87 protein-coding genes are annotated in these 104,476 nt (G+C 60.9%); 62 read left to right on the forward strand and 25 right to left on the reverse strand.

Going from position 1 to position 104,476, the window contains the following annotated elements:
• The 6 genes from ACKVY0_RS17655 to ACKVY0_RS17680 form a co-directional block, all read left to right on the forward strand.
• Positions 1 to 288: hypothetical protein (locus ACKVY0_RS17655; RefSeq protein ID WP_409216147.1), on the forward strand; the 288-nt coding region annotated here is incomplete at its 5' end.
• A 99-nt stretch (positions 289 to 387) separates the two neighbouring features.
• Positions 388 to 1,809, forward strand: a complete 1,422-nt coding sequence (locus ACKVY0_RS17660; RefSeq protein WP_409216148.1) for a pectate lyase — start codon at positions 388 to 390, stop codon at positions 1,807 to 1,809.
• A gap of 51 nt (positions 1,810 to 1,860) precedes the next feature.
• Positions 1,861 to 2,124, forward strand: a complete 264-nt coding sequence (locus tag ACKVY0_RS17665) for a hypothetical protein (RefSeq protein WP_409216149.1) — start codon at positions 1,861 to 1,863, stop codon at positions 2,122 to 2,124.
• Positions 2,124 to 2,525, forward strand: a complete 402-nt coding sequence (locus ACKVY0_RS17670; protein ID WP_409216150.1) for an HNH endonuclease — start codon at positions 2,124 to 2,126, stop codon at positions 2,523 to 2,525. The genes ACKVY0_RS17665 and ACKVY0_RS17670 overlap by 1 nt, the downstream gene beginning before the upstream one ends.
• A gap of 486 nt (positions 2,526 to 3,011) precedes the next feature.
• Entirely contained in the window at positions 3,012 to 6,491 is a 3,480-nt protein-coding gene (locus tag ACKVY0_RS17675; protein ID WP_409216151.1) for a PVC-type heme-binding CxxCH protein, read from the forward strand.
• A gap of 292 nt (positions 6,492 to 6,783) precedes the next feature.
• Positions 6,784 to 7,368, forward strand: a complete 585-nt coding sequence (locus ACKVY0_RS17680) for a xanthan lyase (protein WP_409216152.1) — start codon at positions 6,784 to 6,786, stop codon at positions 7,366 to 7,368.
• A 108-nt stretch (positions 7,369 to 7,476) separates the two neighbouring features.
• Here ACKVY0_RS17680 and ACKVY0_RS17685 read toward each other — a convergent pair whose 3' ends face one another.
• Positions 7,477 to 8,370, reverse strand: coding sequence for an RNA polymerase sigma factor RpoD/SigA (locus tag ACKVY0_RS17685; protein ID WP_395722489.1), 894 nt, complete (start codon positions 8,368 to 8,370; stop codon positions 7,477 to 7,479).
• 402 nt (positions 8,371 to 8,772) lie between these two features.
• On the opposite strand from ACKVY0_RS17685, the gene ACKVY0_RS17690 reads away from it, so the two are divergent.
• The gene (locus ACKVY0_RS17690) at positions 8,773 to 9,768 is read left to right on the forward strand and encodes an alpha-ketoacid dehydrogenase subunit beta (protein WP_409216153.1); all 996 of its coding nucleotides are present in this window, start codon (positions 8,773 to 8,775) and stop codon (positions 9,766 to 9,768) included.
• A 42-nt stretch (positions 9,769 to 9,810) separates the two neighbouring features.
• Positions 9,811 to 11,100 (forward strand): pyruvate dehydrogenase complex dihydrolipoamide acetyltransferase, encoded by a 1,290-nt coding sequence (locus ACKVY0_RS17695; RefSeq protein ID WP_409216154.1) that lies wholly within the window; start codon positions 9,811 to 9,813, stop codon positions 11,098 to 11,100.
• Between the two features lie 15 nt (positions 11,101 to 11,115).
• On the opposite strand, the gene ACKVY0_RS17700 is transcribed toward ACKVY0_RS17695, so the two are convergent.
• The 3 genes from ACKVY0_RS17700 to ACKVY0_RS17710 are packed head-to-tail and all read right to left on the reverse strand — an operon-like array spanning position 11,116 to position 15,023.
• On the reverse strand, positions 11,116 to 12,123 hold the full coding sequence (locus ACKVY0_RS17700) for a DUF3500 domain-containing protein (RefSeq protein WP_409216155.1): 1,008 nt from the start codon (positions 12,121 to 12,123) through the stop codon (positions 11,116 to 11,118).
• Complete coding sequence (gene queG / locus ACKVY0_RS17705) at positions 12,120 to 13,205, reverse strand: tRNA epoxyqueuosine(34) reductase QueG (RefSeq protein WP_409216156.1); 1,086 nt, start codon at positions 13,203 to 13,205, stop codon at positions 12,120 to 12,122. The genes ACKVY0_RS17700 and queG overlap by 4 nt, the downstream gene beginning before the upstream one ends.
• Positions 13,206 to 13,256: 51 nt before the next feature.
• Positions 13,257 to 15,023 (reverse strand): dynamin family protein, encoded by a 1,767-nt coding sequence (locus tag ACKVY0_RS17710; protein WP_409216157.1) that lies wholly within the window; start codon positions 15,021 to 15,023, stop codon positions 13,257 to 13,259.
• 107 nt (positions 15,024 to 15,130) lie between these two features.
• Here ACKVY0_RS17710 and ACKVY0_RS17715 point away from each other — a divergent pair, with 107 nt between their 5' ends.
• Both ACKVY0_RS17715 and ACKVY0_RS17720 read left to right on the forward strand, forming a co-directional pair.
• Positions 15,131 to 16,129 carry a hypothetical protein gene (locus tag ACKVY0_RS17715; protein ID WP_409216158.1) on the forward strand — a complete coding sequence of 333 codons (999 nt, stop codon included), beginning with the start codon at positions 15,131 to 15,133 and terminating at the stop codon, positions 16,127 to 16,129.
• A 40-nt stretch (positions 16,130 to 16,169) separates the two neighbouring features.
• Positions 16,170 to 16,796, forward strand: a complete 627-nt coding sequence (locus tag ACKVY0_RS17720) for a tetratricopeptide repeat protein (protein ID WP_409216159.1) — start codon at positions 16,170 to 16,172, stop codon at positions 16,794 to 16,796.
• Positions 16,797 to 16,807: 11 nt separating this feature from the next.
• Here the strand turns inward: ACKVY0_RS17720 and ACKVY0_RS17725 are convergent, their stop codons facing one another.
• Positions 16,808 to 18,307, reverse strand: a complete 1,500-nt coding sequence (locus ACKVY0_RS17725; RefSeq protein ID WP_409216160.1) for a hypothetical protein — start codon at positions 18,305 to 18,307, stop codon at positions 16,808 to 16,810.
• Positions 18,308 to 18,436: 129 nt separating this feature from the next.
• Here ACKVY0_RS17725 and ACKVY0_RS17730 point away from each other — a divergent pair, with 129 nt between their 5' ends.
• Together ACKVY0_RS17730 and mdoH are read left to right on the forward strand one after the other, a co-directional pair.
• Positions 18,437 to 19,015 (forward strand): hypothetical protein, encoded by a 579-nt coding sequence (locus ACKVY0_RS17730; RefSeq protein ID WP_409216161.1) that lies wholly within the window; start codon positions 18,437 to 18,439, stop codon positions 19,013 to 19,015.
• Positions 19,012 to 21,156, forward strand: coding sequence for a glucans biosynthesis glucosyltransferase MdoH (gene mdoH / locus ACKVY0_RS17735; RefSeq protein WP_409216162.1), 2,145 nt, complete (start codon positions 19,012 to 19,014; stop codon positions 21,154 to 21,156). The genes ACKVY0_RS17730 and mdoH overlap by 4 nt, the downstream gene beginning before the upstream one ends.
• A 17-nt stretch (positions 21,157 to 21,173) precedes the next feature.
• Here the strand turns inward: mdoH and ACKVY0_RS17740 are convergent, their stop codons facing one another.
• Genes ACKVY0_RS17740 through ACKVY0_RS17750 form a run of 3 tightly spaced genes read right to left on the reverse strand, consistent with a single transcriptional unit; the run spans position 21,174 to position 23,309 of the window.
• A complete protein-coding gene (locus tag ACKVY0_RS17740) occupies positions 21,174 to 21,497 on the reverse strand; it encodes a type II toxin-antitoxin system PemK/MazF family toxin (protein WP_409216163.1) in 324 nt (107 codons plus the stop codon).
• Complete coding sequence (locus ACKVY0_RS17745) at positions 21,494 to 21,784, reverse strand: hypothetical protein (protein WP_409216164.1); 291 nt, start codon at positions 21,782 to 21,784, stop codon at positions 21,494 to 21,496. The genes ACKVY0_RS17740 and ACKVY0_RS17745 overlap by 4 nt, the downstream gene beginning before the upstream one ends.
• 46 nt (positions 21,785 to 21,830) lie before the next feature.
• Positions 21,831 to 23,309, reverse strand: coding sequence for a glycoside hydrolase family 10 protein (locus ACKVY0_RS17750; protein WP_409216165.1), 1,479 nt, complete (start codon positions 23,307 to 23,309; stop codon positions 21,831 to 21,833).
• Between the two features lie 72 nt (positions 23,310 to 23,381).
• On the opposite strand from ACKVY0_RS17750, the gene ACKVY0_RS17755 reads away from it, so the two are divergent.
• Both ACKVY0_RS17755 and ACKVY0_RS17760 read left to right on the forward strand, forming a co-directional pair.
• Positions 23,382 to 24,377 (forward strand): SMP-30/gluconolactonase/LRE family protein, encoded by a 996-nt coding sequence (locus ACKVY0_RS17755; protein WP_409216166.1) that lies wholly within the window; start codon positions 23,382 to 23,384, stop codon positions 24,375 to 24,377.
• A 5-nt stretch (positions 24,378 to 24,382) separates the two neighbouring features.
• Positions 24,383 to 25,216 (forward strand): hypothetical protein, encoded by an 834-nt coding sequence (locus ACKVY0_RS17760; RefSeq protein WP_409216167.1) that lies wholly within the window; start codon positions 24,383 to 24,385, stop codon positions 25,214 to 25,216.
• Here ACKVY0_RS17760 and ACKVY0_RS17765 read toward each other — a convergent pair.
• Positions 25,200 to 25,742, reverse strand: a complete 543-nt coding sequence (locus ACKVY0_RS17765) for a flavoprotein (RefSeq protein ID WP_409216168.1) — start codon at positions 25,740 to 25,742, stop codon at positions 25,200 to 25,202. The genes ACKVY0_RS17760 and ACKVY0_RS17765 overlap by 17 nt on opposite strands.
• Before the next feature lie 103 nt (positions 25,743 to 25,845).
• Between ACKVY0_RS17765 and nrdR the strand changes: the two genes are divergently transcribed.
• The 7 genes from nrdR (at position 25,846) to ACKVY0_RS17800 (ending at position 30,889) form a co-directional block, all read left to right on the forward strand.
• Positions 25,846 to 26,334, forward strand: a complete 489-nt coding sequence (nrdR, locus tag ACKVY0_RS17770; protein ID WP_409216169.1) for a transcriptional regulator NrdR — start codon at positions 25,846 to 25,848, stop codon at positions 26,332 to 26,334.
• Between the two features lie 6 nt (positions 26,335 to 26,340).
• Positions 26,341 to 26,694: an HIT domain-containing protein gene (locus ACKVY0_RS17775; protein ID WP_409216170.1), complete on the forward strand. Its 354-nt coding sequence runs from the start codon at positions 26,341 to 26,343 to the stop codon at positions 26,692 to 26,694.
• A gap of 43 nt (positions 26,695 to 26,737) precedes the next feature.
• The gene (locus ACKVY0_RS17780; RefSeq protein WP_409216171.1) at positions 26,738 to 27,148 is read left to right on the forward strand and encodes a hypothetical protein; all 411 of its coding nucleotides are present in this window, start codon (positions 26,738 to 26,740) and stop codon (positions 27,146 to 27,148) included.
• A gap of 100 nt (positions 27,149 to 27,248) precedes the next feature.
• A complete protein-coding gene (locus tag ACKVY0_RS17785) occupies positions 27,249 to 28,436 on the forward strand; it encodes a DUF3419 family protein (protein ID WP_409216172.1) in 1,188 nt (395 codons plus the stop codon).
• Positions 28,436 to 29,077, forward strand: a complete 642-nt coding sequence (locus tag ACKVY0_RS17790) for a class I SAM-dependent methyltransferase (protein WP_409216173.1) — start codon at positions 28,436 to 28,438, stop codon at positions 29,075 to 29,077. Before ACKVY0_RS17785 ends, ACKVY0_RS17790 begins: the two co-directional genes overlap by 1 nt.
• A 70-nt stretch (positions 29,078 to 29,147) precedes the next feature.
• Positions 29,148 to 29,591, forward strand: coding sequence for a DUF3592 domain-containing protein (locus tag ACKVY0_RS17795; RefSeq protein ID WP_409216174.1), 444 nt, complete (start codon positions 29,148 to 29,150; stop codon positions 29,589 to 29,591).
• Positions 29,588 to 30,889: an O-antigen ligase family protein gene (locus ACKVY0_RS17800; RefSeq protein WP_409216175.1), complete on the forward strand. Its 1,302-nt coding sequence runs from the start codon at positions 29,588 to 29,590 to the stop codon at positions 30,887 to 30,889. Before ACKVY0_RS17795 ends, ACKVY0_RS17800 begins: the two co-directional genes overlap by 4 nt.
• On the opposite strand, the gene ACKVY0_RS17805 is transcribed toward ACKVY0_RS17800, so the two are convergent.
• The 8 genes from ACKVY0_RS17805 to ACKVY0_RS17840 all read right to left on the reverse strand — a co-directional run bounded on the left by ACKVY0_RS17805 (position 30,864) and on the right by ACKVY0_RS17840 (position 44,151).
• Entirely contained in the window at positions 30,864 to 32,864 is a 2,001-nt protein-coding gene (locus ACKVY0_RS17805) for a sulfatase family protein (RefSeq protein ID WP_409216176.1), read from the reverse strand. The two genes, ACKVY0_RS17800 and ACKVY0_RS17805, sit on opposite strands and share 26 nt — an antisense overlap.
• A 40-nt stretch (positions 32,865 to 32,904) precedes the next feature.
• A complete protein-coding gene (locus ACKVY0_RS17810) occupies positions 32,905 to 34,254 on the reverse strand; it encodes a multiheme c-type cytochrome (protein WP_409216177.1) in 1,350 nt (449 codons plus the stop codon).
• Entirely contained in the window at positions 34,238 to 34,882 is a 645-nt protein-coding gene (locus ACKVY0_RS17815; protein WP_409216178.1) for a DUF4159 domain-containing protein, read from the reverse strand. Before ACKVY0_RS17815 ends, ACKVY0_RS17810 begins: the two co-directional genes overlap by 17 nt.
• Positions 34,879 to 37,716 (reverse strand): hypothetical protein, encoded by a 2,838-nt coding sequence (locus tag ACKVY0_RS17820; RefSeq protein ID WP_409216179.1) that lies wholly within the window; start codon positions 37,714 to 37,716, stop codon positions 34,879 to 34,881. Before ACKVY0_RS17820 ends, ACKVY0_RS17815 begins: the two co-directional genes overlap by 4 nt.
• Positions 37,713 to 39,881, reverse strand: a complete 2,169-nt coding sequence (locus ACKVY0_RS17825; protein ID WP_409216180.1) for a VWA domain-containing protein — start codon at positions 39,879 to 39,881, stop codon at positions 37,713 to 37,715. The genes ACKVY0_RS17820 and ACKVY0_RS17825 overlap by 4 nt, the downstream gene beginning before the upstream one ends.
• Positions 39,878 to 41,980: a BatA domain-containing protein gene (locus ACKVY0_RS17830; RefSeq protein WP_409216181.1), complete on the reverse strand. Its 2,103-nt coding sequence runs from the start codon at positions 41,978 to 41,980 to the stop codon at positions 39,878 to 39,880. The genes ACKVY0_RS17825 and ACKVY0_RS17830 overlap by 4 nt, the downstream gene beginning before the upstream one ends.
• Before the next feature lie 160 nt (positions 41,981 to 42,140).
• Complete coding sequence (locus tag ACKVY0_RS17835; protein WP_409216182.1) at positions 42,141 to 43,163, reverse strand: DUF58 domain-containing protein; 1,023 nt, start codon at positions 43,161 to 43,163, stop codon at positions 42,141 to 42,143.
• A gap of 4 nt (positions 43,164 to 43,167) precedes the next feature.
• The gene (locus ACKVY0_RS17840; RefSeq protein ID WP_409216232.1) at positions 43,168 to 44,151 is read right to left on the reverse strand and encodes an AAA family ATPase; all 984 of its coding nucleotides are present in this window, start codon (positions 44,149 to 44,151) and stop codon (positions 43,168 to 43,170) included.
• Between the two features lie 170 nt (positions 44,152 to 44,321).
• Here ACKVY0_RS17840 and ACKVY0_RS17845 point away from each other — a divergent pair, with 170 nt between their 5' ends.
• The 7 genes from ACKVY0_RS17845 to ACKVY0_RS17875 all read left to right on the forward strand — a co-directional run bounded on the left by ACKVY0_RS17845 (position 44,322) and on the right by ACKVY0_RS17875 (position 49,906).
• On the forward strand, positions 44,322 to 44,834 hold the full coding sequence (locus ACKVY0_RS17845) for a hypothetical protein (protein ID WP_409216183.1): 513 nt from the start codon (positions 44,322 to 44,324) through the stop codon (positions 44,832 to 44,834).
• A gap of 96 nt (positions 44,835 to 44,930) precedes the next feature.
• Positions 44,931 to 46,196: a tyrosine--tRNA ligase gene (gene tyrS / locus ACKVY0_RS17850; RefSeq protein ID WP_409216184.1), complete on the forward strand. Its 1,266-nt coding sequence runs from the start codon at positions 44,931 to 44,933 to the stop codon at positions 46,194 to 46,196.
• A gap of 45 nt (positions 46,197 to 46,241) precedes the next feature.
• Positions 46,242 to 46,466 carry a hypothetical protein gene (locus tag ACKVY0_RS17855; RefSeq protein ID WP_409216185.1) on the forward strand — a complete coding sequence of 75 codons (225 nt, stop codon included), beginning with the start codon at positions 46,242 to 46,244 and terminating at the stop codon, positions 46,464 to 46,466.
• A complete protein-coding gene (locus tag ACKVY0_RS17860) occupies positions 46,463 to 46,876 on the forward strand; it encodes an HNH endonuclease (RefSeq protein ID WP_409216186.1) in 414 nt (137 codons plus the stop codon). Before ACKVY0_RS17855 ends, ACKVY0_RS17860 begins: the two co-directional genes overlap by 4 nt.
• A gap of 151 nt (positions 46,877 to 47,027) precedes the next feature.
• Positions 47,028 to 47,297, forward strand: a complete 270-nt coding sequence (locus ACKVY0_RS17865) for a DUF433 domain-containing protein (protein ID WP_409216187.1) — start codon at positions 47,028 to 47,030, stop codon at positions 47,295 to 47,297.
• The gene (locus ACKVY0_RS17870) at positions 47,294 to 47,605 is read left to right on the forward strand and encodes a hypothetical protein (protein ID WP_409216188.1); all 312 of its coding nucleotides are present in this window, start codon (positions 47,294 to 47,296) and stop codon (positions 47,603 to 47,605) included. Before ACKVY0_RS17865 ends, ACKVY0_RS17870 begins: the two co-directional genes overlap by 4 nt.
• Positions 47,606 to 47,626: 21 nt before the next feature.
• Positions 47,627 to 49,906: an FAD-dependent oxidoreductase gene (locus tag ACKVY0_RS17875; protein ID WP_409216189.1), complete on the forward strand. Its 2,280-nt coding sequence runs from the start codon at positions 47,627 to 47,629 to the stop codon at positions 49,904 to 49,906.
• 13 nt (positions 49,907 to 49,919) lie between these two features.
• On the opposite strand, the gene ACKVY0_RS17880 is transcribed toward ACKVY0_RS17875, so the two are convergent.
• The gene (locus ACKVY0_RS17880; protein WP_409216190.1) at positions 49,920 to 50,939 is read right to left on the reverse strand and encodes a DUF5077 domain-containing protein; all 1,020 of its coding nucleotides are present in this window, start codon (positions 50,937 to 50,939) and stop codon (positions 49,920 to 49,922) included.
• 195 nt (positions 50,940 to 51,134) lie between these two features.
• Between ACKVY0_RS17880 and ACKVY0_RS17885 the strand changes: the two genes are divergently transcribed.
• The 9 genes from ACKVY0_RS17885 (at position 51,135) to ACKVY0_RS17925 (ending at position 61,406) form a co-directional block, all read left to right on the forward strand.
• Entirely contained in the window at positions 51,135 to 52,466 is a 1,332-nt protein-coding gene (locus ACKVY0_RS17885; RefSeq protein WP_409216191.1) for a sulfatase, read from the forward strand.
• Between the two features lie 207 nt (positions 52,467 to 52,673).
• Positions 52,674 to 53,054, forward strand: coding sequence for a malonate transporter subunit MadL (gene madL, locus ACKVY0_RS17890; protein ID WP_409216192.1), 381 nt, complete (start codon positions 52,674 to 52,676; stop codon positions 53,052 to 53,054).
• Positions 53,054 to 53,815 (forward strand): malonate transporter subunit MadM, encoded by a 762-nt coding sequence (gene madM, locus ACKVY0_RS17895; RefSeq protein WP_409216193.1) that lies wholly within the window; start codon positions 53,054 to 53,056, stop codon positions 53,813 to 53,815. Before madL ends, madM begins: the two co-directional genes overlap by 1 nt.
• Positions 53,816 to 53,820: 5 nt before the next feature.
• On the forward strand, positions 53,821 to 55,305 hold the full coding sequence (locus ACKVY0_RS17900; RefSeq protein WP_409216194.1) for an acyl-CoA synthetase: 1,485 nt from the start codon (positions 53,821 to 53,823) through the stop codon (positions 55,303 to 55,305).
• Positions 55,306 to 55,315: 10 nt separating this feature from the next.
• Positions 55,316 to 56,542, forward strand: coding sequence for a pectate lyase (gene pelA / locus ACKVY0_RS17905; RefSeq protein ID WP_409216195.1), 1,227 nt, complete (start codon positions 55,316 to 55,318; stop codon positions 56,540 to 56,542).
• 76 nt (positions 56,543 to 56,618) lie between these two features.
• On the forward strand, positions 56,619 to 57,845 hold the full coding sequence (locus ACKVY0_RS17910) for an ATP-binding protein (RefSeq protein ID WP_409216196.1): 1,227 nt from the start codon (positions 56,619 to 56,621) through the stop codon (positions 57,843 to 57,845).
• A 256-nt stretch (positions 57,846 to 58,101) separates the two neighbouring features.
• Positions 58,102 to 59,247, forward strand: a complete 1,146-nt coding sequence (locus ACKVY0_RS17915) for a hypothetical protein (protein WP_409216197.1) — start codon at positions 58,102 to 58,104, stop codon at positions 59,245 to 59,247.
• A 25-nt stretch (positions 59,248 to 59,272) separates the two neighbouring features.
• On the forward strand, positions 59,273 to 60,091 hold the full coding sequence (locus ACKVY0_RS17920) for a hypothetical protein (protein WP_409216198.1): 819 nt from the start codon (positions 59,273 to 59,275) through the stop codon (positions 60,089 to 60,091).
• A gap of 172 nt (positions 60,092 to 60,263) precedes the next feature.
• On the forward strand, positions 60,264 to 61,406 hold the full coding sequence (locus tag ACKVY0_RS17925) for a cytochrome P450 (RefSeq protein ID WP_409216199.1): 1,143 nt from the start codon (positions 60,264 to 60,266) through the stop codon (positions 61,404 to 61,406).
• A gap of 3 nt (positions 61,407 to 61,409) precedes the next feature.
• Here the strand turns inward: ACKVY0_RS17925 and ACKVY0_RS17930 are convergent, their stop codons facing one another.
• Positions 61,410 to 61,871, reverse strand: a complete 462-nt coding sequence (locus ACKVY0_RS17930; protein WP_409216200.1) for a hypothetical protein — start codon at positions 61,869 to 61,871, stop codon at positions 61,410 to 61,412.
• 111 nt (positions 61,872 to 61,982) lie between these two features.
• Here ACKVY0_RS17930 and ACKVY0_RS17935 point away from each other — a divergent pair, with 111 nt between their 5' ends.
• On the forward strand, positions 61,983 to 63,848 hold the full coding sequence (locus ACKVY0_RS17935; protein ID WP_409216201.1) for a sulfatase: 1,866 nt from the start codon (positions 61,983 to 61,985) through the stop codon (positions 63,846 to 63,848).
• Between the two features lie 308 nt (positions 63,849 to 64,156).
• Here the strand turns inward: ACKVY0_RS17935 and ACKVY0_RS17940 are convergent, their stop codons facing one another.
• Complete coding sequence (locus tag ACKVY0_RS17940; RefSeq protein WP_409216202.1) at positions 64,157 to 65,182, reverse strand: YhcG family protein; 1,026 nt, start codon at positions 65,180 to 65,182, stop codon at positions 64,157 to 64,159.
• A 120-nt stretch (positions 65,183 to 65,302) separates the two neighbouring features.
• On the opposite strand from ACKVY0_RS17940, the gene ACKVY0_RS17945 reads away from it, so the two are divergent.
• From ACKVY0_RS17945 to ACKVY0_RS17965, 5 genes are read left to right on the forward strand one after another with little or no spacing between them, the layout of a single operon-like run.
• Positions 65,303 to 67,282 (forward strand): sulfatase, encoded by a 1,980-nt coding sequence (locus ACKVY0_RS17945; RefSeq protein WP_409216203.1) that lies wholly within the window; start codon positions 65,303 to 65,305, stop codon positions 67,280 to 67,282.
• A gap of 7 nt (positions 67,283 to 67,289) precedes the next feature.
• Positions 67,290 to 68,168, forward strand: coding sequence for a GH25 family lysozyme (locus tag ACKVY0_RS17950; RefSeq protein WP_409216204.1), 879 nt, complete (start codon positions 67,290 to 67,292; stop codon positions 68,166 to 68,168).
• 10 nt (positions 68,169 to 68,178) lie between these two features.
• The gene (locus ACKVY0_RS17955) at positions 68,179 to 69,132 is read left to right on the forward strand and encodes a right-handed parallel beta-helix repeat-containing protein (protein ID WP_409216205.1); all 954 of its coding nucleotides are present in this window, start codon (positions 68,179 to 68,181) and stop codon (positions 69,130 to 69,132) included.
• A gap of 13 nt (positions 69,133 to 69,145) precedes the next feature.
• Positions 69,146 to 70,042 carry a ThuA domain-containing protein gene (locus ACKVY0_RS17960; protein ID WP_409216206.1) on the forward strand — a complete coding sequence of 299 codons (897 nt, stop codon included), beginning with the start codon at positions 69,146 to 69,148 and terminating at the stop codon, positions 70,040 to 70,042.
• A 14-nt stretch (positions 70,043 to 70,056) separates the two neighbouring features.
• Entirely contained in the window at positions 70,057 to 71,502 is a 1,446-nt protein-coding gene (locus tag ACKVY0_RS17965) for a sulfatase (RefSeq protein ID WP_409216207.1), read from the forward strand.
• A 116-nt stretch (positions 71,503 to 71,618) separates the two neighbouring features.
• Here the strand turns inward: ACKVY0_RS17965 and ACKVY0_RS17970 are convergent, their stop codons facing one another.
• Positions 71,619 to 72,815, reverse strand: coding sequence for an NnrS family protein (locus ACKVY0_RS17970; protein WP_409216208.1), 1,197 nt, complete (start codon positions 72,813 to 72,815; stop codon positions 71,619 to 71,621).
• Positions 72,816 to 72,974: 159 nt separating this feature from the next.
• Here ACKVY0_RS17970 and ACKVY0_RS17975 point away from each other — a divergent pair, with 159 nt between their 5' ends.
• Genes ACKVY0_RS17975 through ACKVY0_RS17985 form a run of 3 tightly spaced genes read left to right on the forward strand, consistent with a single transcriptional unit; the run spans position 72,975 to position 77,346 of the window.
• Positions 72,975 to 73,565: a hypothetical protein gene (locus tag ACKVY0_RS17975; RefSeq protein WP_409216209.1), complete on the forward strand. Its 591-nt coding sequence runs from the start codon at positions 72,975 to 72,977 to the stop codon at positions 73,563 to 73,565.
• A 57-nt stretch (positions 73,566 to 73,622) separates the two neighbouring features.
• On the forward strand, positions 73,623 to 74,864 hold the full coding sequence (locus ACKVY0_RS17980; protein ID WP_409216210.1) for an alpha/beta hydrolase family protein: 1,242 nt from the start codon (positions 73,623 to 73,625) through the stop codon (positions 74,862 to 74,864).
• A 34-nt stretch (positions 74,865 to 74,898) separates the two neighbouring features.
• Positions 74,899 to 77,346 (forward strand): CehA/McbA family metallohydrolase, encoded by a 2,448-nt coding sequence (locus ACKVY0_RS17985; protein ID WP_409216211.1) that lies wholly within the window; start codon positions 74,899 to 74,901, stop codon positions 77,344 to 77,346.
• A 17-nt stretch (positions 77,347 to 77,363) separates the two neighbouring features.
• Here ACKVY0_RS17985 and ACKVY0_RS17990 read toward each other — a convergent pair whose 3' ends face one another.
• Positions 77,364 to 78,152, reverse strand: coding sequence for a DUF1080 domain-containing protein (locus tag ACKVY0_RS17990; protein WP_409216212.1), 789 nt, complete (start codon positions 78,150 to 78,152; stop codon positions 77,364 to 77,366).
• Positions 78,153 to 78,225: 73 nt separating this feature from the next.
• On the opposite strand from ACKVY0_RS17990, the gene ACKVY0_RS17995 reads away from it, so the two are divergent.
• The 8 genes from ACKVY0_RS17995 to ACKVY0_RS18030 are packed head-to-tail and all read left to right on the forward strand — an operon-like array spanning position 78,226 to position 91,245.
• On the forward strand, positions 78,226 to 79,695 hold the full coding sequence (locus ACKVY0_RS17995; protein WP_409216213.1) for a sulfatase: 1,470 nt from the start codon (positions 78,226 to 78,228) through the stop codon (positions 79,693 to 79,695).
• Between the two features lie 33 nt (positions 79,696 to 79,728).
• Positions 79,729 to 81,351: a DUF4080 domain-containing protein gene (locus ACKVY0_RS18000; protein ID WP_409216214.1), complete on the forward strand. Its 1,623-nt coding sequence runs from the start codon at positions 79,729 to 79,731 to the stop codon at positions 81,349 to 81,351.
• A 25-nt stretch (positions 81,352 to 81,376) separates the two neighbouring features.
• Positions 81,377 to 82,801, forward strand: a complete 1,425-nt coding sequence (locus ACKVY0_RS18005) for a sulfatase (RefSeq protein ID WP_409216215.1) — start codon at positions 81,377 to 81,379, stop codon at positions 82,799 to 82,801.
• A gap of 7 nt (positions 82,802 to 82,808) precedes the next feature.
• Entirely contained in the window at positions 82,809 to 84,701 is a 1,893-nt protein-coding gene (locus tag ACKVY0_RS18010; protein WP_409216216.1) for a sulfatase, read from the forward strand.
• Between the two features lie 52 nt (positions 84,702 to 84,753).
• Positions 84,754 to 86,472, forward strand: a complete 1,719-nt coding sequence (locus tag ACKVY0_RS18015) for a sialate O-acetylesterase (protein ID WP_409216217.1) — start codon at positions 84,754 to 84,756, stop codon at positions 86,470 to 86,472.
• 2 nt (positions 86,473 to 86,474) lie between these two features.
• Positions 86,475 to 87,734, forward strand: a complete 1,260-nt coding sequence (locus ACKVY0_RS18020) for a nitrous oxide reductase family maturation protein NosD (RefSeq protein ID WP_409216218.1) — start codon at positions 86,475 to 86,477, stop codon at positions 87,732 to 87,734.
• Entirely contained in the window at positions 87,731 to 89,260 is a 1,530-nt protein-coding gene (locus ACKVY0_RS18025; RefSeq protein WP_409216219.1) for a sulfatase, read from the forward strand. Before ACKVY0_RS18020 ends, ACKVY0_RS18025 begins: the two co-directional genes overlap by 4 nt.
• A complete protein-coding gene (locus tag ACKVY0_RS18030; protein ID WP_409216220.1) occupies positions 89,257 to 91,245 on the forward strand; it encodes an arylsulfatase in 1,989 nt (662 codons plus the stop codon). The genes ACKVY0_RS18025 and ACKVY0_RS18030 overlap by 4 nt, the downstream gene beginning before the upstream one ends.
• Before the next feature lie 18 nt (positions 91,246 to 91,263).
• Here ACKVY0_RS18030 and ACKVY0_RS18035 read toward each other — a convergent pair whose 3' ends face one another.
• Positions 91,264 to 91,599 (reverse strand): DUF5615 family PIN-like protein, encoded by a 336-nt coding sequence (locus tag ACKVY0_RS18035; protein ID WP_409216221.1) that lies wholly within the window; start codon positions 91,597 to 91,599, stop codon positions 91,264 to 91,266.
• A gap of 1 nt (position 91,600) precedes the next feature.
• Positions 91,601 to 91,936, reverse strand: coding sequence for a DUF433 domain-containing protein (locus tag ACKVY0_RS18040; protein ID WP_409216222.1), 336 nt, complete (start codon positions 91,934 to 91,936; stop codon positions 91,601 to 91,603).
• Between the two features lie 84 nt (positions 91,937 to 92,020).
• On the opposite strand from ACKVY0_RS18040, the gene ACKVY0_RS18045 reads away from it, so the two are divergent.
• The 4 genes from ACKVY0_RS18045 to ACKVY0_RS18060 are packed head-to-tail and all read left to right on the forward strand — an operon-like array spanning position 92,021 to position 96,281.
• A complete protein-coding gene (locus ACKVY0_RS18045) occupies positions 92,021 to 92,725 on the forward strand; it encodes a family 16 glycoside hydrolase (protein WP_409216223.1) in 705 nt (234 codons plus the stop codon).
• 2 nt (positions 92,726 to 92,727) lie between these two features.
• On the forward strand, positions 92,728 to 93,684 hold the full coding sequence (locus ACKVY0_RS18050) for a peptidyl-alpha-hydroxyglycine alpha-amidating lyase family protein (RefSeq protein ID WP_409216224.1): 957 nt from the start codon (positions 92,728 to 92,730) through the stop codon (positions 93,682 to 93,684).
• A gap of 25 nt (positions 93,685 to 93,709) precedes the next feature.
• A complete protein-coding gene (locus ACKVY0_RS18055; RefSeq protein WP_409216225.1) occupies positions 93,710 to 95,074 on the forward strand; it encodes a sulfatase in 1,365 nt (454 codons plus the stop codon).
• A gap of 46 nt (positions 95,075 to 95,120) precedes the next feature.
• Positions 95,121 to 96,281 (forward strand): sialidase family protein, encoded by a 1,161-nt coding sequence (locus ACKVY0_RS18060; RefSeq protein WP_409216226.1) that lies wholly within the window; start codon positions 95,121 to 95,123, stop codon positions 96,279 to 96,281.
• A gap of 4 nt (positions 96,282 to 96,285) precedes the next feature.
• Here the strand turns inward: ACKVY0_RS18060 and ACKVY0_RS18065 are convergent, their stop codons facing one another.
• Positions 96,286 to 97,494 (reverse strand): M14-type cytosolic carboxypeptidase, encoded by a 1,209-nt coding sequence (locus ACKVY0_RS18065; RefSeq protein WP_409216227.1) that lies wholly within the window; start codon positions 97,492 to 97,494, stop codon positions 96,286 to 96,288.
• 198 nt (positions 97,495 to 97,692) lie between these two features.
• Between ACKVY0_RS18065 and ACKVY0_RS18070 the strand changes: the two genes are divergently transcribed.
• The 4 genes from ACKVY0_RS18070 to ACKVY0_RS18085 all read left to right on the forward strand — a co-directional run.
• Entirely contained in the window at positions 97,693 to 99,990 is a 2,298-nt protein-coding gene (locus tag ACKVY0_RS18070) for a DUF4838 domain-containing protein (RefSeq protein ID WP_409216228.1), read from the forward strand.
• A 62-nt stretch (positions 99,991 to 100,052) separates the two neighbouring features.
• Positions 100,053 to 101,588, forward strand: a complete 1,536-nt coding sequence (locus ACKVY0_RS18075; protein WP_409216229.1) for a sensor histidine kinase — start codon at positions 100,053 to 100,055, stop codon at positions 101,586 to 101,588.
• Entirely contained in the window at positions 101,585 to 102,259 is a 675-nt protein-coding gene (locus ACKVY0_RS18080; protein ID WP_409216230.1) for a response regulator, read from the forward strand. Before ACKVY0_RS18075 ends, ACKVY0_RS18080 begins: the two co-directional genes overlap by 4 nt.
• A gap of 1 nt (position 102,260) precedes the next feature.
• A partial coding sequence (locus ACKVY0_RS18085; protein WP_409216231.1) for a Calx-beta domain-containing protein occupies positions 102,261 to 104,476 on the forward strand: 2,216 nt, incomplete at its 3' end.

Here is a 104,476-nt window from a genome sequence, read left to right on the forward strand (position 1 = left end):
CGGCTGGTGCCCATGCCCGGTTTTGAAAACGTCTTCGCCCTGCACCCAATGGACATGGCCGTGTCGAAAGTCATCGCCACCGCCAGCTCACGCATCGACAAGCGCTTTGGCCGCCGTGCGGCTGATCGCGGCATGAAAGACATCAATACCCTCGTCGCCCTCATCCGTGCTGGTTACCTGGATGGCAAAGAACTTGCCCGTCAGGCCAGCCAGCTCGATCACGCAGCCGCGATGATCGTGGAGTGCGGCCGCGTGCTGGAAACCGTGCTCGCACTCGCTCAAGCGTGATCAGAACATCCGCGAACTGTTTCGTCTGGGAGTACAGTGTGTGCTGTGGATTGGCGAATGATCTTGAAGGAGTGGAGCTGCCACTTTCGTTCAACCGCCATGCGCGCACTATTTGCCCTCGCACTATTCCCTTCATTCGTCTCGGCCGCCGATCTGCCTGATCCGGCCGCCATCACCGCCGGCATGAAAAAAGCGGTCGCTTATGCCCACACGCACCTCGCCCGTGAAGGCGGCTATGCCTCGTCGTATGACAAGGAGGGCAAGATCGGCGAGGTCGAGCACGGCAAATCGCCCACGATCATTTCCATCCAGCCGCACGGCACCACGACGATGGGTCTGGCGATGCTGAAGGCTTATCAAGCCACGGGCGATGAGATTTTCCTCAAAGCCGCCCAGGATGCCGCCAAAGCGCTGCTCAAGTGCCAGCTCGCCTCCGGTGGTTGGAACAGCGACTTCGATTTTGACCCCGAGACGGCCAAAAAATACCACCTGCGCAGCCAGCTCGACATCGGTGACAAAGTCCCCGGCAAACGCCGCAACAGCACCACGCTCGACGACAACAAGACGCAGTCCGCGCTGTTGTTTCTGCTCGAAATGACGCACGAACCGGCCTGCAAGGACGACGCGGAATTGAAACGCTGTACGAAGTTCGCCTTCGATGCCCTGCTGGCCGCGCAAGCTCCGATTGGCGGCTGGCCGCAGCAGTTCAGCGGCCCCGCTGATGCCACTGAGCCGATTCTCAAAGCCAGCTATCCGGCTGAATGGTCACGCACCTTCCCAAAGGTGAATTACACCGGCTTCTACACCCTCAACGACGGCAACCTCGAACGCATCGCGCATCTGCTCTTCCGCGCCTACGAACTCGAAAAGGATGAGCGCTACCTCGCCGCGTTGAAAAAACTCGGCGAGTTCTTTCTCCTCGCGCAAATGCCCGAACCGCAGCCGGTCTGGGCCATGCAATACGACCACGACATGCATCCGGCGTGGGCGCGTAAATTTGAGCCACCGTCCGTCACCGCCTACGAAACCGTGGGTGCCATGGAGGTGCTGCATCAGCTGTGGGTGCTCACTGGCGATGACAAATACCTCGCGCCGATCCAGCCTGCTCTCGCGTGGTTCGAGCGTTCCAAGCTGCCCGACGGCACGCACGCACGCTTCTACGAGCTGAAGACCAACAAGCCGCTGTTCTTCGTCAAAGACACCTACGAGCTGACCTACGACGACAGCAACATGCCCACGCATTACTCCTTCAAGGACGACCGCCAGGACGACATCGACACCTTCAAAAAAAGGCTGGCTCAAAGCCGCGAGGAGTTGCAGCGCAAACTCGCCGGTCCTGCCACGCCCAAGGAATGGGCCAGCCGTGCCAAAGGTGCCGCCACCAAGGCCCAGAAAGCCGCCGACTCCCTCGACAGCGCAGGCCGCTGGCTCAAGGACGACCAAATTGACGGCGGCGAGTTCGTCAAAAACCTGAACGCCATGGCCTACTATGTCGAGGCGCGGAAGAAGAGCGGGCAGTAGGCGGTGAACCGCCTGCTTGCCATTGCCGGCAGCTCACATTACTTTCACCGCATGACAGCGATCCCTGCAGCCCCGCAACGGCTCTTTCCCCGCTTTGAAAGCATGATGACCGAGGAATCCGCCCGGGCCATTTTGACCCTACGCGTCACCCCGGAGATGCAGGAGCGCTTTCATGTGGTGGCCGACCAATGTCGTGAAGGTGAGTTGAATGAGGAGGAACTGCGCCAGTACAAGGAGTTTGTGGACGAGATCGGCTCGATCTCGTTGCTGCAAGCGCAGGCGCGCAGCGTGCTGCGCAAACTGGGCAAACTCTGATGGACGCCCTGATCCGCCAGCAGGTTTGGAGTCGTGCCGAAGGCCGCTGTGAATATTGTCGCCTGAAGCAGGAGCACGAGTCCGCCCTCGCTTTTCATGTCGAGCACATCATTGCATTACAGCATCGCGGCCCCTCCACGCTCGGCAACCTGGCGCTCGCCTGTGGCCACTGCAATGCCCACAAAGGCACCAACCTTACCTCGCGCGATCCTGACACCGACAAGGTTGAGCTTTTGTTCCATCCCCGCCAGCAGGCATGGCACGAGCATTTTCACCTGGATGGAGCCTTGGTGATCGGCCTCACTCCGGCGGGCAGAACCACGGTCTGGCTCTTGCAGATCAACATCGAGCACCGCGTTCACTTGCGTGAATGGCTCATCGCCGAGGCCGAGTGGGATTGATCGAACTGGCCTTCTCTCCTAATTTCGAGGATTTTGTGTTTCATTCCGTTAACAAATCCAAACAAATCACCCGCAGTTCCGTCTTCTGTATCAGATCTTGCGACTGCTTGGACACATGGAGCAGACCATAGGTCAGCGCAGGCTGGCTCCTGCCTTCGGTTTGAACTTAGGACGTGGAATTGACTTGTTTGATCCATACACAGCCCAAAACCGCGATCTCCATCTTACCTTTTCGCCTCGGGTGGCATTGCCGTGACTCTAGGTCCACCTCACAGGCAAATCTTTGATCTGGGTCGAACCCGAAACGGGTTCCGTCCATCACCGCCATCAGCGAACGTAACCGCGTTGCGGTTCGCCCTTGAGAGACACGTTATGTCATCACACCACCCAGGGTTGTTCCAACCCTGGGCTGGATGACGGAAGGTCGTTGGCCTTCTTCAGAAACGCGACTTGAACAAAAGCCGCCGCCTGCGCTGTAATGCCTCCATGCTTTTCCTCCGCTGCCTTGCCGCCGCCTCTGCTCTCACCTTCACGCTTCATGCCGCCGAAGAAAAACTCCGCCTCGTGCGTGAAACTGATGCGCTGACACCGGAACAAGAACGCGCCGGGTTTCATGTGCCTCCCGGCTTCGAGGTCCAGCTCTTCGCCAGCGAGCCGCAGATCAACAAACCCATCAACATGGCCTTCGACGCCCGTGGCCGCTTGTGGGTCTCCTCCACCGTCGAATACCCCTATGCCGCCGACAAAGGCCGCTGGTCCGATCCGCAGGGCACGAATGTCAAAGGCAGCCGCGATGCCATCAAGATCCTCGAAGACACCAACGGCGACGGCAAAGCCGACAAAGTCACCGACTTCGCCAACGAACTCAACATCCCCACCGGCGTCCTCCCTTGGCACAAGCCGGAGCACAAGGCCGGCTGCATCGCCTGGAGCATCCCGAACATCTGGTACTTCGCTGACACCAATGGCGATGACATCGCTGACCACCGCGAAGTCCTCTTCGGCCCACTTGGCTACGAAAAAGACACCCACGGCATGTGCAGCAGCTTCCGCCTCGGCCTAGACGGCTGGGTTTATGCCACGCATGGATTTAATAACACCAGCAAATTCACCATCCGAAGGCCTACGGAACAAACGGAAGATACGGAAAAAAAGAAATCCGATTCCGTGCATTCCGTGTCTTCCGTAGGCACATCTGAATTGGAACTGCACTCCGGCAATGTCTTCCGCTTCAAACCCGACGGTTCACGCGTCGAACCGTGGACACACGGCCAGGTGAACCCCTTCGGCCTCGCTTGGGACCGTTTTGGCAATCTCTACAGCGCCGACTGCCACAGCTCGCCCATTTACCAACTCATTCGCGGCGCGCACTACCCGAGCTTTGGCAAACCGCACGACGGCCTCGGCTTCGCGCCCGTCATGTGCCAGCACACGCACGGCTCCACCGGCATCTGCGGCATCGTTTACATCGACGGCGGCGTGTGGGGCCCCGGGTGGGACGACCACACCTTCGTCGGCAATGTCGTCACCTCCAAGGTCAACCACGACCACGTCACCTTCACCGGCTCCACGCCGAAGGCGAACGAACAGCCCGACTTCCTCACCAGCGACGACCCGTGGTTCCGTCCCGTCGATCTCCAACTCGGTCCCGACAACGCCCTCTACATCGCCGACTTCTACAACAAGATCATCGGCCACTACGAAGTGCCGCTGGAGCATCCAGGGCGGGACAAGGAACGCGGGAGGATTTGGCGGGTGGTGAAGAAGGATTCAAAGCCGCAACGGAATGACTTCACTGCGATGCCTCCAAAGGAGATTGCGAATGAACTCGGCAATCCAAATCTCACACGTCGTCATCTCGCACTGCGGGAAGTGAAGCAGCGTGGTGCCAAGGATTGGCTGCCCGAACTCTTTCGAATTTTCAAATCAGGAGATTCCATGGTTGCTCAAGGGGACCGTGAGCCTGCCGACTATCGGGACAATGATATTGGAGACTTTGATTACTTCACCGTGGATTGGGCGCACTCGGACATCCGAACCGCATACTCGCTCTGGGGTTTATCTTACCTCGGCGAACGGTTCCTGGTATCAAACGTCCTGCGAAATCTGCACACCGGAGGATCCTGGACTGAGGACAGGGGTGAGGAGTTAAATGGTCTTGTGATGTCGCATGCTGCACAAGTCATCGGATCGTATGACCATCTTCATCCTTGGGAGAAATGGAACCTGGGCATTGCATTTGATGGCCGTGGCAGTGCTATAGGCCGCGCAGCAGCACAAGCGTTGCTACAACGGCCAGATTTTTTGCGCGGCGACCCAGAATGGCCAGGGAGTGTGGTCAAGATGTTGGCAACCCTCACAGACGATCTCCTTTCGCCTCCCGGCCCCGATAACTGGCTCACCAGCAAGCTCGGTGACGTTGCCTATGTGCATTCTCTTCGGCTGCTGCTCAAAGACGTTCTTTCGCAGCCAGGGGTGCTGGAACACGCAGAATCGCGCAGATGGGCAGAACGGGTTCTGGACAAGCCTTGGTTCATCGAAGTCCTTCAGGCAGTTCCGACGACTCAAGCGTCATCATTCTTGTTTCAACGGCTGCAAAAAGGTGACCGGATCGAACCGGGCATCCTCGCCCACATCGCCCGCCACGGCGACCCCGCCCTCTTACTCGAAGCCATCTCTCTGACGCGCAAAGCGACTCTCCCTCTCCCCGCCCCAGACGCCGCAAACACCTCGACCACCACCGGGGAGAGGGCCGGGGTGAGGGGACCACCCAACACCACACAGCAAACCACCATCATCCAAGCCATCTCCGAAGGCCTGGCCGAGCGCGGCACGCCTCCACCGCCCGAATTGCTCGCCTGGGCGCAAGAACTCGCCACGCAGCTCCTCGACACCACCGCCACCAAGGCCGCACCCGCCTGGACCACGCTTGGCAACGCCAAATGGTCCCTCCAACCGCGCAAGCTCGCCGACGACACCGAATCCACCGTCCTGCAAAGCATCCTCAAAGGCGGTGGCGATGAGGAAAGCCGCACCGGCACGCTCAAATCTCAAACCTTCCCCGCACCGGCCAAACTCGCCCTCTGGATCAACGGCCATCGCGGTTTCCCGGCCGCCAAAGCCCACGACAAAAACCTCGTCCGCATCACCGACGCCGAAACCGGTCGCGAACTCGCCCGCGCCTTCCCACCGCGCAACGACAAGGCGCAGCGCACCGAACTCGACCTCACCGCGCACACCGGCAAACCCGTCCGCCTCGAAGTCATCGATGGCGACGACGGCAAAGCCTACGCCTGGCTCGGCATCACCCGCATCGAGCCCGCCGTGGTCAGTGTGAACGACTTCCAGAGCGCCGACACGACCCGCGAAAGCCTCAAAACACTCGCCACCATGCTCCAGCACAGCGCCCCCGCCGCGTTGCGCGAAAAACTCGCCACCTACCTCCCACCGCGCCCCGCACCGCCACCGCTGCCCGTCTCGCCCGAGCAGCGTAAGCAGCTCGACACCCTCATCGCCGCCCGCGTGGCCGCCTTTGCCAAAGCCAAGCCCGATCTCGAAACCGGAGCCAACGTCTTCAAGATGAACTGCGCCGCCTGCCATCAAATCAAGGGCGAAGGCGGCCTCATCGGCCCGCAGCTCGATGGCATTGGCGCGCGCGGCCCCGCTCGGCTTTGCGAGGACATCCTCGACCCCAACCGCAACGTCGATGCCCACTTCCACGTCCATACGCTCACGATGAAGGACGGCAGCACCTTCGCCGGCTTCCTCAAAGCCGAGCTCGGCCAGATCCACCTCCTCGCCGACGCCACTGGCAAAGAGCACCGCATCGCCAAAAAAGACATCGCCAAAACCGAAGTCACCCCCATCTCCCTCATGCCGCCCACGTTTGGGCAGACACTCGATGAAGCGACGTTCATCGACTTGCTGGGGTATCTGCTGAATGAGAAGGCGGGAAAAGAGCCATAGCCAACGCACCAGCATGAAACGAGTCATCCAGCTCACAGTCGCCATGCTGCTTTTGACAGGAGCGATCATTCTATTCTATCGCTGGGACTCCGCCACGAACCGTGGCTATCACTTTGGCTATTGGGGAGATTACAACCGAGTGCATGACGCTCTCTTAGAATTGACCGGAGGCGAGGTACACATGCTCTATCTCAATCGAGATGTCACACTTGAAGAATTTGGGTTCTCTGTGGTCAGGCCACGGAGAAAAACAATGGCACTCTACTTCAACGAGCAAGACCCAGCCAGAGCCATGAGCGGAAACTCTTTGCGCGAAGAACTCACTCGCAGGCTCACCACCGCCACAGACTCCGAAGCTCTCAAGCCGCATCCAAGGGCCGTCAAAAACATCCACCCGCCGGGCGAGGTGGACCGGCCGGAGATGGTGAAGTTCATCGTGGCCGATCCGAAGGCGCTGCCGGGCATTGTGGTGGATGAAACGTCTGCCGAACTCGTGGGCGAATGGCAGTACTCTACGCACACGCCGCCGTATGCCGGGCTGGGCTACCTGCATGACATGAAGGCGGGGAAGGGGGCCAAGTCCGTGACGTTTACGCCGGAGCTGCCGAAAGCGGGCTGGTATGAGGTGCGGCTGGCGCATTGCTACAACGTGCGGCGTTCGTCGAAGACGCCGGTGACGATTCATCATGCGGATGGCGACACGAAGATGGTGATCAATCAGCAGCAGGAGCCTGAGCATGGGCGGTTATTCCACACGCTGGGCACGTTTCGGTTTGAAGCGGGCCGTGCTGGCTGGGTGCGGGTTTCCAACGAGGGCACCGAGCCGGACAAGGTGGTCATTGCCGATGCGGTGCAATTTCTGCCGGTGGCAAAGTAGCTTTGTTGCTGTGCAACAAGGACTCCCTGTTCCGCAGGAACAGGGCTACTTTTCAGACCCACAAAAAAGCCGGAGTCTTGCGACTCCGGCTTCGTGATTGATGAGGTCCTATTCGTCCTCGGCTTCGGCGGCAGCGGCCTTTTTGCGCTTCTTTTTGCCACCGGCGTTGCGCAGAGCCTTTGGAATCGGGTCTTCCTTCTTCTGCAGGGCACGACGCAGCTTGCGCAGCGCGATGTTTTGAAGCTGGCGGATTCGTTCGCGGGTGACGCCAAACTCCTGGCCGACTTCTTCCAGCGTGCGCGGCTTCTGGCCGGCAAGGCCGAAGCGGGCGTCGATGATCTTGCGTTCGCGTTCGTCGAGAACGGTCAGCAGGCCATCGAGCTGGCTGTGCATGTTCTTGTGCGAGAGCAGATCGAACGGCGTCTGGGCGTTTTCATCACCGACGATTTCGCCGAACTCGGTGCTGTCGTCGTCGCTGATCGGGGCGTCGAGCGAGGCAGGGCGCATGGAGGCGACCTTGAGCTGGCTCAGTTTGGCGCGGTCGATGCCGATTTCCTCGGACAACTCGTCGTCGGTGGGTTCGCGGCCCAGTTCCTCGGACATCGCCATGGCCACACGGCGCATCTTGCTGATCTTGTCCACCATGTGGACAGGGAGACGGATCGTCTTGGACTGGTTGGCGAGGGCGCGTTTGATGGACTGTTTGATCCACCAGGCGGCGTAGGTTGAAAGCTTGCCACCCTTGTTCGGGTCGAAGCGTTCCACGGCCTTCATGAGGCCGATGTTACCTTCGGAAATGAGGTCGAGAAGTGGCAGGCCGTAGTTAGCGTAATCTTGGGCGATCTTCACCACGAGGCGCAGGTTCGCACGAATCATGTGCGAACGGGCTTCGGGGTCACCACGCTTGATGCGTTCGGCAAGCTCAACCTCCTGGTCGGGAGTCAGCAAGTCAGTCTTGCCGATCTCACGCAGGTAAATCTTAATGCCTCCGTCGAGTTCCATATTGAGCGTTCTAGTTGGGTAATACGATACAAAGAGCAACGTCCTTGCCCCCAGCCGAGACGCAGGGGGTCGTCAGTATAAAAGCAGTTTCACACTTTGCTCGTCTTTTTTGAGCAAGTTTGCGGCCAGAAAGGGGGGATGAACCGGGGAGAAGTGGCACAAGAGTGAAATTGCAGCCTCCGTTGAACTAAACTTTGAGGGTCTCGTCAACACCATTTCCAAAAAAGATTAGGATTTGCTAATAAAACAGGCTTCAATCCGGCACTTTTCCCGCTTTTGGAGACTTGGGGCCACATACACCGGGTTCACCCGTGGTTCCCCGTTTGCCTTTTTGTTCAATATCGCCCCCCGCTTGACACCGCCCCGCCTCTCCCCGACTTACTGCCCCCCGAAAATCCTGCCATGCCCCGCCGAATCTCCTACCGTGATGCCATCCGTGAAGCCCTCGATGAAGAAATCGCCCGCGACCCCATGGTCGTGGTCATGGGCGAGGAAGTGGCTCAGTACAACGGCGCTTACAAGGTAACGCAGGGTCTGTGGGAGAAGTGGGGCGACAAACGCCTCGTCGATACCCCGATCAGCGAAGCCGGGTTCATCGGCATGGGTATCGGTGCCAGCATGCTCGGCGTGCGTCCGGTGATGGAACTCATGTTTTGGAGCTTCTATACCGTCGCGTGGGATCAAATCGTCAACAACGGCGCCATGGTGCGCTACATGAGCGGCGGCAAGATCAACGTCCCCATCGTCATCCGTGGCCCTGCTAACGGCGGTACCAGCGTCGGTGCAACCCATTCCCACACGCCGGAAAACATCATGGCCAGCTTCCCCGGCATGAAATGCGTCTGCCCCAGCAACGCCTACGACGCCAAGGGCCTCATGAAAGCCTCCATCCGCGACAATGACCCCGTCATGTTCATGGAGAGCACCATTCTCTACGGCGCGGAGTGGGACGTGCCAGCCAACGACGAACTCCCCGGTGGCGAACTCTTCATCCCGCTCGGCCTCGCTGACGTGAAACGCGAAGGTGCCGACATCTCCCTCATCGCTCATGGCCGCGCCGTCATCACCTGCCTCGAAGCCGCCCGCATCCTCGAAGAAGAGCATGGCATCAGCGCCGAGGTCGTTGATCTTCGCAGCATCCGCCCGTTGGATGAAGACACCATCCTCGAATCCGTTGCGAAAACCCACCGCGCCATCTACGTCGAGGAAAACAAACCCTACTGCGGCATCGGTGCCCAGATCGCCTACATGATTCAGGAGCGCATCTTCGACGAACTCGACGCCCCCGTGCAGCGTGTGTGCAGCCTGGATTCGCCCGCCATCTACAGCCCGCCGCTCGAAGCCATTCAAATTCCGACGGCAGCGGTCGTCGTCGCCAAAGCCTTGAGCATTCTCTGATCCGCCTCCCTCGCACTTCCAACATTTCATCCTGATTTCGCCATGCCCAAATTCATCGAAATGCCCAAGCTCAGTGACACCATGACCGAGGGCACCCTCGCCAAATGGACCGTCAAGGAAGGGGACAAAGTCACCGTCGGCAAAGCCATCGCCGACATCGAAACCGACAAGGCCACCATGGAGTACGCCAGCCCGTTTGAAGGCGTGCTGCACAAGTTCATCGCGTTGCCAGGCGGCAAAGTCCCGCTCGGCGCGCCTCTCGCCGTCATTCTCGAAGAAGACGAGGCCGCACCAGCCAATCTCGACGAACTCATCGCCAAAGCCCAGGCCGCCGCTGCTCCAGCGCCTGCCGCGGAGAAAAAACCTGCTGCTTCTGCCACCAAGGCCGCCAGCGCCGGTCCCCGCTTGCCTCTTGCTCCGCAGCACAAGAGCCGCGCTGCCGCTGGAAACTCCAATCTTCGCGTCAAAGCCTCCCCACTTGCCAAAAAGATCGCTGCTGAGCGCGGCGTCGATCTCAATGCCCTCATCGGCACCGGCCCTGGCGGACGTATCGTGCGTGAAGACGTCGAAAACGCCCCTGTCGGCGGTTCCAGCGCCCGTGTCGCTGCTACACCTGCGATTCGCCCCGTCATCGGCCCTGATGACGAACGCGTGCCCACCAGCAGCATGCGCAACATCATCGCCGAGCGTCTGCTCGCGTCGAAGACGCAGATCCCGCACTTCTACCTCCAGATGGAAGTCGATGCCGCGCCGCTCATGGAATTCCGCGCGCATCTCAATGCCGCCAATGAGAAAACCGGCGGCGTGAAGTACACCGTCAACGATTTCATTCTCAAGGCCGTCGTCCGTGCCGCGCAGGCCCAGCCCGCCATCAATGCCGCGTGGGATGGCGATGCCATCGTGAAATTCAAATCCGTCGGCCTCAGCGTCGCCATCGCTATTGATGACGGTCTCGTCACCCCCGTCATCAAGCAGGCGGAAAAGAAAACGCTGCTCGAAATCAGCCAGAGCGTCAAAGATCTCGCCGGCAAGGCCAAGAACAAGAAGCTCAGCCCCGACGACTTCGCTGGTGGCACCATCACCGTCTCCAATCTCGGTGCGTTTGGCATTGATCAGTTCGCCGCCATCATCAATCCGCCCCAGGCCGCGATTGTCGCCATCGGCAGCATCCGCAAGGCCGCCGTCGTGAATGACAAAGGCCAAGTCGTCGCCGGTCAGCGCATGTGGGTCGGCCTCAGTGGCGACCACCGTGTCGTCGATGGTGCCGTCGCCGCCACCTTCCTCGCCGAGATGCGCAAGCTGCTGGAAAATCCGGCGCTGATGCTGGTGTGAGTTGGCGGCAGTGCCTCACATAACGGAGTTCTGATACGAGTTCAGCTTCACCGACGCATCATCGGCCACGTTCACCCACACATGCACATGTGGCGTGCCGCGGAAGTACCAGACAAACGACGGGCCTTCGATGCGCCAGTTGTCATAGATGCCGTCGTCGCCGAGATCGCCCTCTTTGTAGAAAGCGAGGCTGCAATGATCGAGCCCGCCCTGCGAGGTGAGGCACTTCATCGCCTCGTCCTGATCGGCTTTACGAAACGGCTCCAGCATGTGGTTGAGGATGCGCTGAAGCTCCGCTTTCTGATCAGCGGCGAACTCGGACACCGGACATCCTGGAAACTTGCTGTCCTTGCCTTTGAAGCCCACGAGTTCCTCGGTCGGCATCCCCTGCGTGACGAGCGCGAGCGCCTGATGCTTCGCATCGAGCACATGGTAGAGCTTGTTGGCCTCCAGCGCCTGATGCCAGAAGACGTTGTGCGGATGATTCGGCTTTTCATAGAGCGCATCGCCTTCGTGCGCATACAGAATGGGGCCGCCAAAGGCCACGTGCTCGGAGCTGTCGCCATCACAACGCAGGGTCATGTGACGGCTGCTGAGCACGAACTCAAACTTGCCGCTGCCCGGCTCACCAAAGATCGCGATGCCCTGCTTGTTGCCAAAACCGCCAATGTCGTCATCGAGCTGCTTGTCGAAACGCTCATGCCATTCCGGCGCTGTGATGCCCTCAAAGATGGTACGGATCATCGCCTGCTGATCGGCGGTGAAGAACTCGCTCTTGATCGCCGGCTTGGTGATGCGCCAGTTGTTTTCCAGACGCGTGCGCAGCAGGCCGCGCTTCGGGTCCACATAATCCCACGCAAAGCAAACTTCCTGCCGCTGCTCCGGCTTCAGCGACTCATAGAGCAGCTTCACGACCGACTCCGGCGCTGCGGGTGCGGCAAACAACGGGCGCGGTGCGGCGGCAAGAGCCGCCAGTGATGCTGTGGAGCGGAGAAACGACCGGCGGCTCAATTTGGCATTCATATCCGCGAGACTATCGGAACGGCGATGTTGGAGCAAGGCTGTTGATCGACACCGCCGTGGCGCTGACGGATTTCCGCAATAGCCCAGGCCGCATGTTCGGCGATGAGCGGGTGTGGATCGGTGGCGGCAGCTTCGAGAGCGGGCAGGTCGTCGGGGGCACCGGTGTTGCCGAGTGCGACGCAGACATTGCGCAGAAAGGCGGGGCGTTTGATGCGCTTGATGGGAGATTTGGCAAACAGGGCGCGGAAGGTGTCGTCGGTGAGCGAAAGGAAATCGCGCAAAGACTTGGAGAAGACGGTTTCGCGGGCCTGGAAGGCGGCTTCGCGTGATTCCTGGGCGTGGCGGTTCCATGGGCAGGCGTCGAGGCAGGCATCGCAGCCGTAGATGCGGTCGCCGATGGCATGGCGGAATTCGAGCGGGATGCTGCCTTTGCTTTCGATGGTGAGATAGGAGATACAGCGGCGGGCATCCATGCGCTGCGGCGCGGTGATGGCCTGCGTGGGGCAGGCGTCGATGCAGCGGGTGCATTTGCCGCACATGTCTTTGGCGGGCGTGTCGGCTGGCAGGTCGAGCGTGGTGAGGATGTCGGCGAGGAAGAACCAAGTGCCGAGTTTGCGATGAATCTGCATCGTGCTTTTGCCGCCCCAGCCGAGTCCGGCCTCGCTGGCGAAGTCACGCTCCAAAACGGGGCCGGTATCGACGTAGCGTTTCTGCGCACCGCCATGGGAAATGAGAAAGTCATCGAGTTCGCGCAGCTTTTTCTCGATGAGGTCGTGGTAGTCGTCGTTCCAGGCGTAGCGGGCGATTTGATAGGACGGATGGGAAGAATGGGAGGGATGGCCTTGAAAATAGTTCAGCGCTAGGACGATGACACTTTGTGCGCCGGGCAACACGATGCGGGGATCGGTGCGGCGTTCGGTGTTGCGGGCCATCCAGGCCATGTCGCCGTATTTGCCTTCGGCGATCCATTGTTCAAACAGCTCACGGTGCGCGGCGGGCAGCGCGGGCGCGATGCGGCAGTCGTCGAAGCCGAGCGAGCGGGCCTTGGCGATGAGTGCGGTTTTGATCTCGGTGGGAGACACGGGGAAATGACGAAATCAGAATGACAAATCTCTGCCGAGGCAAAGTGTGCGTCATTTTGTACCTGCGGGCGTCAGCACATGGATCTGCTTGTCGAGCACATCAAAGGAATCGGCGAGCTGGCGCAGCCGCTCGACATGCGTCGTCTGCTCACGCTGCACATGCGCGGCGTCGGCTTGCGCGGGGTTGAGGGTGTCGAGGAACTTGGCGAAAGTGTTGGTGACATCCTCGGTGACTTGTTTGGACAGCAGGTCGCGCAGCATGACGGAGGACTCTTCGAGTTTGTCGAAAATGGCATTCCGCGCGTTGCTCAGCCGGACCTGGGTGAGCAGATAAAGCACCGCGAGGAGCAGCACACCGGCTCCGGCGGCGATTCCCGCACTCAGCAGGCCATCCAACCAGCCGCACAACCCAATGATGATCACCACGGGCAGGATGAGACGTGGCAGCCAGCGTGCGGTGCGGCGCGCGTGCTCGAGACCGGGTTCGATGTCCTCATCGAGCTGCAAGCCGATGACGAAGCGCCGCAGTGAGGAATCGACGTGCGTGCCAAAGCGTCGGCGCAGCTCGCTCTCCTCCTCATCGTAATCATGCACCGGCAGCGGCACATCCATCGGAAACAAAGTTCCACGGCCCTGCGCATACAGGAACCGCTCGAACTGATGCACATCCTCCTCCAGTACGAGGCTGACCTGCCGCCAGCGGTCGCCGGTGCGGTGCTGTAGCTCCTGAAATAGACGATGGTCGAGGCTTTGCTGCCGTGCGCCATTGGTTTCCTCCTCTTCACGCGCCGCGTTGCGCTGAAAGGCGCGTCGCGTGGTCAGCGCATCGTGCGCGAGTCCCGCCACACGCATGACAGACTCGTGGTAGTCACGCTCGGTGGCATCGAGCGCGGGGAGAATCTTTTTCAAGGTGCGGTCCACCTGAAGTTCGCGCTCCGTCTGCAATTCCTGTAGCACGGCGGCCTTGCGCTGCACATTGCGCAGGCCGATGACGAAACGCTCGCGCATCTGGTCGAGGATCTGCCGCGCCATCCGCATGGTGCCGGCGAGTTTGTTCAGGCGCGCGGCGTTGTGCCGCACGAGACCGGAGATGTGCGCCTCCAGCGCATGGAAACCGCTGTCTTGCAGCAGGCGGTCGCGATCAATGCCGGAACTGCGGGCGAGAAAGGCTTTCTTCGCCGAAACGGCGAACAGCGGAAAGTCACGCCCGAAGCGCTGTCGCGTGAGCTGGCCCATGTAGTCGGTGATGACCTCGATTTCCTCCGGGCTGCGCAGATCGCTCTGCTGGAGCACAAACACGACGTGGCGCATCCATTCGCGATGCACTTTTTCCAAAAATTGCCACGCGGAAGCACCCCACGGATTCATCGCGGAAAACACAAAGATCACCAGATCGGCGATGGGCACGAAGCGCTCGGTGATCATCTGATGCTCGATCTCGACGGAGTTCGTGCCAGGCGTATCGACGATGTGGAAGTCGCGCAGGAAATCGACCGGAGCGTAAACCTCATCCAGCGTCGGCGTCACGGGCACCACGCTGTGCTCCGCGCCGTGCCGGAAGAAGAGAATTTTGCCCGTTGTCGGCAAGATGCCGGTTTGGGAAAAATCCTGACCGAACAGCGCATTGAGGAAGGTTGATTTGCCCACGTTCACCTCGCCGACGACGACAAAGACAAACGGCTCCTTCAGGCTGGCGATGAGATTGTCGATGATGGCGGCAGATTCGGCATCGCTACCAGATTCACGCAGCGCTGCGGCGAGAGCCAGCAGGTCGGTGCCAATGCGTGAACGCAGTTCGAAATAGTCATCGCCAATCATGAGGGTCGTTCAAAGTGTCGCGTGGCTTCCGCATCGCAACCGTCGAGCACAGGTTTCCTCCGCATGCTGCTTGCCGCCGCCGTGAACCGCTCCTAAAGAACGCGGCCTTGACCGATCTGCCGCCAGCCAGCGAAGCCGCACCTGCGAAACCCACGCCGTGGTGGCTGTGGCCGCATGTGCTGAGCTTGGAGGCGCCGCTGGTGGCCGTGCTGTGGCAGCGTGCGCTGGCGCATGCACACGGCATCCGGCTCACGCCGCTGCTCGATGTGGGCCTCGCCCTCGCCTGCTGGGTGATTTATGTGATCGACCGCACGCTGGACACATTTGCGGCCAAGAACATCGGGGAACTCGATGCGCGGCATGCTTTTTATCATCGCCACCGCCGTGGATTGATGCTCGGCGTGATTCCGCCGGCACTGACGCTGCTGGCGTGGATGGCGTTTTATGTGATTCCCGAAGGCGTGCTGTGGCAGGCGGTCGGTTTATCCTTGTTGGTGGCTTTGTATCTCGCCTCATGGTCGGCGCAGGGCAGCCGCATCTCGCGGGATGTGTTCATCGCCATCGCCGGGCTGGGCGGCATCATGCTCATCTCACGCATGCCGCTGCCTGCGGGGTATCGTTTCTCGCTGAGCCTGCTCGTGCTGGCGGTGATGGTGCTGTCGTTTCTGCGGCACTTGGACATTCGGATGGGCAACGTGATGCCGAAGGAGCTGACCGCCGCGCTGCTCTTTGCCATGGGCTGCACCACGAGCACACGCTTCCTCGCGATGCCAGAACACTGGCTGGAACCGGTGCTGGAATCCCTGCTGCTGGCGCTGCTCTTTGCCTGCAATCTGCACGGCATCTCCTGCCGCGAGCAGGGCACTGACCATGACCGCCGGCATCCGCCGTTGGTGCTTGGCACGCTGGTTTTCGCACTGGCCATGCTGTGGCTGATCGAGTTCGGCGTGCTGGAGCACGCGCTGCACGGCCCGGCATGCGCGGTGCTGGGCGCGGCGGTGCTGCATGCTCTGGTGCATGGATCGCGCAAACGTTTCTCCGTGGATGCCTATCGTGTGCTGGCGGATCTGGCTTTGATTGTGCCGCTGCCGCTCGCCTGGCTATGAGTTGCGCGAAACCCGGCTGCGACCACGTTTGACGAATATCATGAAACAACTGCTCTCACTACTCCTGCTCGGCCTTCTGTCTTCAGCGCAAGCGCAGGACACACCCAATGCGCTCTTCCAGCAAGGTGTTGACGCCTTCTTCGCCGCGAAGCCGAAGGAGTCCGTGGCCGCGTTCGACAAGCTCATCGCCCTGGCACCCGATTCCAAGCCGCAGCTCTGGCAGCGCGGGCTTTCGCTCTACTACGCAGGCGATTTCAAAGGCGGGCGCGAGCAGTTTGAAGTGCATCAAACCGTGAACGGCAACGACGTGGAGAACGCCGCGTGGCATTTCCTCTGCATCGCCAAAGGCGAGAGCGTGGCGGCCGCACGCAAGGTTTTCATCCCCATCGAAGGCGACAGCCGCGTGCCGATGAAGCAGGTCCATGAGCTGTTTGCCGGCAAAGGCAGCGAAGAAGCCGTGTTGAAGGCCGCCGAGGAAGGCGACGGCGAAAACCTGCGCAATCACCGCTGCTACGCGCATCTCTATCTCGGTCTCTACTTCGAAGCCTCAGGCGATGACGTGAAGGCGAAGGAGCACATGCTCAAAGCCGCCAAGGATTTCAGCATGGACCACTACATGGGCCGCGTGGCGCAGGTGCATGTGAAGATTCGTGGCTGGGACAAGTAGCCGAACGCTTCTCAAAGGCTGTACCCACTCTTCTGAAACATGGTCCGCAGCTCTGCTTCGACCGTTTCGAGGGTTCGTTCACCAAGCAGAATGCGCAGATGCTTCATGCACACCGCATCTGGGTCGGTGTTTTCGGGTGGTTCCGGTGCTTTGGGAGCGTCGGGTGGTGGTGCAGGCGGCGTGAGGGTTTTCGGATACGAAAAGCGACCGTTGCCGAGGTCTTGGACGCCGGGCTGCTGCATGAACGCCTTCATTGCCGTGCGATAGGCGTCGTAGGCGGGCTTGAGCTTGTCGATCTCGGCGTTGTGGGCATCCACTTGCTCCCAGAAGGCGGGCCACTTCTTCTTTTCCTCATGCAGGGCGTCGAAGTACTGCATCAGGCGTTTGCCGCCGTTTTCATGCACGAAGAAATAGGCGAGGATGTGCGAGGAGCGGTAGCGGCTGGAAAGCATTTCCATCGTGGGCGGCGGGGCGGTGAAGTTGAAGCGCACCATTCCAGGGCCGTCCGCCGGTTTTTCCTTCCGGTCGGAGAGCAGGTGGCTCTTGATCTCATTGCGCGTGGAGATGTCCGTGGTGTAGCCCCACATTTCCTTCACCCCGAGCCACTGCGGCTGGTAGCGCACCGCACCGAACAGGCCGCGATTGCGTGAGCCGGGCTGTTTGGCTAGAAAAGCACCCCCATCGCCACTGACGGAGAAAACACCGCCTTTGTAGGCCAGATTGGAAGTGTACTCCGCCAGCCCCTCGATCAGCCACACAGGCATATAAGGCAGGTATTCGTGCATCATCTGATGCGTGATCTCGTGCGTGATGGTGTCGTTGTTGATCTCGCCTTTGCGGTAGTAGGCGCCGTTGGCACCGACGGTGTTCGAGATGCCCAGCTCGTTGAAGGGCATGCGGAAGACCTTGTCCTTGCGCACATAGACCCCCGCCGACCACGACGGTGCGTCCGAGGCGAGGTATTGCTCGCGCGTGGCGAACAGCTCGGCCTGGAACTTCTTTCGTCCTTCCTCCGGCTTCGGCACGATACCCCAGGGCATCAGCCGCACCAGCTCATAGGTGCTTTCAAAGGCACGGCACACGTCCTTCATCAGGATCACACCGAGTTTGGCGCTGGTTTTGAACTGAAAGTGCCCGGATTCGTAAATGCACTCGCCGAGTTCCTCCTTCACCACCTTGATGTTCATGTAGAGCATCGGTTCCTTCACCTCCGTGGGCATGCGGCGCTTGTCCCATGACACACGGCTGGCATCAGCGGGGTCAACCACACTGGCCATGGCTTTGGAAGCGTTCAGCCGCACCCAGGTCTGATCTTCCGCCGAAAGGCCGGTGAGCGGCACCGTGGCGGACTGTCCGTTCGGCAGGATCAAGGTGACATTGCCGTCCTTGATGCCGCCAAACTCGGCCTGAATCTGTTTCCCCTGCGCATTGGTCCACGGGCGCGGTTCGCCCGACGCAAAGGAACAAACCAGCAGGCTCAGCACGGCAAGGGTGAAAGGGCGGACGATCATGAGGTAAAATCATGCCGGGCGAGGGCGGGTGCTGACAAGATCAAAATGCAGATTCGCGCAAACTTCAGGAATCCTCTTTTCCCGGCATCAATTCTGCGCATTCTCACGGCGGCTCTGTTTCGAGCCATCATGGAAGCAGTCAACATCCAGTTTGCACCCGCAACGGGCACTGAGGAGGAATGGAACGAGGCGTATGCACGTCTCGCCGATTACTTTCGCTCGTATCAGCTCCACAACCGCATCCGCCGCACGCAGTTGATTCTCGAAACGCTGCGCAACGCGGCCAAGGCGCATGCGCAAGACCCTTCCCGCACGCCCACGGCGCATTCCATCGAACAGGCGCGGCTCATGCTGCGTGAGTGGCTGGGTTCGATCTACAGTGACCTCCATCTCAATGAGGCCCAGCTCGAAGCCACCGGCCGTCTCGGCTTTCACCTCGCCGGCGGACCGTCGCGCTGGCCGCAATTTTTCCTGGATGAAGAAAACATGCCTGAAGACATGGCCGAGGCCATGCGCTCCGCCGTGCGAAACTCCGGCCCTGGTATGCAGGTGAGCAAGATGACGCCACGTGACATCGACCTCGGCATGTTCACCGATGTGGCCGACGATACCTTCGACCGTTTGGGCCGTCACCCCATCCTGCGCTACTCGGTGCTCTTCCTCATCGTCGCCAGCGTGCTGGGCTACCTTTATTCCCTCTTCGGATGAGCGCACCCATCGGCAGCCAGACCGCGAACATCGCGATGACCGCAGGCATGCCGCCAAAGCACATCTCGCGCACCCGCCGTGCCACGTTCTTCTCGCTCGTCGGTCTCGGCACCATCGTCGGTGCGTGGTTGTCCTTCATCTTCCTGTCGGAAAACGGCATGCGCATGGCGGAGTGGGGCCTCCTGCTGGTCTTCATCCCGCTCTATTACCAGCTCAATGTCGGCTTCTGGACGGCCATGTTCGGCGTCTGGCTGATGAACCGTCCGACGCCGGACTCCCTCAGCCTCTGGCACACGCTCAACGCCGACGACTACGAGCAGCCCATCAGCGCCAGCACCGCCATCATCATGCCGGTCTTCAATGAGGACGTGACGCGTGTATTTGAGGGCCTGCGCTCGATCTATCTCTCGCTGGAGGCCACCGGCCAGTCGAAGAACTTCGACTTCTTCATCCTCAGCGACTCCGACAAAACCAGCCAGTGGATCGAAGAAGAAACCGCCTGGCTCGAACTCTGCCGCCAGCTCAAAGCCTTCGGTCGCATTTTTTACCGCAAACGCCGCAAGCAGATCAACCGCAAGAGCGGCAACGTCAGCGACTTCTGCCGCCGCTGGGGCAAGCGCTACCGCTACATGGTCGTCCTCGATGCCGACAGCCTCATGTCCGGCGCCCTGCTCACCAGCATGGTGCGCATCATGGAAAAAAATCCCGGCATCGGCATCGTGCAGACGTTTCCAAAGCAGATCGCCGCCGACACGCTGCTGGGCCGCGTGATGCAGTTCGCCCAGGCCCTCTACGGTCCCCCGTTCATGGCCGGACTCGACTACTGGCAGTGCGGCGAGGCCAACTTCTGGGGCCACAACGCCATCCTGCGTCTCGCACCCTTCATCGAGCACTGTGCGCTACCGCCGCTTCCTGCGAACGCTCCTTTCGGCGGCCACATTCTCAGCCACGACTTCGTCGAAGCCGCGCTCATGCGCAAAGCCGGTTACGCCGTGCGCTTGCTGCCAACGACACGCGGCAGCTACGAGGAAGGCCCGCCCACGCTGGTGGACATGCTCAAACGCGACCGCCGCTGGTGCCAGGGCAACATCCAGCACTTCTGGCTGCTCTTTGCCAAAGGCTGGCATCCGATGAGCCGCGTCAATTTCCTGCACGGCATCCTCAGCTACGTCAGTTCGCTGCTGTGGTTCTTCTTCCTCGTGCTGGCCACCTATCTCGCCGCTACGCCCACGCAGCACTCGCAGCCGCAGTCGCTGCTCGCGGAAAAAATTCTGCTCGGCGTCACGGCCATGCTCATCTTCCTGCCGAAGACCGTCATCCTGCTCGATGAAGTCATCACTGGCCGCATGTTTAAGCCGTTGAAACTGCGCCTGCTCACGTTTGTCAGCAGCCTGCTCGACACCGTTGTCTTCACTCTCATGGCGCCCGTGCTCATGATTTTCCATTCACGTTTCGTCGTCTATACGCTCATCGGCAAAAGTGTCAGTTGGGTCACGCAGCGCCGTAAAACCGACGGCGGCCTCAATTGGAGTGAGATCCTCTTCACCTTCGCCAGCGTCACGCTGCTCGGCATCGCTTGGGCCGCGCTCGGCTGGTTTGTCTCCAAAGACTTCCTGCTCTGGATCAGCCCCATCCTGTTCTCGCTCGTCATTTCCATCGCCGTGGCCGCACTCGTCTCTGGCGGACGCAGCGGCAGGCGTCTGGGCATCTTCCTCACCACCGAGGAGTACGACCCGCCCACCGTGCTCAAGACGATGCAGCAGAACCTGGAGGAAATAAAAGACCGCATCCAGCTCCCGCCCGAACTCGAGCGCCACTACGGCCTCATGCAGGTCTGCCTCGATCCCTTTGTGAACGGCCTCCACGTCAGCCTGCTGCGCCGCCGCCGCACCATCGACGTGTCACGCACCTACCTCGAAGAAATCGGCCACCGCCTCATCGCGCAAGGCCCCAATGTCATCAGTGCGCAGGAATTGAAGGCGCTCATGCACGACACCGACACCGTCACCAACCTGCACTACCGCCTCTGGAGCGCCGCCAATCACGAACTCGCCCCCTTCTGGGCCACCGCCATCCGCCAGTACAACCTCGCCTCCACCAGTCCCTTCGCGCACACGCTGGCGAAGAAGGATGTGGAGTGAGTGCTCAATGTCGAGCCTCAAGCCTCACCATACATCTCCGTGATCAATTGGCGGAGTGCAGCGGCCTCGGTGGAGTTCAAACTGCCGATCTTCTTGCCAATGCGCGATTTGCTGATGGTGCGAATCTGATCCACGGCGATCTCCGCCACCTGCCCGGCGGCGGTTGTTGGCAAACGTGTTCTCCAGCCCGGATGAATCTGTGACGTAAGCGGACAAACCGTGATGGTTTGCAGCCGGGCGTTCAGCACATCCAGACTCACAATCACCACCGGCCGGGTTTTGCTAATTTCCGAACCTTCCGTCGGGTCCAGCCTTGCCCAGTGAATGTCGTAGCGTTTCACGGCTTGGCTGCTTTGGGCGTTCCCTTGCTCCACACCAGTTCATCCATGCCGTCAGACTCCGTCTTGTGCCATTCCGCCCAGTCCTCACTGTTTGCCGACATCTGCTTCGCCGTTTCTTCCCAACTGAGTTTGCGAACAGTCTTGGTGGCAGGTTTGAGCAGCAGGCCCTCGTCACGTTCTTCGACTTCGATGGTCTTGCTAAAGCCGTAGCGTTTGACCACGCTGACAGGGAGGCGCAGGCCCTGGCCTTTGCCCATCGGGCCGAGTGTGAGTCGTGCTGCTTTCATGGCTCGAAATTACGATTCGAGGTCGAAGGCGTCAATCAGGCTTTGCTCACTTCACCACCACACCCGCCTCACCGACTTCCCAGCCAAGTCCGGCGGCACGAATCGCAACAGCGGTGGCGTTGTCCGGCCACGCAGCGCTGAGTTGGTCTTTGAAGTAAGTCTCCCACGTGACCCACTTGCCGTTGATCTGCGCCTGCATCACCCACCAGCGCGTTTGTGACATCCAGCGCACATCGCTGTGCTGCCAGGCGACGGTCAGCTTGCCTCCCGGCACCGTTTTACCCACGACGGGAGCTGGCAGAGTCGATTGACTGAGCCACGGCGACGCGGGCGGGATCGCATGCGTCGCGTACGCCCGCTCCTTTGTGTAGGTGCCGATCTTGCCGACATCCTTGTGCAGTGCCCCAAAGTTCCAGTGAAAGTGCCCCGGCGTCATTTTCAGCCCGCGTTCCCGCAGCACGCTCATCTCACGCAGAATCTCGCCCGCATTGCGGTCATCGCCGATCTTGGATGTGTTCATCCCCGGCCAGATGTGGCGGCCCTGCGTGTTCTGTTCCAGCCACCAGTCGTAATAGACCGTGAATCCGAGCTTCGGCCGGTCAATCGTCCAGTAGAGCTGCGGCGTGAAGTAATCCACCCAGCCGCTTTGCAGCCACTTCTTCGAATCTGCACCGAGATCTTCATACGGATCGAGTCCGCCGCCCGTTCCCTCGGGAAAATTCGGCCGCCACAGGCCAAACGGGCTGATGCCGAACTTCACGTAGCGTTTCTCGGCCTTGATACCCTCATAGATGATGCGCACCGTCTCATCGACGTTCTGCCTGCGCCACGCCGTCAGTTCCAGCGGTCCGCCAGCGGCCTTGTAGCGGCCAAAACTCGTGTCATCGGGAAATTCGATCTTCTTTTTCGCCGCATCAGTGAGCGGATACGGATAGAAGTAATCGTCGATGTGAATGCCATCCACATCGTAGCGCCGCGTGACGTCCATGATCACCGCGATCGCCTGCGCCCGCACTTCCGGCACGCCGGGGTCCATCCACGTGTCAGGGCCATATTTCATCGTCCACTCGGGGTGCCTGCGAACGATGTGATCCGCACTGGGCACCCGTTTCTCACCGGCGAGCGCACGAAACGGATTGAACCAAGCATGCAGCTCCATCCCGCGCTTGTGCGCTTCCTGAATCGCAAACTCCAGCGGATCCCACAACGGCGACGGCGCCACCCCCATCTGCCCCGTCAAAAACGGCGACCATGGTTCCAGCTTCGAGGCATACATCGCATCGCCGGCAGGGCGCACCTGAAAGATGAGCGCATTGAGCCCCACGTTGGCCGCCGATTCGATGAGCGTCACCAGTTGTTGTTTCTGCTTCGCCACCGGCAGACCAGGCTCAATGGGCCAGTTGATGTTATGCACCGTCGCGATCCACGAGCCACGCAGCTCACGCGCTGGCTGAGGCACGCTGGTTTGAGCGTGCAACGAGACAACGGACAGCAGGAAGATCGAAAGCAGGGGTTTCAGACACATGTGCCGCAAGAAAACGCGGCGCGTGCGATGTGTCGCTGAAATTTTCCATCCCACGTCGTATTCATGCCCTTCATGCACCTCCGCTCACTCTCCAACTTCGCCGTTATCCTTGTTCTGGCCTCCTGCTCATCCATGCGCTCGCCCATCGTGCCCGGCGCGGTGCCGAAGGACCACGGCCTCATCGGCGCAGGCGAAGGACCGGCTTGGAAGGATGGCTCCCTCTACTTCACCGACGGCAAGCACATCAACCGCATGGGACCGGACGGCCGCACGACTGTCTTCCGCCACAACGCCTCCAACGGCCTGCTCTTTGACCACGAAGGTCGCCTCGTCGCCTGCGAGTCCGGCCTGCGCCGCGTCACCCGCACGGAGAAAGATGGTCGCATCACCGTGTTGGCGGATCGTTTCGAAGGAAAGCGCTTCAACTCGCCCAATGACCTCTGCATGGACTCCAAGGGCCGCCTTTACTTCACCGATCCGCGCTATGGATCACGGGAGGGGATGGAGATTGTGGAGCTTCGTCCGGCAGACAATGAGTTGGGCGAGCACCATGACAAAGGTGAAATAGTTCAGCGGAAGTTCACTCCAGTCGAAGGCGTCTATCGCATCGATTTGCCCGGCAAAATCACCCGTATCCTCTGCGACGGTGCGGAACGCCCCAACGGCATCCTCATCACACCGGACGACCGTTATCTCTACATCGCCGACAACAATAACAACACCCACGGCGGCTCGCGGAAGCTGCTGCGCTACGAGTTGGACAAAAACGGCGATGTGAAGTCCGGCACGCGGAAAGTCATCTTCGACTGGAAAGACGGTCGCGGCCCTGACGGCATGAAGATGGACGCCGCTGGCCGCATCTACGTCGCCGCTGGCACGAACAAGGCCACGGAATATGAAACGAACCGCTTCAAGGCCGGCTGCTATATCCTCTCGCCCTCCGGTTGCTTGATCGACTTCATCCCCACCGCGCCCGACGAGGCCTGCAACTGCGCCTTCGGCGGCAAGGACGGCAAAACCCTCTACATCACCTCCGGTGGTCATCTCTGGAGCGTGCCGCTGAAATGAAGGCCATGCTCTCGGTATTGTTGTTGCCCTCGCTGCTAGTCGCTGCCGAGCTGCCGGATATTAGCAGTGTGCCTGCAGATCTCCAAGTTCCGGCTCTCAGCGAAGATTCACCGAGTCCCGGAAAACGCGTCCGCCACGGACTGAGTGTGCTCTATCTGCCCACGGATTGGAAAGCGGGCGCGAAGCAGCCGCTGATCGTCGAACTCGCCGGCAACGGCGGCTACACGAACAAATATGGCGATGTGAGCACCGGCCTGCCCGAAGGCAGCAACCTCGGCTACGGCCTCTCTGCCGGTCGCGGCTTCATCTGGCTCTGCGTGCCGTATCTGAACGCCAAAGGCGATCAAATCGCCATCAAGTGGTGGGGCGACGCGCCTGCTTACGATCCACAACCGACGCTCAAACACCTGCGTGAAACCGTGAAATCCGTTTGCAGCGGCTATGGCGGCGATGCATCGAAAGTCGTGCTCTGCGGCTTCTCACGTGGAGCCATCGCCTGCAACTATCTTGGCCTTCACGACGACGAAACCGCCAAGCTGTGGTGCGCCTTCTTTGCCTACAGCCACTACGACGGCGTGAAGAAGTGGCCGTATCCCGGCTCAGATCGCGCATCGGCGCTCGTTCGGCTCAAACGGCTCGGAAACCGCCCGCAGTTCATTTGCGGTGAAGGTGCGAACGCGCAGGAGACCGAAGCCTACCTCCGCCCGCTGCTGCCGAACGCCGATCTGACCTTCATGAGCACTGGATTTCGCAATCACAACGATGCGTGGACGTTGCGCCCAAGTCTTGCTCGCGACAAAGTCCGCGAATGGCTGAAGCGGGTCACTTCTTCGCGCTGAGCACCGCTTCGACCGCCTGGAGGATCATTTCGACCTCCGCCAGCCGCCCGACGCCTTCGTAACCACAAGCGAGCATGCCTTCGGCGGGCTCAACGAACTGCGCACCGAAGCCGCGCAGCGTTGCCACATTCTTCAGCGTGGCCGGATGCTGCCACATCTTGCCGTTCATGGCCGGGGCGATCAAAATGGGCGCACGGGTGGCTAGCGCGATGGCGGTGAGGGCGTCGTTGGCGAAGCCGTGGGCCATCGAAGCGAGGATGTTCGCTGTGGCAGGGGCGATGAGGAGGAGATCGGCCTCGTCGGCGAGTTGGATGTGGCCTGGCTGCCAGCCTTCCTTTTCGGCGAAGAGGTCGGTGATGACCGGATTTTTCGACAGCGTGCCCAAAGTCAGTGGCGTGACGAATTCGAGCGCGGATTGGGTCAAAACGCACGTCACGACGTGGCCGGCTTTGGTGAGCTGGCTGGCGAGGTCTGCGGCCTTGTAAGCGGCGATGGAACCGGTGACGCCGAGGATGATGCGTGACATTTGGCGACGATAACGCGGAAAATGCCGGGCTAAAGCTCGAACTACGAACGCGCTTGCCTTCACGCCCGCAAGAAAGCACATTCGCGGCCCCAACCCCCACAGCATGCGCTGCCCGAAATGCGGAAGTTCCCAGGATAAAGTGATCGACTCACGCGAGGCGCGGGAAGGGCATGCCATCCGCCGCCGCCGCGAGTGCATGAAGTGCGATTTTCGCTTCACGACCTATGAGATCGTCGAGCGCGAGGAACTGCGCGTGGTGAAGCGCAATGGCGCACGCGAGAGCTTCAACCGCGACAAACTGCTGAGCGGGGTGCGCAAGTCTTGCGAGAAGCGCCCAGTGAAGATGGAGCATCTCGAACAGCTCGTGGACGACATCGCCAACGAACTCGAAGAGGAGGGCTACCGCGAAATCCCCAGCACCGTGATCGGTGCAAAGGTGATGCGCCGCCTCGAAGCCATCGACCACGTCGCTTATGTGCGCTACGCCTCGGTGTACCGCCAGTTTGAGGACGTGGGCGAGTTCATCGACGAAATCAAGAGCCTCGGCGAACGCCGCCCACGCGATGGGCGGCAGCCTGAGCTATTCCGTTAATCCGCCATGTCCGACAAGACCATCTTCCAAAAAATCATCGACCGCGAAATCCCCGCTCCGCTCGTTTATGAGGATGAGCTGGTGGCTGCCTTTAACGATGTCAATCCACAGGCCCCGACGCACATCCTGATCGTGCCAAAGAAGCTCATCCCCCGTGTCGGTGAGGCTGTCACGGAAGATCAGGCCACACTGGGCGCTCTGCTGCTCGCAGCAGGCAAAATCGCCGAAAAACTTGGCATTAAAGACCGCAGTAAGGGTTTTCGCCTCGTCATCAATCACGGTGCCGATGCAGGCGAGTCCGTACCGCATCTGCACGTCCATCTGCTGGCCGGGCGCAGCCTGGCATGGCCGCCGGGCTGATTTTTTTGCAACTTTAGGCCGCCAAGGCGGTTTTTTTGACATCATGGAACCGTTTTCACTGCAAGACCCGATCACCAAGCTGCTGGCCCAGGCCCGCAAGATTGAGGCGCGTTCCAATTTCACCCAGAATGTAGTCCGGGCCGCACGTCAGACGCCGCAGGATCGTGGTTGGCTCGCCGCGTTGCGCCACTGGTGGGAAGACGTGTCGTTAGCGACTCCTGCGGCCAAGTGGGCCTTCGCCACCGTGACCGTGGCCGCCATCGCTCTGGCGCTGGTGATTTCTCAAATTCAGCCTGCATCCGAGCCGCAGCTCGTGCAGCAGAGCGTGCCGGAACTGCCGCTGCTGCCGGCGGCGGAGACGCCGTGGGAAGCGACTTACGACACGCAGGCGCTGCTTGCCGTCGATGACACGTCTCAGCTCACGGACAGTGAGATCGGCTTTCTGCTCTACTGATCCCAGGGGGCAGATGCGATGACGTGTGACGAAATAAACACACTCGTTTGCTGGCCTGAACGACTCTTTCGAGTCAACACATGTGCTCACCTCCGTGACCATGCTGAAAGAATCACCGCTCCGCCGTCCTGCTCGCGTTTTAAAATCGGCCCATGACATGGTCTTCCGCCATGTTCACAATTCCAACCTCATCTACAACACGGCGTGGGAGGATCCACGGCTCGACCGACAGTTGATGAAGCTGGACCGTGACAGCCGCGTGGTGATGATCACCAGTGCTGGCTGCAACGCGCTCGACTACCTGCTCGATGATCCGGCGGAGATTCACGCGGTGGACATGAACTACCGCCAAAACGCGCTGCTGGAGCTCAAGCAGGCGCTGCTGCGCCAAGGCGACTTTGAAGAACTGTTCGAAATGTTCGGCTTCGGCTCGCATCCCAAATACGCCGCAGTCTATGGCAAAGTGCGCCGCTCGTTGTCCGAGCCGGCGCAAAAGTTCTGGGACAAGCGCATCGGCTTCTTCAATCCCGCCAGCCTGAAAAAATCCTTCTACTACCATGGCACCTCCGGCATCGCCGCGTGGGTGATGGGCAACGCGCTCTTCAAGCTGCGGCCAAACGTGAAAAACTTCGCCACCTGCCTACTCGATGCACGCTCGCTTCAGGAGCAGCGCGAAGCTTATGATCTCTTCGAGCGCGAAGTCTGGGGGCCATTCAGCAACTGGCTGCTGCGCCAGCCTACGCTGATGACGCTGCTCGGCGTGCCCCGGCCGCAGATCAAACTCATCCAGGATTCCTATCCCGGCGGTCTCACCTCTTACGTGAAGGACAAACTGCGTCATGTTTTCACCGAGCTGCCCATCGCGGACAATTACTTCTGGCGCGTGTACATGACGGGCTCCTACACGCTGGGCTGCTGCCCGAATTACTTGAAGCAGGAGAATCTCGCTACGCTTCAGGCACGCGTGGATCGGTTGAAGAGCTACACCACGACGGTTTCCAACTTCCTGCGCGAACATCCCGGCCAATACACGCACTTTGTGCTGCTGGATCATCAGGACTGGCTCGCCGCACACGACACGGCGGCCCTGCTCGATGAATGGGAGCTGATCCTCGCCAACAGCGCCCCTGGCGCAAAAATACTGATGCGTTCGGCCGGTCTCAATCTCAGTTTTATACCGGAATCCATCCGCGCCCGGCTGCGCTTCTTCCCCGAACGCACCGAGGCACTGCATCAACTCGACCGCGTCGGCACTTACGGCAGCCTGCATTTCGCGGAGGTTCTGTGATGAGCACGGTTTCGACGAATGCTGCCGCCGCAGGCCCGGGAACAGCGCTGGAGCGCTACTACCGCTTTCATTCGCGCATCTACGATGCCACGCGCTGGAGCTTCCTGTTCGGGCGCGAGGAAATCCTGCGCCGCGTCGGATGTCTGACCTCCCCACACCGCATTCTCGAAGTCGGCTGCGGCACCGGGCGCAATCTGCCCGGCCTGCGGCGGCGTTTTGCTGAGGCGCAGATCACCGGAGTCGATTTGTCCGAGCAGATGCTCGCCATCGCTGCACAAAAGGTGCGTGATGACAAAACCACACTGCTGCGCCGCTCCTACTCGGCTCCTGTTCACACCGGGCACACAGGCTTTGATCTCGTACTCTTCTCGTATGCGCTCAGCATGTTCAATCCAGGCTGGGAGCAGGCGATTGATGCCGCGTGGGACGACCTGGACGAGGGCGGCCTCATCGCCGTCGTGGATTTTTCGCACTCACGCTTCTCGTGGTTCCGCCGCTGGATGGGGGTGAACCATGTGCGTATGGAAAGCCACCTATGGCCGCATCTGAGTCGGCGGTTCACGCCATTGCTTGATGAACGCTTCACCGCCTATGGCGGCGTCTGGAACTACGGCATCTTTATTGGCCGCAAGCAGCGCTGAGTGTGGCGATAGTGTTTCATGCATTGCTGTGAACAGCCCGCATCTTGGGGTCTCGTCAGCCAGCTCCACCATGACTAGCATCATCATGCTCTTTGCCGCCGCGCTCGCGCTGGTTGGTTTCATCCACTTTGCACGCCGATTCGGCCTCGCCTGGTCTATGCGGCGCTGGTGCCGCACGCAAGGCCGCGTTCTCACGGCGGAAATGCGTCGTGGCAAACGGAAGGCCTTCGAAGGCTCTCTGCTTTACGATCCCGTGCTGCGTTACTCCTATGCCGTGGGCGATCGCGTGTTTGAAAGCAGCACATTCACGCACCAGGCCGTCCGCAATGCGGAGCGCCTCACCTCCGAATTCATCTCCCGCTGCCAAAAACACCCCGAGCTGCCGGTGTACTACCATCCGGGCGATCCAGCCCAGGCCGTCATACAGCCCATGCCCTGGCAGGGCTCGGCGCTGGGAGCGACAGGTTTCGCCCTGTTGCTTGCACTGCTCGCGACAGGCCTCTTCTCCGCATGAATCATCCCGCCACCACGATCCCGGTTTCACACGCCGCTTGGTGGCATGACTCGTCAGCAGATTCCCAACGTGGTGTGCTGGCGGCTCAAATCGCCATCACTGGCTTCATTACCGGTCATTCCTGGCTGCCAAATCACTGGCTGCATCTTGGCTGGTTGTGCGTGGTCGGAATGTGCGCCGTGGGGTGGACGGACTGGACCAAGGTATTTGCTAGCAAGCATGCAGACACCGGTTTGCTCCTCACCGCTGCATTTCTGCTGTGGATGACACTGCGCTCCAGCTCCAGCGATGCCTGCACACCAGAGGAATGGCAGCGTGGCATGGTCGGAGTCAGCTTGCTTGTGCTGTTCTGCGCTCTCGTCTGGCAGCAGTCTGGTAATAGCAAGGCTCTACACACCATCGGCTGGGTCATGGGCATGACGAGCGGCCTCGCGGCGATGGTGAGCATCGTGCTGTCGTATTTTGTGCTGCCTGGGCATCATGCGGGCGAGCGTCTCACCAATCTGCTCGTGCATGGCGGCCTCAATCCGGTCTGCACCGGCTTGATCTTCGGCTTCGCCGCTGTCTGGCTCTCAGCGTTGGTGGAAAATCATTCCACCTTGCTGCCGCGCCGCTTGGTCTGGGCCACCATCATGTTGCTGCACTTCGCCGCCTTTCTTTCTGGCAGTCGTGGCGCCATGCTGGCGCTGGTGTGCGGTCATGCGGTCTTGTTTGTCGCTCGCGGCTGGCGGCGTGGCGCCGCCGCATTGAGCGTCCTGCTCATCACCGGCACGATTTACTTCACCAGTGCGTCGTTGCTGGCCGAGAACGGCACCCGGCAGGACAAACCGGCCGCTGTCATAATCACCCATCATTTTCACAAGGTGGTGGAACGTGGCGACAACGGCCGCCTCGACATCTACCGCGCCGGTTGGAACGCGATGGACAATCTCTGGCTCGGCACCGGCCAGTGGGGCGTGCGCGATGTGTGGCAGTGCGAGCTTCAGCCGCTCGATGACCGCATCATGTCACACCTGCACAGCGCCTTCTTCGCCACCTTCGTGCATGGCGGCCTCATCGGTGCCGTGCTGTTGCTCGCCTTGCTTGGTTGCGGAGTTCGCCGCGCCTGGCGCATCTCGGTTCAAGGCGATGCCACCTGGGTCGCGCTGCTCGCCTTCGGCTGCGGCGGATTGCTTTTCGATGGTGAATCACTCGCCTCGCTGACAACGGCCCCACGCTTCGAAGGACTCTTGTTCTGGCTGCCGTTGACGGTGGCGCTCGCTCGCGGCGGCGTCACTTCGCCAGTAACACCTGCTTAATGCCGACTTCGCCCTCAAAGGCGATGAAGTTGAGCTGCTCTTTCGATTCGGCGAACACGGCATGCTTCGCCTTGGTCGTCGTGCCGACGAACTCGACGGTGAGTTCGTCGCTCAGGAACGTGAGGCGCATCGTCTGCCAGTCACTGGCTTTGAACTTCACCCGCTGCTTGGCGAGCTGGATTGTCTCCTGGTCCTTCGTGGGCGGATTGACTGCGATGTCGAGATTCGCGTGGGAGAGCACGATGCGGTAGCTCTTGGCATTCCCGGCGGTGTGGATGCGCAGCGAGTGGCGATCTGCCTCGCCGAGACGGATTTGGAATTCGAGCACGCCGTCCTGCATCTTCACCGGACCGGTGAGCGGTGCGCCTTTGTCGTCCGCTTTGCCAAACATCGCGTCATCACGCGCGGCCCAGTCTTTGCCGCGATACGTTTTCAAATCGAGCGGCTCGGAGTTCTTCAGCGGTGGCAGCTCGGCAAATGGGGGCTTCGGCTTCACGTCCGCAGGCGGCAACTCGCGGCTGTAACCGCCATCACGATAGCGGTTGAGCAGCTTTTCGAGATCCTTCACCACCTCGGGATTCTGCGCGGACACATCGGTGACCTCGGCAATGTCGTATTTGAGGTCGTAAAGCTGGCGCTTGAACTGCGCTGCGTGCGCTTTCTTCGCCGCAGGCTTCACATCATCAGCGGGCACGCCTTCAATCCACTTCCACGCACCTTTGCGGATGGCGAAGTTGCCATCGGCGCTGTGAACGATCACATCGGGGCGCAGCGGGCCCTCATACTTCGCCCCGAGCCATGCCTTCGAGACATCGTGGCTGTCTTCTGCGGCCACGTCGGCCTTCGGCAGCTTGTAGCCGGTGATCGCGGCCAAACTGGCGATGGTATCGACGATGCTCACGGTTTCATCGCACACGGTGCCAGCGGGCACATGGCCGGGCCAGCGCACGAGGTAGGGCACGCGGAAGCCACCTTCCCAAACATCATGCTTCCCGCCGCGAAACGGCCCCGTGGGCTTCAATCCGGCCTTCTGCGCATCCGTTTGCACGAGGTTGGCATTCTCCAGCTTGTTCACGCCGCCGTTGTCGCTGCTGAAAAGCACGAGCGTGTTCTTGGCGAGACCCTGTTTGTCGAGCGCATCCAGCACGCGGCCCACGCTGAGGTCGAGATCACTGATGAAGTCGCAGAACGGCCCGCCCTTGCTCTTGCCCGCCGTCTGCTTCGACGGCGTGATCGGGTTATGCACGCCCACGGGTGTGAAATAGACGAAGAAGGGCTTCTCCGCACTCTGCTGGCCGATCCAGTTCACGATTTTGTCCGTGAGCGTTTCCATCACGGTTTCATCAACACGTTTCGGCGCATTCAAATCGAGTGTCTTGGTCGGTTTGCCCTTCTGCTGGCCCATCGTCACATACGGCGGACTCGGCAAGGATGGGCTGTCCTTGTTCAAACCATAGACCCAGTGGTTTTCGACATACACACCGCTCAGGTCGCCGTGATTCGCAGGCACGCCGAAGTGGTAATCAAAGCCAACCTCAAGCGGTCCGGGCTTCAGCTCCTTCGTGAAATCGCAGCGCTCCGCCGTGCCGTAGCCCAGATGCCATTTGCCGACCGCAGCGCAGTTGTAGCCCTGCGACTTGAACATCGACGCGATTGTAAGCCGTGTCGGTTCGATGTGCAGCGGTGCCACCGTGCTCAGCACTTCGCTGATGAGGGACGTGCGCCAGCAATAGCGGCCGGTGAGCATCGCATAACGCGTGGGCGAGCAGACGGACGAGGTCGTGTTGCCATCCGTGAAGCGGCGGCCTTCCTTCGCGATGCGGTCAATGTTCGGCGTCTGCACCAGCGCTGGATCAGCACCGTAGCAGCCCACGCTGCCCCAGCCGAGGTCGTCACTGAGGATGACGACGACATTGGGACGCTCAGCGGCAAAGGTGGATGAAACGAGGAGAACGAGAGAGAGCAGAAAACGCATGGCCCGTTGACGAAGGCGATGCGCGCCGACTTTCATCGAATCACTTCTTCTTACCGTGAGCAATGAGCTTCCAGAACTCGTCCCATTCAAAAGTGCGGCTGAATTCGCCGTGATGGCAGGTGGTGCAGTCGGCGGCGGCCAGCGGGCGGAACTTGAAGGTGGGTTCCTTGCTGAGCGTGCGCTGCTCCACATGCGTGCTGCCGGGGCCGTGGCAGGATTCACAGCCGACATGCGTCATGCGTTTGCCGGCAAACTCACGGCGATAGCCGCTCTCGCTGCCAAAGCCGATGGTGTGGCACGCGATGCAGTTCGGATCGGCGTCGGATTGACGATACAACAGTGCGTCGAAGGCGTGCGCGTGGCCGCTCTTCTGCCAGATGGCGTAATCCTCGGCATGGCAGGCGGAACACGACTCGCTCCCAGTAAATTTCGCCGTGACACGCACGCCAGGCACAGCATCGCCACGCACCCGCTGCGGGTCGTCGATGGTGAGCTTCGCCGTGCGCACTTCGGCGCGATACGCCTCCGCATGCGTGATGATGCCGTCGTCCTGCGGGATGTTGTCGGCCATGAAGATGATTTTCTGCTTCGGTTTGTCCAACGTGCCGTTCGCGGCCAATTGCGCTTCGAAAAAGCCGAGCGCGCGGCTTTGGTTGGTCGTGGCCATCAGAAGAGAGCGATTCGCGCGCTCCGGCTCCTGCGAAGGCTGCGTCACATCACCGCCGAGGATGAGCTGGAACTCAAAAAACTGCGCTGCCAGCTCCTTCATGCGGTCTTCTTTGGCAAAGGCCAGCAGCACGAGAACATCGGCACCCTGCTTCATCTCTGGCAGATGTTTGGTGATGGCTGAAGCGGGATCGAGAAGCTGCAAACCTTCGCCAAGACCGGTTTCGCCCACGGAACGTGGATCAACGATGCCCAGAATGCCGTAAGTGACGCCATCGACCTTCGCATGCAGCCAAGGACGCGCCACCGGCTCCAGCGTGCGCGCATCGACGACATTCGCGCTCACCAACGGCACCGGCGAATCCTTGGCGAGGCTGCGCAAGGTCTCCACGCTCAACGCAGCTTCACGCCGGCCGAGATTGATCGCGTGGAAGCCGAGATCAGCGAAGGCTTTGAGAACATGCCGGTATTGAATGACGTGAAAATCCTCCGCCCCAGCGATGGCATCGCCCGCATCAACCCGCAGCGAAGGTTTGCCCTCGGCCCGCAGCACGGTCTGCGTGCGCGACAGGCCGCCATACTGGCCGCTGAAACAGCCGCAGGGCTCGATGCGGCCGGTGACATCGCAGGTGAGATGCACGCGCACGTTGCGTGCCGCTGCGGGTGGTGGCGCGGGTTTGTCGCACGCGCTGAGGAGCAGCAGCAGGCTAATACAGCAGCGCATAGACCAGCAGATTGATGTTCATGAGCATGCTTTCGCTGACTTCATTGCCACCGCAGCAGCAGCAGCCCTTCGTGTGGTCGGTGTCGTTCAATCCTTCCGGCGAGAACACCAGCGCGAGCCGGCCGTCGATCACGATGCCCTGGAGCATCGTGGTGCCCTTTTTCTTTTCCAGATGGAGCTGCGGCACCTTGTGGACCATGTCGAAGATCGGGTGCGTCATCGGAATGGTCTGCATCGGCGTGCTCGGCAGCGTGCCTTCGATCTCACGACGAAACGCCGCCACCCACGGCTTGTCGGAGCAGCCGGGACTCGCGACGATGAAGCCGCCGCGTTGCAGGTAGGCGCGAAGATTCGCCCGCTCCTTCTCGCTGAGTTTGAAGTCACCCGTGCCGGTGAAAACGCAGAACGGCGTGGTGAACAACTCGTCATCGCCCAGCTTCAGCTTCAGGAAGTTCGGCTCGATGTTCAGATTGGTGACGCGTGCCGTTTCACCAAGAAAATAGTCGGCAAAGCAGACGGAGGTCTTTTCATCCATCGAATACACCAGGTTCCCACAGGTGATGTGGAACGGTTTCGGCTCGGCGGCGGCTGCCACGGCGGCAAACATCAGGATGGCGGCAAATTTCATGGCTTGGTCTCCGGCGCGAGTGGTTTCGGCTTGCCGGTGATGCGGTCGAAGTAGGCTTCGGTGAGACCGCGATACTGCTCGATGAGCGTGGCGGCGGGCATGGCGTCAGTGGCGCGGTTCACTTCAGTCGCGCCGGTGCTGACATCGCTCTTGGTGATCGCGGGCATGGCGGTGGGATCGGTGCCAGGCGGAGTCTGGCCCTCGCCCATGCCTTTGTTCACGCGACCCAGCGTCGATTCCGCGCCATACACATTCTGCGATCCCGCCGGATCATCGCCCATCATGAACCCGCCCATGCCCATGCCTTGCGCACCGGACTTGCCGTTGCCCTTGCCGAATTTTTTGCTCTGCATCATCTGCTGGAACTGGCTGCCGGCTCCCATGCTGGGCTTCATGCATTCCGAGAGCGACATGAACTGGTCCAGCTCATCACTCATCTCGCCTTCACCGCCTTTGCATTGACCAAACAGCGCGCGCATCTCCTGTTCGAGCCGCTGCGCGCCTTGATGGCCGCCTTTGCCATCACCGCCGAGCATTTTCTGCGCGGCATTCGCGGCAAGGTGGTCCATGCGCACGTCTTCCATCGCATCAGCGAGCTTAAGCGCACTGGAGGCGGCCTTGGGGAATTTGGCTTCCGCAGCGGCGGCATCTGCGCGCAGTTTTTCCGCGAGTTCGCGCAGTTCATCGCCGATCGCACGTTCGTTCGCCCCGAGATCTTGAACGGCGAGCTGGTCCGTCTCAGATGGCGCGGTTTTTTGTGCATACGGCTCCGTCTGCGCGGTGACCTGCTGCTGCTGCTCGAACAGCATCTTGAAGCGGTTGAAGTCCTTCATGATCTCCTGCATCTGCGCGAGATCGGCGATGGCTTTCTCGATTTTTTCCTGCGCCTCCTGCTGCGCCCCGGCCATGCGCTCGTGATGCTCTTTGGCCTCTTGGGCGAAGGCTTGGCTGTCCGGCTTGGCCGCATTGGCCTTTTGATTGGCGGCTACGGAGTCACGCACTGCCTGGGCGTCCTTCTTCAAATCGTCCTGGAAGCTTTTCTCCACTTCGTAGAGCGGTGCTTCGGCCACAAACTTCTCCATGCGCTCGGCGGACTTGAGCAGCTCCTCGTTGAGCTTGTCCTGCTGCTTCTGCAACGCCTCCTGCTGTTTGCTGTCGCCGGGTTTTTTGGCTTCCTCGGCCAGTTTTTTCTGCTGATCGAGCAGCGCCTGATGCTGATCCATCAAAGCGGCGTACTTGGCCTCCAGATCGGCGATGTCGTGCTGCTGGCGCAGGAAGTCGTTGTACTGCTCCTTGGAAATAACCGTGAGCCGCCGCGTCTCGGAACGCGCGACATGCGGCGGGCTGGGATGCGTGTCGATGGCCTCGGCAAACAGCGTGATCACATCGCCCGCCTTCACGCCTTCGGTGAGCGGCAGGGTGATGACATCGCTGCGTGTGATCTCCTTGAACGTGCGCTCCACCGGCGTGGCATACTGCTCGTTACGCGCCGAGTGGACGCGCATTGACTTGAGGCCGTAATCATCACTCGCGGTGATGCGCGCGTTCAGCGGATGGCCCATGACGAGAAACCCATCGCGTGCCGGCTCGGCAATCGCGACTTGCGGCGCGAGATCGTGCGTGACGGTGAAGGCGCTGCTCTTTTCCGCATCGGACGGAATGCCGCCGATGTCGGTGAGCGCGAACGTCATGCGGCCAGAGCTGTCAGCGATCAAGCTACCGGTGACTTCATCCGGTTTTTTCGCGTCCGGCGTCAGTTGAATCGTCTGCGGCTTGCCAGACGCGGTGGTGAGCGTGATGACGCCCTCTTTTAGAGGACGATTCGACGCGATGCGGAAGGTGACACGCGAACCTTTGAGTGCCTGAAGACCACTGAAGCCGAATTCGCCGCCCTTCGCCGGCAGTCCGGTGTATTCAGGCGGCGCAATGCTCGTGGATGCGGCGAGGAACTGTGGCGTGAGCAACACCGTGAGCGGATGCGCACGACTGCGGCTCCAGCCGTTGCGGGTATGCGCGTGAATGAGCAAATTCGTGCGCACGTCCTCGATCTTCTGCACGAACACGCCCTGCTCCAGCGCGAACAGCGGAATCGTCACCGCTTTCTCCGGCTCGCCGGGCGGATGCGCCGTGAGGAACAACTCTTTCGGATCATGGCCGGACCAGCGGCACTTCACGGTGAAGCTGGCGCGGTAGAGCACGCTGGCGCCGGTCTGCGCCGGTTCCTCCAGCCACAGACTCGTGAGCGAGTAAGGCGGATGATCGCCGAATGGATCAACAAAGCGAATCAGCGTCGTGATGAAGGCCTGAAACGTGAATAGGGAGACGATGATGAAGCCGGTGAAGGCAAACAGGGCCTGCCATGCCTGCTTCTTGGTGCCTGCTTCGCGTGTGAGCGGCAGAAAGCGCACCGAGCGTACTCCGGCGGCAGCATCATTCACGGCCTGCGCCGCCAGCGTGCGGGTCAAGCCCTCTGCGTTCGCGAATTTCTCCTGCAATTGCAGCACGTTGATGAGCTTCGAGCCGAGTTCCGGCTCGCGGCTTTCCAGCAGGCGTGCCGTGCGTTCCGCCGGATTGGTGAAGAACCACGCCTGATGCGCCAGCCACGCGAATAGACCCAGCGAAGCGACCGCCGTGATCAATGAGAGCGCCAGCCGCAACGGCGCATCGAGATGCAAAAACACATCCACCGCCAGCAGTACGACGACCACGAGTAAGGCCCACTGCACGCCACGCAGCAGCCAGATCATCGCGCGCTGCTGCTGCCAGGCGCGATCCGCCTGCCGCAACCGCGACATGACCTGCGTGAGTGAATCGTTGGAGGATGAAGCGTTCATGTGAGTCCCCAGCGGCGGCGAAGGTACCAGTCCAAGGCGAGCAAGGAAAGGATCAAATACAGCACCCAGGCGCGGTCCCACAGGCTGACGAGCCGGAACCGTGCTTCGCCGGGCCGCAGGGCGTCTTTGAGGCTGGTGATGAAAGGTTTTACCTCGGCGGCTTCGAGCATACGTCCGCCGCTGCTTTCGGCGAGCTTCTTCAAATAGGTGCGGTCGGCGGCGACTTCGACGGCTTCGCGATTTTCCTCGAAGACCATGAAGCGGGCGCTTTGCGCCGTGCCATCGGGCAGCGTGACCTGCGCACGGAAGCGGCCGGTTTTCGGCGGCACGTAGCGGGCTTCAAACTGGAGCGGATTGTCCGTGGCGGTCATCGTGATCGGTGCGGGCGCTTCGTCACCGGTGGTGACTTCGAGCACGGGAGGTCCGGCGGGCTTGCTGTCCTTTTCGAACTGCAATCGGAGAAAAATCTCCTGGCCGAGCGGCAAATTCGCGGTGCTGGCACGCAGGCGGTGCTGTGCCCCGGAGACGTTCTCCGAACTGGCGAGCAGCCAGATGATGACCTGGTCCCAGAAGCGGTCGAACAACGCATCGCGAGCTGCGTCCGCACTCTGAAACGCCCAATGCCACCAGTCCCGCGCACCGAGCGCGAGCGACTGGCCACGACCGACGGGGCGATGGATGAACACATCGGCGGCGATCTGCGCGGCGTTGTCGCGTGTCACGGCCAGCGAGGCGGCGAGCGGCGGCTTCTCTTTGATGCGCAGCATCGAGGTGAGCGGCGGCAGGACATGCTGGCCGGTGCGGAAGGTGTTGATGAGCTGAAATGGGGCGAGCGCGCGGCCTTCACGCTGCACCTGAAAATCACCAGTAACCGGCGCGGTCTCCTCCCACACCACTGGCTCCAAAATGGCCGCAGCACTGGGATCGAGGCCGGTTTGCCCACGCAGGCAGACGACGGCACCGCCGCCATCGCGCACGGCATCGACGAGCGCGGCCTGCTGTTCTTGGAGCAGCAGTTCACCGGTCTTCGCGCCGAGCAGGATGATGTCGTAGGCCTCGAATTCCTCGCGAGTGGTGGGCAGTTTGAGGTCGTCCTGGCCCGGTGTTTTGCGAATGCGGCGCAACTTGCCGGGTGCGTATTGAATCACGGCATCGAGATCGATCTTATCGTTCCGCATCAGCGAGCGTTGGAGGAACGTCGTGTCCCAGTACGGTTCGCCTTCGAGCAGCAGCACGCGCAGTTTGTCGTCGAGCACATTCAAATAGGTGATCGCGCTGTTGTTCGCGTTTTCGGTTTCGCGGTAGATCGGCAGCGCGCGGACTTCGTACTCGATCTGGCCCGCTTTTTCCTCGCTGACGACGAATTCGACCGGCAGCTCGGCTTCCTGGCGCGTGGAGAGCTGTTTGGACTCGATGAGCTTGCCGTCGCGCAAAAGCTGCACGGTGAGGAGTTCGTTTTCGCAGCCGGTGAAACGCGCAACGGCGCTGATGCGGCACTTTTGCTTCACATAGCAGAATGGCTGGAAATTCGCGATGCGCAGGCTGACATCGCGCACCTGTCCCGCAGCTCCAAGCGGCACGGTGTAGATCGGCACGCCGCGAGCACGGGCGGCGAGCGCAGTTTTCGCGGCACTGGTCATCTCGAAATCGTGACCGTCGGTGATGAGCAGCAGTGCGGCGGCGTTTTCATCCTTGCGCACGTTTTGCAGCATCGTGGTGACGGCGTTGTGGATGCGCGTGTCACGACCTTCTGCACGCAAGGTTGTGAGCTGCTCCAAACTGGTGCCGCGTGCCTCATCGTCGAAGCTGGAGAGCCGCAGGCGTAGTCTTGGGTCGTCGAGACCCGAGTCGCCGATGAGACGCGTGGCCGCGTCGATGCGCTTGGCGTTGTTCGCATCGGTCTGCTGCATGCTGGCGGAGGTGTCGATGCCCGCGAGCACGACGAGATCCTTTTTCTCCTCCGGCAGTTCTTCACGCCGTGCCGGGCGCAGCAAAATGAGCAGCAGCAACGTGATGCCGAGCGTGCGCAGCACAGTGAGCACGAGGGCTTTGCCGGTGCCAAGCCGCAGCGCGTTGCGCAGGCCCAGCACGATGAAAAACAGCAGGCAGATCACGGTGAGAATCCACCACTGTGGCCAGCCGGGCACGGGATCGAACTGCATCATGCCACGGTCCTCCGAATCTTGGTTTGCAGCAGTGTTTCGAGGGCCAGCATGATCAATGCGGCCCAGACAAACCAGTGAAACACCGAAGCGCCGCGTGCCAACTCATGATAATCCGTGCCGGCGACGATCTGACTGGCGCTGACGGCATCCTGCTGAGCCTGCTGCGGGGCAATGCCGCCCTCCAGCACGCGCAGATCACTTTCCACCGGTGCGATGTTTGCAGCGAGCAGCGCGGCGATGCGTTGTTTACCATCGAGCAGCGTGTAGAAGCCCGGCTCGCGTGCAGTGAGTGTGAGCTGCACGCGTTCGCCGCTTGCAGCACGTGTGGCCACGGTGGCCGCACCCGCAGGACTGGTGAATTCGTTGTTCTGCACCTCGCGCATCCACGCTTCGGCATCCATCACATCGCCCGGCTCGAAGCGTGATGCGGCGGCACGTTCGCCGGAGAGCTGGGCGGTCATCTCTTGAATCCACGCCGGAAAAACACGCTGCCGGGCAAGATTGCTGGCGATTTCGGCCACGGAGAAATTGCACATCAGCAGCGTGCCGAGTCCGGGGCTACCATGCGCGAGCGCGGGCGTGCCGTCGGCATATGTCAGCAAAATTTCGGCGCGTTCGACCGGCGCGGCCTGCCACAGCTCGTAAAACGACAACTGCGCGAGCGCATCACGCGCACTACCGCGAAACAGCCGCAGAAAACGCGAGTCAAACATGCCGCGTGCGATTTGCGCGCCTTCCGCACCGGGTGCGGTGGCATCACGCCGCAGCGTAAGCCGCAGCGGCACGGCTTCGGGCTGCGTGAACCATTCCGCCAGTGCACGAGCATTGCTGGCATCGTGTGAACCGTCGAGAAACCACAGCGTGCCGCCACCGGCCTTCATGTAGTCCGCGAGTGCGCGAATCTGCGACTGCGGCAGCTCATGCACGCGGGTGAGCACGAGTTTCGTCGTCGAGGCGAGATCGGCGGGCGTGAGTTTCGAGGCCTCTATGCGCCGTGGCAGCAGCGAACCGGCATTGCCGGCATACGGATTGATCGCCGCCTCCAAAAAGCGTGTGGTGAGAGCGCTGGCGGGTTCATCGGTGGCGATGAGGACTTCTTCTTTCTCGGTGACGTGCAGCGGCAGATGGAAGGCGTCATCGAGCGGCAGCGAGTCGCCATTTTTCAAGCGCACCACGAGCGTGTGCCAGCCGGGACCGGGGGCACGGATTTGCAGCGGCACACGCTGAACGGACCACGGCGCGGCTTTGACGCGTGCCTCAAAGGTCATGCGGTTGTCGATGACGGCTTCGATGGGTTCATCGAGGGCAGCAGCGCTGTGATTGGCGATTTGTGCCATCAGCGTGACCTCGCCGCCTGCCAGTACCGTGCCGGAGACAATCTCCGCCTGCGTGACGGCATGATTGCCGCGCGCTTTGGCCGCATCACCGACGGCGACGAAGAACACACGCGTCGTTTTGGGCAGCGCGGCGAAGCTGGCATCCGACCAGTTCGTGCGCTGGAAGTCGGAGATGAAATAAACCTCCGCAGTGCCGGTGACATCGCGCATGAGCGCGGCGGCGGCATCCATGGCCTTGGCGAAATCCGCACGCTGATAACCCGGCCCCAGCGCGGTGATGAAGGAACGCGCGGCGGCGTGATTGTGCGACCAGCCGGTGAAGCAGGCGTTGCTGCTGCGCGCGGCGGCGATGACCTGCATCTCATCTTCCGCACCGAGCGAATCGAGGATGCGCATGGCTTCCGCACCCGCACGCGACCGCAGCGACATCAGACCGTCCGGCTGTTCCATGCTGAAGGAATGATCGAGGATGAGCACGACATGCCGTTTCCCCTGCGGTGTGGGCGGCGGCTGGCCGAAGCGGGCGATGAACGGCTGCAAGAACGCCAGCAGCGCGAGCAATGCGACAAGTGTGCGCACCAGCGTGAGCAGCCAATGCCGCCAGCGCATGAGTTTGCTGCGCTGCGCCATGCTGCGGCGAATCAGCTCCACCGACGGGAACAGCACGAGCTTGGGAAATTTCTTGTTCAGCAGATGAATCACCAGCGGCACCGCGAGGAGCGGGAGGAGGTAAGGGAGCAGTGCCGTGTTTTGGAAGACCATGGTGGGGATGAGTGCCTGGGGCGCTTGAGGCAAAGTGCTCAGTGCTTAGTGCTCAGTCGATGGAACGCGGGGACATTTGAACTGAGCACTGAGCACTATCGAGGCAAGGATGCGAAAACAGGATGGCGTGCATGTGAGTGCAATGGTGAAAGTATCGAGATCATTTTCTCCTGAAACCCATGTAGGCCTCAATGGCCTCCAGATAGGGCGCTTTGGTCGAAACCATCTCGTAAGTGATTCGGCGGCCCATGGCGTGCTGGCGGATGCCGTCGGTGAAGGCCTTCAGTTCGCGCTGATAGGCGGCGCGAATTTCCTCCGGCTCGACCTGAACTTCCTGATGGGTCTCCATGTCGCGAAAGCGTGCCACATTGACGGCGGGCAGGTCGAGTTCATCGGGATCGAGCACCTGGAGGATCATCACTTCGAAGCCGCGATGCAGGAACTGGCCGAGCGCATCGAACATCGCGTCCACATCGGTGCCGAGGAAGTCGGAGAGGATGACGATGCGGCCACGCTTGCGCATCTGCGCGGCGGCCTGCTGTAAGGCACGCGGGATGTTGGTGCGTTTGCCCGGCACTGGCGGACGTTCGAGCAGTTGCAGCAGCCGATGAATGTGGCGCTTCGTGCCGCCCGGCGGCACCTGGTCGATCATGCCGTCGGCAAAGAGGCCGATGGCGGCCTTGTCGCCCTGGCGGATCATCAAGTAGGCCAGCGCGGCGGCGATGCGGGCGACGCGGGAGAATTTGCGCTCACGCTTCGGCCCGGTGTAGTCCATCGACGGACTCGCATCGACGAGCAGATGCACGGTCATGTCGGTTTCTTCGAGGTATTTGCGCGAGTAGAGCTTCTTCGTGCGCGCATACACACGCCAGTCGATGTGCGCGATGTCGTCACCGTGTGCATAGGGCTTGTGCTCGACAAATTCGGCGCTGAAGCCGAAGTGCGGCGACTTGTGACGGCCCGCGAACCAGCCTTCGACGATGGTGCGCGCAAACACCATGAGGTTCTCGAATCGGGCGAGTTCGCCGGGATTGAGGAACTGGCTGGTGAAGAGATTCTTCTGCGGAATCGGCGGCGGCTGGCCGGTTTTGAGCGCGGCAGGCAATGGCGGCGGACGATTCCATGACGCCGGTGCCTGCTTCGCAAGGCGGAGCATGTCGGCGAAGGTGGCGTCCTGCTTCATGCGATCAATAAGCCGGTTCGCGCACGTCTTTGAGCACCATCGCGACAATCGCATGCGCGTCATGGCCTTCGCCGGTGGCACGGTAGTTCGGCACGATGCGGTGTGGCAGCACCACAGAGCAGACTTCGCGCACATCGCTGGTTTCAGGGGTCGCTTTGCCTTTGAGCAAGGCCAGCGCCTTCGCGCCAAGCACGAGATATTGCGAGGCACGCGGCCCGGCACCCCACTCGATGTAGGTTTTCGCCGCCTTCGAGGCACCTGCGACATGCGGACGTGTGGCGGTGGACAAAGCGACGGCGTATTGCATGACGTGATCGCTCACCGGCATGGCTCGCACAAGACGTTGTAGCGCGAGCAGCGTCTCGGCGTCGGTGACAGGCTGCAGTTCCTCCATTTCACCCATCGTGGTGCGGCGCACGATCTCGACCTCCTCGGTGGCGGCGGGATATTCGAGTTTCAGCGAAAACATGAAACGGTCGAGCTGCGCTTCCGGCAGGGGATAGGTGCCTTCGTGCTCGATGGGATTCTGCGTGGCGACGACGAGGAACGGCGCTGGCAGCTCACGCGTGCGGCGTGCGATGGTCACGCGGCGTTCCTGCATCGCTTCGAGCAGCGCGGACTGTGTTTTCGGCGGCGTGCGGTTGATTTCATCCGCCAGCAGCAGGTTGGTGAAAATCGGGCCTTCCTGAAACTCAAACTCCAGTTTGCCGCCTTCATCGCGCAGCAGTTCGCTGCCAAGGATGTCCCCGGGCATCAGATCGGGCGTGAACTGGATGCGGCGAAAGCCCATGCCCAGTGTGGCCGCGAGCGAGCGCACCAGCAGCGTCTTTGCCAGGCCCGGCACGCCGATGAGCAGGCAGTGGCCGTTGGCAAACAAGGCCGCCAGCAGCTTCCGCACGATGTCTTCCTGACCGACGATGGCCTTGGAGATTTCCGCCGTGAGTTGCTCGAAGACGGCTTGCGCATCGGCAGGGGTGAGATCAGGCAGCGCAGAAGAGTTCGAGGGGGAGTCGGTGGGATTCACGCAGGAGTTGATTTGGAATATTCCTGCTTGGAATAACAAATCGTGACGGCCGCGACGAGACAAATGTTCCAGACGCGTCGCAAACTGCCTTTCTGATTGCGGCAGCGGCCCCACGCTTCACAATGCGCGCCACCATGTCGCCCCGCGTTGCCATCTCCGCCTTGTTCCTTCTTCTCAGCGTGTTTATCACCGGCTGTGAAACCACCGGCCTCTCCCCCCAGCAGGCGCTGTCGGTCGATGTGCGCCGTCGGCAGATCGCCATGGAGCCGCGTGGCGACTTTTACGTCGGTCGCCGCTTCTACATCGACCACACGCACCTGTGGGGCTACCTGCGCAGTCCAGGGCAGGACTGGAACACTGCGAAGCTCGTCATCATGAACGAGCGCTACCAGAAAATCCCGAACCGCCTGCCGGAGCAGCCAAGTGACGGCGGCTATGCCTACGGCGACGACCACAACACCGAATACCGCATCTGGGGCCGCTACACGGGCCGCAAGGTGTTTGATCCTAACAGCAACCTCGTCCTGCCCGAGTTCGAACTGCGCCGCTGGGAAGTCAGCAATGCCAGCCCCGGCTGGCTGTTCAAGCCCAACGAACGCTTCAATGGCTCGCAACTCCTGCGCGCCGAGCCGGGATCGACGCCATAAAGGCGTGATGACGAAATCCGAATGACGAATGTCGAATGACAGCTCGTCATTCTGAATTCGTCATTCTGAATTCTACCTTCGTCATTTTTTCCCATCATGCCCACGACCGACCTGATCGCCGATCTCGAATGGCGCGGCCTGCTCAAGCAGTGCAGCGACCTCGACGCCCTCAAAGCAGCCCTCAAGACGCAGCAGACCTTCTATTGCGGCTTTGATCCCACCGCAGACAGCCTGCACATCGGCAACCTGCTGCCGCTCATGGCCCTGCGCCGTGTGCAGGAGCATGGGCACAAGGCCATCGCCATCGTCGGTGGCGGCACCGGTTTGATCGGCGACCCCAGCGGCAAGGCGAACGAGCGCACGCTCAACACGCCCGAGACCGTCGCTGCCTTTGTGAAGCGCATCGAGGTGCAAATTAGGAGCATCCTCATTCCCGACAAGACCATCATCGAAGACAACGCCTCGTGGATTTGCAAATTGAGCGCCGTCGAGCTGCTGCGCGATGTGGGCAAGCACTTCACCATCGCGTGGATGCTCGCGAAGGAATCCGTCAGCGCTCGTCTCGAGTCCGGCATCTCGTTCACCGAGTTCACCTACATGATCCTGCAGTCGTACGACTTCGTCGTGCTCAACGAGCGCCACGGCTGCACCGTGCAGATCGGCGGCAGCGACCAGTGGGGCAACATGACCGCCGGCATCGACCTCGTGCGCAAACTGCGCGGCCAGCAGACCTTCGTCGTCACCTTTCCGCTCATCACGACGAGTTCGGGCAAAAAATTCGGCAAGTCCGAGGCCGGTGCCATCTGGATGGACCCCGCGAAGACGAGTCCGTATGCCTTCTACCAGTTCTGGGTGAATTCCGAAGACCCCGACGTGCCGCGCTTCCTGCGCCAGTTCACGTTGCTGACGCATGAAGAGATCGAAGCTATTGAGGCGGAGCACAACGCCCGCCCTGAACTCCGCAGCGGCCACAAACGCCTCGCCGCCGAAGTCACCCGCATGGTGCATGGCGAAGCCGAGCTGCAAAAAGTCATCCTCGCCTCCCAAGCGCTCTTTGGCGGCGCTGATCTCGCCACCGCCGATGTCAGCACCCTCATCGAAGCCACCGCTTCTGCTCCCAGCACCGAAGTCGATCTCGCCAACATCCCGCAGGTGGCCGATCTCCTCGTCACCCTCGGCCTCGCCACCTCCAAAGGCGATGCCGGCCGCTTGATGAAAGGCGGCGGCTTCTACATCAACAACCAGCAGGTGGATGCTGGCTCCGTGCCGACGCTGAGCGCCGATCATTTCCTCGGCGGCAGGCTCTGCATCCTGCGCAAAGGCAAGAAGAGCTACGCGACAGTGCGGGTGGCCGGGGCGTGAGGGGCGTCACGTTGACAAATGGCAGGTTACCCTCACCTTCCTGACATGCCTGCCACGATTGAAGCACCTACATCCTGGATTGAGTCCATCGGCGACTTCCGGCTGCCGCCGGAGACGGACAGGCAGCTTCAAAGCCTGATGGACCGCAACACCGAGGGGCTTCTGCAACCAGCGGAGAAAGAGGAGCTTTCCGCTCTCGCCGCGCTCAGCGAGGAAATCTCACTGCTTCGCGCCAAGGCATTGCAACTCCTTGGCAGGCGCCCTGCATGACTATTCCCGCCGCCTTGGCCGTGCTCGTGAAAGAACGCGCGGAACATCGCTGCGAATACTGCCGCATGAGCCAGTCGCTTCAGGGAGCGACGTTTCATGTGGAGCACATCATCCCCGCCACCTGTGGTGGCACCACCACCGAGGGCAATCTCGCGCTGGCCTGCCCAAGCTGCAATCTGCACAAATCAGACCGGTCGCATGTGCTGGATCCGGACACACAGGAGATGGCCGCCCTCTTCCATCCACGCAGGCAGCGCTGGTCGGACGAGTTTGTCTGGGAAGACCGGCGCATGGTGGGCATCACAGCAACGGGGCGTGCCACGATTCAAGCACTGGATCTGAACCATCCTCGCCGTCTCCGTGTGCGCGAGGCAGAGGCATTGTTCGGACTTTTTCCGTCAGGAGCTTGAAGCTTCCAAGCCGCCGGTGCTGCTCCCACGCTCACCGCCGATCATTTTCTCGGCGGCAGGCTCTGCATCCTGCGCAAAGGCAAAAAGAGCTACGCGACGGTGCGGGTGGCGGGGGGTGTGATGGATTGGCAGACTTGCTTTGGCGGTGCGGATGAACATACTTGTCCGCATGAATGAGTTCGACTGGTCCCAATGTGCTGCGGTCTGGCGTGATCCCGACCGCATGGCCGGACAGTGGTGTTTCAAACAGTCGCGCATGCCGGTGAAATTTTTGTTCTCCAATCTCAGCAAGGGCGTCACGCTCGACGAGTTCTGCGACTGGTTTCCGCCGGTGACCCGGGAGCAGTGTGAAGATGTGCTGGCCTTCGCCGCGCAGCGATCCGCCTTCAGCATGGCCATCGAACCGGGCCTGGCGGCATGAAGATTCTGCTGGATAACTGCACGCCGGGGCCGCTGCGCAAACACCTGACGGAGCACACCGTCATCCATGCCGCGAAGCTCGGCTGGGCGGCGCTGAGCAACGGCGACTTGCTGAAAGCTGCGGAAGCGGAGTTCGATCTGTTCATCACCTGTGACCAGAACCTGCGTTATCAGCAGAATCTGACCGGACGCCGGATCGCCATTCTGGAACTACGCATTCAGTTCTGGCCCGAGCTGGAACTTCTGGCGGATCAAGTCGCCTCCGCTGTCGCTGAAATGCAGCCCGGTGAATATCGCATCTTGTTTTGAACTGCTTTCCACATCATTGCCATGAGTCGTCTATTTGTCTTCCTGCTGTTGTCCGTGACTGCCCACGCCGAAGTCATCGAAGCCGATCTGCTCATCGTCGGCGGCAATGAATCCGGCTGTGCCGCTGCGGTTCAAGCCGCACGGCTCGGCGTGAAGCGCATCGTGCTGGTGAACGACATCGACTGGCTTGGCGGCCAGTTCAGTGCCGAGGGAGTCGGCTGTCCCGATGAATGGACCACGGTAAATGGCCGCCGCGTGAATTTTCCGCGCAGCGGCATCTACAGCGAGGTGATCAACCGCATTCGTGCGCACAACTCGCAGACCTACGGTCTTCCCGCGCCCGGCAACGCCTACTGCGGCACCGAAACCATCGAACCAGCGGCTGCGGCGAAGATTTTTGAGGAACTCGTGAAGCCTTACGTCTATGCCGGCGTGTTGCGGATCGAACGCGGCTGGCAGCCGGTGCAGGTGCAGGTGGAAAAAAATGCGGTCACTTCGGTCACGTTTCATCGGTCAGACTTGTCGGACAAGTCTGACCGGTCCGACCTGACCATTCGCGCGAAGCTCACGCTCGATTCCTCCGACTGGGGCGATGTCATCCGGCTCAGCGGTGCCAAATACGGCGCCGGGGCCGATTTGAAATCCCGCTTTGCTGAAGCGAGCGCTCCCGCGACCTACGACGACGCGGATCAGCAGGAGATGAACCCGCTGTCCTGGTGCCTGGTGCTGCGTGAGGCCGGGAAGAACAGCGCCATTCCCAAACCCGCGACTTACGATCTGCGTTCCTTTGCCCAGCTCGACAAAACCCCGCCGTGGGTGGACAGCGACATGAGCGCGGGCATTTACAGCCAGTCGGGCTGGAGCGTTTACACGCATCGCCGTCTGGTGGATCGCTGGCACAACGATCTGGCCGCCGGCACCGAAGCGACGTTCCTGAACTGGCCGGTGCAGGATTATCCGCTATGCCAGTTGCCGCAGCGTGTCGTGGATGCGCTCGAAAAAACCGCACCGGGCTCCTCGAAGAAAAACATCGTCCATCTCACGCCTGCACAGCGGCAGATCATCTTCGATGACGCGAAGCAACATGCGCTCAGCATGCTTTACCATCTGCAAACCGCCGTGCATGATCGTGTGGGCGACTTCCCGCAGACCTTCCGCTACATGCGGCTCACCACCGAGTTCGGCACGCCCGATCTGCTGCCGCCGAAGCCGTATGTGCGCGAGGGCTTGCGCCTCGAAGCTCTCTACATGCTGCGCGAGCAGGACATCCGCGCCGAAACCCGCGAACCCAAGTGGGCGAAGGTGCTGGTGCCGGATGGCGTGTTCGGTTTTCAGTTCAACATCGACTTCCATCCCACGCGCCGCCGTTTCATCGACGCAAATCACAATGGCCCGTGGTTGTATGTGCAGACGCCGTCACGCGGCTGGCACACCGACACTGATCGCGCGATGTTTCCGCTGCGTGGCCTCGTTCCAGTGCAAATCAACGGCCTGCTCGGCTGCTCCAAGAACATCGGCGTCAGCAGCATCGTGCAGAGCGCGCTGCGGTTGCATGGCCAGATGATGCACGTCGGTCAGGCCAGCGCCACGCTCGCCTGGCTCTGCCTGCGCGACGGCCTGCAACCGCGTGCCGCAGCCGCGTCGCAGAAGCACTGGCGTGAGATTCAGCTCCGCCTCGTGCGCGGCAGCGGCGGTCCTGGCGTCTTGATCTGGCCCTGGCAGGACCTGCCCACCGACGCGCTGCACTTTGAAGCCGCGAACATGCTTGCGGTGCGTGGTATCTGGCAGGCGGATGCGGACAGCGTCTCGTTTGGCGCGGATCAGCTCATGACACGCCGTGAACTTGCCCGCGTGCTTGCGCGTGTCGTGCGGGCGCAACCCAACACGCCACAATGGGTCATGATTTCGGCTCCGCGCTTCACGGATGTCGTCCAAGACGACGCGGATCGTGCCGCCATCGAATCGCTGTGCTCCTGGGGCATCGAGACCAAGGACAAAACCTTCAACCCCGACACCAAGGCGGACTGGGGCACACTCTACCGCTGGTCGCTGGCTTTGAAGCTGCCTGCCAATCGCGGTCTCCTCGCCAAAGACACCGCCCAGCGTCCGCTCACGCGTGCGGATGCGGTGATTCAGCTCTGGAACATGCTGCGCAAGCACGGTGAGTGGCTGAACGAGGACGATGCGTGGCTGCAGCCCGACAACGATCACGATGAAGACGAGCGCAAGGATCTCGACGACCCGCTGCCCTTCGACAGCAACAACAACAACGTGCCGGATCGTCTCGAATACCTGCCTTGAGCATTGAATGTGCTCAACTCACCGGTGTGAGCAGCACTTTATGCACATCGAGCACGGCGCTCTTCACTTTGGTCACCGGATCAATGACGAGGCGCTGTTTGCCAGCCTCCTTGATCTCGACTTCACCCACTTGTGCTTCGGACCATTTCTGGAAGCCGCCGGTGTCCTTCACGGTGAACTTCAGTTCCTGCGCGCCGAGCTTCACAGCGACTTCACTGCCTTCATTGCCCGTACCGCAGCCGTGGACGACTGAGACCTTGTAGCGGCCCGGTTTGACGGTTTCGAACTCCCATTCGGCGATGTCGTCCTCACTCGTCCAGAAGCCGAGGCAGTTTTTTTCGGCCTTCGGCTCGTAGCGCATGTTTTCCGACCAGGTCGTGGCGTTGCCAGCTTCGAGCACGATATTGCCGTCGGCAGATTGCACTGGCGCAGGACCTTCGGGAGCAGGAACGAAGGCCACCTCATGAATTTCGAAGCCGGGTTCATTGCCGGTTGCCGCTGCATAGAGCGCGAAGGGGTACTGGCCGTTCTTGTCCACATACACGGTGCCATAAACGGCACGCTTGGGCTGGCTGGAGGCCACCAATGTTTTTTTCAGCGGCTGCTGGGCGAAGCGAAACTGCGTGCCAAGCGTGGCATTGCGGAGTGTGTAAGTCACTCGCACCTCATAGCGGCCCCAGCGCTTCGCGTTGAAGGCCGTGCAGTCGTATTGATCCCAATGCTGCTGGTTCGTGTGCTTGATGTCCGCTGGATTGATAACGATGACGCCGCGCGTCGGCTCGTCAGCACGCACTGCCGGTTCCTCGCTGCCAAAGCCGTTGAGATCCACCGGCGCGGCAGAGAACACGGGATCGGCTGGTTTGACCGGTGCCGGGACGGGAGTTGGAGCCGCAGGCTTTTCTGCCACGGGTGCAGGCGGTGCTGCTGCTGGTGTTGGCTGTGCCGCAACGGGCTGTTCCGTTTTGCCGCAGGCGTTCAGAAGGAGAGTGAGCGCAAGAGCGCCGGCGGCGTGGATGAGGACGTGGCGTTTCATGGTGGTCAGGGCCGCCATGATGCAGTCACCGGGCAGGTCCGGCAACCGAAACACACAGGGACTTTCGCCCCCATGCGCCTCGCGCTGCACCACCAGTGACTCCACAAAAACGCAGCGATGAGCAGAAGCGCCGGTACTTGTTCTCGCCTTTAACCGCCCTGCAAGTCAGCGCTCACGACCTCGTTTTCTGACCTCATGAAATTTCTCCTCTCTGCACTCAACTGCGCCCTCTTTGGTTCACTGCTCGCCGCATCTCCGCCTAACTTCCTGCTCATCTTCGCAGATGACCACGGCTACGGCGATGTCTCTGCCTACCACGCCGCCGATGTGCGCACGCCGAACATCGACCGCATTGGCACCGAGGGCATGCTGTTCACGGCGATGCGGGCGAACTGCACGGTATGCTCGCCATCGCGCGCGGCTCTGCTCACGGGGCGCTATGCGGATCGCGTGGGTGTGCCGGGCGTGATCCGCACGAAGCCAGAGGACTCCTGGGGCTACTTCAAACCGGGTGTGCCGACGATGGCGGATGAATTGAAGAAAGCAGGCTATCACACCGGCATCATCGGAAAATGGCATCTCGGCCTCGAATCGCCGAACACGCCGACTGAGCGCGGCTTTGACCACTTCCACGGCTTCCTCGGCGACATGATGGACAGCTACACGACGCATCTGCGCCAAGGAGACAACTACATGCGCCTCAATGCCGAAGTCATCGATCCGAAAGGCCATGCGACGGACATCTTCACCGACTGGGCGGGCGATTATCTGCGCGAGCGGGCAAAGTCGAAGGACAAACCGTTCTTCCTCTACCTCGCCTACAACGCGCCGCATTTCCCCATCGAACCGCCTGCCGAATGGCTCGCGAAAGTCAAAGTGCGCGCGCCGCAGCTCGCTGAGAAGCGAGCGATGAACGTGGCCTTCGTCGAGCATCTGGATGATCGCATCGGGAGAGTGCTCGCCGTGCTCAAAGAGACAGGTTTGGAGGAAAACACCGTGGTCGTCTTTAGCGCGGACAACGGTGGCTCCGTGCCTCATGCGCAGAACAACGACCCGTGGCGCGGTGGCAAGCAGGATCACTATGACGGCGGTCTGCGCGTGCCCTTCATGCTACGCTGGCCCGCGCAGATCAAAGCCGGCAGCCGCAGCGACTATCAAGGTCTCAACTTCGATCTTTTTCCCACCTTTCTCGAACTCGCCGGAGCGAAGCCCTCGCCCGAACTCGATGCTGTGAGCCTCGTGCCCGTCCTCAAAGGCGGCAACGTCACCACGTCGCGCGATCTTTACTTCGTCCGCCGCGAGGGGAACAAGACCTATGGCGGCAAAAATTATGAGGCCCTCATCCGCGGTGACTGGAAGCTGATGCAAAATGACCCCTTCAGCCCGCTGGAACTCTACAACCTGAAGAACGACCCGCAGGAGCAGACCAATCTCGTCACGAAGGCCCCGAAGATCTTCAATGAACTGTCTGAGACGCTCAGGAAGCACATTCAACGTGGCGGCAGCACGCCATGGCAAAAACCGTGATGCTTCGGGAACAATACAGGTGAACAATCGTTTTGCGTCCCGATCACAAGCGTTGGGAGGATCAGCGCGAGATCGCTTCGTACGACTACACCGCTTATCGTCCCGTATGATTCGGGCGATGACCACGGCAAGATGCCCGAGCCCGCGTTTCCGCTGCTGCTGAAATTTATCGAGACAAACGAGGCTGCTTCTGGCAAAAAATAGGCCATGATCATCTACGGAACCGCGCTTCTCGCCATCTGCCACTTACTCGGCATCATCATTGGCGATCTCATTGGCCGCGCGCTCGGGATGCAGACGAATGTCGGCGGCGTGGGCATCGCGATGCTGATGCTGATCTTCGCTCGCATCTATCTGCACAAGAGTGGTCGCCTCTGCGCCATCTCGGAGAGCGGTGTGCATTACTGGGGCGCGATCTACATCCCGGTCGTGGTCGCGATGGCGATGCAGCAGAATGTGGTGGCGGCCTTGAAGGGCGGTCCGGTGGCGCTGATCGCGGCGGTGGGTAGCGTGGTGCTGTGCGGGCTGTTTGTGTCGTTCATCAATCGCATGGAACCCAAAACGGAAGTTGAGGAGGATGGCAAATGATGTGGGAGATGCTTGAAAAAGCCGCCAAGGAGAACGGACTCGTCACCGCGTTCGCCGTGGTGGGTTTGGTGATGCTCGTGTCGGGTGTGATCTCGCGGCGGCTGACCTTTGGTCGTGTGCAAGGATCGGCGATCGCCATCCTCATCGGACTCGCGCTGGCGTATGTCGGCGGCAAGATGTCAGGCGGCTCGAAGGGACTCGCTGACCTCGCCCTGTTCAGCGGTGTCGGACTCATGGGCGGCAACATGCTGCGTGACTTCGCCATCGTGGCGACGGCGTTTGAAGTTCATGCTGAGGAGGCGAAGAAAGCGGGCTGGATCGGTGCCATCGCCTTGCTGCTGGGCACGGTGCTGCCGTTCATCGTCGGCGTGGCGGTGGCCTGGGCCTTTGGTTATCGCGATGCGGTGAGCATGACCACCATCGGCGCTGGTGCGATCACCTACATCGTCGGACCCGTGACGGGTGGAGCGATTGGCGCGACCTCCGATGTGATGGCGCTGAGCATCGCCACTGGCGTGATCAAAGCCATCATCGTGATGGTCTCGACGCCCGTCGCTGCGAAATTTCTCCGCCTCAAGACGCCACGCTCCGCCATGGTCTTCGGCGGCCTCGCTGGCACCGTCAGCGGTGTCTCCGCCGGACTCGCGGCCACGGATCGTAAACTGGTGCCCTATGGCGCACTGGTGGCCACCTTTCACACCGGACTCGGCTGCTTGATGGGGCCGTCGGTGTTGTTCTTCATTGTACGCGCTCTTGTTTGAATCCCATGACTGAACTCCCTCTCATTGCCCGTGCTCGCACACACAGTGCCTCCATTGCGTTTCGCTCTGGAACGACGACTCACACTTATCAGGACATCTTGGATCGCTCGGAGGTGCTTGCGCCGGCATTACTCGGCGAAGCAGATGACTTGAATGAAACTCGTGTCGCCTTGCTGCTGCCAGGCGGCTTTGAGTATGTGGCGGCGCAGTGGGCGATCTGGCGTGCGGGTGGCATCAAGCTGCCGATTTGTTTGTCCGCCACGGAGCCGGAGTGGGAGTATGCGCTCACGGATTCTGGCGTGAGCATCGTCATGGCTGATGCAGCGATGGCTTCGAAGATTGCACCGCTCTGTCAGCGGCTCGGCGTGCGTTTGATGGACATTGATGCGATCACTTCGGCACCAACAAAGACTCTGCCAGTCATCACTCCCGACCGCAGAGCAATGATTCTTTACACCAGCGGCACGACGAGCAAGCCCAAGGGCGTGGTGACGACGCATGCAAACATTCAGGCGCAGATCGAGAGCCTCGTGCAGGCCTGGGAGTGGGCCGCTAGCGACCGCATCCCGCTGTTTTTGCCGATGCATCACATTCACGGCATCATCAACGTCACAAGCTGCGCGCTATGGTCCGGCGCAATGATCGAGCCATTCACGCGCTTCGATTTGAATGCGATTCTCGAACGCGTGCGTGCCGATGCCTACACGCTCTTCATGGCCGTGCCGACGATCTATGTGAAACTCATCCAAGCTCTCGAATCGGTCTCAGAAAGCGACCGCGTAGGCATCGTGGCCGGTTTCAAACGCATGCGCCTCATGGTCTCCGGCAGCGCCGCCTTGCCCGCGAGTGTGCATGAACAATGGACCGCGCTCACCGGCCAAAAATTGCTCGAGCGCTACGGCATGACCGAGATCGGCATGGCTATCTCAAACCTCTACCATGGCGAGCGCCGACCCGGAGCTGTGGGTGCGCCGTTGCCGGGTGTCGAAGTGCGTTTGAAGACTGAAAACGGCCCAATCATCACTGCCGAGGACGAACCGGGCGAGATCCAGGTGCGCGGTCCCGGCGTCTTCGCGGCCTACTGGAACCGCCCCGAAGCCACCGCTGAAACCTTCGACGGTGATTGGTTCCGCACTGGCGACATGGCGGTGCTGGAGCGTGGCTACTACCGCATCATGGGCCGCCTGAGCGTGGACATCATCAAGAGCGGCGGCTACAAACTCAGCGCCCTCGAAATCGAAGCCGCATTGCTCGATCACCCGCTCATCGCCGAATGCGCCGTCATCGGCCTGCCGGACGAAACTTGGGGCGAGGCCGTCACGGTGGTCATCGTTTTGAAAAACGGCACGCTGGAGCTGCCTGAGTTGCGTGATTGGTGCAAGGGCCGCCTCTCCGTCTATAAAATCCCGCAGCGTCTCAAGATCATGAGCGAGCTGCCACGCAACGCCATGGGCAAGGTCACGAAGCCAGCCGTGAAAGCTTTGTTTTAAAAACCATCCCATGCGCCCACTTCTTCTCCCGCTCATCCTTTCGATTACTGCGTTGGCAGAAGACAAACCCTTCACCATGCTCACCGACGAGCTGCTCGCGAAGCTCCTCGAAGCCCAGCGCACCGAATGGACCGCCTACATCGCCAAATCGCGTGCCTTGGCCGAAACCGAGCACCGCATCCTCGATGCAGAACGCACCAAGGCCGAGGCCAAGCCCGCGCCGGGCAATCGCGCCGAGTTTGAGTTCGATAGCGACACGCCTGCGGAGTGGTTCGCCAGCGCGGAGAACCAGAAGCTCGCTGAAATCGTCATCAGCTACCAGACGCCGACCGGCGGCTGGTCAAAAGCAGTCGATTACACGAAAGGCCCGCGCCAACCCGGCACGCACTGGACCGCTCAAACCGGCGACGCCTGGCACTACTGCGGCACCTTTGACAACCGCACCACGACCGAGCAGATCAAGTTCCTCGCCGGTGTCTTCACCGCCACGAAACGCGACGACGTGAAGACCGCGCTGATGAAGGGCCTCGACTACATTTTCGCCGCGCAGTATCCGAACGGCGGCTGGCCTCAAAACTACCCCGTCGAGCGCGGCTACCACGAGGCCATCACGCTCAATGACGACGCTATGGTGCACATCCTCAAGGTGCTGCACGATTTCGCCGAAGGCGACAACCACTTCGCCTTCGCCGATGCCGCGCTGAAGCAGCGTGCGCAGGTCGCTTTCGACAAAGGCATCGCCAACATCGCCGCCATGCAGGTCCGCATCGGCGGCCAGCCCACCGTCTGGTGCGCCCAGCATCATCCGCTCACGCTTGAACCCGTCAAAGCCCGCGCCAAAGAGCCGCCATCCCTCAGCGGCGGCGAGTCTGCGAACCTCGTGAAGTTCCTCATGCGCAGCGGCCCCACCACGCCCGAGGTCGTCGCCATGATCGAGTCCGCCCTGAAGTGGTTCGACGCCCACCGCCTCACCGGCCTGCGCAAAACGAAGAACGACAAGGGCAAGACCGATTACATCGCCGACCCCGCCTCCACCGACGTGCTCTGGGCCCGCTTCTACGACCTGCAAACCGCCAAACCCATCTTCGCCGGTGCCGACGACGGCATCGTCTATTCCACTTTCCAAGAAATGGCCGCCAAAAACAAAGTCGCCTACGACTTCTTCAGTACCCGCCCCGCCGAACTCCTCGGCAAAGAACTCCCGAGGTGGAGGAAGCGGCTGGAGAAGGGGAAGTAAGGCAAAGTGTTCACCACGCCGCAACACCAGTGTTCATTACGATTGCACAATTTGAGGAGGAGCCTAAAGTGCCGTCATGCTCCTCCGTGAAACCTTACTCGCTGTCCTGGATCAGCCGACGGCCACGCTCTCGCCCGAGGGCGAGGTGAACCGTCATCGACAGCCGACTTGGAATCGCAGCCAGCAGCAGTCGCACGCGCTGGTGCTCACGGGCGTGCGGCGCTGTGGGAAAAGCACGTTGCAGGGCCAGATCCGCCAGACGGTGAAGGGTAAGGCTGTCACGATCAATCTGGAAGACACGCGGCTCTATGGACTCGGCCCGGAGGACTTCGCACCCTTGCTTGCCCTGCTCGATGAGCATCATCCAGATGCCTCCATCTACCTCGACGAGGTGCAGGAGGTGCCAGAGTGGCAGCGTCTCGTCCGCGCCCTGCTCGACAAAGGCCGCCGCGTCTGCCTCACCGGCTCCAACGCTAGCCTGCTGGGCCGTGAACTCGGCTCCAAGCTCACCGGCAGGCATCTCTCGCATGAGGTCTATCCCTTCTCGTATCGCGAATTCCTCGAATTCACCGCCCAGCAGCCCGGCGCGGCCAGTTTGCAGGATTACCTGGCACGCGGAGGCTTCGCCGCCGCTCTCTCCGCCGGCGCTGATCAGGGTGCTGTCCTACTTCGCGAGCTTTTGCGGGACGTGGTGCAGCGCGACATCGTCTCCCGCCATGCCCTGCGGGCCTCGCGACCGCTCATGACGCTCGTCTTGCATCTGCTGGCTCACACCGGCCAGCCGTTGTCTTTGCAGGCGCTCGCCAAAGGACTCGCCCTGCCCTCCGTGGCCCAGACGGGCCGCATGATCGAATATTTGCAGGATGCTTGGCTGCTGCTGGCCGTGCCGCGCTTCAGCACGAAGTTCAAACAACGCGTCGTCAGCCCGCCGAAGTATTACGCCATCGACACCGGCCTCGCCGTCGCGAACACCCCGAACCCCACGCCCGACCTCGGCCGCCGACTCAAAAACGCCGTCCTGCTCCACCTCCGCCGTCTCGGCGAAGCGCCCACCTTCGCCGCCATGCGGAACGACTGGGAATGCGACTTCGTCACGCCCTCGCTCGCCATCCAGTGCTGTGCCCGCCTCACCCCCGATAACCGCGTCCGCGAACTCCGCGGCCTCCTCCAAGCCTCCACATTGCCCAGCAGCATCAAAGGCCAGCCGAGAGAGCTGCTCGTGCTCACGCTGGATCAGGAAGATCAACTCGAAGAGCAAGGCATCACGATCCGCGTCGTGCCTGCCTGGAAGTGGCTGGATTGAGGCATGTGAGAACACACCCGCCCAGACCGCATTCGGCACCGAAAACAGCGCCAGGAAAGTAGCCATCCCGCTCCGTCGAGATGAGGCTGTCGCAGCCACGGAATGCGGGCAAAGGTCGGAAAATTTGCGGTTTTGCGAAGCTCCCAGCTCATCTCGCGGAGCGAGATGGCTACTTTGCTTCGCCTGATAATTGCTGTCGGGTCTTCAAACATGGCTTAGCTCGCGTTTTCTATTGGCTGAATGACAGCCCCACTCCATGCGCCTCCTCTACTTCGCTCTTTGCCCTCTGCTCTCCGCCTTCTCCGCGGAGCCGCCGAACATGCTCCTCGGCACGCAGGCCATCGGCGGGCGGTATCAGTTCACGCAGGACGAGCCGTTGCTGGAGAGCGCGAAGCTCATTGCGGAGCTCGGGTCGGGCATCATGAAGTTCTCGATCTCGAAGCAGGCCTCGTTTGGCCAAACAAAGGCGAATGTGCGCGGGAGCAATCCCGGCCTCCAAACACTTGCCGACATCGCGGCGAAGGAGCCGACACATCGCGCGGTGCTCGACATGCCGTTCACGCACTTCTTCATCTGGGCCTATCCCTTCACCACGCATGGCAGCGCAGGCACCTTCAAGCCCGCGGAGCGCGATCTGGAGTATCGCGAGATGTTTGACCTCACCGCGCACCTGCTGCGCACCTACAGCGGCAGCGGCAAAAGATTCTACCTCGGCCACTGGGAGGGCGACTGGCATCTGCGACCGCACTTTGACCCGAAGCAGCCCTTCCCGGATCACTTTGGCGAGAACTTCATCGCCTGGCTCAAAGTCCGCCAACAGGCCATCGACGACGCGAAGCGCGACACGCCGCATCAAAACGTCGAAGTCTGGCACTACACCGAGGCGAACCTCGTCGAGCCCTTCCTCCAAGGCGGCCAGTGCCTCGCCAACGACATCCTGCCGCAGGTCGAGGTCGATTTCGTCAGCTACTCCTGCTACGACAGCCTCCAGCGCGGCATCCGCGACGATCTGCACGCCGCGCTCGACCATCTCGAATCGAAACTGAAGCCCAAGCCCGGCATCCCCGGCAAACGCGTCTTCATCGGCGAATACGGCTTCCCCGCGCGGCGCTACTCGCCCGAGGTGACTGACCGCAAAAGTATCGAAACCATGATCGCCGCCATCGAATGGGGCTGTCCCTTTGTGCTCTACTGGGAACTCTACGACAACGAAGGCACTCCCGAAAAACCCGGCGGTTTTTGGCTCATCGACGAAAAGAACGAGAAGCAACCCATCTGGCACACCCACCAGCGCTACTTCGAGTGGGCGAAGAAGCACATCGCCGACTTCATGCAGCGCAACGGCAGTCCGATCACCGACGCCGAGTTCCGCAAGGCCGCGCTGGAATATCTGCGGCGCTGACGCCGTATCACTGAGGCCACTGACCATGTCCGCCCCGCCAAGCTTCCGATTGCGTCATCTTCACCAAGTATTACCCTACGCCCATGTCAGCACCGCCGAATCAACGCCGAGTCACAGCGCAGGAAGCGCTGGAGCAATGCCGTCGCAATCGTCTGCAGGACACCTCACGCGGTGCCTGGCGTGGGCTGAAGCCTGCGGCAAGCTCCACGCCGCCTGCCAGTTCTCCGCCCGTCTCGACGGTCGCCAAGTAAGCCTCGAACTCTTCGAGCAATTCCGCGCCACGCCGGAGTTTGGCCGTTCGCTCTCGGCGCGAGTCGATCCCTATCACGACAGCGAATCGTGTGGCGATCTCACCTTGATCGACGCTGGTGGCGAAGCGGTCGTCTTTTTCGATCCCGACCACCAGCGCGTCATCAAGCTCTTCGCCCCGCCGAATGAGGGCGGCTTCGGTTATGTGCTCGATCAAGGCAGCAACGGGCGCTGGCAAATTCGCGGAGGCAGCTTGATCGAAGCCCTGAATCGCTTTGCATGGTTCGAGGCCTGCTTTGCCAGCGGTCTGGAACTCGACACCCTCGGCTCACGCGCTGATTTCCTCACGCTCAGCCAGCCCTTCTTTGTCGGCAGACGTCCCTGTGAAGACGAACTCGAAGAGTGGATGAAAGCCTGTGGCTGGGAACCGTGGTCACCCGATACCGAAAGCGCCGTCGTAACCCAGCAAACCTGGCGACGCGATGATTTCGTCGCCACCGATGTCGCCCCACGCAACGCCATCATCACCGATGCCGACGACAAGCTGCGTGCCATCGACTTCGTCGTCACACGCCTGAATCACGAGCAGCGATGAGTCACGCAATGGGCGGATTGAAGCAAACGCAGCCACGAGCATTGCGCCAATGACCAGCCTCACCTCCTCGCGAGCGCATGAAGTATCGCCTCAAAGGCATTCCCTGACCTGTTTTTGCCAAGGTTCTCGCTCGAAACCACTTTCAACACCGCGTTAAGTGAGAGTCCAAGCTATGTCCGCTTTCTCCGACCCATTCAAAGAAGCCCGCGCCGAATCCGGCGTGATGCAGTGCCCGTTTCACGGCGAAAACATCACCATGATCCTGCGGCACGAGGATGTGCGGAAAGCTGCGAAGGATTGGCAGACGTTCAGCTCGGACGCGCCCTTTCGTGTGCCGATTCCATCGGAGGAAGATGTGCGCAGCATGCGCCAGCTTCCCATCGAGACGAATCCGCCCGAGCACACCGACTACCGCGCCATCGCCGAGCCGTTTTTCCAACGCGCCAAAGACCCCGCGATGATCGCGCAGGTCGAGTCGCTGCTGGATGGCATGATGAATCAGGCTTTGAGCCGCGAGAGCATCGAGATCGTGAATGAGTTCGCGCTGCCCGTGCAATCGCGGGCGCTGACGTATCTGCTGAACACCCCCGAGTCCGAGGCGGACACCTGGATCGGCTGGGGCATCCATGTTTTCAAAGTCACAGGCGGTGAGTTCAAGAAAGGCACCGTGCTGGAGGATTATCTGCAGCGGAAATTCGACGAGGCCGAGGCGAATCCCGGCGCGGACTTCTTCAGCGCACTCACACAGGCCGAGTATCGCGGTCGCAAGCTCACGCGTGAGGAATGCATGGGCTTCGCCAATCTCGCCTTCGCCGGTGGTCGTGACACCATCATTCACACGATCTCCTGCGCGCTCGGTTATCTCGCCGAGCATCCCGAGGCGCTCGAGTTTCTGCGCAAAGACCCGAAGCGCATCACACTCGCCAGCGAAGAGTTTTTCCGCGTCTTCATGCCGCTCACGCACATCGGGCGAGTCTGCCCTGCCGACACGAATGTGAATGGCGTCACCGTGAAAGCGGGAGATCGCATCTCTCTCGCCTGGGCATCGGCCAACTTCGATGAAACGGCCTTCTCTCAAGCCGATGAAGTCCGCCTCGACCGCAAACCGAACCCACATCTCTCCTTTGGCTTCGGCACGCATCTCTGTCTCGGCGCTCCGCATGCACGGCTGATTCTGCGCACGCTGCTACGCCTGTGCTGCGAACGCGTGAAGAGCATCACCATCCTGAAAGCGGAAGAACGCGTCGAGCACGAGGCCAAGTTTGATCGCACGCTCGGTTACGATTCATTGGTGGTGAAACTGGCCGCTATTTAGCAGTCACCATCCCAACAGCCGCGTGATGGCGGCACGCAGCGCGGTTTCGAGGATCGCCGCCTCGGCATGCGTGACGGGGATCATGACCTTCTTCACGCTTTTCGACGCACCGTCCTGGCGTGACATGCTCATGAAGTACGGGGCCTTCTGCGGATCATCACGGAAGTTCAGTTCGAAGGCGCTGTTGGCCTTTTCGGACTGGTGGAAGAGCTTCGCCTGCTCCTGGCGGCCCTGTATCGTTGCCAAAACACTGCCGAGATCATTGAGGCCCCATTTCATGGTGATCTTCGATTCCCAGTCGAACTGCTTCTCGCCGCTCTGGGTGGCCGCATCGACGAAAACCGCGCCTTTCGTGCGATTGAACTCAAATCGAATCACGCCGCCATTACCGCGGCCATTCGGCTTGTAGATGGCGTATTCGGCGTTGGGCTTGGTGGTGGCAGCAGTGGCGGATTTCGCATTCATGACGACCGGAGGGTAAAACAATCGACGGCTAGACGTAAAGGGCGAATTACTGAATCCGACACAACCTTTGCCGGAATGTCCGACGCTGGCTGGCGTTTCACGCGGCACACCATGAAGCTCTTTGCCACGCTCACTTCGTCATTCGTCATTCTGGTTTCGTCATTCGCGGCGGAGCAGCGTCCGAACATCATCCTCATCTACACCGACGACCACGGCCATGCCGACCTCGGCATCCATGGTGTGATGAAGGACATCAAAACGCCGCATCTCGATGCGCTGGCCCGCAGCGGCGTGGTGGCCACGCATGGTTACAGCACCGCGCCGCAGTGCGTGCCGTCACGCGGTGGCTTGATGACCGGGAAGTTCCAGGGGCGCTTCGATCTCGACAACAACGGCTCCGCGCTCGATGGCTTCAACAAGGAGACCACCATCGCCACGCGATTGCAGGACGCGGGCTACGCCACGGCGCAGTTCGGCAAATGGCACCTCGGGCCGCAGAACGAGATCACTCGGCACGGCTTCAAGCATGTCTTCTCGCAGCATGGCGGGCAGAAATTCGCGGCGAACATCACGCTCGATGGCAGAGACCGCCCGATGAGCGATCTCGCGCCGGTGGCGTATCACCTCGACGGCTGCTCGCAGGCCGCCGCATCGATTATCGAGCGCTACCACGATCAACCGTTCTTCCTCTACGTCGCCTATCGCGGCCCGCACACGCCGCTGGATGCGCCGCAGAGCTACATGGACCGCTTCCCCGGCGAGATGCCTGAGCGACGCCGTGCTGCGCTGGCGATGCTTTCGGCCATCGACGACGGCGTGGGCCTCATCACGAGCACTTTGAAGAAGCACGGCCTCACCGAAAAGACGCTCATCTTCTTCATCGGCGACAACGGTGCTCCACTCAAGATCCACAAGGTGGACTCGCCGCTCCAAGGCGATCCCGGCGGCTGGGACGGCAGCCTCAACACGCCGCTGAATGGCGAGAAAGGCATGCTGGCCGAAGGCGGCATGTCCACGCCCTTCCTCATCGCCTGGCCCGGCACGATCCCCGGCGGACAGATGTATGAGCATCCTGTTACCGCGCTCGATTTCGCGGCCACGGCATTAGCCGCAACGCACAATAGCCATCTCGCTCCGCGAGATGAGCCTGACGCTTCGTCCGCACGGAAAGCCTCCGATTCATCGAAAGCGTCACCTGCCAGCGAAAGCCCTCAGCTCGTCTCGCGGAGCGAGACGGCCACTTTAGACGGCGTGAACCTCCTCCCGCACCTCACCGGCGAAAACAAAGCGCCACCACACGACGCCCTCTACTGGCGCTGGATGGCCCAGAGCGCCATTCGCGAAGGAAACTGGAAACTTCTGCGCGGTGGTGAGCGCGAATACCTCTACGACCTCAGCACCGACCGCGAGGAGAAGCACAACCTCGCCACGCAGCACCCGGAGATCGCCACGCGACTCCGCGCCAAGCTCAAAACCTGGGCCGATGGCCTCAATCCACCCGGCATGGCGCTCGGTCCCATGGCCGCGACGTGGAACGATTATTTCGATCACTACCTCGAAGGCAAAACCATCGCCCCACGCGGTGAGGCACCCAAAGCCACTGCTTCCGAAACCAACGGCTGGGAGGCCCGCAACGGCAAGCTCACCGCCAAAGACGGCCTTTTCATCCTCACGCCCGAGCAGGCCGACAAACCCACCTTCATCACCAAGTCCAAGCTCAAGCTCGCCGGTCCCGTCACCGCCAAACTCACCCTCAAAACCACCGCCACTGGCGAAGGAGCCATCGCTTGGCGTCTCGACGGCGACAAAGACTTCCTCCCCGCCAACCGCCTCACCTTCCCGCTCCAAGCCACTCCCGACTGGCAAACCCACACCCTCGAGATCCCGGCCGCCAGCCGCGTCATCCATGTGCGCGTTCATCTGCCTGCGGGCGGTGCGGAGTTTCGGGAGATTGAGTTGAAGGCGGGGAAGAGATAGTGTTGATCAGATCCACCGAAGATGTCGAACGAGCCACAGCCGAATCCGCGAAAGGATGCTCCGCCTTACGTTTGGGCGAGGCGGATTTGCTTTTGCCTCGCTTGGATTTGTTGGATCGGATGCCTGCCCTTGGTGCTTCTGGCAATACTCTTCACCGTTGATCCTGGGCCACATGGTGCTTTCGGAGCCCTACCGATCGTGTTTGGATTCATGACTATGGTTTGTGGTGGATTGGGCTGGCTGTTGTATTTCGCAGGAAAATCCGAGGACAGAGACAGCCACAACCCGCGGCGATAGTTTCTCACTCTTCACGCTTCCCCGCCCATCCCTAGCGTCAGTTCCAGCTCCCTGCGCAGTTCCTCACGATCAGGAAGGTAGAGCTGGTATTTCTGGACGAAGAGCTGGCTGTTCATCTCGTAAGTGGCGTATTCGACAAGCAGTTCGTCCTTCTGCCGGGTGAGGATGATGCCGATGGGTGGATTGTCGCCTTCGGTGTTCTCCTCTTTGGCGAAGTAGCCGAGATACAGGTTCATCTGGCCGATGTCGTGATGCTCCACGTCGTTGAGCTTGAGGTCGATCAGCACGAAGCAGCGGAGGATGCGGTGGTAGAAGACGAGATCAACGCGGTAGTGCGTGTTGTTCAGCGTGATGCGATACTGCCTACCCACGAAGGTGAAGCCTTTGCCCAGCTCCAGCAGGAAGGGCTGCAAATGGTCGCAAAGCCGGGTTTCGAGGTCGGTTTCGCTGGGCTGGTGCGGCTCGGGGATTTTCAGGAACTCGAAGACATACGGATCGCGCAGAAGATCGGCTGGCTGGTTGATGATCTGCCCCTGGGAGGCGAGCTGAAGGATGGATTCTTTGTCCTTCCCGGCAGCGAGACGGAGGAAAAGGGAGGTCTTTTTCTGGCGTTTCAGCTCACGCACGACCCAGTTTTCCCTCAAACATTGCTGCTCGTAAAAGCCGCGCTCCAAAGGATCTTCGATCTTCAAGAGCTCGCTGATGACCGACCAGCTCAATTTGTGCGACAGCGTCGCACAAATTGGGTAAGCGAGGTAAAACTGGCGAAAACGAGAGACATTGCTACGGCTGAATCCCTTGCCATGCCTCAGAGTCAAATCGCGGCTGAGCCGTTCCAGAAGCCCCTTTCCATAGGTGGCTCTCGCTTTCCCTTCCTGCTCGAACTCCACGATGTCGCGCCCGATTTGCCAATAAGTCTCGGTGATGAGGTTATTGACCGCTTTCACGGCCTGGACCTGACCTGATGTGTAGCTCGTGGAAATCCGGCCCAGCAGGTGCTGGTAATCGGGGTCGGTGGCGAGGTCGGCGGCGCTCATGGCGGCATCCATACGACCTTACATCCTGGTCTCAAGCATTCGCTTCTGGCGTCACGCCTTCTCCAAATCCGACACACTCTTTGCCGGAATGTCTGCCCGCGGACGACGTTTCAGGCTGCGATGCTTCGCTCTCTTCTCCTTCTCTTCGCCCTTGGCTCTTCGATCTCCGCTTTCGCGGCGCAGCCGAATGTCATCGTCATTCTCGCCGACGATCTCGGCTGGAGTGACACGTCGCTTTATGGCCATACGACGTATTACCAGACGCCGAATGTCGAACGGCTCGCAAAGCGCGGGATGACCTTCACGCGGGCTTATTCGGCAAGTCCGTTGTGCTCGCCGACGCGGTCGGCGTTGCTCACGGGGCAGAGTCCGGCTCGCACGGGGATCACGGTGCCGAATTGTCATGTGCCGCAGGTCGTTTTGCAGGCGACGACGGGCAAGAAGGCTCCACCGGATCAAAAGGCCATCCAGCCTGATCCACCGACGCGGCTGAAGACGGAGTATCGCACCATCGCGGAGACGCTGAAGGACGCGGGCTATGCCACGGCGCATTTTGGCAAGTGGCACCTCGGGCCGGAGCCGTATTCGCCGTTGCAGCAGGGATTTGACGTCGATCTGCCGCACACCGCTGGTCCGGGGCCTGCGGGGAGCTTTGTGGCGCCGTGGAAGTTTGCCAACTTCAAAGAGAAGTCGCCCGGGGAGCACATCGAGGACCGCATGGCGGCGGAGGCCGTGACGTGGATCGAGCAGCAGAAGGAGAAGCCGTTTTACCTGAACTACTGGATGTTCAGCGTGCATGCGCCCTTTGATGCGAAGAAGGCGAACATGGAGAAACATCGCGGCCGCATCGACCCGAAGGATGCGCAACGCAGCCCCACCTACGCGGCGATGATTGAGAGCATGGACGACGCTATCGGCACGCTGCTCGATGCGCTGGATCGTCTGAAGCTAGCGGACAACACGATCATCATCTTCACCGCTGACAACGGCGGTAACATGTATAACGAGATCGATGGCACCACACCTACCAGCAACCGCCCGCTGCGTGGCGGCAAGGCGACAATGTTTGAAGGCGGCACGCGGGTTCCTTGTGTGGTCGTGTGGCCCGGCATCGCGACGCCTGGGAGCCGCAGTGATGCTTTGGTGCAGAGCGAGGATTTTTATCCGACGCTGCTGGATGGCTTGCAAAGTAGCCATCTCGCTCCGCGAGATGAGCACAGCGCTTCGTCAGCTAACAATGCCTCCGATTCATCGAAAACTTCATCCGCAGGCGAAGCGTCCAGCTCGTCACGCGGAGCGATGACGGCTACTTTCGATGGCTCCAGCATCCTCCCCGCGCTGAAAGGCGAGTCGCTCGCCGGAAAGGCCACGTTTCAATACTTCCCGCACAATCCCGGCGTGCCGGACTGGCTGCCGCCGAGCGTTTCGGTACATCGCGACGACTGGAAGCTCATCCGCATCTTCCACGGCGGCGAGAAAGGCGCTCATCGTCATCTGCTCTTCAATCTGCGCGATGATCTCGGCGAAAAGAACAATCTCGCCGCGCAGAAGCCCGAAATCGTCGCTGAATTTGATGCGATGATCGAGACCTTCCTCACTGACACGAAAGCCGTCGTGCCCGTGCCGAATCCTGCGTTTGATCCGGCGAAGTATCATCCCGAACTCGAAGGCAAACCGAAGCCGAAAGCCAAGACTGCAAGCAAAGATGAGGCGGTGCCTGCCCTACAAGGCTGGAAGGCCCGCGAATGCCAAGCTGCCGTGAAAAACGGCATCCTGCGCCTCACCAACATCGGTGATGCCGCCTTCATCGGCTTCGCTGCTGGCAAACACAGCGGCCCCACGACGGCGAAGTTCCGCATCAAAGCACAAGCCGGTGCCTCGCACTTCGACTGGCTCGCTAACGGCAACGAAGGCAAAGCCCAACGCGCCGAGTTCACGCTCAAAGGCGGCGGCTGGGAAGAAATCACCGTTGAACTGCCCGCCAAAGGCCCGCTCGGCATCGTGCGCCTTTATTTGCCAATGCAGGAGCAGCCGGTGGAGATCGACTGGATCGAACTTACGTCAAAAAACGGCGGCAAACTGACACGGACTGGCTTTTGATGAGGTCATGCACCGCCTGCTCCTTCTTCCTCTCGTCTGTCTCCTCACGCAATGCACCAGCCAGCCTGGAAGCTCGCTAGGCAGTTTGCCGCCAACATCATGGGGCGTGCCACAGATCATCAATGTCTCGGCTTACGATCCGAAGGAACGTCAGCGTGCCGGTCAGGGATACTCGGAGCATGATGTCTCTGCGTTGCGTGCGAATGGAGCGAGCGGTTTGATCGCCCGTGCGGGCAAAGGCGGGAATCTGGATGAGAAATGCGCGAGCTTCATCGCCTCGGCGGATCGGGCGGGAATGCTGCCGGGATTGTACTACCGTGTGCAGCGGCATGTGGATGCGGTAGCGCAGGCGGATCAGTTTGTGAACCGGGCGATGACTCTGGCTCGTGGTCGCTCTTCGAATGCACCAGCGCTGCTGCTGTGCGGAGATTTTGATGGCGATTTGAGTCTCTCGGCAATTCTGCGTTTCATGGATCGTGTCGAATCACGCACGGGCGTGGTCCCCGTCGCGTATCTGGAAAACAGCACGCAGCTCAAGCAGACGCTCAGCCGCGCCGATGCCGCCACGAAGGCCAAACTGCGCCGCATGCCCTACTGGCTCGCGCTGTATGCGCACGACAGCGGCGCGGGGCCGGTCTATCCCGCGCCGGGCCATCCGAACGGTCTGCTCAAGCAATACGATGTGTGGTCGGACTGGACGCTGTGGCAATACGGCGGCGTCGATTGGGAGCGCGGACGTTCGCGGCCCAAAGTGTACAATCACGGCCGCTACCGCTTCCCGCTCTACTTCGGCAAGCTCGACCGCCCCACGGAGCGCAACGTCTTCAATGGCTCGCAGGCCTCCTTGCAGTCTTTCTGGCAACGTCATGGCCTGCGGCTGCGTTGAAGGACGCTGCATGAAAATCATCCTCGCGCTTTCCCTGACACTTTCGCTGGCCGATGCCGCGCCACTTGCCGGCACCATTGGAAAAATCGGCACGCTTGAAAATCCGCAGCTCGTCCACCGGCTGGAGATCACGAAGCCGGGCGTGTATGAGAACTTCCGCGTCGATGCGCAGGGCAAGGGCGGCAACATCGTCAAGATCACCGCAGATGATGTCACGCTGCGGAACTGCGAGATCTTCAACGGCGGTGGCAATGGCGTCGGTGTGTTTGGCACGCGGGTGGTGATTGAGAACTGCCGCATTCATCACCTCCTGAACGGCACCTTTGAAGCGCAGAACGACGCGCACGGCATCACGGGCCGCTGGGGTGATGTGACCATCCGCAACTGCGACATCTCGCACATCTCCGGCGACTGCGTGCAGTTTGATCCAGATCGCAAATCACGCGGCAGTCTCACCATCGAGCACTGTCGTCTCTGGGCCGGGCCACTGGAGGCGGACGCGCCCGGCTTCAAAGCAGGACAGAATCCCGGCGAGAACGCCTTCGACTCCAAAACGATGCCCGCTGGTGAGCGCTGCAAGCTCGTCATCCGTCACTGCTACATGCATGGCTGGAGCCAGCCTTCGCAGATTCAAAACCGCGCCGCATTGAATTTGAAGGAGCACATTGATGCGGAGATCGTCCAGTGTGTGTTCGATGACAACGAGATCGCCATCCGCGCCCGGGGTCCCGGTGGCCGCGGCAATGCGCATGTGGCAATCAAGGACTGTGCGATCTACAACACACAGGTCGCTGTGCGGGCGGAGGACAAGATCGAGCAGCTTAAGATCAGCGGCATGGCTTATGGTCCGGGGGTAAATTCACGTGTCGAGTTTCACGGCGGCAAAGAGCTTCCAGGCTTCGAAAACAACGGCGAGCATGAAGCGCCCCCGCTCAACGCACTCGTTGCGAACCCCAAGTCTTAAGTGCTGATTCATCATGAAATACCTTGCCCTCCTCCTGCTGTTCATCGTTCCGCAAACCTTTGCCGTTGATCCAGCGCGCGTGCTCATCATCGTCGGCCCCAGCAAACATCCGCCGGGATCGCATGAAGTCGCCGCAGGCGGGCGTGTGATGAAACATTGCCTCGAAACCATGGCCAACGTGCCCGGCGTGAAGGCCGATGTGGTCGATGCGTGGCCGGACCAGGCCTTGCGCGATGCGGCATCGACCGTCGTGTTCATCGGCGACACGTTTCCTGCCGGACGCTTCCCGAATCCGCAGCAAAACCTCGCCGATCTCGATGCGATGATGCAACGCGGCTGCGGCATCGTCTGCGTGCATTACGCCACCGGCTTGCTCGGAGCGGATGTCACGCCGGACGGCGATCATCCGCTGCTACGCTGGCTCGGCGGCTACTTTGCCAACCGCTCCTGCCCGCATCACGAATCCTTTGCGCGCATCTTCAATGCGGCCACCATCACGCCAGCGGCGGCGCAGCATCCCATCACGCGCGGCTGGAAGGAATTCACGCTGCACGACGAGCCCTACATCAACAATTACTTCGGCAAGGGCGAAAACAAGCTCGCGCCGAATGTGACCGCCATCGCGACGTCGATGCTTCCACCTGAAGCACCCAAGCGTGAAACGGTGGCATGGTGCGTCGAGCGCGCCGATGGCGGACGCGGTTTCGGCATCGTCATGCCGCACTTCTACAAGAACTGGACCCACGAAGACCTCCTCCGCTGCATCCTCAACAGCATCGTCTGGACGGCGAAGCTCGAAGTGCCCGCCGACGGCGTGAAGACCACGCTGCCCGATCTCGCCACCTTCAAGCCGGTGTCCGTGGACTATGTGCCGCCGCCACCGAAGCCGAAGAAAGCTGAAACCAAATAAGCTCTCAAGCTCTCATGAAGGCGCTGCTGCTCATCCTTTCGTCATTCTGCATTCTACATTCGCCTGCCCGCAGCGCTTCGCGCAGCGATGCGGGTGGGTCATTTTCGGCGCAGCCGAACATCGTCATCATCCTCGCCGACGATCTCGGCTACGGCGATCTCGCCTGCTACGGCAGCGCGAAGATCAAAACGCCCCATCTGGATCAAATGGCAGCGCAAGGCGCGAAGCTGACGCAGTTCAACTGTCCCACGGCGTTTTGCGCGCCGACGCGTGCTTCCCTGATGACGGGCCGTTATCCTTTCCGCTGCGGCATGACGCAGAATCCCGCGCCCGATGGCGGACCGGCGGCGGATGCACTCGCCTTGCCGAAATCGGAGGTCACGCTCGCGCAGGTGATGAAATCGGCCGGTTATGCCACCGGCATGGTCGGAAAGTGGCATCTCGGCCACAAAGCGGGCTTTCTGCCCACCGAACGCGGCTTCGATGAGTATTACGGCATTCCCTATTCAAACGACATGCGGCCCGTGCAGGTGCTGGAGAACACGCTGGTCATCGAATACCCCGTCGTGCAGGCCACGCTGACGCGGCGCTACACCGAACGCGCGCTGGGTTTCATCGAGCGCAACAAAGGCCAGCCGTTCTTCCTCTATTTCGCCGAAGCGATGCCGCACAAGCCGCTCGCGGCCTCGGAAGCGTTCTACAACAAGAGCGGTGCCGGTCTTTATGGCGACGCCGTGATGGAACTCGACTGGAGCGTCGGCCAGGTGCTCGCGAAACTCAAAGAACTCGGCCTCGATGACAACACGCTCGTGATGTTCAGCAGCGACAACGGCGCGACGTTCGGCGGCAGCACGGGCGGCTTGCGCGGCATGAAGGGCAGCACCTATGAAGGCGGCTTCCGCGTGCCGATGATCGCCCGCTGGCCCGGCCACATCCCTGCCGGTCATGTCAGCGCACAGCCGGCAGTGATGATGGACTTGTTTGCCACGGCGCTGAAGGTCGCGAACATCGCCACACCGAAGGATCGTGTGATCGACGGTCGCGACATCCTGCCGCTGCTCACTAGCGACGCGAACAGCTCGCACGAGGCGATCTTCGGCCTCAAATCATCCAAGCTTGCCTGCGTTCGAGATTCACACTGGAAACTGCACGTGCTCGCGCCCGGCATCGGCCTGGCGAGCATCTACAAGCCCGGCGAGCGCTATGTCGATCCGCGTGGCCCCGACGGCGTCACGATTCTCGCGCCCTACGAACAAGCGCAGCCCAGCGAGCATCCTGGTGTGCAAACCGGCGACGCACCAAAACCGCTGCAGCTCTTCGATCTCCAAAACGACCCCAACGAGCAGCACGATGTTGCAGCCGAACATCCCGACGCAGTGAAACGCCTCAAAGCGGCCTATGACGCGATGAACAAAGACGTGCCCGTCATCGAGGAGGTCAAGCGCGCGCCCATAAAGTAGCCGTCATCGCTCCGCGTGACGAGCTGAGCGCATGAACGGAGGGTGCGGCGCTCAATGAACCTTGAGCGTGGTGAGTGTTCGCCATGCACTGTGCTCATCACGCGGAACGGTGATGGCTACTCTGCCTCCCGCGTCACAAATCGCTGCCGATGCCAAATAAGCCAGAGCAGGGCGAGCGTGCCCCAAGTCCAAGCGGCGTAGATGTGATGTGAAACGGTCGTCGAAGGGACCCAGGCGGGTGTGGCACGCGTGGTGGCGGCCAAAATGGCCAGGAAGACCAAAAACCGCACCCATTTGCTCTTCGTGAAAAAACCATCCAGGTCGCCGCTGTGACCGAACAGCACGCGACTGGCGACGACAAGGATCAACAGGCCGAATCCGCCGATGTAGAGCAAATGCTCCACGGAAACATGCTGCGGGTAAAACAACGGCGGGAGTGCAATGCCGAGCAAGCCGAGCCCCAATGCCCAAAACAGGCCGGTGGTGAGAGATCCGGTTTGCTGGGTCTTCCAGTTTACTTCGAGGAGTAAATAGACCGACGCCACGACGACACGCACCGCATAGCCGAGCGTGCGCTGGCCAAAGGCTTCGAGGAAGAAGCTGCTCACGAGCAGCATCGCGGCGACGATGGCTCGCAGCAGCTTCGTTCTGGACTGCGCAGCCGTTTTGGGATCGCCAAAGTCACCACCGAGCATGCGTGGAAAGACAAATGAGCCGATGCCGAGCACCGGAGGCAGCAACAGGCCTTGGTAGAGCAGCAGATTGGCGAGACGAAGTCGTTGCAGGTCCAGCAATGTCGCCGGTGAGAGCAGCATCGCCGCTCCCGCGATGCCGCAGGCCAGTCCGGTGAGTGCGAGGAACATCTGCGGTGGCGGCGCTTCCTTGCGGAACTTCACCACGCGCATCACGAGGCATAGCAGCAGTGAAACGAGCAGTGCGATGAAAAAACCATCCCCCCACGCATGTTGCAGCCGCAGATGACTGATCGCCGAGGCCTGGTGCAGCATGAAGAGCCAGATCATCTCCAGCGGCGTGAGCTTCGGTGCCGAGGCCATGCGCGGACCAGCGGTGCCGAGGAAGCCGATGACGAACGCACCACCGAAAGCCTCGATCATGAGCCGTGCGTGTACAAAATTTGGATAGAAGCCGAGTTGCTGCGCATAAAACAGCGGCCATAGCGACACGCCGATGATGCTCCACACCGCGCCGCTGAAGAAAAACACGCGATACGGCTCAGACGCCAGCCAGCGCAGGCCGCGTCTCTCCGGGCCTTTGCTTTGATGCTTGCGATGTTTGCAGGTGGGGAAGCTCATGTGCAGAGGATGCAGCGTGTCGGGCCTGGCGCGAGGTTGGGGAAGGGAAAACGAGAGTGAGGCCAAGCGAGAGCAATAGAAGCACAAGATCGGCGCGTGGATGCAGAAACGGCGGCGCGTTGGTTTTTGCCAACCCCCAACCACAGACACACACCAACCATGAAATTCATCCTCTCATCCTTCATCACCATCAGCGCCATCATCGCCTTGCTCGTCAATGCGGCCATGGCCGCCGATCCGGCCAGCATCGCCACCGAAACGCAGACCAACACGATCTGCCCCATCACCGGCAATCCCGTCGATCCCGCCATCACGCTGGTTTATGAAGGCCGCACTTGGTCCTTCGCCAAGGAAGCGTGCAAGACGAAGTTCCAGGCAGCCCGCGAGGCCAGTCTGTATCAAAAACTCGGCGGCAAGGCGGCCATCGATGCTGCTGTCGAAGCCTTCTATGTGAAAGTGCTCGCCGATGATCGCGTGAAGCACTTCTTCGATGACGTGAGCATGGACAAGCAGCGCCGGAAGCAGAAGGAATTCCTCAGCGCAGCCTTCGGTGGCCCGCTGCCATGGACCGGCAAGGACATGCGCAAGGCACACGCAGGCTTGGGCCTCACCGAGGAGCACTTCAACGCCATCGCCGAAAACCTCGTGAACACGCTGAAGGATCTCAAGATCAGCCAGGAACTGATCGACCAGGTGGTCGCCGTGGCATTGACGACCAAGGATGACGTGCTTGGCCGACCCAAGAAGTAGTCGGAGCGCAAAAATTCAGCTCTGATTTGGCCTCATGGCGGCGTTTGATGCTCCGCCATGAGGTTTTCTTTTTTCTCCGCCACTCTCCTTCTTACCGCAGCACTCCACGCCGACCAAGTCGGCCCGTGGAATCTCAATACACTCAAAAACAACGTGCCCGCGATGCAGTGGGTGCGGCAGGATCAGCCGGTACATTCGCTGACGTATGCCGGCGAAGTGTATCAAGGCCACGACACCGAGGTCTTCGCGTTTTATGCCTCGCCCATCACGCTTGGTGAAGCCAAAGCGGGCGCGAAGTTTCCCGGTGTCGTGCTGATCCACGGCGGTGGCGGCACCGCATTCGCCGAGTGGGTTCATCTGTGGGCCAAACGCGGCTATGCGGCTATCGCGATGGATTTAAACGGCTCACGCCCGCCTGAGGTCGAGTTTGACGCCAAAACCGGCATGGTGGTCGGCAACGGCCATCGCGGCACGCGCACACGTTTGCCCAACGGCGGCCCCGCGCATGGTCATCCCGAGAAGTTCGACTCCATCGGCGGCGACACGAGCGACGACTGGCCCTTCCATGCTGCTGCGAGTGTGATCCGCGCCCACACGCTGCTGCGCAGCTTTCCCGAAGTCGATGCGGAGCACACGGCCGTGACTGGCATCAGTTGGGGCGGCTACACCACCTGCCTCGTCGCCTCCCTTGATGATCGTTTCAAGGCCGCCGTGCCGGTTTACGGCTGCGGTTTTCTGCATGAAGGCGAGTCCGTGCAAAAGCCCAGCATCGACAAGCTCGGCGACCGCAAAGCCGCGTGGGTGAAGGAATACGATCCCGGCAGCCTCCTGCCGCGCTGCCGCGTGCCCATCTTCTTTGTGAACGGCACCAACGACGTCCACTACGTCCTCGACAGCTACATGAAGTCCTACAACGTCGTCCCCGGCGAGAAACAGATGCGCATCCAGGTCAACATGCCCCACGGCCATCCGCCCGGCTGGGCACCGCAGGAAATCGGCCTCTTCATCGACTCCAAATGCCGTGGCGGCAAAGCGCTGCCAGTTCCCGGCAAGCCTGAGATCAAAGGCGATCAGGTCGTCGTCACCTGCGAGTCCACTGCGGCATTGAAGAAGGCGGAACTCAACTACACCACCGACAGCGGCCTCCGCTCGAAGCGCAAGTGGACCACCGTTCCCGCCACCATCACCGGCACCACCATCACCGCGTCCAAACCACCCGCTGACGCCAACACCTGGTTCATCTCCGTCATTGACGAACGCGATGCGATGGTGAGCACGACGGTGGAGATGAAGCCTTGATCCAAGATGTGCTCGCTCGTGGCGTATCCTGTGCATGAACACGCCGTCCGCTCTTCTAGCAACCCTGATCGTAACGGGCGCAGCCACTGCCGAGCCGCTGCCGGTGATCGAGGTGGAAGAACAGCCGCTCGCGGCGAATGTGCAGCGGGTCGTGCAGGCACTGGATTTTCTCGGCGCACCGCTCGCGGGCGAGCTGCGCACGAAGCTGCAGGCAGCGATCACAGCGCGTGACGCGGCGGGCGTGCAGGCGACGCTCGATGCGCAGGTGCTTTGCGTCGTGAGCATCAATCCTGAATCGCGCGTGAAGGCGGCGCGTGGACCGGCGAAGGCGCTGATGCAGCAGGCGGGCTACACGCCGGTGCTCATCAAGGTGATCAACCATGCGGTGAGCACGGCGCGGCTGCGCATCACCAGCACGCAGGCCGGGCCGCCGTATGCGGGCGTGGCAAAGGGCACGATGGAGCGCGAGCGGCAGACGCATCTGCGAGAGAACGAGAACACGAGCGGTGCGGATCGCTTTCTCGAAATCGGCATGTTCGATGCGCCGCCGATGACGGCGACGCTCAGCGGCCTCGAAGTCGAGTATGTCATCGCGCTCATCTTCAGCAGCGAGGCAGGCAAACGCGAGGCGGTGCTGGCATTCGACATCGGCCAGGGCACGCAAGACCTGGGCTTTCGCGCGGAGGTGCCGGTGCTGCTCGATGTGAAAGCTGCCGTGGCGGTGAAGCTCGATGTGAAGGATTTCGACGGCCAGCCCACGACAGCGCGGCTAACGTTCTCCGACTCGCGCGGACACGTCTTTCCGCCGCAGGCACGCCGCCTTGCGCCGGATTTCTTTTTCCAGAAACACATCTACCGCGCGAACGGCGACACAGTGCTGCTGCCGCCAGGCGAGTTCACGATGGAGGCGTCACGCGGCCCGGAATATCGCACCGTGCGGCGTCAGGTGACGATCCCGGTGGCGAAGGAAACTCCGCTCGCCGTGAAGCTGGAACGTTGGTTCAACGCAGCCGACTTCGGCTATTACAGCGGCGATCATCACATTCACGCGGCAGGCTGCGCGCACTACACCTCGCCGTCCATCGGGATGCAGCCGGAGCACATGTTTGCGCAGGTGAAGGGCGAGGGGCTGAACGTCGGTTGCGTGCTCACCTGGGGCTATGGTTTTGAGCATCAGCGTCCGTTTTTCGGCGGCTCCGCCCATCCGCTGAGCGAGCCGCACACGCTGCTGCGCTACGACATGGAGGTCAGCGGTTTCGGCTCCGCCGCACTCGGGCATGTGTGCCTGCTGAACCTGCGCGACCTCGTGTATCCAGGCGCGGACGGTGTCAAAGGCTGGCCGACGTGGACCACGCCAGCGCTGCGTTGGACGAAGGCGCAGGGCGGCTTCACCGGCTACCCGCACTCCGGCAGCGGGATGCAGGTAGTCGCATCGGTGGCAGCGAAGCGAATGATTGAGCTGCAAGATGCGAACAAAGACGCGCGGCTCACGCCCGATGAAACGGCGAGCACAGTGCTGCCGGAGCCATTTGAGAAGATCGACGCGGATCGCGACGGAGGGCTGAACGAGCCGGAACTGACCAACAGCCACGAACGCGTCATCGATCTGCTGCCAAACGTCGCGATTCCCGACGCAGGCGGTCACGAAATCTTTGTCACCACCGCCCATGGCGTGTGCGATTTCATCAGCGCGATGGACACCGCGCGTCTGCTCGAATGGAACGCGTGGTATCACATGATGAACTGCGGCTTCCCGCTGAAGTGCGCCGGTGAGACAGACTACCCATGCATGAGCGGCACCCGCGTCGGCCAAGGGCGCACTTATGTGCAGCTCGGTCATGTGGAGAAACTCGATTTCGCCAAATGGTGCGCAGGACTCGCGCTCGGTCGCAGCTATGTGAGCGACGGCTACGCCCACGCGCCCGGCTTCACCGTTGAGGGCAAACCTGCGGGCGATGAAGTGCAGCTCGCGCAGCCAGGTCGTGTGACGATGCGCACGAAGGCCGCGTTCAGTTCCGAGACGCCTCTTGAGATCGCGTACGGCGGCGCGGTGCCCGTCGGCGGCCAGCGTCTCGTCGGCGACACGGTGCATTACCACGACACCACCGGTGTGAATCCCTTCGCCAGCGGCAAGCGCAAGGTCGAGCTGATCGTCAACGGCATCGTCGCCGCCACGCGCGAAGTACCTGCGGACGATCAATTGCACGATGTGGCCTTCACCGTCGAGATCACACGCAGCAGTTGGGTGGCGCTGCGGCATTTTCCGCAACTGCACACCAATCCCGTCAACGTGATCGTGGCAGACAAACCCATCCGCGCCTCACGCCAGAGCGCGCTCTGGTGCATTGCCTGCATCGACCAACTCTGGCGTGTGCGGGAGAGAAACATCGCCCCCGCCGAGCGCGATGAAGCGAAACTCACCTTCGAAGCGGCAAAAGAAATCTACCGGCGCATCGCAGCAGAGGCTCCGGCGGGGAGCTGACCATCCGCATCGCTCAGTCACTGCTTTTCCAGCGACATCAGCTCGATCTTCCGGAACCAAACCGGCTGCCCCTCGGCCTGAAGGGCAATGTGTCCATAGCTGAGCATCAAATTCCCACCTGCTTCGATCTGATCCGTTGCAGGAGCATTGTTATTTGTGGGATCAAGCTGCGGATGCTGGTAGCGCAGCACCTCGACGCCATTGATGCGGTGGATGATCTCGTCATTGCCGCGCACCTCGACCTCCGCGCGCACCCATTCATCGGCGGGAAAGGTCGGCGCGCTGGATTTGACGATGTGTTTGGTCACGAGTTGCCCGCCCATCTCGACATGGGTGCCGGGCGTGCAGAGATTGGCCGTGGAGCGCTCACCTTTGCCTTCATCGGCGAGGAACTGCATCTCCAAGCTCGCCGGGAAGCCTTGATCGTATCTCATGCTCTGCGGCGGCTGCGCGTGCAGCATCACGCCGCTGTTGAGATTCACATAATGCGGTGCATCAGCCATCATCTTGCCCGTAAAGCGATACTCCAGGCGCAGGATGTATTGCGAGTAGGCGAGGTTGGTGAACAGGTGCCCGAACTGCTCATCAAACTTTGTGTAGCCGTCGTAACTGACCTTCAGGATGCCGTCCTCGACCCGGAAGGTGTTCGCGAAGTTCTCGCCTAGCGGCCGTTTCGCGATCTTGATCGTCCAGCCGGTCAGATCCTTGCCATTGAACAGCGAAATCCATTTCGGTTCATCGGCTGAAACGGATGCGGCAAGCAGGCAAACCAGTGTGAAGACAAGAAAGCGAGGTGTTTGGTACATGCGGCTCATCATGAACTGTCCGTCGCCGTTTCCAATCGGAAGATGACGCAAGTCTCTGCGTTGTAGGCGCTCCATGAAGTCTCTGCTCATCCTCCTTGCGTCAGTCACCATGCTGGTTTCGTCCTTCGCGGCGGAGCTGCATCCGAACATCCTCTTCCTGCTCAGCGACGACCACAGCTACCCGTTCCTCAGCACCTACGGCAGTCCGAACGTCAAAACACCCACGCTCGACCAGCTCGCCGCCGAGGGCATGAAGTTCCACCGCTTCTTCACCGGTGCGCCGCAGTGCGTGCCTTCACGGGCCACGCTCATGACCGGTCGCTCGCCCGTAGCCGCACGCATGACGCGATTCTCTGCGCCGCTGCCGCGTGATGAGATCACGCTGCCGGAACTGCTCCGCGACAAAGGCGGTTACTTCACCGGCGTGTGCGGCCGTAGCTTCCATCTCGATGGCGCGACGAAAATTGGCCAGGGGGCGGCAAAGGTCTTCCAGGAGCACCAATTGAAGACCTTCATCGACCGCGTGGACTCGCTCAACCAATGCAGCGACAACGAAGTGGCCGGACAAGTCGCCGCGTTTCTCGACAAGAAGCCGGCGGACAAGCCTTTCTTCATGTGGGCGAACTTCAGCGATCCGCATCACGTGTGGAATGCTCCCGCCGAGTTCCGCCCGGATCCCGCGTCGCTGAAAGTGCCTGCACATTGGCCGGATCTGCCCGGCGTGCGCGAGCAGCTCGCCGACTACTGCGGCGAAGTGAACCGCGTGGACCGCACCGTCGCGGGAGTGCTCGATGTGCTCAAAAAACGCGGCCTCATTGACAACACGCTCATCGTCTTCTGCGGTGACAACGGCATGGCCATGCCACACGGCAAAGGCTCCCTCTACGATCCCGGCTCAAACGTGCCCTTCCTCGTGCGCTGGCCCGGCGTGGTGAAGCCCGGCGGCGATTCGCGTGCGCTCATCAGCGCTGAGGATCTTGCGCCGACGCTGCTCGCTGCCGCAGGACTCGAAGCGGGCTCCAAGATGAGCGGCGTGAGTTTTCTGCCGCTGCTAAAAGGCGAAGCACATACACCGAGGAAGCACCTCTTCGTCGAGCGCGGACCGCACGGCTCCGCGCCGGTGCAGGCAGACATGACGAATGCCGGTTACGATCTTGGTCGTGCCGTGCGCAGCGACCGCTTCAAGTTCATCTACAACTGCACGCCCTGGATTCCGTATTCGCCCGTCGATTCCGCCGGAGGAATCGCCTGGAAGCAGATGCAGGAGGCCAATGCCGCCGGAAAACTCCCATCCGGCATGAGCGCCACCTACTTCACCACTCCGCGCCCGGTTTATGAACTCTACGACCTGGAAGCCGATCCCGCCGAGCTGAACAACCTCAGCGGCAAACCCGAACTCGCCGCCACCGAGCGCGAACTCCGCGCCGCCCTCGCCGAAAAGATGATCCTCGACTGGGACTACCTCCCTCTGCCCGATTTGATGGAAGGCAACACCGGCGAAGGCGGCGGTAAGAAGGGTAAAGGCAAGGGGAAGAAGAAGTAGCCCTGCCCTGAGATTCAGCCACTGTGTCCGCCCATGCCGGACATCGTCCTCGCCACGCTCAACGCCAAATACATCCACGCCTCCTTCGGGCTCCGCTACCTCATGGCGAACCTCGGGGAGCTACGGGACCGCGCTCACATGGCGGAGTTTGTCATCAATCAGCAGCCGCTGGAGATCGTGGAGGCCATCCTTGCTCACCAGCCGCGTATCGTCGGCTTCGGCGTCTATATTTGGAACGTCGCGCAAACCACCGAGGTCGCCGCCCTGCTCAAACGCATCCGCCCGGAGCTGATCCTCATTCTCGGCGGCCCGGAGGTGTCGTATGAGACGGAGGGGCAGGAAATCGTCGCGCTGGCGGATCATGTGATCACGGGTGAGGCGGATGTGAAGTTCGCCAGCGTATGCGCTGAGTTGCTCGGATTCACCGCAGAGGGGCGGAGGAGCGGAGAACACAGAGATTTAGAACCAAACTCAGAAACTCTGCCACCTCTGCCTCTTGGCCCCTCTGCGGCAAAAACGAACGTCCCCAAGATCATCGCCGCCGAGTTACCAGCGCTGAACAATCTCGTCTCGCCCTACGACCTCTATACGGACGAAGACCTCAAAAACCGTGTCATCTATGTCGAGGCTTCACGTGGCTGCCCGTTCACCTGCGAGTTCTGTTTGTCGTCGCTCGACATCCCCGTGCGGGCCTTTGCCACGGATGCGTTCCTCGCCTCCATGCAGCGGCTGTTGGATCGTGGGGTGAAGCAGTTCAAGTTTGTGGATCGCACCTTCAATCTGCATTTGCCGACGAGTTCGGCGATTTTGCAGTTCTTTCTCGATCGCTGGCGTGATGGCCTCTTTTTGCACTTCGAAATGGTGCCGGATCGACTGCCTGAGCAGCTACGCGGCCTAATTCGACAGTTCCCAGCGGGCGCGGTGCAGTTTGAAGTCGGCATCCAGACCTTTGATGACGCCACTTCGAAAAACATCAGCCGCAGGCAGAATCTTGACCGTCTCGAAGATAACTTCCGCTTCCTCCGCGAAGAAACGGGCGTGCACATCCACGCCGACCTCATCGTCGGTCTGCCCGACGAAGGCATGGAGAGCTTCGGGCGCGGCTTTGACCGCCTCGTGCGTCTCGGGCCGCAGGAAATCCAGGTTGGCATCCTCAAGCGCCTGCGCGGCACGCCCATCGTGAGGCACGACGATGAGTATCGCATGATCTACGCGCCACATCCGCCCTACGAGATCCTTTCCACGCGTGACATCCCCTTCGCCGACATGCAGCGCATGCGCCGCTTTGCGCGCTACTGGGACATCGTCGCCAACAGCGGCAACTTCACCGGCACGCTGAAACTGCTGTGGCGCGATGGTGCCTCGCCCTTCGCCCAATTCCTGCGCTTCAGCGACTGGCTCCACGCCACGTTGCGCCGCACGCATCAGATCGCCTTGCACGTCATCGCGCAGAGCCTGTTCGATTTTCTCATCAACGAAAGTGGTTTGGATCGCGAACTCGCCGCCGCCACACTCGAAGCCGACTGGCACCGCACTCCGAGCCGCGAGGCACTGAATCTACGCGGCATGATCACCGCCCCCGTGCTTTTGAAGCCCGCTGCCATTCGCACGGCCCGCAGGCAGGAACGGCACACGCTGTTAAAGCCGATAGCCTGACGCACTTGCTGCGTTTCCATGCGCCGTGAAGCCTTCCATTCTCGCGGTCATCCTTTCGTCGTTCTGCCTTTCGCCTGCGTCATTCGCGGTGCCGCCGAGCCTCGTCGTCTTTCTTTCCGATGACCACGGGCAGCTCGACTCCACGCCCTATGGCTCAAAGGAGGTCCGCACGCCGAACATGCAGCGGCTGGCGGATGCGGGCATGACTTTCACACACGCCTTCATCGCCTCGCCATCGTGTGCGCCGAGCCGGGCGGCCATGCTCACCGGTCTGATGCCGGCACGCAACGGCGCGGAGAACAATCACACGTTCAAACGCGATGACGTGGCCTCGCTGCCCGAGGTGCTGCGCCAGCTCGGCTACCAGACCGCCGCATTCGGCAAAGTGGCGCATGGCGGCAAAGATGTGCAACGCCACGGCTTCGATGTGTTGGCTGAGCAGCACGATGCGGCCTTCGTGGAGAAGTTTCTCAAGGAGCGTGATGCCGCCAAACCGCTGTGTCTCTTCGTCGGCACGCACGAGCCGCATGTGCCGTGGGCCAAGCTCGAAGGCTACGATCCCGCGAAGGTGACGCTGCCACCGAAGTTCGTGGATACACCGGAGACACGCGAGTCTCGCGCCCGCTACTACACCGATGTGACCACCGCCGACACACAGCTCGGCGAGTTGATGGACTTGGCGAAAAAATACCTAGTCCCCGCGAACACGCTGTTCCTCTACACCAGCGACCACGGCGGGCAGTGGCCCTTCGGCAAATGGAACCTCTACGACGCCGGCGCACGCGTCCCGTTCCTCGCCGCGTGGCTCGGTGTCATCAAACCCGGCACACGCACCGACGCAATGATCCAGTGGATCGACCTTCTGCCCACACTCATCGACGCCGCGGGTGGCAAAGCGCCAGAAGGCATCGACGGGCTCTCCTTTCTGCCCGTGCTGCGTGGTGAATCGACCACACATCGCAATGTCATCTTCACCACGCACAGCGGCGATGGCAGCATGAACGTCTATCCCATTCGCGCCATCCGCACCGCCGACTGGAAGCTCATTCTCAATCTCCATCCCGAGTTCGCCCACACCACGCACATCGACAAGTCGCCGAACATCAGAAGCGGCCTGCCGTACTGGACCTCATGGTTCAACAAGGCGCAAACCGACCCTGAGGCCGCCGCCATCGTGAAGCGCTACCACGAGCGTCCCGCTGTCGAACTCTACGATCTCCACGCCGACCCTGCGGAGCTGAACAACCTCGCCGCTGAACCCGCGCAGTCCATCCGCATGAAGGAACTTCGCGCCCAGCTCGAAACCTGGATGCGCGGGCAGAGCGACCAGCAAACCGTCTTCAGCGCGCCGCACCTGCTCACCGACCCCGCCTCTACACGTCCCGTTGCTCCAGAAGCTCCCGACACGCCGTCGGCCAAGAAAGGCAAAGGGAAGAAGAACGCCAAGTAATTCCGCCATGCGCTTCATTTATCTCCTCATCGTCCTCTGCCCTTTACTCTCTACTTTGGCGCAGCCAAACCTGCTCATCATCACCACCGATGATATGAGCTGTGACTCGGTCGGTGTTTATGGCTGCAAGCTCAAGGACACGACGCCGAACATGGACAAACTTGCCGCGCAGAGCTTGCGCTTCAATTATGCACATGTCGTTGTAGGGAACTGCATGCCATCACGCAATGTCATGTGGAGCGGCAAATACCCGCACAACAACCGCATCGAGGGCTTTCGTGCGATGAGCAAAAACGACAAGGACTACCCGGTGCTGGGCGATCTGGTGAAGGCAGCGGGTTATTTCACCGGCATCCGGCACAAAGTCGAGCACTCCACGCCCTACTCACCGTTTCCGTGGGACATCATACTCAGCGAGGCCAAAAAGGACGATGTGAAGAATGCCGCCTCGTGGGGGAAGGCAGCCACTACCGGCATCGAAGCTGCGAAGCAGGCCGGAAAGCCATTCTGCCTGCTGCTGAACATCGCGGACCCGCACAAGCCGTTTTATGCCGAGGGAAATCGCGGCGAAACCGCTTCTGATCCGAATATGCCATCCAAAGTCTTCGCGCCCGAGGAGGTGCCCGTGCCCGGCTTCCTCCATGACGATCCGATCATCCGCAAAGAACTCGCCCTTTATTACTCCAGCGTGCGCCGCGCCGATGACGGCGTGGGCGCGATCTTGGAAGCCCTCAAGGCCTCCGGGCAGGATGAGAACACGATCATCATCTTCCTCTCCGACCACGGCATGCCGCTGCCGTTTGCGAAAACGCAGCTCTACCATCACAGCACGCGCACGCCGCTCATGATCCGCTGGCCCGGCGTCACCAAGGCGGGCGCGGTCGATGACACGCACATGATTTCCACGGTCGATCTGCTGCCCACGATCCTCGATATGCTCGGCATTGAAAGTAGCCATCTCGCTCCGCGAGATGAGCACAGCGCGTCGTCCGCCAAGAAAGTCACCGATGTATCAAACGCTCCTTCTGCCAAGAATGCCCTCAGCTCGTCACGCGGAGCGATGACGGCTACTTTCGACGGCCAATCCTTCGCCGCCGTGCTCACAGGCGAAAAACAACCTGAACGCACGATGGTTTTCAAAGAGCACAACGAGAACGCTGGCGGCCAAAACACGCCGATGCGCGCCGTGCAGACCAAGGACTGGCTCTACGTCTTCAGCCCATGGTCGAACGGCACGCGCGTCATGAGCGGTGCCACCGCTGGCACTGCCACCTGCCGCCAGATGCGCGTCCTCGCAAAGACGAACGAAGCCATCGCCGCACGCATTGACCTCTTTGATCATCGTGTGCCCGAGGAAGCCTACGAGGTGCGCTACGATCCCGAAGCGCTGACCAATTTGATCGCCACGCCGGAGCACGCCACGCAAGTCGCGGTTTTGGAGAAGGCTATGGAAGACTGGATGGTGCGCACGAAGGACCCGCTGCTCGAAGTCTTCCGCCATCGTGCTGACCTCACTGTCCGCGAAGAACTCATGCAGCAGCTCGAAGGCCAGCAGTTGAACAAGAAGGGACGGCAGGCCGCCAACAAGGCCGCGAAAGCACCCGCCAGCCTCATCAGCCTCGAAGTCCCCGAAACCATCGCCGCTGGTGCCCAGGTCACCGTGAATGTGAAGCACACCCTCCCCGCCGATCTCGGTGAGAAACCCATCCAGGTGACGCTAAAGGATGCCAAAGGCACGCGCCTCAAGCGCATCGAGATCAAAGCCAGTGGTGAAGGCATCAAAGCAGTCACCTTCGACATCCCCGCCGAGGTGAAGGCGGTCAGCTTCGCCGGTCTCGTCGGCAAGGGGATCAATGACGCGCTCCAGCATGTGCAGTCGAAGCCGGTGAAGGTGAAATGATGCGATTCAGCCTGCGTTACTTCGTTTCAGCCCGTCACTTTTCCCCACCACCATGAAGACCATCCTCTCCTTGCTCCTCCTCTCACCCGGCCTGCTCCTCGCCGAACTGAGCGTGCCGCATTTCTTTGCTGATCACATGATTCTCCAGCGTGAGCGTGCAGCGGCCATTTGGGGCAAGGCGCATGCAGGCGCGGAGATCAGCGTGGCTTTCAAAGGCAAGTCGGCAGCGACGAAAGCGGACGCGGATGGCAAATGGCGGACGCAGATCGAAACAGGTGCGGCGGATGCGACAGGTGTGACGCTGACGATCTCGGCGGGCGCGGACAAGATCGAGATCAAGGATGTGCTCGTGGGTGAAGTGTGGTTCGCGTCCGGGCAGTCGAACATGTTTTTCACGATGAACCGCGTTCCCGCGTATGAGGCGCTGATCAAGGAGTCGAAGCACCCGGCGCTGCGCATGTTCAATGCGCCACTGGTGACGGCGGCGGACGATCAAGACGACATCGAGGGTGTGTGGGCGGCCTCCACGCCGGAGATGGTGCCAGATTTTTCCGCCGTAGCGTTTTTCTTTGCGCGGAAGCTGCACCTCGATCTCGGCATTCCTGTTGGCGTGATCAAATCCGCGTGGGGCGGCAAACCGGTGGAGACGTTCACCAGTCGAGAAGCGCTGAACACGCTGCCTGGGACCAAAGCACTCGTCGATGCGATGCTGAAGGACGAGGCCGCATTTGATCAAGCGAAGGCGCAGGCAGCTTACGAGACGAAGCTGGAGCAGTGGCAGTCCACCGTGGCCGCGGCGAAGGGTAAATCCGCCGAGGAACGCAAGCGCCTGCCGAAGAAGCCGGATGCGCCGAAGCGTCCGCTGCTCACCGAGGGCAAGCCGGGGGTGCTGTTCGCGGCGATGATTCATCCCTTCACCGGCTACACGATGCGCGGTGCGATCTGGTATCAGGGCGAAGGCAACGCGAGGGCCGGTGCCGTGCCGTATGATCAGACGCTGCCGCTCATGATCAATGACTGGCGCAAGCGCTGGGGCGATGACTTCTCCTTCTACTTCGTGCAGCTCGCGAACTACCACGCGCCGTCCACCGCGCCCGGCACGCCGGATGCGTGGGCGCTGTTGCAGGATCGCATGCGTCTTGTGCTCGACACCACGCCGAAGACCGGCATGGCAATCATCAACGACGTCGGCGAGGTGAATGACATCCATCCGAAGAACAAGAAAGACCCAGGCGAGCGTCTCGCCCGCTGGGCGTTGGCGAAGGATTACGGCAAGGAGCTGATTTACTCGGGTCCGCTGTTCAAATTGAGCAGCGTGAAGGATGGCGCCATCCGCGTGACCTTCGATCAAAGCGGCGCGGGGCTGAAATCACGCGATGGCGGCGCATTGAAGCGCTTCGAAATCGCCGGAGCCGACAAAGTGTGGATGTGGGCGGATGCAAAGATCGACGGCACCGACAGTGTGATCGTCAGCAGCACCGAGGTGAAGGCTCCCGCCGCCGTGCGCTATGCCTGGGCCGCGAATCCGGAAGGCGCAAATCTCATCAACAGTGAAGGACTTCCTGCTTCGGTTTTCCGCACGGATGATTGGGACGATGTGGAGATCCAAGTGGACACCGCCGCCGAAGAGCGCCGCGCGATGGGAGTCGAGATTCGCGCCCTCGCCACCGAGCTTGCGAAGCATGATCGCAAAAGCCCCGAGTATCAGGCGCTGAACCAGAAGTTTCAGGCGCTGATGACGAAGTTCAAAGCCAGTGCGCCGAAAAAGTAGCGATGCGACATCTGCTTGCCTTCCTCCTGCTGACGAACGCTCACGCCGAGCTGTCTGTCACCGCGCATCCTTCCATCCAGGCCGCTTTGGATGCGAATCCGAACCGCATGATGTTCGTTCCAGCGGGTGATTACCCGATCACGGAGAAGATTCGCATTCGCGGCGAGCGCAGCGGCTTGTTCGGGCCTGGCCGCATCATTCAGCAGAGCGCGGATCAGCCGATCATCGAGATCGAGAACGCCAGCGGCGCGGAAATTCGTGATCTGACGCTCACACGGCCCGACGGGAAGATGGAGACCCGCCATGAAGGCATTTTGGCGATCAAATGCCGTGATCTGGTGATCGAAAACGTGCGTGTCATCGATAACCGCAGTCCTGCAGGTGCGATCACGCTGCGCGAGAGCCAGAACTGCCGCATCAGCCACTGTCTGGTGCGGAATTACATGCGCTTGAGCGTGGACGACCGCACGGCGAACAAAGATCTCGGCTACGCTTTCAACTGCACCGACGGCACCGGCATCAGCGTGAGTTACAGCACCGGCACACTGATCGAGGGCAATCGCGTGATCGAGGACCACATGGTTCCCACGCCCGAACTCAAGGCGAAGCACAAGCTGGGCGATTGGATCAAAAAGAACGCGGAAAAAGGCAGCATCGTTAATCAAGCAACGTGGGACCTTGGCTACACCGACGCATGGCAGCAGGGCTCGGGCATCATCGCCACCGCGCCGATGGTGAGCGATCTGACGCGCATCCTCGGCAATCACATCGAAAACGCCGCGCAGGGCATCGACCTGCATTCGGATCACGTCATCGTCTCAAACAACATCGTCGTGAACTCGTTCATGGGCATGAAGGCGATGCACGGTTCACGCAACGTGATCATCACCGGCAATCAGTTCGTCAAAAACTCTCTCTGGGCCATCGGTCTGATGCCCGGAGCCGCTGCGAACGCCGAAAACGCCGACGGCGGCTCCATCATCGCGAACAACATCATCTCCGACTTCGGTCACGGTGACGCGCATTGGATCTGGGGCAACGAACGCTCGCCCTTCAAGTTCGACACCGGCCAGCAGCCCGATGATCCGCCGCTTGCCGATGTCATCGTGCAGGGCAACGTCGTCCACGCCATTGGCAAACCGCGCTACAAATACGCCGTCATCATCGGCGGCGGCCCCAACACGCCGCGCGGCATGCATTTCTCGAACAACCTGCTCCATCCCGGCACGCAGGGCATTGCCAACACCGACCTACCACCATGAAACAGATTTTTATCCTTCTCTGCTGCGTTGCTTCAGCTTGGGCGGCCTCACCGCCGAACATTCTCTTCGCCATTGCCGACGACTGGGGTCCACACGCGAGTGCTTACGGCACACCGTGGGTGAAGACGCCGAACTTTGACCGCGTGGCGAAAGAAGGCCTGCTTTTTAATCACGCCTACACGCCGAACGCGAAGTGTGCGCCGTCACGCGCATGCATTCTCACCGGTCGCAATTCGTGGCAGCTCAGGGAAGCGGCGAACCACATCTGCTACTTCCCGCCGGAGTTCAAAGGCTGGGGCGAAGCGTTGGCGGAGAAAGGCTGGAACGTCGGCCACACGACGAAAGGCTGGGGACCAGGAGTGGCGCTCGATGCGAATGGCAAACCGCGGCAGATGACCGGCACGGCCTGGAACAAGCGCAAGGCCAAGCCACCAACGCCAGACATCCTCAACACCGACTACGCCGCGAACTTCGATGACTTCCTCAACGCTGCACCCGCCGACAAGCCCTGGTGCTTCTGGTATGGCAGCGTGGAGCCGCATCGCGGCTATGAATTCGGCAGCGGTGTCAAAAAGGGCGGCAAAAAGCTCACGGACATCGATCACGTGCCCGCCTACTGGCCGGACAAAGACGTGATCCGCAACGACATGCTCGATTACGCCTTCGAAGTCGAGCATTTCGACGCCCATCTCGGCCGCATGCTCGCCGATCTTGAAAAACGCGGCCTGCTCGACAACACGCTCGTCATCGTCACCGCCGACCACGGCATGCCGTTCCCGCGCAGCAAGGGCAACGCGAACGTGCAGGCCAATCACGTGCCACTCGCGGTGATGTGGAAGAACGGCATCACCCAGCCAGGCCGCGTCATCGACGACTTCGTCAGTTTCATCGACCTCGCGCCCACCTTCATCGAAGTTGCCGGTTTGAAATGGCACGACACCGGCATGGCCGAGTCATCGGGCCGCAGTTTGACCGATCTCTTTGTCAACAAGCCCGTCCACACCCGCGATCACGTGCTCATTGGCAAGGAACGCACCGACATCGGTCGGCCGCATGACTGGGGCTATCCGATTCGTGCCATCGTGAAGCACGACAGCGTCTTCATCGAGAACTTCGAGCCCACGCGCTGGCCTGGCGGCAATCCCGAGACCGGTTACATGGACTGTGATGCCGGCGCGACGAAGAGCTACATCATCGACGCGCACCGCAAGAATCCCGCCGATCCTTTCTGGCAGCTCTGCTTTGGTTTGCGCCCCGCCACCGAGTTCTATGATCTCAAAACCGATCCCGACTTCGTGAAGAATCTTCCTGCCGATGCACGTGTCACCGCGATGCGCGACCAGCTTCACGCCGAGCTCAAACAACAGGGCGATCCGCGCATGGACGGCAAAGGCGACATCTTCGACAAGTACGAGCACGCCACGAAGACCAACGTCGGTTTCTATGAGAAATTCATGCGCGGCGAACCCGTGAAGGCCGGCTGGATCAACCCAAGCGACATCGAACCCACGAAGCCACTGCCATGAGACTGCCAGCTCTTCTTCTTTCCCTCTTCGCCCTTTGCCCTTCGCTCTTTGCCGCCTCGCAGCCGAATTTTCTCCTCGTCATGGTCGATGACATGGGCTTCTCCGATCTCGGCTGCTATGGCAGTGAGATCGACACGCCGAACCTGGACAAACTCGCGGCGGGTGGCGTGCGCTTCACGCAGTTCTACAACACCGCCAAGTGCCACTCCTCGCGTGTGAGCCTCCTCAGCGGCCGCTGGTGCCGCCAGGCCGGTGACACCGCGTTGAATCGCGCCGTCATCCTCCCCGAAGTGCTCGCGCCCGCAGGTTACTTCACCGCAATGACCGGCAAATGGCATCTCGACAAGGAACCCACCCACTTTGGCTTCCAGCGCTACTTCGGCCATCTCTCTGGTGCCACGAACTACTACACCGGCGACAAGACCTTCCGCCTCAACGGCGAGAAGTTCGACGTTCCCGAAAAGGGCTTCTACACGACCATCGCCAATGTGGATCGCGCCATCGAGTTCATCAGCGAAGCTCGAGCCGCGAAGAAGCCCTGGTTTCAATACATCGCCTTCAACGCCCCGCATGCGCCACTTCAGCCGCTGGAGCAGGACTTCAAAAAATACCTCGGCCGCTACGATGTCGGCTGGGACACGATTCGCGCCGCACGCGTCGCCAAGCAGAAGCAAATCGGCCTGCTGCCTGCCGACACCACCGAATCGCCTCGCCCCGAGCACATTCTCGAATGGTCGAAGCTCAGCGACGAGCAGCGAACCGCCGAAGCACGTCTCATGACAGCCTATGCTGGCCTTATTGACCGTATTGACCAGGAAATGGGCCGCCTCATCGCCGATCTCGAAGCAGCAGGCGAACTCGACAACACCGTCATCCTCTTCGTTTCCGACAACGGCGCGTGCCCCTTCGGTCGCGGCGGTGCCACGCCGAACACCGAACCCTACGATCCCAAAACGCATTGGGGCGACAGCACCGGCTGGGCCTGGGCGCGGAACTCGCCCTTTCGCTTTTATAAGCAGAACCAATTCGAAGGGGGCATCTCATCGCCCGCCGTGCTGCACTGGCCTGCGGGCTTGAAACAGAAGCCCGGCAGCATTGTGAGCAGCCCCGCCCATCTCGTCGATGTGCTGCCCACCTTTGCCGAACTCGCCGGTGCCAAACTGCCCACGACCTTCCCCGACCGTGAGCCCACGCCGCTCGCCGGCATCTCGCTCGCCCCGATCATCGCCGGTGGCGAAATCAAAGCACGTCCGCCGATTCATCTGCTCTTCGCCAGTGATCGCGGCCTGCGCGATGGCGAATGGAAGCTCGTCAGCTTCCAAAGCCAGCCCTGGGAGCTTTACCACATCCCCGATGACCGCACTGAGCTTCACGACGTCGCCGCGCAGCATCCCGACATCGTCGAGCGCATGAAAAAGCAGTGGCACGACATGGCCGCGAACGTCCTCATGGCCAAAGGCAAAGAAATCCAACCCGTCGCGAGCGCAGCGGCACCGAAGCTCAATCCCAGCTGGTCGCAATACTACGACAACGCGTCTGGCAAAACCAAGACGAGGGGCAAGGGCAAAAAGAAGGCCGCCCAAGCCGCCACCACCCTCCCCCGCGCCCGCAAAGACACCCAACTCACCGTCGAAGGCAACCAACTCATCCTCCATAGTACCGGCTCCGATCCCGGCCTCGCCTTCGAGCACCTTGCCATCGAATCCCCCGGTCCCTACACGCTCGAATTTCGTCTTCAAAGCCAATCCACCGGCCCCGGCGAACTCTACTGGACCAATGACGCCGAAACGACTCTCCCCAAAGGCAAACACCTCGACTTCGATGTGAAGCACGATGGCGAATGGCATGACATGAAGCTCCGCATCGACGAACCGCAGCCCCTGCACGGGCTGCGCCTCGATCCCTGTGCCGGCAAAGGCGAAGTGAAGCTCGAAGGACTCACGCTAAAATCGAGGGGTGGAGAAGTGCTGGCGAAGTGGCCGTGATATGGGGATGGCTACTTGCTAGCCCCTGACCACCTTTACCAGTTTCCCTACCAACGTAATCTCCAACCGGATCGCCGCATCAATCCGATTCGCAAACGCCCCAAAGTCGCGGTTCTCCGTGCAGACGATGATGCCCGCATGATCTGGGTAGCTGCGATGGAGGCGCATGAAGTCTTTACGATTGATGGTGATTATGCAGCGGCCTGATTCCACGGCGAAGCGCAGCACTGCATCGTCCTCAACGCCTTGATTGGATTTACCGACATCGTGAGTCGTCAGAACATCGTGTCCTAGCTCCCGGAGGCGTTGCACGACTTCGACGGGAAAGTTCTCGTTGGCGTAGAGACGGGCCATATCACTCAGCTGTCTCGTTTTCCTGAATCTCGCGGTCGATCTCATGCGGATGTCTCTCCACATAGCGCCAAGCGTTGACCAGATCGGAGGCCTTCAGCGAGGGATAATTCCGCAGCAGTTCCGCATCGTCCGAGCCGAGCCGCCGCCAGGACTCCAGTGACCACACCGGAATGCGCGTGCCTGCGATCCGCGCTGATCCACCGCAGACACGCGGGTCAAACTCGATGCCTGGATGCTGATCCGCCATGTCCTCGGCCATCCAGACAAACAGCCGCGCACGCTCCTGCCGCGGCAGGGCTGCCACCAGATGCTGGGCTTGATCAAAAGTCGCCGTCATGCGCCAAGGATGGCTTACGGCCTACCAAACGTCAACGCCGCCTCTCCATTGAGAGAGTTTGCCAGCTAAAGCGTTCATCACCCCATGCCACGCCTCCCTATCGCCCTCCTGCTCCTCAGTGTCTGCACTTCGCTCTCCGAAGCCGCGCCCACGCCGCTTTTCTCCGACGACTTCAACCGCGATGAAGCCACGCCCGGCAAAGAAGACATCGGCAACGGCTGGACCAGCAACAGCGCCTGGCGTGCGAAGGGCCATCAGCAGGTCGATCTCAGGGACGGTGTCATGCACGTCACGAAGCACGTGGAAGCAGATCACGGCGTCGCGATCTTCCACGCGACCGAGTTTCAGGACGGCCTCGTCGAATTGAAGTTCAAACTCGGTGAAGGCGACGACCTCGGCGTCGATTTCGTCGATCGCGAGTTGAAGACCGTACATGCCGGGCACCTCTGCATGGCCCGCGTGACGAACAAAAACCTCACGATCACCGATTCCAAGACCGGCGGCATGGATCTCAAAATTCAAGAGCGACGCAAAGCCGGAGACAAATCACCAGAACTCACCGCACTGCTCAAAACCAAGACAAAATCCTTCAAGCTCGATCTCAAGGCCGAAGACTGGCACACGATGCACATCAAGATCGTCGCCGATCAAATGTCCGTCCGCATCGACGATCAGGAGATCGGTTCCTTCAGCAGCGAAGGCATCGCGCATCCCACCAAACGCATGATCACCCTCGCCGTGAACAAATCTGCCGACGTGGACGACGTGAAAGTGTCGAAGCTGAAATGAGCATGCGTCTCGCCTGTTCCATCCTCTTGCTGGCAACTGCAGCGCTCTCCCAGCCGCAGCGCGAAGTCGTGCCCGACTGGCCAAAGTTGTCCGAGGGACATGTGCTCGGACTTTGCGCCGGAGTGGGGGTCGATGCGCAGAACCGCGTGTTCGTCTTCCATCGCAGCGGGCGGAAGTGGTCGAATCCGTTTCCGAAGGATGCGATTTTGCAGCCGACGGTAAGTGTGTTTGATGGCGCGAGCGGCAAGCTGCTCAGCACCTGGGGTGAAAACCGCTTCATCATGCCGCATGGGCTCACGGTCGATCATGAAGGCAATCTCTGGCTCACGGATGTGGGTCTGCATCAAGTCTTCAAATGCACGCCGGCAGGCAAGGTGCTGCTCACGCTCGGCGAAGCGGGTGTTCCTAGCGCGGATCACGCGCATTTTAATCTGCCCACCGATGTCGCTGTGCTGCGCGATGGCTCGTTTTATGTCAGCGACGGCTACAAGAACACGCGCGTGATAAAGTTCAGCGCTGACGGGAAATTTGAGTTCGAGTGGGGCACGAAAGGGAAGGGGAATGGCGAGTTCAATCTGCCGCATGGCATTGCTCTCGATGCGCAAGGTCGTGTGATCGTCTGTGACCGCGAGAACGAGCGGCTTCAGCTCTTTGATGCGCGCGGAGCCTTCATCTCCGCATGGAAAGGCCCGCAGATCGGCAAACCCTACGGCGTCGCCACCGCGCCTGACGGTCATGTTTTCATCATCGACGGCGGATCACCCTCGCTGAAGCCCGAGCTGCGCGGCAAGGCCGTCGAACTTGATGCATCTGGCATTGTCATCGACACCTTCGGCTCCTTCGGTGCTGCGCCCGGTCAATTCCAACTCGGCCACGACATCGCCATCGGCCCCGATGGCGCGGCTTACGTTGCCGAAGGCACGGGTGCGCGCGTACAGAAGTTTGTGCGCAAGAAGTGAAGGCATAGGCAGTTTCCACGCCTCCATGCGTGCTCTGCTTTTTCTCATCCTCTTCATTCCACCGCTTTTCGCGGCTCAGCCCAACGTCCTCCTCATCATAGCGGACGATCTGCGCGACTTTGGCGGTGCTTTCACGAAGGACGTGGTCAAGACGCCGAACCTGGATCGGTTGCGTGCTCATGGGACGACTTTTGAGCGGGCGTATGTGCAGTATCCTGTCTGCAATCCCAGCCGCAGCAGCATGATGACCGGTCTGCGTGCCGAGCAGACCGGCATCACCGGCAATGACACGAAGTTCCGCGAAAAACTACCGGACATCATCACGCTGCCGCAGCTCTGCAAAGAAGCTGGGTGGCAGTCGCATGCGTTTGGAAAGCTCTACCACCTCGGCGGTGGCAAAAACGTCGAAGCAAAGCAAGCGTGGATGGATGCAGGCAAGTCCTGGCACACGGCGCAGGCTTTTGAAGCGACGAAGACAGGCAGGAAACTGCTCGAAGGCCGGAACGTGACCAGTGGGGCGCTGAACTGGTGCCAATGGGGAGCCGCGGATGGCACCGATGAGGATCAGCCCGATGGCCAGATCGCCACCGCCACGGTGGCGATGATCGAAAAGCTCGGCGATGCGCCGTGGTTCATCGGTTGCGGCTTCATGAAGCCGCATGATCCCTTCATCGCACCGAAGCAGTATTTCGATTTGTATCCGCTCGAGTCGATCAAGCCGTGGCGTGATCCTGCGGATATGAAGGCCGTGCGCAAAGACAGCGTGAGCTTCGGAGCTTATGGCGAGGCCTTTGCCAAATTCACCGCTACCGAGTGGCGTGAGCTGCTCCGCGCCTACTGCGCGGGCACGAGCTTCATGGATGCGCAGCTTGGCCGCGTGCTCGATGCGCTCGATAAAAACAAGCTTTGGGACAAGACGATCGTCGTCTTCGTCGGTGATCACGGCTACCACACCGGCGAGCGCAGTTGGTGGAACAAGAACACGCTTTTCGAGCGCAGTTGCCGCGCCCCGCTCATCATCGCCGCTCCCGGCATGAAGGGCGGTCAGACAACTCGCTCACTCGTTGAGTTCGTCGATCTGTATCCCACCCTCACCCAGTTCTGCGGCCTCTCGATGCCACATGCGGCTGCCGGCGTCAGTTTGAAGCCCATTATGCAAAACCCCACGGCCAGCGTGAAGGATACCGCCTTCACTCTCGTCACGCGTGGACCGAAACTTTACGCTCAAAGCATCCGCACCTCACGCTGGCGCTTCAATCTCTGGAGCGACGGTCAGACCGAACTCTATGATCACGACGCCGATCCCGAAGAACTGCATAACGTTTCCGCCAAGCACGCTGATGTCGTGAGTAAACTCACGGCGAAGATCAAAACGCTGCCGTCACTCTAGCCGTGATAACATGGCAGATCAGGCATGATGCCAGCGTATTTTCAGAATGACCAACCGTCGCCAATTCATCGCCACCACCGCCCTCGCATTTCCATTCATCGCCCGTGGAGCTGCTCCCGCCGCGAAGATCATTGAAACGAAGGTGATTTCGCAGCAGCCGGAGTATTACCACGGCTGGCCGACGGTGGTGCGGCGGCAGAATGGTGAGCTGTGGGTCTCATGGTCGGGTGGACGTGAGTCGCATGTGTGCCCGTTTGGGCAGGTGCATGCGATGACCTCGCGCGACAACGGCGCGACGTGGTCTTTCCCGCGAGTGCTGCTCGACACCGCCACGGATGACCGCGACTCCGGCGTGCTGGAGACGGCAAAGGGCACGCTGCTCGTCTCCACCTTCACCTCGCTCGCCTATGAGGATCACCTCGCGAAGGCCACGGCCTTTGCCGAGCACACGGACAAGGGCTGGACGACCAAAAGCATGCCGCCAGAGCAACTCGCCAAGTGGAAATCTGCGCAGGCACGCCTCAGTGACGCAGAGCGTAAAGCGGAACTCGGCGAGTGGGTCATCCGTTCGACCGATGGTGGCAAATCTTGGTCAAATCGAATCCCAACCATCGTGAACAGCCCGCATGGGCCGATCCAGCTCAAAGACGGTCGTCTGCTCTATGCTGGAAAGCAGTTGTGGGCCGCCGAACGCAAAATCGGCGTTGTTGAATCCAAAGACGATGGCCAGACCTGGCAGTGGCTGGCGGAAATCCCCACGCGCAAAGGCGATAAGAACGCCTACCACGAACTGCACGCCGTGGAAGCCGCCGATGGCGCCCTCATCGCGCAGATTCGCAATCACAACGTCGCGAACAAAGGCGAGACGTTGCAGACCGAATCGAGTGATGGCGGCAAAACGTGGAGCGAGCCGCATGCCATCGGCGTGTGGGGCCTGCCCTCGCATTTGTTGCGTCTGCGCGACGGTCGTCTGCTCATGACCTACGGCCACCGTCGCAAGCCTTACGGCAATCAGGCGCGCATCAGTGCCGACAATGGCAAAACCTGGGGCGAGGCGATGATTCTCTCTGACGACGGTATCGGCGGCGATCTCGGTTATCCCAGCACGGTGGAACTGCCTGACGGCACGCTGCTCACGCTTTGGTATGAGACGATGCAGGAGCCGAAACTCGCCGTGCTTCGGCAGGCGACCTGGCGACTGGAGTAAAGCATCACTCCCGTCGTGGATTTTCTTGGATGTAAGTCGCCAGCGTGCGGCCGAGACCCGCGCCTACCTTGCCGTAGCCTTCCACGGACATCAGCGAGCTGTTCCAACCGGTTTCAAGCGTTACAGAGATCGTGGCATCGCCAGTATTCGCGCGCACCCAGCCGCTGCTCATGCGGCCACGCTCCTCCTCGCTCGTCACATAGGTGGCGAAGCGGTACTTCGGCTGCACGTTGAGCGGTTCGATGATGCTGGCGGCGGCGAGGTCGATCCAGCGCTGGTAGTTCCGCTGCTGGATGCCCGTCATGCGCTCGAAAGCAAAGGGGCCGAAGAAAAAGATCGGATCATCGCTGCCGGGATTGTGCAGGTCGATGAAGACATCGAGTCCGTGCTTTGCATGAATGTCGCGAATCATGCGCTGCGCCGCTGCGACCTCGGGATAGATCGGCTCGGCGGCCCAGTCGCGATTGTGATCGCGTGGGGTCGCCTCTTTGCCGCCTGCGCCGATGGCGGCGTTGTCCACGTCCATGATTGGGATGTAATGGAGACACGTTTTCGCTCGCAGCTCCTTCGCTCCATTGCTGGCATACCAAGTGATGAAGCCACGCCCCACCTGACTGCCGCCCGCCTCCCACGCATGCTGCCGCGAGCCGATCCACACCTGATGCGCCGCGTTTTCAGCGCCGATGCGGATGCCCTGCACCGCACGACCACCGCGCGTCTTCGCCAACTCGAAGCGTTTCGCCTCTGGAAGTTTCGCGGCGATGTCAGCGAGCAGTTTGTCCGCATCCGACGGCACAAACGGCGGTCCCCAAGCCAGCGACATCTGCGTGGCCGCCGCTTTGATCGTGTAACTCATCACCTTGTCCGCGCTGAGCGTGCCTTTGGCCGATGGCGTCCACGTTTGGCCATCCACACTGATCCATGCGTGCTTCGGCTGGCACCATGCAGCGGCGAGCACGGCCTTCTCACGATACGGCTTCGTCTGTGCCTGCACTTCGAGCGTAAACTCCTCACCGACCGTGATCCCATCGAGCTTGAACGACCACCAGCACGGCCAGCCGCGCCCTTCGTGTAGAGCGGGCATAATGCGCAGCGTGCGCGTCACTTGATCCAGCTTCACCACCTCCGCGTTGCCGCCCTCGAAGCCGCTGAGCACGCGCAACTCGGCGTGGGCAGTGAGAGTGAGCAGGAAGAGCAAAAGTGAGCTGTGCATGGTGGTGTGAACGCAGCTCTCGGAAGCGATTGATCAAGCGCGAAGCAAAGTAGCCATCATCGCTCCGCGTGATGAGCATTCAGCCTCCACCGAAGCGATGCATCTTGGAAATTCGAGAGTCTGTCTTGCCGGTGGACGCACAATGCACATCTCGCAGGAGCGAGATGGCTACTTTGCTTCGCGTTTTAACTCATCCACATGACTCGTTTCATCCTCCTCCTCGCCACCACCACAGCCTTCGCCGAGGAGCGCGTCCTCATCGAAAATGGCTCCAGCAGTTACGAGATCGTTCATAGCGCGGATGCGAACGCGGCGACGACACTCGCTGCACGTGAGTTGAGCACTTGGGTCAAGCAATCAACCGGCGTGCTGCTGCCGGTGGTCACGGTGGCGTCACCGGAGAGGCCGCACATCTTCGTGGCGGCAGACATGAGCCTCAAACCCGAGGGCTATCGTTTGAAAACCGTCGGCGCGGACATCCACATCACCGGTGCGGACGTGCAGCGCGGCTCGTTGGTGCCGAAGCGCGTCAGCGGCACACAAACTGGCTCGCTGAGCGGCGTGTATGATTTGTTGGAGCGCTGCATGGGCATTCAGTTTCTGTGGCATGACAAACTGGGCACCATCGTGCCGAAGCATGCGCGCGTGACGGTGCCGGACCTCGACATCGACACCGCACCAGCGTGGACGTATCGCTTCCTCGCCTACTCGCCGGAGGGGAAGTGTGGCGACGACATGTTCGCGCGGCGTTTGCGGCTGGGGCACAGTCACACCGTCGCGCACAGCCACTCGTGGCATCAGATCATGCCGGTGGAGACGTATGGCAAAGCGCACCCGGAGTGGTTTGCGGAGATCGATGGCAAGCGGAAGCCGGAGTACTACCTGGAGCATCATGGCGGCCAGGTTTGCACCACGAACACGGAGGTGATCGAGGTCTTCGCCCAAGCCGCCATCGACTTCTTCAACGCGCATCCAGACCGCGACATGTTCTCGCTCTCGCCCAATGACGGCAGCGGCTTCTGCACCTGCGCGAAGTGCAAGGCGCTCGATCATGGTGCAAGTCTCACCGACCGCCTCATCACCTTCTACAACGCCATCGCCGAGCGCGTGGCGAAGGTGCAACCCACCAAACTGCTCGGTGCCTACGCCTACAGCTTCTACCGCGAGCCGCCGGTGAAGGTGAAGCCGCATCCGCAAGTGTATGTCGTCCACGCGACGAACACCGCCTTCCATCAAGGCGTCGGCTGGCCTGCGGAGCACGTCATGGAGCAGCAGTGGCGTGCCATGACCAAGCGCTTCGCCAAATATGACATCTACTACTCGCCTGATTCATCGCTGAATCTCATCGCGCCGATGACGCGGCATTTGATCGAAAAAATCCGCGCCGAATCAAAGCTCGGCATCGAAGGCGGCTACCTCTACATGGGGCAGAGCTACGAGCAGCTCGGTGCCGGGCACTGGCTGATGGCACGACTCATGTGGGATGCCAATGCCAGCACCAACGGCTACTACCAAACCCTCTACGGCAAGGCCGCGCCGCAGGTGCAGGCCTACTACGACTTGCTGGAGTCGCGCTTGATCACAGCGAAGTCGTCACCGCTCGACACGAGCAGCGCCGCCGTGCGAGTCGCGTTGCGAAAGCATCCAGGACTCGGCTCACCGGCCTACATCCTCTCCGCGTATCATCCCGTGCTCGCTGAAGCCACCAAGCTCATCGCTGCCGCGAAGTCAGCCGAACTCAGCAGCGACGAAACCGCCCGCTTGCAGCGCCTCATCGATCAACACGAGCTGCTGCTTACCACCGTGCGCGGCATGTTCGTCGCGGCGCGTTTGGAATCCGACGCATCAAGCAGTGCCGAGGACGCGCAAGCATTGCTCGCACTCATCGACCAGCGCCAAAACATCCGCCAGCGACTCAAAGGCTACGCGCCGAGCCTCTGCGCCAGTCTGGATGCCGGTGATGCTGCTGAAACACAAGCGCTCGCTCCCAGCGGCCCGCTCGCGCAACTCGCACGCAGTTTGCTCTCCGGCACCAGCATCGTGCGCAGCTTCCGTCCCGAGCACCGCTGGTCTGCCGAAGGTGCGGCCACCCTCACCAGCGAAGACGGCCAACTTCGTGTTCACATCCCTGATGGCAGCCGTGGTTCGATCACCTATACCACCAACGTGAAGCCATCGACCAGCTACCGCATCACGCACAAGCACTGGAACGACCCCGCGCCGCTCCAACTCACCACCACCGACGATGCCGACGCCACGACACGCGGCCAGCCACCCATCGCCCCGCGCACTCGCGTCATCTTCCGCGATGCCAAAACGCGCAATCAGTGGAGCGGCGTCGGCGCGCACGAGCACATCAAGGAGTGGCATACCTTCCCGCACTTCATCCTCACACCCGCCGACACCAAGAGCATCAGCTTCACCATCTTCCTGCATCATCCCGGCACCTATTTGATCAAGGACGTGAAGCTCGAGGAGCTGGGCAGGGTGAAATAACTCGGGGCCAATACCTCCTCAGAGGTATTGGCGCTGGCATTCGAACGTGTAGAATGGCGGCGATGAAATGGTCCCGCTGGATCGAGCAACCACGCTTGTTGGTCCTGTTGGCGCTCGCGTTTGCGCTAGTGCCGGCATGGCTGGCCGTGGTGACGTATCGTGACGCGAGGCAGAAAGATGAGCGGGTCTATGAAACGACAGCACAGGTGCTTGCGGAGAAGATGCAGAACAACTTCGAACGGCATACATACTTCCCTCGTGAAGTGCGCCAGCTTGCCAGGAGCCTCGATGAAGCGGCGTTGCTCGCAGGGGAAATGGTCCCCGCTTTTCCCTGGCAGGACAGGCTGCCGCACCTCATGGCCCTGGGCTACGCTCGTCAGGAAGAGGGTCGGATCATCGTGCGATGGATGAGCGAACAGCGCGTGCCGGTGACGGCTTTGGGTGATGATCTCGCAACGTTTCCGGGTGTGGTGGCCACGCTGAAGGCTGCATCACCCCATGATCCATCGGTGACTATGGGCTGCATGCTGGAGCATCACCGCATGCTGATTTTGCTGAAGATCCCAGGCTCAGCGGTAGCGACTGCGGCGCGCGGCTACATCATCGCGTGGATCGATCTCGATTCGATGTGTCGTGATCCCGCTTTGGAATTGATTCGGGATCAAGTGCTCGCTGCAATGCCTCACGGTGCGGCCCACTCGTCATCGGCTAAGGCGCGGTGCATGCCCATCCGCGATGGTGAGGCGAAATGGATCGTCTGTATTCAACGCGGTGCTGGTTTCAGCAAGTATGACGCACCGGCTCCATGGCTGACGTTTATCACTGTAGGCCTGAGCGCATTGCCACTGCTGCTCCTGGCATCGCTCGCAGGCCGGTCGGCACGTTTGCATGCGTCGCTGGCGGCAGAGCGTGAGGTGCTGCGGCAGCAGCGCTACTTCACGCAGAGTGTCTCGCATGAGTTCCGCACACCGCTGGGCATCATTCAGTCGGGCGCGGATCTTCTGGATCAATATGCGGAGCACCTCACGCCAGAACGTCGGCGGGAGGTGCTGGGTGAGATTCGCGATAACACCCGGCAGATGACGGAAATGGTCGAGCAGGTGCTGGAACTCGGCCGCATGGACTCAGGTGCGGCGGCGTGTCAGCGAAAGCCCGTGAATCTGGCGGCGCTTTGCCAGCAAGCCGCAGAACGTGTGACGAAAGCTGCCGAAGCAGCCCACAAGATCGAAGTGAACGCACCTGACACTGAGGTGATGCTTGATGACACACTGATGGGCAGTCTCCTGGAGAATCTGCTCTCCAATGCCGTGAAATACTCCGCCGCAGACAAATCGGTGACTTTAAGCGCATCGCTGGATGATCAGCAGCTCTCCCTCACCCTGCGTGATGAAGGCATTGGCATTCCTGCGGATGATCTGCCGCGTGTGTGCGATCCTTTTCATCGCTGCGGCAATGTGGGCAGCACGCCCGGCTCGGGCCTCGGCCTTGCCATCGCTCACCGCGCCGCCGGATTGCATGGCGGCACTTTGAGGATCGAAAGCATCGAAGGCAAGGGCACCACTGCGGCCGTTACGATTCCAACTCTCACCGCCTCATGACCACGATCCTGCTCATCGAAGACAATGCCAGTCTGCGACGAAACATCGCACAGATCCTCACCATTGAGGGCTACCAAGTCATGTGTGCGGCAGACGGCGCGACGGGCTTGCAAATGCTGCGAGAGAGCAAGCCCGACCTCATCTTGTGCGACATCATGATGCCTGGCATGGATGGCTACGAAATCCTCGCGCAGGTGCGCGCCGATCCTGTAGCTGCGGCGCTACCGTTCATCTTCATCACGGCGAAGGGTGGGATGCCCGACCTGCGAACTGGCATGGCACTCGGCGCGGATGACTATTTGCCAAAGCCCGTCACCAGCACCGACTTGCTCGCGGCCGTGCGCACACGTTTGCAGCGGCATTCACAGCAGCGCGCGTTCTCTCCCAGCTTTGATGACGCCACACCGCTGGAGAAGCTCGGCATCTCCCCGCGCGAGGCCGAAATTCTCCTCTGGATGGCCCAAGGCAAGAGCAACGGCGACATCGGAGCCATCTGTGACATCAGCGTCGGCACCGTGAAGAAGCATGCGAATCACATCTTCGAGAAGCTCGGCGTCGAGGGCCGCACCAGCGCGACGCTGCGCGCGCTGGAAATCCTCTCCGAGGCGCAATCATCGCGGGCTACCTCCTTCGACCCATTGCCGGGTCACACGATGCAGCGAGGCTTGTGACATGAAAACCCACTGCTCTCTTGCCCTTCTGATCCTTTTTTCGCTGACAGGCCGCGCGCTGGCCGCGGACTACGATGTCGGCCCCGGCAAACCTCTCGCAACTCTGAGCGCGGTGCCTTGGGCGAACTTGCAGCCTGGAGACTTCGTCAACATTCACTACAAGCCGGGTGGCTATCACGAAAAGATCCAAATCTCCGCCAGTGGCACCGCGGCACAGCACATCGTCATCCGTGGCATTCCTGATCCGACGACGCACGCGCTGCCGATCATCGACGGCAAGGATGCCATCGAAGACCCCGCGTATGATCCCCGGCATCCCAAGTTCACCGAGTGGAGTGTCATCCTCGTGAGTCCGCGCCAGAACACCTACGTTTACGGTGCTTACAACATCAGCTTCGTGGACCTTGAGACGCTCGACATTCGCAATGGCAGCTACACGGGCGACGGCAGCATCACTTACACGGACAAATTCGGCACCGTACGAGGCTACGGTGCCTTCGCCGCAGGCATCTACATCGAGTGGGCACACGATCTCACCATTCGCGGCTGCGAGGTCAGTAACTGCGGCAACGGCATCTACGCGAACTCGAAAAATCCAGGCATTCAGGTCACGCGTCGCTTGCTCATCGAAGGCAACTACCTTCACGACAACTCCAATCCGCCGATCCCAAACCCGACGGACCCAAACGGCGTGCCATTGAGCAATGGCTTCGGTGAACACCACATCTACGTCGAATGCGCCGGCAGCATCATCCAATACAATCGCTTCGGCCCCTTGCGCCCGAATGCCCGTGGCACCGCGATCAAGAACCGCTCATCCGGCATCGTCATCCGCTACAATGAGTTCGTCATGGATGGTCAGTCCAACGTCATCGCCATGCCCAACAGCCAGGCCGGCACCGGCGAGATCGACCTTCAGCCCGACTACCGCGATGCGTATGTCTATGGCAACCACATCACCATCAAGGACTACCCGGGTGGCATCACGGCCTTCATGTGGGGTGCCTTCGACGGAGCCACGCTCTACGATCCCGTTTATCGCGGCACCTTGCATCTGTATAACAACACCATCGTGAGCCATCACTCGGGTGTGGCCCTTCTTTTACTTCCGGGGACCACCTACACCTCCAACGCCACCATCACCAACCCCACGCACGAGAACGTCGATTGCCGGAACAACATCATCTACACCGACCCCGCGCTCCAAGCCGTCAGCTATGACTCCTTTCGCTTCATCAACAGCGGCACCACCAACGGCGGTGGCGACATCACCCTGGGCAAGAACTCGATCAGCCCCGGTTGGCGCAAAACGGCCCCGAATCAGACTTGGTCTGGCGCCCTCATCGGCACTGAGAACCTCATCGTCGGTGATGCGCTCGGTGCGAATGATCCGCACTTCATCGACATGAATGCACGCAACTATCATGTGCTCACACCCTCGAATATTCTGGATGCTGGAGAGGCGATCGCTGGCCTGCCACTCGATCTCACCCTGACGCGCGAGTATGTGTTCCCGCAGAACTCTCAGGCACGCACGTTGCAAGGCACCGCGATGGACCTCGGCGCGCTCGAAAGCACAGGACTCGCCACACCACCGCCTCCGGGTGGTGCGTTGCAGTTCAGCATTGGCAATTCCAGTCGCGTCGAATCCGGCGGCACCGCCACCATCACCGTCACGCGTGTCGGCGGCACCTTGGGAGCCGTCGGTGTGAGCTTCTCCACTGCCGCAGGTGGCAGCGCTGTCGAAGGCGCAGACTACACCGGCATCGTGGGCACGCTGGTTTGGGCAGATGGAGATAGCGCACCGAAAACTTTCTCGGTGTCCATCCTCAACGAGACCGAGATCGAGAATGCCGAGACCGTGAGCCTCGCGCTCTTCGCTCCGACGGGCGGCGCAATTCTTGGCACGCTCGACACCGCCATCCTCACGATCCAGGACGACGACACGCCGCCCTCCACGCTCATGTATGCGCTCGGTCACACCAGCAATGCGCTCTTCCTTTTCAAAAGCCACGCGCCCGGTGTGCCGCTAAGCTTCTCGATTCCGAGCGGCCTCGTGGGAGGCGATTCACTCCGCGCACTGGCCGTGCAGCCCGTCACCGGAAAACTTTTCGCCATCGGAACAGCGAGCGTGCTCTACACGCTGAATCCCTTCACCGGCACAGCCACGGCAGTTGGTCCTGCATTCAGTCCAGCGCTCACTGGCGACACGATGGA

Source organism: Prosthecobacter sp. (assembly GCF_046154365.1).
Lineage (GTDB): Bacteria > Verrucomicrobiota > Verrucomicrobiia > Verrucomicrobiales > Verrucomicrobiaceae > Prosthecobacter.

Coding starts and splice junctions, on each gene's coding strand:
- ACKVY0_RS17860 (WP_409216186.1), top strand. CDS start 46,463: ATGACTATTCCCGCCGCCTTGGCCGTGCTCGTGAAAGAACGCGCGGAA.
- ACKVY0_RS17955 (WP_409216205.1), top strand. CDS start 68,179: ATGAAAATCATCCTCGCGCTTTCCCTGACACTTTCGCTGGCCGATGCC.
- ACKVY0_RS17980 (WP_409216210.1), top strand. CDS start 73,623: ATGAGGTTTTCTTTTTTCTCCGCCACTCTCCTTCTTACCGCAGCACTC.
- ACKVY0_RS17825 (WP_409216180.1), bottom strand. CDS start 39,881: ATGATGCAGTTCGATCCCGTGCCCGGCTGGCCACAGTGGTGGATTCTC.
- ACKVY0_RS17970 (WP_409216208.1), bottom strand. CDS start 72,815: ATGAGCTTCCCCACCTGCAAACATCGCAAGCATCAAAGCAAAGGCCCG.
- ACKVY0_RS17925 (WP_409216199.1), top strand. CDS start 60,264: ATGTCCGCTTTCTCCGACCCATTCAAAGAAGCCCGCGCCGAATCCGGC.
- ACKVY0_RS17950 (WP_409216204.1), top strand. CDS start 67,290: ATGCACCGCCTGCTCCTTCTTCCTCTCGTCTGTCTCCTCACGCAATGC.
- ACKVY0_RS17750 (WP_409216165.1), bottom strand. CDS start 23,309: ATGTGTCTGAAACCCCTGCTTTCGATCTTCCTGCTGTCCGTTGTCTCG.
- ACKVY0_RS17670 (WP_409216150.1), top strand. CDS start 2,124: ATGGACGCCCTGATCCGCCAGCAGGTTTGGAGTCGTGCCGAAGGCCGC.
- ACKVY0_RS17675 (WP_409216151.1), top strand. CDS start 3,012: ATGCTTTTCCTCCGCTGCCTTGCCGCCGCCTCTGCTCTCACCTTCACG.
- ACKVY0_RS18045 (WP_409216223.1), top strand. CDS start 92,021: ATGCCACGCCTCCCTATCGCCCTCCTGCTCCTCAGTGTCTGCACTTCG.
- ACKVY0_RS17885 (WP_409216191.1), top strand. CDS start 51,135: ATGAAATTTCTCCTCTCTGCACTCAACTGCGCCCTCTTTGGTTCACTG.
- ACKVY0_RS17875 (WP_409216189.1), top strand. CDS start 47,627: ATGAGTCGTCTATTTGTCTTCCTGCTGTTGTCCGTGACTGCCCACGCC.
- ACKVY0_RS17710 (WP_409216157.1), bottom strand. CDS start 15,023: ATGATTGGCGATGACTATTTCGAACTGCGTTCACGCATTGGCACCGAC.
- ACKVY0_RS18060 (WP_409216226.1), top strand. CDS start 95,121: ATGACCAACCGTCGCCAATTCATCGCCACCACCGCCCTCGCATTTCCA.
- ACKVY0_RS17815 (WP_409216178.1), bottom strand. CDS start 34,882: ATGAAATTTGCCGCCATCCTGATGTTTGCCGCCGTGGCAGCCGCCGCC.
- ACKVY0_RS18040 (WP_409216222.1), bottom strand. CDS start 91,936: ATGACGGCGACTTTTGATCAAGCCCAGCATCTGGTGGCAGCCCTGCCG.
- ACKVY0_RS17810 (WP_409216177.1), bottom strand. CDS start 34,254: ATGCGCTGCTGTATTAGCCTGCTGCTGCTCCTCAGCGCGTGCGACAAA.
- ACKVY0_RS17820 (WP_409216179.1), bottom strand. CDS start 37,716: ATGAACGCTTCATCCTCCAACGATTCACTCACGCAGGTCATGTCGCGG.
- ACKVY0_RS18055 (WP_409216225.1), top strand. CDS start 93,710: ATGCGTGCTCTGCTTTTTCTCATCCTCTTCATTCCACCGCTTTTCGCG.
- ACKVY0_RS18070 (WP_409216228.1), top strand. CDS start 97,693: ATGACTCGTTTCATCCTCCTCCTCGCCACCACCACAGCCTTCGCCGAG.
- ACKVY0_RS18020 (WP_409216218.1), top strand. CDS start 86,475: ATGCGACATCTGCTTGCCTTCCTCCTGCTGACGAACGCTCACGCCGAG.
- ACKVY0_RS17835 (WP_409216182.1), bottom strand. CDS start 43,163: ATGAAGCAGGACGCCACCTTCGCCGACATGCTCCGCCTTGCGAAGCAG.
- ACKVY0_RS18035 (WP_409216221.1), bottom strand. CDS start 91,599: ATGGCCCGTCTCTACGCCAACGAGAACTTTCCCGTCGAAGTCGTGCAA.
- ACKVY0_RS17945 (WP_409216203.1), top strand. CDS start 65,303: ATGCTTCGCTCTCTTCTCCTTCTCTTCGCCCTTGGCTCTTCGATCTCC.
- ACKVY0_RS17780 (WP_409216171.1), top strand. CDS start 26,738: ATGGAACCGTTTTCACTGCAAGACCCGATCACCAAGCTGCTGGCCCAG.
- ACKVY0_RS17870 (WP_409216188.1), top strand. CDS start 47,294: ATGAAGATTCTGCTGGATAACTGCACGCCGGGGCCGCTGCGCAAACAC.
- ACKVY0_RS17685 (WP_395722489.1), bottom strand. CDS start 8,370: ATGGAACTCGACGGAGGCATTAAGATTTACCTGCGTGAGATCGGCAAG.
- ACKVY0_RS17690 (WP_409216153.1), top strand. CDS start 8,773: ATGCCCCGCCGAATCTCCTACCGTGATGCCATCCGTGAAGCCCTCGAT.
- ACKVY0_RS17855 (WP_409216185.1), top strand. CDS start 46,242: ATGCCTGCCACGATTGAAGCACCTACATCCTGGATTGAGTCCATCGGC.
- ACKVY0_RS17930 (WP_409216200.1), bottom strand. CDS start 61,871: ATGAATGCGAAATCCGCCACTGCTGCCACCACCAAGCCCAACGCCGAA.
- nrdR (WP_409216169.1), top strand. CDS start 25,846: ATGCGCTGCCCGAAATGCGGAAGTTCCCAGGATAAAGTGATCGACTCA.
- ACKVY0_RS17865 (WP_409216187.1), top strand. CDS start 47,028: ATGAACATACTTGTCCGCATGAATGAGTTCGACTGGTCCCAATGTGCT.
- ACKVY0_RS17700 (WP_409216155.1), bottom strand. CDS start 12,123: ATGAATGCCAAATTGAGCCGCCGGTCGTTTCTCCGCTCCACAGCATCA.
- ACKVY0_RS18080 (WP_409216230.1), top strand. CDS start 101,585: ATGACCACGATCCTGCTCATCGAAGACAATGCCAGTCTGCGACGAAAC.
- madM (WP_409216193.1), top strand. CDS start 53,054: ATGTGGGAGATGCTTGAAAAAGCCGCCAAGGAGAACGGACTCGTCACC.
- ACKVY0_RS17745 (WP_409216164.1), bottom strand. CDS start 21,784: ATGAAAGCAGCACGACTCACACTCGGCCCGATGGGCAAAGGCCAGGGC.
- ACKVY0_RS17915 (WP_409216197.1), top strand. CDS start 58,102: ATGCGCCTCCTCTACTTCGCTCTTTGCCCTCTGCTCTCCGCCTTCTCC.
- ACKVY0_RS17830 (WP_409216181.1), bottom strand. CDS start 41,980: ATGGTCTTCCAAAACACGGCACTGCTCCCTTACCTCCTCCCGCTCCTC.
- ACKVY0_RS17720 (WP_409216159.1), top strand. CDS start 16,170: ATGAAACAACTGCTCTCACTACTCCTGCTCGGCCTTCTGTCTTCAGCG.
- ACKVY0_RS17845 (WP_409216183.1), top strand. CDS start 44,322: ATGTCGCCCCGCGTTGCCATCTCCGCCTTGTTCCTTCTTCTCAGCGTG.
- ACKVY0_RS18050 (WP_409216224.1), top strand. CDS start 92,728: ATGCGTCTCGCCTGTTCCATCCTCTTGCTGGCAACTGCAGCGCTCTCC.
- ACKVY0_RS17775 (WP_409216170.1), top strand. CDS start 26,341: ATGTCCGACAAGACCATCTTCCAAAAAATCATCGACCGCGAAATCCCC.
- ACKVY0_RS17920 (WP_409216198.1), top strand. CDS start 59,273: ATGTCCGCCCCGCCAAGCTTCCGATTGCGTCATCTTCACCAAGTATTA.
- ACKVY0_RS17985 (WP_409216211.1), top strand. CDS start 74,899: ATGAACACGCCGTCCGCTCTTCTAGCAACCCTGATCGTAACGGGCGCA.
- ACKVY0_RS17995 (WP_409216213.1), top strand. CDS start 78,226: ATGAAGTCTCTGCTCATCCTCCTTGCGTCAGTCACCATGCTGGTTTCG.
- ACKVY0_RS17660 (WP_409216148.1), top strand. CDS start 388: ATGCGCGCACTATTTGCCCTCGCACTATTCCCTTCATTCGTCTCGGCC.
- ACKVY0_RS17805 (WP_409216176.1), bottom strand. CDS start 32,864: ATGCGTTTTCTGCTCTCTCTCGTTCTCCTCGTTTCATCCACCTTTGCC.
- tyrS (WP_409216184.1), top strand. CDS start 44,931: ATGCCCACGACCGACCTGATCGCCGATCTCGAATGGCGCGGCCTGCTC.
- ACKVY0_RS17760 (WP_409216167.1), top strand. CDS start 24,383: ATGCTCTCGGTATTGTTGTTGCCCTCGCTGCTAGTCGCTGCCGAGCTG.
- ACKVY0_RS17965 (WP_409216207.1), top strand. CDS start 70,057: ATGAAGGCGCTGCTGCTCATCCTTTCGTCATTCTGCATTCTACATTCG.
- pelA (WP_409216195.1), top strand. CDS start 55,316: ATGCGCCCACTTCTTCTCCCGCTCATCCTTTCGATTACTGCGTTGGCA.
- ACKVY0_RS18025 (WP_409216219.1), top strand. CDS start 87,731: ATGAAACAGATTTTTATCCTTCTCTGCTGCGTTGCTTCAGCTTGGGCG.
- ACKVY0_RS17795 (WP_409216174.1), top strand. CDS start 29,148: ATGACTAGCATCATCATGCTCTTTGCCGCCGCGCTCGCGCTGGTTGGT.
- mdoH (WP_409216162.1), top strand. CDS start 19,012: ATGAGCGCACCCATCGGCAGCCAGACCGCGAACATCGCGATGACCGCA.
- ACKVY0_RS17910 (WP_409216196.1), top strand. CDS start 56,619: ATGCTCCTCCGTGAAACCTTACTCGCTGTCCTGGATCAGCCGACGGCC.
- ACKVY0_RS18015 (WP_409216217.1), top strand. CDS start 84,754: ATGAAGACCATCCTCTCCTTGCTCCTCCTCTCACCCGGCCTGCTCCTC.
- ACKVY0_RS17665 (WP_409216149.1), top strand. CDS start 1,861: ATGACAGCGATCCCTGCAGCCCCGCAACGGCTCTTTCCCCGCTTTGAA.
- ACKVY0_RS17880 (WP_409216190.1), bottom strand. CDS start 50,939: ATGAAACGCCACGTCCTCATCCACGCCGCCGGCGCTCTTGCGCTCACT.
- ACKVY0_RS17695 (WP_409216154.1), top strand. CDS start 9,811: ATGCCCAAATTCATCGAAATGCCCAAGCTCAGTGACACCATGACCGAG.
- ACKVY0_RS17730 (WP_409216161.1), top strand. CDS start 18,437: ATGGAAGCAGTCAACATCCAGTTTGCACCCGCAACGGGCACTGAGGAG.
- ACKVY0_RS17785 (WP_409216172.1), top strand. CDS start 27,249: ATGCTGAAAGAATCACCGCTCCGCCGTCCTGCTCGCGTTTTAAAATCG.
- ACKVY0_RS17725 (WP_409216160.1), bottom strand. CDS start 18,307: ATGATCGTCCGCCCTTTCACCCTTGCCGTGCTGAGCCTGCTGGTTTGT.
- ACKVY0_RS17935 (WP_409216201.1), top strand. CDS start 61,983: ATGAAGCTCTTTGCCACGCTCACTTCGTCATTCGTCATTCTGGTTTCG.
- ACKVY0_RS17800 (WP_409216175.1), top strand. CDS start 29,588: ATGAATCATCCCGCCACCACGATCCCGGTTTCACACGCCGCTTGGTGG.
- ACKVY0_RS18075 (WP_409216229.1), top strand. CDS start 100,053: ATGAAATGGTCCCGCTGGATCGAGCAACCACGCTTGTTGGTCCTGTTG.
- ACKVY0_RS17790 (WP_409216173.1), top strand. CDS start 28,436: ATGAGCACGGTTTCGACGAATGCTGCCGCCGCAGGCCCGGGAACAGCG.
- ACKVY0_RS17960 (WP_409216206.1), top strand. CDS start 69,146: ATGAAATACCTTGCCCTCCTCCTGCTGTTCATCGTTCCGCAAACCTTT.
- ACKVY0_RS17755 (WP_409216166.1), top strand. CDS start 23,382: ATGCACCTCCGCTCACTCTCCAACTTCGCCGTTATCCTTGTTCTGGCC.
- ACKVY0_RS17940 (WP_409216202.1), bottom strand. CDS start 65,182: ATGAGCGCCGCCGACCTCGCCACCGACCCCGATTACCAGCACCTGCTG.
- ACKVY0_RS17765 (WP_409216168.1), bottom strand. CDS start 25,742: ATGTCACGCATCATCCTCGGCGTCACCGGTTCCATCGCCGCTTACAAG.
- ACKVY0_RS17975 (WP_409216209.1), top strand. CDS start 72,975: ATGAAATTCATCCTCTCATCCTTCATCACCATCAGCGCCATCATCGCC.
- ACKVY0_RS18000 (WP_409216214.1), top strand. CDS start 79,729: ATGCCGGACATCGTCCTCGCCACGCTCAACGCCAAATACATCCACGCC.
- ACKVY0_RS18010 (WP_409216216.1), top strand. CDS start 82,809: ATGCGCTTCATTTATCTCCTCATCGTCCTCTGCCCTTTACTCTCTACT.
- madL (WP_409216192.1), top strand. CDS start 52,674: ATGATCATCTACGGAACCGCGCTTCTCGCCATCTGCCACTTACTCGGC.
- ACKVY0_RS18030 (WP_409216220.1), top strand. CDS start 89,257: ATGAGACTGCCAGCTCTTCTTCTTTCCCTCTTCGCCCTTTGCCCTTCG.
- ACKVY0_RS18065 (WP_409216227.1), bottom strand. CDS start 97,494: ATGCACAGCTCACTTTTGCTCTTCCTGCTCACTCTCACTGCCCACGCC.
- ACKVY0_RS17680 (WP_409216152.1), top strand. CDS start 6,784: ATGAGCGGAAACTCTTTGCGCGAAGAACTCACTCGCAGGCTCACCACC.
- ACKVY0_RS17990 (WP_409216212.1), bottom strand. CDS start 78,152: ATGTACCAAACACCTCGCTTTCTTGTCTTCACACTGGTTTGCCTGCTT.
- ACKVY0_RS17900 (WP_409216194.1), top strand. CDS start 53,821: ATGACTGAACTCCCTCTCATTGCCCGTGCTCGCACACACAGTGCCTCC.